Source organism: Variovorax sp. GW821-FHT10B04 (assembly GCF_059415645.1).
In genome coordinates this window covers 392,520-503,685 of the sequence record NZ_JBWKNQ010000004.1, presented here as the reverse complement: position 1 = coordinate 503,685, position 111,166 = coordinate 392,520, and the positions used below count along the sequence as shown (strand labels likewise).

Annotated in this window: 107 protein-coding genes and 1 pseudogene (1 of these 108 running past the window's edge); 57 read left to right on the top strand and 51 right to left on the bottom strand. The window is 68.7% G+C overall.

What is annotated here, in order from left to right:
* Positions 1-25 precede the first annotated feature (25 nt).
* Genes AC07PZ_RS13475 through AC07PZ_RS13465 form a run of 3 tightly spaced genes read right to left on the bottom strand, consistent with a single transcriptional unit; the run spans position 26 to position 3,781 of the window.
* Positions 26-862, bottom strand: coding sequence for an SDR family NAD(P)-dependent oxidoreductase (locus tag AC07PZ_RS13475; protein ID WP_495295596.1), 837 nt, complete (start codon positions 860-862; stop codon positions 26-28).
* Positions 859-2,565: an FAD-dependent oxidoreductase gene (locus tag AC07PZ_RS13470; RefSeq protein ID WP_495295595.1), complete on the bottom strand. Its 1,707-nt coding sequence runs from the start codon at positions 2,563-2,565 to the stop codon at positions 859-861. The genes AC07PZ_RS13475 and AC07PZ_RS13470 overlap by 4 nt, the downstream gene beginning before the upstream one ends.
* Positions 2,566-2,584: 19 nt before the next feature.
* On the bottom strand, positions 2,585-3,781 hold the full coding sequence (locus AC07PZ_RS13465; protein WP_495295594.1) for a cytochrome P450: 1,197 nt from the start codon (positions 3,779-3,781) through the stop codon (positions 2,585-2,587).
* Positions 3,782-4,039: 258 nt separating this feature from the next.
* On the opposite strand from AC07PZ_RS13465, the gene AC07PZ_RS13460 reads away from it, so the two are divergent.
* From AC07PZ_RS13460 to AC07PZ_RS13445, 4 genes are all read left to right on the top strand, one after another.
* Positions 4,040-4,834: an ABC transporter ATP-binding protein gene (locus AC07PZ_RS13460; protein WP_495295593.1), complete on the top strand. Its 795-nt coding sequence runs from the start codon at positions 4,040-4,042 to the stop codon at positions 4,832-4,834.
* A 120-nt stretch (positions 4,835-4,954) separates the two neighbouring features.
* Positions 4,955-5,668 (top strand): ABC transporter ATP-binding protein, encoded by a 714-nt coding sequence (locus tag AC07PZ_RS13455; RefSeq protein ID WP_495295592.1) that lies wholly within the window; start codon positions 4,955-4,957, stop codon positions 5,666-5,668.
* Positions 5,669-5,693: 25 nt separating this feature from the next.
* Positions 5,694-6,566, top strand: coding sequence for a branched-chain amino acid ABC transporter permease (locus tag AC07PZ_RS13450; protein ID WP_495295591.1), 873 nt, complete (start codon positions 5,694-5,696; stop codon positions 6,564-6,566).
* A 2-nt stretch (positions 6,567-6,568) separates the two neighbouring features.
* Entirely contained in the window at positions 6,569-7,591 is a 1,023-nt protein-coding gene (locus AC07PZ_RS13445) for a branched-chain amino acid ABC transporter permease (RefSeq protein ID WP_495295590.1), read from the top strand.
* A gap of 683 nt (positions 7,592-8,274) precedes the next feature.
* Here the strand turns inward: AC07PZ_RS13445 and AC07PZ_RS13440 are convergent.
* Positions 8,275-9,501 (bottom strand): NAD(P)/FAD-dependent oxidoreductase, encoded by a 1,227-nt coding sequence (locus AC07PZ_RS13440; RefSeq protein WP_495295589.1) that lies wholly within the window; start codon positions 9,499-9,501, stop codon positions 8,275-8,277.
* A gap of 169 nt (positions 9,502-9,670) precedes the next feature.
* On the opposite strand from AC07PZ_RS13440, the gene AC07PZ_RS13435 reads away from it, so the two are divergent.
* Genes AC07PZ_RS13435 through AC07PZ_RS13400 form a run of 8 tightly spaced genes read left to right on the top strand, consistent with a single transcriptional unit; the run spans position 9,671 to position 15,562 of the window.
* Positions 9,671-9,994 (top strand): 2Fe-2S iron-sulfur cluster-binding protein, encoded by a 324-nt coding sequence (locus AC07PZ_RS13435; protein ID WP_495295588.1) that lies wholly within the window; start codon positions 9,671-9,673, stop codon positions 9,992-9,994.
* Positions 9,991-10,956, top strand: coding sequence for a quinone oxidoreductase family protein (locus tag AC07PZ_RS13430; RefSeq protein WP_495295587.1), 966 nt, complete (start codon positions 9,991-9,993; stop codon positions 10,954-10,956). Before AC07PZ_RS13435 ends, AC07PZ_RS13430 begins: the two co-directional genes overlap by 4 nt.
* A 27-nt stretch (positions 10,957-10,983) precedes the next feature.
* Positions 10,984-11,616 carry a VOC family protein gene (locus tag AC07PZ_RS13425; RefSeq protein ID WP_495295586.1) on the top strand — a complete coding sequence of 211 codons (633 nt, stop codon included), beginning with the start codon at positions 10,984-10,986 and terminating at the stop codon, positions 11,614-11,616.
* Between the two features lie 7 nt (positions 11,617-11,623).
* Positions 11,624-12,088 (top strand): DUF3237 domain-containing protein, encoded by a 465-nt coding sequence (locus AC07PZ_RS13420; protein WP_495295585.1) that lies wholly within the window; start codon positions 11,624-11,626, stop codon positions 12,086-12,088.
* Positions 12,085-12,879, top strand: a complete 795-nt coding sequence (locus tag AC07PZ_RS13415) for an SDR family NAD(P)-dependent oxidoreductase (protein ID WP_495295584.1) — start codon at positions 12,085-12,087, stop codon at positions 12,877-12,879. The genes AC07PZ_RS13420 and AC07PZ_RS13415 overlap by 4 nt, the downstream gene beginning before the upstream one ends.
* A gap of 33 nt (positions 12,880-12,912) precedes the next feature.
* Entirely contained in the window at positions 12,913-13,680 is a 768-nt protein-coding gene (locus AC07PZ_RS13410) for an SDR family NAD(P)-dependent oxidoreductase (RefSeq protein WP_495295583.1), read from the top strand.
* A gap of 14 nt (positions 13,681-13,694) precedes the next feature.
* Entirely contained in the window at positions 13,695-14,729 is a 1,035-nt protein-coding gene (locus AC07PZ_RS13405) for a zinc-dependent alcohol dehydrogenase family protein (protein ID WP_495295582.1), read from the top strand.
* A gap of 41 nt (positions 14,730-14,770) precedes the next feature.
* Positions 14,771-15,562 carry an SDR family NAD(P)-dependent oxidoreductase gene (locus AC07PZ_RS13400; protein WP_495295581.1) on the top strand — a complete coding sequence of 264 codons (792 nt, stop codon included), beginning with the start codon at positions 14,771-14,773 and terminating at the stop codon, positions 15,560-15,562.
* Between the two features lie 22 nt (positions 15,563-15,584).
* Here the strand turns inward: AC07PZ_RS13400 and AC07PZ_RS13395 are convergent, their stop codons facing one another.
* From AC07PZ_RS13395 to AC07PZ_RS13375, 5 genes are all read right to left on the bottom strand, one after another.
* Entirely contained in the window at positions 15,585-16,028 is a 444-nt protein-coding gene (locus AC07PZ_RS13395) for a response regulator (RefSeq protein WP_495295580.1), read from the bottom strand.
* Positions 16,029-16,043: 15 nt separating this feature from the next.
* Positions 16,044-17,432, bottom strand: a complete 1,389-nt coding sequence (locus AC07PZ_RS13390; RefSeq protein ID WP_495295579.1) for an RAD55 family ATPase — start codon at positions 17,430-17,432, stop codon at positions 16,044-16,046.
* A 187-nt stretch (positions 17,433-17,619) separates the two neighbouring features.
* Entirely contained in the window at positions 17,620-18,609 is a 990-nt protein-coding gene (locus AC07PZ_RS13385; RefSeq protein WP_495295578.1) for an IclR family transcriptional regulator, read from the bottom strand.
* Complete coding sequence (locus AC07PZ_RS13380) at positions 18,587-20,284, bottom strand: FAD-dependent oxidoreductase (protein ID WP_495295577.1); 1,698 nt, start codon at positions 20,282-20,284, stop codon at positions 18,587-18,589. The genes AC07PZ_RS13385 and AC07PZ_RS13380 overlap by 23 nt, the downstream gene beginning before the upstream one ends.
* Positions 20,281-20,514: a hypothetical protein gene (locus tag AC07PZ_RS13375; RefSeq protein ID WP_495295702.1), complete on the bottom strand. Its 234-nt coding sequence runs from the start codon at positions 20,512-20,514 to the stop codon at positions 20,281-20,283. Before AC07PZ_RS13375 ends, AC07PZ_RS13380 begins: the two co-directional genes overlap by 4 nt.
* 7 nt (positions 20,515-20,521) lie before the next feature.
* Between AC07PZ_RS13375 and AC07PZ_RS13370 the strand changes: the two genes are divergently transcribed.
* Entirely contained in the window at positions 20,522-20,656 is a 135-nt protein-coding gene (locus AC07PZ_RS13370) for a helix-turn-helix transcriptional regulator (RefSeq protein WP_495295699.1), read from the top strand.
* A gap of 97 nt (positions 20,657-20,753) precedes the next feature.
* Positions 20,754-21,542, top strand: coding sequence for an SDR family NAD(P)-dependent oxidoreductase (locus AC07PZ_RS13365; RefSeq protein WP_495295576.1), 789 nt, complete (start codon positions 20,754-20,756; stop codon positions 21,540-21,542).
* 30 nt (positions 21,543-21,572) lie between these two features.
* Here AC07PZ_RS13365 and AC07PZ_RS13360 read toward each other — a convergent pair whose 3' ends face one another.
* Both AC07PZ_RS13360 and AC07PZ_RS13355 read right to left on the bottom strand, forming a co-directional pair.
* Positions 21,573-22,556: a Bug family tripartite tricarboxylate transporter substrate binding protein gene (locus AC07PZ_RS13360; protein ID WP_495295575.1), complete on the bottom strand. Its 984-nt coding sequence runs from the start codon at positions 22,554-22,556 to the stop codon at positions 21,573-21,575.
* Between the two features lie 123 nt (positions 22,557-22,679).
* A complete protein-coding gene (locus AC07PZ_RS13355; protein WP_495295574.1) occupies positions 22,680-23,486 on the bottom strand; it encodes an SDR family NAD(P)-dependent oxidoreductase in 807 nt (268 codons plus the stop codon).
* Positions 23,487-23,638: 152 nt separating this feature from the next.
* On the opposite strand from AC07PZ_RS13355, the gene AC07PZ_RS13350 reads away from it, so the two are divergent.
* Positions 23,639-24,106: a nuclear transport factor 2 family protein gene (locus AC07PZ_RS13350; protein ID WP_495295573.1), complete on the top strand. Its 468-nt coding sequence runs from the start codon at positions 23,639-23,641 to the stop codon at positions 24,104-24,106.
* Positions 24,103-24,939, top strand: a complete 837-nt coding sequence (locus AC07PZ_RS13345; protein ID WP_495295572.1) for an SDR family NAD(P)-dependent oxidoreductase — start codon at positions 24,103-24,105, stop codon at positions 24,937-24,939. Before AC07PZ_RS13350 ends, AC07PZ_RS13345 begins: the two co-directional genes overlap by 4 nt.
* Positions 24,940-24,975: 36 nt before the next feature.
* Here the strand turns inward: AC07PZ_RS13345 and AC07PZ_RS13340 are convergent, their stop codons facing one another.
* Complete coding sequence (locus tag AC07PZ_RS13340; protein ID WP_495295571.1) at positions 24,976-25,788, bottom strand: SDR family NAD(P)-dependent oxidoreductase; 813 nt, start codon at positions 25,786-25,788, stop codon at positions 24,976-24,978.
* Between the two features lie 101 nt (positions 25,789-25,889).
* Between AC07PZ_RS13340 and AC07PZ_RS13335 the strand changes: the two genes are divergently transcribed.
* The 6 genes from AC07PZ_RS13335 to AC07PZ_RS13310 all read left to right on the top strand — a co-directional run bounded on the left by AC07PZ_RS13335 (position 25,890) and on the right by AC07PZ_RS13310 (position 31,600).
* Positions 25,890-26,324: a winged helix-turn-helix transcriptional regulator gene (locus AC07PZ_RS13335; protein ID WP_495295570.1), complete on the top strand. Its 435-nt coding sequence runs from the start codon at positions 25,890-25,892 to the stop codon at positions 26,322-26,324.
* A 165-nt stretch (positions 26,325-26,489) separates the two neighbouring features.
* Positions 26,490-26,921, top strand: a complete 432-nt coding sequence (locus tag AC07PZ_RS13330; protein ID WP_495295569.1) for an SgcJ/EcaC family oxidoreductase — start codon at positions 26,490-26,492, stop codon at positions 26,919-26,921.
* Positions 26,922-27,357: 436 nt separating this feature from the next.
* On the top strand, positions 27,358-28,032 hold the full coding sequence (locus tag AC07PZ_RS13325; RefSeq protein ID WP_495295568.1) for a hypothetical protein: 675 nt from the start codon (positions 27,358-27,360) through the stop codon (positions 28,030-28,032).
* A 21-nt stretch (positions 28,033-28,053) separates the two neighbouring features.
* Positions 28,054-28,728 (top strand): vWA domain-containing protein, encoded by a 675-nt coding sequence (locus AC07PZ_RS13320; RefSeq protein WP_495295567.1) that lies wholly within the window; start codon positions 28,054-28,056, stop codon positions 28,726-28,728.
* Positions 28,725-29,654, top strand: coding sequence for a PP2C family serine/threonine-protein phosphatase (locus tag AC07PZ_RS13315; RefSeq protein ID WP_495295566.1), 930 nt, complete (start codon positions 28,725-28,727; stop codon positions 29,652-29,654). The genes AC07PZ_RS13320 and AC07PZ_RS13315 overlap by 4 nt, the downstream gene beginning before the upstream one ends.
* Entirely contained in the window at positions 29,651-31,600 is a 1,950-nt protein-coding gene (locus AC07PZ_RS13310; RefSeq protein WP_495295565.1) for a helix-hairpin-helix domain-containing protein, read from the top strand. Before AC07PZ_RS13315 ends, AC07PZ_RS13310 begins: the two co-directional genes overlap by 4 nt.
* A gap of 71 nt (positions 31,601-31,671) precedes the next feature.
* Here the strand turns inward: AC07PZ_RS13310 and AC07PZ_RS13305 are convergent.
* From AC07PZ_RS13305 to AC07PZ_RS13290, 4 genes and pseudogenes are all read right to left on the bottom strand, one after another.
* A pseudogene (locus AC07PZ_RS13305) lies at positions 31,672-32,005 on the bottom strand (SMR family transporter).
* Positions 32,006-32,149: 144 nt separating this feature from the next.
* Entirely contained in the window at positions 32,150-32,299 is a 150-nt protein-coding gene (locus AC07PZ_RS13300) for a hypothetical protein (protein WP_495295564.1), read from the bottom strand.
* 122 nt (positions 32,300-32,421) lie between these two features.
* Positions 32,422-33,741 (bottom strand): M16 family metallopeptidase, encoded by a 1,320-nt coding sequence (locus AC07PZ_RS13295; RefSeq protein WP_495295563.1) that lies wholly within the window; start codon positions 33,739-33,741, stop codon positions 32,422-32,424.
* A gap of 81 nt (positions 33,742-33,822) precedes the next feature.
* Positions 33,823-34,080, bottom strand: a complete 258-nt coding sequence (locus AC07PZ_RS13290; RefSeq protein ID WP_495295562.1) for a helix-turn-helix domain-containing protein — start codon at positions 34,078-34,080, stop codon at positions 33,823-33,825.
* A gap of 220 nt (positions 34,081-34,300) precedes the next feature.
* Between AC07PZ_RS13290 and AC07PZ_RS13285 the strand changes: the two genes are divergently transcribed.
* Entirely contained in the window at positions 34,301-34,714 is a 414-nt protein-coding gene (locus AC07PZ_RS13285) for a (R)-mandelonitrile lyase (RefSeq protein ID WP_495295561.1), read from the top strand.
* 74 nt (positions 34,715-34,788) lie between these two features.
* Here the strand turns inward: AC07PZ_RS13285 and AC07PZ_RS13280 are convergent, their stop codons facing one another.
* Positions 34,789-35,685: a LysR family transcriptional regulator gene (locus AC07PZ_RS13280; protein WP_495295560.1), complete on the bottom strand. Its 897-nt coding sequence runs from the start codon at positions 35,683-35,685 to the stop codon at positions 34,789-34,791.
* A gap of 139 nt (positions 35,686-35,824) precedes the next feature.
* Here AC07PZ_RS13280 and AC07PZ_RS13275 point away from each other — a divergent pair, with 139 nt between their 5' ends.
* Together AC07PZ_RS13275 and AC07PZ_RS13270 are read left to right on the top strand one after the other, a co-directional pair.
* Positions 35,825-36,805, top strand: a complete 981-nt coding sequence (locus AC07PZ_RS13275) for an aldo/keto reductase (RefSeq protein ID WP_495295698.1) — start codon at positions 35,825-35,827, stop codon at positions 36,803-36,805.
* A 41-nt stretch (positions 36,806-36,846) separates the two neighbouring features.
* Positions 36,847-37,614 carry an SDR family NAD(P)-dependent oxidoreductase gene (locus AC07PZ_RS13270; protein ID WP_495295559.1) on the top strand — a complete coding sequence of 256 codons (768 nt, stop codon included), beginning with the start codon at positions 36,847-36,849 and terminating at the stop codon, positions 37,612-37,614.
* Positions 37,615-37,692: 78 nt separating this feature from the next.
* Here AC07PZ_RS13270 and AC07PZ_RS13265 read toward each other — a convergent pair whose 3' ends face one another.
* Both AC07PZ_RS13265 and AC07PZ_RS13260 read right to left on the bottom strand, forming a co-directional pair.
* On the bottom strand, positions 37,693-38,922 hold the full coding sequence (locus AC07PZ_RS13265) for a type II toxin-antitoxin system HipA family toxin (RefSeq protein ID WP_495295558.1): 1,230 nt from the start codon (positions 38,920-38,922) through the stop codon (positions 37,693-37,695).
* Positions 38,915-39,241 (bottom strand): RodZ family helix-turn-helix domain-containing protein, encoded by a 327-nt coding sequence (locus AC07PZ_RS13260; protein WP_495295557.1) that lies wholly within the window; start codon positions 39,239-39,241, stop codon positions 38,915-38,917. Before AC07PZ_RS13260 ends, AC07PZ_RS13265 begins: the two co-directional genes overlap by 8 nt.
* Positions 39,242-39,531: 290 nt before the next feature.
* Between AC07PZ_RS13260 and AC07PZ_RS13255 the strand changes: the two genes are divergently transcribed.
* Entirely contained in the window at positions 39,532-41,166 is a 1,635-nt protein-coding gene (locus AC07PZ_RS13255; protein ID WP_495295556.1) for a hypothetical protein, read from the top strand.
* A gap of 83 nt (positions 41,167-41,249) precedes the next feature.
* On the opposite strand, the gene AC07PZ_RS13250 is transcribed toward AC07PZ_RS13255, so the two are convergent.
* The 4 genes from AC07PZ_RS13250 to AC07PZ_RS13235 are packed head-to-tail and all read right to left on the bottom strand — an operon-like array spanning position 41,250 to position 45,349.
* Positions 41,250-42,389 (bottom strand): ABC transporter substrate-binding protein, encoded by a 1,140-nt coding sequence (locus AC07PZ_RS13250; RefSeq protein ID WP_495295555.1) that lies wholly within the window; start codon positions 42,387-42,389, stop codon positions 41,250-41,252.
* Between the two features lie 38 nt (positions 42,390-42,427).
* On the bottom strand, positions 42,428-43,579 hold the full coding sequence (locus tag AC07PZ_RS13245) for an ABC transporter substrate-binding protein (protein WP_495295554.1): 1,152 nt from the start codon (positions 43,577-43,579) through the stop codon (positions 42,428-42,430).
* A gap of 48 nt (positions 43,580-43,627) precedes the next feature.
* Positions 43,628-44,860, bottom strand: a complete 1,233-nt coding sequence (locus AC07PZ_RS13240) for a cytochrome P450 (protein WP_495295553.1) — start codon at positions 44,858-44,860, stop codon at positions 43,628-43,630.
* Positions 44,861-44,893: 33 nt separating this feature from the next.
* On the bottom strand, positions 44,894-45,349 hold the full coding sequence (locus AC07PZ_RS13235) for a nuclear transport factor 2 family protein (protein WP_495295552.1): 456 nt from the start codon (positions 45,347-45,349) through the stop codon (positions 44,894-44,896).
* A 287-nt stretch (positions 45,350-45,636) separates the two neighbouring features.
* Between AC07PZ_RS13235 and AC07PZ_RS13230 the strand changes: the two genes are divergently transcribed.
* The 6 genes from AC07PZ_RS13230 to AC07PZ_RS13205 all read left to right on the top strand — a co-directional run bounded on the left by AC07PZ_RS13230 (position 45,637) and on the right by AC07PZ_RS13205 (position 50,128).
* The gene (locus tag AC07PZ_RS13230; protein ID WP_495295551.1) at positions 45,637-46,530 is read left to right on the top strand and encodes a branched-chain amino acid ABC transporter permease; all 894 of its coding nucleotides are present in this window, start codon (positions 45,637-45,639) and stop codon (positions 46,528-46,530) included.
* A complete protein-coding gene (locus AC07PZ_RS13225; protein WP_495295550.1) occupies positions 46,527-47,480 on the top strand; it encodes a branched-chain amino acid ABC transporter permease in 954 nt (317 codons plus the stop codon). Before AC07PZ_RS13230 ends, AC07PZ_RS13225 begins: the two co-directional genes overlap by 4 nt.
* Positions 47,477-48,235: an ABC transporter ATP-binding protein gene (locus AC07PZ_RS13220; RefSeq protein WP_495295549.1), complete on the top strand. Its 759-nt coding sequence runs from the start codon at positions 47,477-47,479 to the stop codon at positions 48,233-48,235. The genes AC07PZ_RS13225 and AC07PZ_RS13220 overlap by 4 nt, the downstream gene beginning before the upstream one ends.
* 3 nt (positions 48,236-48,238) lie before the next feature.
* Positions 48,239-48,955, top strand: a complete 717-nt coding sequence (locus tag AC07PZ_RS13215; protein ID WP_495295548.1) for an ABC transporter ATP-binding protein — start codon at positions 48,239-48,241, stop codon at positions 48,953-48,955.
* 124 nt (positions 48,956-49,079) lie between these two features.
* Complete coding sequence (locus tag AC07PZ_RS13210) at positions 49,080-49,655, top strand: antitoxin Xre/MbcA/ParS toxin-binding domain-containing protein (protein ID WP_495295547.1); 576 nt, start codon at positions 49,080-49,082, stop codon at positions 49,653-49,655.
* Complete coding sequence (locus tag AC07PZ_RS13205; protein WP_495295546.1) at positions 49,655-50,128, top strand: RES family NAD+ phosphorylase; 474 nt, start codon at positions 49,655-49,657, stop codon at positions 50,126-50,128. Before AC07PZ_RS13210 ends, AC07PZ_RS13205 begins: the two co-directional genes overlap by 1 nt.
* Before the next feature lie 73 nt (positions 50,129-50,201).
* Here AC07PZ_RS13205 and AC07PZ_RS13200 read toward each other — a convergent pair whose 3' ends face one another.
* On the bottom strand, positions 50,202-51,119 hold the full coding sequence (locus AC07PZ_RS13200; protein WP_495295545.1) for an AraC family transcriptional regulator: 918 nt from the start codon (positions 51,117-51,119) through the stop codon (positions 50,202-50,204).
* A 197-nt stretch (positions 51,120-51,316) separates the two neighbouring features.
* On the opposite strand from AC07PZ_RS13200, the gene paoA reads away from it, so the two are divergent.
* Genes paoA through AC07PZ_RS13180 form a run of 4 tightly spaced genes read left to right on the top strand, consistent with a single transcriptional unit; the run spans position 51,317 to position 55,983 of the window.
* A complete protein-coding gene (gene paoA / locus AC07PZ_RS13195; protein ID WP_495295544.1) occupies positions 51,317-51,964 on the top strand; it encodes an aldehyde dehydrogenase iron-sulfur subunit PaoA in 648 nt (215 codons plus the stop codon).
* Positions 51,961-52,911, top strand: a complete 951-nt coding sequence (locus tag AC07PZ_RS13190; protein WP_495295543.1) for an FAD binding domain-containing protein — start codon at positions 51,961-51,963, stop codon at positions 52,909-52,911. The genes paoA and AC07PZ_RS13190 overlap by 4 nt, the downstream gene beginning before the upstream one ends.
* Positions 52,912-52,913: 2 nt before the next feature.
* Positions 52,914-55,121, top strand: a complete 2,208-nt coding sequence (paoC, locus tag AC07PZ_RS13185; protein WP_495295542.1) for an aldehyde oxidoreductase molybdenum-binding subunit PaoC — start codon at positions 52,914-52,916, stop codon at positions 55,119-55,121.
* Between the two features lie 19 nt (positions 55,122-55,140).
* Positions 55,141-55,983 (top strand): SDR family NAD(P)-dependent oxidoreductase, encoded by an 843-nt coding sequence (locus AC07PZ_RS13180; protein WP_495295541.1) that lies wholly within the window; start codon positions 55,141-55,143, stop codon positions 55,981-55,983.
* A gap of 20 nt (positions 55,984-56,003) precedes the next feature.
* Here AC07PZ_RS13180 and AC07PZ_RS13175 read toward each other — a convergent pair whose 3' ends face one another.
* From AC07PZ_RS13175 to AC07PZ_RS13165, 3 genes are all read right to left on the bottom strand, one after another.
* Positions 56,004-56,987, bottom strand: coding sequence for a Bug family tripartite tricarboxylate transporter substrate binding protein (locus AC07PZ_RS13175; protein WP_495295540.1), 984 nt, complete (start codon positions 56,985-56,987; stop codon positions 56,004-56,006).
* 64 nt (positions 56,988-57,051) lie between these two features.
* Complete coding sequence (locus AC07PZ_RS13170; RefSeq protein ID WP_495295539.1) at positions 57,052-58,914, bottom strand: FAD-dependent monooxygenase; 1,863 nt, start codon at positions 58,912-58,914, stop codon at positions 57,052-57,054.
* A gap of 4 nt (positions 58,915-58,918) precedes the next feature.
* The gene (locus AC07PZ_RS13165; RefSeq protein WP_495295538.1) at positions 58,919-59,536 is read right to left on the bottom strand and encodes a hemerythrin domain-containing protein; all 618 of its coding nucleotides are present in this window, start codon (positions 59,534-59,536) and stop codon (positions 58,919-58,921) included.
* A 154-nt stretch (positions 59,537-59,690) separates the two neighbouring features.
* Here AC07PZ_RS13165 and AC07PZ_RS13160 point away from each other — a divergent pair, with 154 nt between their 5' ends.
* From AC07PZ_RS13160 to AC07PZ_RS13145, 4 genes are all read left to right on the top strand, one after another.
* Entirely contained in the window at positions 59,691-60,557 is an 867-nt protein-coding gene (locus AC07PZ_RS13160; protein ID WP_495295537.1) for a LuxR C-terminal-related transcriptional regulator, read from the top strand.
* A 24-nt stretch (positions 60,558-60,581) separates the two neighbouring features.
* A complete protein-coding gene (locus tag AC07PZ_RS13155; RefSeq protein WP_495295536.1) occupies positions 60,582-61,403 on the top strand; it encodes an SDR family NAD(P)-dependent oxidoreductase in 822 nt (273 codons plus the stop codon).
* A gap of 15 nt (positions 61,404-61,418) precedes the next feature.
* Entirely contained in the window at positions 61,419-62,651 is a 1,233-nt protein-coding gene (locus tag AC07PZ_RS13150) for an MFS transporter (protein ID WP_495295535.1), read from the top strand.
* 87 nt (positions 62,652-62,738) lie between these two features.
* Positions 62,739-64,016, top strand: a complete 1,278-nt coding sequence (locus AC07PZ_RS13145) for a CaiB/BaiF CoA transferase family protein (RefSeq protein ID WP_495295534.1) — start codon at positions 62,739-62,741, stop codon at positions 64,014-64,016.
* Between the two features lie 198 nt (positions 64,017-64,214).
* Here the strand turns inward: AC07PZ_RS13145 and AC07PZ_RS13140 are convergent, their stop codons facing one another.
* Together AC07PZ_RS13140 and AC07PZ_RS13135 are read right to left on the bottom strand one after the other, a co-directional pair.
* Positions 64,215-65,429, bottom strand: a complete 1,215-nt coding sequence (locus tag AC07PZ_RS13140; RefSeq protein ID WP_495295533.1) for an ATP-binding protein — start codon at positions 65,427-65,429, stop codon at positions 64,215-64,217.
* A gap of 66 nt (positions 65,430-65,495) precedes the next feature.
* Positions 65,496-66,014 carry a VOC family protein gene (locus AC07PZ_RS13135; protein ID WP_495295532.1) on the bottom strand — a complete coding sequence of 173 codons (519 nt, stop codon included), beginning with the start codon at positions 66,012-66,014 and terminating at the stop codon, positions 65,496-65,498.
* A 201-nt stretch (positions 66,015-66,215) separates the two neighbouring features.
* On the opposite strand from AC07PZ_RS13135, the gene AC07PZ_RS13130 reads away from it, so the two are divergent.
* The 3 genes from AC07PZ_RS13130 to leuD are packed head-to-tail and all read left to right on the top strand — an operon-like array spanning position 66,216 to position 69,288.
* Positions 66,216-67,208, top strand: coding sequence for a hydroxymethylglutaryl-CoA lyase (locus AC07PZ_RS13130; RefSeq protein ID WP_495295531.1), 993 nt, complete (start codon positions 66,216-66,218; stop codon positions 67,206-67,208).
* Positions 67,205-68,641: a 3-isopropylmalate dehydratase large subunit gene (gene leuC / locus AC07PZ_RS13125; RefSeq protein ID WP_495295530.1), complete on the top strand. Its 1,437-nt coding sequence runs from the start codon at positions 67,205-67,207 to the stop codon at positions 68,639-68,641. The genes AC07PZ_RS13130 and leuC overlap by 4 nt, the downstream gene beginning before the upstream one ends.
* Positions 68,641-69,288, top strand: coding sequence for a 3-isopropylmalate dehydratase small subunit (gene leuD, locus AC07PZ_RS13120; protein WP_495295529.1), 648 nt, complete (start codon positions 68,641-68,643; stop codon positions 69,286-69,288). The genes leuC and leuD overlap by 1 nt, the downstream gene beginning before the upstream one ends.
* A gap of 33 nt (positions 69,289-69,321) precedes the next feature.
* Here leuD and gspN read toward each other — a convergent pair whose 3' ends face one another.
* The 11 genes from gspN to AC07PZ_RS13065 form a co-directional block, all read right to left on the bottom strand.
* Positions 69,322-70,164, bottom strand: a complete 843-nt coding sequence (gene gspN, locus AC07PZ_RS13115; RefSeq protein ID WP_495295528.1) for a type II secretion system protein N — start codon at positions 70,162-70,164, stop codon at positions 69,322-69,324.
* Positions 70,161-70,751: a biliverdin-producing heme oxygenase gene (locus tag AC07PZ_RS13110; RefSeq protein WP_495295527.1), complete on the bottom strand. Its 591-nt coding sequence runs from the start codon at positions 70,749-70,751 to the stop codon at positions 70,161-70,163. The genes gspN and AC07PZ_RS13110 overlap by 4 nt, the downstream gene beginning before the upstream one ends.
* 10 nt (positions 70,752-70,761) lie before the next feature.
* Complete coding sequence (locus tag AC07PZ_RS13105) at positions 70,762-72,516, bottom strand: choice-of-anchor tandem repeat GloVer-containing protein (protein WP_495295526.1); 1,755 nt, start codon at positions 72,514-72,516, stop codon at positions 70,762-70,764.
* The gene (locus AC07PZ_RS13100) at positions 72,513-73,949 is read right to left on the bottom strand and encodes a TolC family outer membrane protein (RefSeq protein WP_495295525.1); all 1,437 of its coding nucleotides are present in this window, start codon (positions 73,947-73,949) and stop codon (positions 72,513-72,515) included. Before AC07PZ_RS13100 ends, AC07PZ_RS13105 begins: the two co-directional genes overlap by 4 nt.
* A complete protein-coding gene (locus AC07PZ_RS13095) occupies positions 73,946-75,379 on the bottom strand; it encodes an HlyD family type I secretion periplasmic adaptor subunit (protein WP_495295524.1) in 1,434 nt (477 codons plus the stop codon). The genes AC07PZ_RS13100 and AC07PZ_RS13095 overlap by 4 nt, the downstream gene beginning before the upstream one ends.
* Positions 75,376-77,142 carry a type I secretion system permease/ATPase gene (locus AC07PZ_RS13090; RefSeq protein ID WP_495295523.1) on the bottom strand — a complete coding sequence of 589 codons (1,767 nt, stop codon included), beginning with the start codon at positions 77,140-77,142 and terminating at the stop codon, positions 75,376-75,378. The genes AC07PZ_RS13095 and AC07PZ_RS13090 overlap by 4 nt, the downstream gene beginning before the upstream one ends.
* A 104-nt stretch (positions 77,143-77,246) precedes the next feature.
* Positions 77,247-78,074 (bottom strand): calcium-binding protein, encoded by an 828-nt coding sequence (locus AC07PZ_RS13085; protein ID WP_495295522.1) that lies wholly within the window; start codon positions 78,072-78,074, stop codon positions 77,247-77,249.
* 50 nt (positions 78,075-78,124) lie between these two features.
* The gene (locus AC07PZ_RS13080; protein WP_495295521.1) at positions 78,125-79,918 is read right to left on the bottom strand and encodes a choice-of-anchor tandem repeat GloVer-containing protein; all 1,794 of its coding nucleotides are present in this window, start codon (positions 79,916-79,918) and stop codon (positions 78,125-78,127) included.
* 11 nt (positions 79,919-79,929) lie between these two features.
* A complete protein-coding gene (locus AC07PZ_RS13075) occupies positions 79,930-82,482 on the bottom strand; it encodes a TonB-dependent receptor (RefSeq protein ID WP_495295520.1) in 2,553 nt (850 codons plus the stop codon).
* A 176-nt stretch (positions 82,483-82,658) separates the two neighbouring features.
* On the bottom strand, positions 82,659-83,687 hold the full coding sequence (locus AC07PZ_RS13070) for a FecR family protein (protein ID WP_495295519.1): 1,029 nt from the start codon (positions 83,685-83,687) through the stop codon (positions 82,659-82,661).
* 149 nt (positions 83,688-83,836) lie between these two features.
* Positions 83,837-84,346 (bottom strand): sigma-70 family RNA polymerase sigma factor, encoded by a 510-nt coding sequence (locus tag AC07PZ_RS13065; RefSeq protein WP_495295518.1) that lies wholly within the window; start codon positions 84,344-84,346, stop codon positions 83,837-83,839.
* Between the two features lie 132 nt (positions 84,347-84,478).
* Here AC07PZ_RS13065 and AC07PZ_RS13060 point away from each other — a divergent pair, with 132 nt between their 5' ends.
* A complete protein-coding gene (locus AC07PZ_RS13060; protein ID WP_495295517.1) occupies positions 84,479-84,835 on the top strand; it encodes a c-type cytochrome in 357 nt (118 codons plus the stop codon).
* Here AC07PZ_RS13060 and AC07PZ_RS13055 read toward each other — a convergent pair.
* Both AC07PZ_RS13055 and AC07PZ_RS13050 read right to left on the bottom strand, forming a co-directional pair.
* Positions 84,763-85,242, bottom strand: coding sequence for a cyclophilin-like fold protein (locus tag AC07PZ_RS13055; protein ID WP_495295516.1), 480 nt, complete (start codon positions 85,240-85,242; stop codon positions 84,763-84,765). The two genes, AC07PZ_RS13060 and AC07PZ_RS13055, sit on opposite strands and share 73 nt — an antisense overlap.
* Positions 85,243-85,425: 183 nt before the next feature.
* On the bottom strand, positions 85,426-86,391 hold the full coding sequence (locus tag AC07PZ_RS13050) for an AraC family transcriptional regulator (RefSeq protein ID WP_495295515.1): 966 nt from the start codon (positions 86,389-86,391) through the stop codon (positions 85,426-85,428).
* A gap of 262 nt (positions 86,392-86,653) precedes the next feature.
* Here AC07PZ_RS13050 and AC07PZ_RS13045 point away from each other — a divergent pair, with 262 nt between their 5' ends.
* Positions 86,654-87,451, top strand: coding sequence for a hypothetical protein (locus AC07PZ_RS13045; protein WP_495295514.1), 798 nt, complete (start codon positions 86,654-86,656; stop codon positions 87,449-87,451).
* Between the two features lie 78 nt (positions 87,452-87,529).
* Here AC07PZ_RS13045 and AC07PZ_RS13040 read toward each other — a convergent pair whose 3' ends face one another.
* Both AC07PZ_RS13040 and AC07PZ_RS13035 read right to left on the bottom strand, forming a co-directional pair.
* Positions 87,530-90,073, bottom strand: a complete 2,544-nt coding sequence (locus AC07PZ_RS13040) for an alkaline phosphatase D family protein (RefSeq protein ID WP_495295513.1) — start codon at positions 90,071-90,073, stop codon at positions 87,530-87,532.
* Between the two features lie 180 nt (positions 90,074-90,253).
* Positions 90,254-90,769, bottom strand: coding sequence for a Rossmann-fold NAD(P)-binding domain-containing protein (locus AC07PZ_RS13035; RefSeq protein ID WP_495295512.1), 516 nt, complete (start codon positions 90,767-90,769; stop codon positions 90,254-90,256).
* Positions 90,770-90,961: 192 nt separating this feature from the next.
* Here AC07PZ_RS13035 and AC07PZ_RS13030 point away from each other — a divergent pair, with 192 nt between their 5' ends.
* Positions 90,962-91,714, top strand: coding sequence for a Crp/Fnr family transcriptional regulator (locus AC07PZ_RS13030; RefSeq protein ID WP_495295511.1), 753 nt, complete (start codon positions 90,962-90,964; stop codon positions 91,712-91,714).
* A gap of 9 nt (positions 91,715-91,723) precedes the next feature.
* On the opposite strand, the gene AC07PZ_RS13025 is transcribed toward AC07PZ_RS13030, so the two are convergent.
* From AC07PZ_RS13025 to AC07PZ_RS13010, 4 genes are all read right to left on the bottom strand, one after another.
* Complete coding sequence (locus tag AC07PZ_RS13025; RefSeq protein ID WP_495295510.1) at positions 91,724-93,745, bottom strand: PAS domain S-box protein; 2,022 nt, start codon at positions 93,743-93,745, stop codon at positions 91,724-91,726.
* On the bottom strand, positions 93,745-94,488 hold the full coding sequence (locus AC07PZ_RS13020) for a response regulator (protein WP_495295509.1): 744 nt from the start codon (positions 94,486-94,488) through the stop codon (positions 93,745-93,747). The genes AC07PZ_RS13025 and AC07PZ_RS13020 overlap by 1 nt, the downstream gene beginning before the upstream one ends.
* 93 nt (positions 94,489-94,581) lie before the next feature.
* On the bottom strand, positions 94,582-95,616 hold the full coding sequence (gene adhP, locus AC07PZ_RS13015; RefSeq protein ID WP_495295508.1) for an alcohol dehydrogenase AdhP: 1,035 nt from the start codon (positions 95,614-95,616) through the stop codon (positions 94,582-94,584).
* A 22-nt stretch (positions 95,617-95,638) separates the two neighbouring features.
* Positions 95,639-96,175 carry a universal stress protein gene (locus tag AC07PZ_RS13010; RefSeq protein ID WP_495295507.1) on the bottom strand — a complete coding sequence of 179 codons (537 nt, stop codon included), beginning with the start codon at positions 96,173-96,175 and terminating at the stop codon, positions 95,639-95,641.
* A gap of 250 nt (positions 96,176-96,425) precedes the next feature.
* Here AC07PZ_RS13010 and AC07PZ_RS13005 point away from each other — a divergent pair, with 250 nt between their 5' ends.
* The 7 genes from AC07PZ_RS13005 to AC07PZ_RS12975 are packed head-to-tail and all read left to right on the top strand — an operon-like array spanning position 96,426 to position 107,206.
* Positions 96,426-98,156 carry a PHA/PHB synthase family protein gene (locus tag AC07PZ_RS13005; RefSeq protein WP_495295506.1) on the top strand — a complete coding sequence of 577 codons (1,731 nt, stop codon included), beginning with the start codon at positions 96,426-96,428 and terminating at the stop codon, positions 98,154-98,156.
* Positions 98,156-99,613, top strand: a complete 1,458-nt coding sequence (locus AC07PZ_RS13000) for an efflux transporter outer membrane subunit (RefSeq protein WP_495295505.1) — start codon at positions 98,156-98,158, stop codon at positions 99,611-99,613. The genes AC07PZ_RS13005 and AC07PZ_RS13000 overlap by 1 nt, the downstream gene beginning before the upstream one ends.
* On the top strand, positions 99,610-100,683 hold the full coding sequence (locus AC07PZ_RS12995; protein WP_495295504.1) for an HlyD family secretion protein: 1,074 nt from the start codon (positions 99,610-99,612) through the stop codon (positions 100,681-100,683). Before AC07PZ_RS13000 ends, AC07PZ_RS12995 begins: the two co-directional genes overlap by 4 nt.
* 2 nt (positions 100,684-100,685) lie before the next feature.
* Entirely contained in the window at positions 100,686-103,433 is a 2,748-nt protein-coding gene (gene rbbA / locus AC07PZ_RS12990; protein WP_495295697.1) for a ribosome-associated ATPase/putative transporter RbbA, read from the top strand.
* A gap of 1 nt (position 103,434) precedes the next feature.
* Entirely contained in the window at positions 103,435-104,562 is a 1,128-nt protein-coding gene (locus tag AC07PZ_RS12985) for an ABC transporter permease (protein ID WP_495295503.1), read from the top strand.
* On the top strand, positions 104,559-106,001 hold the full coding sequence (locus AC07PZ_RS12980; RefSeq protein ID WP_495295502.1) for a bifunctional enoyl-CoA hydratase/phosphate acetyltransferase: 1,443 nt from the start codon (positions 104,559-104,561) through the stop codon (positions 105,999-106,001). The genes AC07PZ_RS12985 and AC07PZ_RS12980 overlap by 4 nt, the downstream gene beginning before the upstream one ends.
* On the top strand, positions 105,998-107,206 hold the full coding sequence (locus tag AC07PZ_RS12975; RefSeq protein ID WP_495295501.1) for an acetate/propionate family kinase: 1,209 nt from the start codon (positions 105,998-106,000) through the stop codon (positions 107,204-107,206). Before AC07PZ_RS12980 ends, AC07PZ_RS12975 begins: the two co-directional genes overlap by 4 nt.
* A 10-nt stretch (positions 107,207-107,216) precedes the next feature.
* Here the strand turns inward: AC07PZ_RS12975 and AC07PZ_RS12970 are convergent, their stop codons facing one another.
* Both AC07PZ_RS12970 and AC07PZ_RS12965 read right to left on the bottom strand, forming a co-directional pair.
* A complete protein-coding gene (locus AC07PZ_RS12970) occupies positions 107,217-107,432 on the bottom strand; it encodes a hypothetical protein (protein ID WP_495295500.1) in 216 nt (71 codons plus the stop codon).
* Between the two features lie 68 nt (positions 107,433-107,500).
* Positions 107,501-108,025: a DinB family protein gene (locus AC07PZ_RS12965; RefSeq protein ID WP_495295499.1), complete on the bottom strand. Its 525-nt coding sequence runs from the start codon at positions 108,023-108,025 to the stop codon at positions 107,501-107,503.
* Between the two features lie 41 nt (positions 108,026-108,066).
* On the opposite strand from AC07PZ_RS12965, the gene AC07PZ_RS12960 reads away from it, so the two are divergent.
* Complete coding sequence (locus AC07PZ_RS12960; RefSeq protein WP_495295498.1) at positions 108,067-109,260, top strand: citrate synthase; 1,194 nt, start codon at positions 108,067-108,069, stop codon at positions 109,258-109,260.
* A gap of 20 nt (positions 109,261-109,280) precedes the next feature.
* Here AC07PZ_RS12960 and AC07PZ_RS12955 read toward each other — a convergent pair whose 3' ends face one another.
* On the bottom strand, positions 109,281-110,264 hold the full coding sequence (locus AC07PZ_RS12955; protein WP_495295497.1) for an NAD(P)H-dependent flavin oxidoreductase: 984 nt from the start codon (positions 110,262-110,264) through the stop codon (positions 109,281-109,283).
* A 57-nt stretch (positions 110,265-110,321) separates the two neighbouring features.
* On the opposite strand from AC07PZ_RS12955, the gene AC07PZ_RS12950 reads away from it, so the two are divergent.
* The 3 genes in view from AC07PZ_RS12950 to AC07PZ_RS12940 are tightly spaced (at most 22 nt apart) and all read left to right on the top strand, a layout consistent with a single transcriptional unit that may run on beyond the window.
* Positions 110,322-110,585, top strand: coding sequence for a hypothetical protein (locus AC07PZ_RS12950; RefSeq protein WP_495295496.1), 264 nt, complete (start codon positions 110,322-110,324; stop codon positions 110,583-110,585).
* Positions 110,586-110,607: 22 nt separating this feature from the next.
* Positions 110,608-111,003: a hypothetical protein gene (locus AC07PZ_RS12945; protein ID WP_495295495.1), complete on the top strand. Its 396-nt coding sequence runs from the start codon at positions 110,608-110,610 to the stop codon at positions 111,001-111,003.
* Positions 111,000-111,166, top strand: partial view of a response regulator gene (locus AC07PZ_RS12940; protein ID WP_495295494.1) — the 5' portion only. 2,707 nt of this gene lie beyond the right edge of the window; only the first 167 of its 2,874 coding nucleotides appear in the window; it begins with the start codon at positions 111,000-111,002; its stop codon lies beyond the right edge, outside the window. The genes AC07PZ_RS12945 and AC07PZ_RS12940 overlap by 4 nt, the downstream gene beginning before the upstream one ends.

The window sequence follows — 111,166 nt, the reverse complement described above, 5'->3', positions numbered from 1 at the left end:
GGTGTCTTTCTTGGGTTGCATCGGGTCAGTCGGGTTCGCCGTAGACGCCGCTGTCGAACAGCGCCTGCGAGCCGAGGTCGGCGCCGTTCCAGCGCGTGAAGTAGCCGGCCGAGGTGCCGCCATCGACCGTCAGCACGCTGCCGTTGACGTACGACGCCGCATCCGACAGCAGGAACAGCGCGGGGCCGGCCTGTTCGTCGGCGCGCGACAGGCGGCCCATCGGCACGCGGTCGACCATCGCGTGGCGCAGGTGGTCGGCCGGGATGTTGGCCTTGAGCAGCGGCGTGTCGACCACGCCCGGCGCGATCGCGTTGACGCGCACGCCATGGCGGCCCCACTCGATCGCCAGCGAGCGCGTGAGCCCGATCACGCCGTGCTTCGACGCCGTGTAGTGCGCGCGTGCCGCGTGGCCGCCGAGGCCGTCGACCGAGGCGATGGTGACGATCGCACCGCGGCCGCGCGCGAGCATCCGCTGGCCGACCGGCCGCACCGAACGGAACAGGCCGGTGAGGTTGATGTCGATGCAGCGCGACCAGATCTCGTCGCTCATGCTGGCCGCGGGCGAGGGCGGCGACACGCCGGCCGACGCGACCATGCCGTCGATCGGGCCGAGCTCGGCCTCGACGCGCGCCACCGCCGCGTCGCAGGCCGCGCTGTCGCGCACGTCGAGCGTCACCGCGATCGCCTGGCCGCCTTCGCGGCACAGCGCGGCGGCGGTCGCGTCGGCGCGGTCGGCCAGCGCATCGGCGATCGCGACGCGTGCGCCTTGCTGCACCGCCAGCGTGGCGATGGCGCGGCCGATGCCAGACCCGCCGCCGGTGACGAGCACGACGCGGTCGTGCATCGGCAGGCGCGCCGTCACAGCACGGCCTCCAGCGCAGGCGATGGCACCGTGTACGTCGCCGATGGTGTGGCCTGCTGCATGTGGCGCGCCGCGACATAGCCGAAGGTCATGGCCGGGCCGATGCTCGATCCGCCGCCCGGATACAGGCCGCGCATCACCGAGTTCATGTCGAGACCCGCCGCGTAGAGCCCGGGGATCACGCGGCCGTCGCGGTCGAGCACCTGCGCGTTCGCGTTGGTGTCCAGGCCCATCACCGTGCTGAGGTCGCCGGGGTGCAGCGCCAGCGCGTAGTAGGGGCCGTCGCCGACCGGGCCGAGACTCGGGTTGGGCTTGTGCGTGGCGTCGCCGCGGAACTGGGTGTGCGGGTCGGCGCCACGGCCGAAGTCGGGGTCGGTGCCTTGGGACGCGTGTGTGTTGAAGCGCTGAACGGTCTGCGCCAGCACCGACGGATCGGCACCGATCTTCGTGGCCAGTGCCGCCAGCGTGGGCGCCTCGATCAGGTAGCCGGCGTCGACGTACGGCCGCTCGCTGAAGGGCGCGGGCCGCGCCAGGCCGATGCCGTAGCTGCGCAGGAAGGCGCGGCCGGCGACCAGGTACACGGTGTCGAGTTTCCGCGCATGCATCGTCTTCACGAAGTTCTGGTACGAGCTGCCTTCGTTGACGAAGCGCCGCCCCGCCGGGTCGACCACCAGGCTGCCGGGCATCGCGCGGTCGATGAAGATGTGCGGGTACTTCAGCACGCTGCCGTCGGGCTTTCGCAGCACCGACACCGGCGTCCAGATGCACTGGCCGGCGTTGCGGTCGTTGAGTACGCCGCCGGCCGACACGCCGAGTTCGATGCCGTCGCCGACGTTGTCCTCGGGCTGCAGCGACCAGTGGTGCTCGGCCATCGGGATGTACCTGGCGCGCATCTCGGCGTTGGCGCCGAAGCCGCCGCTGGCCAGCAGCACGCCGCGGCGTGCCATCACGCGGATCTTCTGGCCGTCCTTCTGCGCGATCAGGCCGCGCACCGCGCCGCCTTCGGTCACGAGCTCGAGTGCGGGCGTGTGGTTCCACAGCGTCACGCCGGCATCGATGGCCGAGCGCAGCAGGCGCCCGGCCAGGGCGTTGCCGTTGGCCAGGCGCACGCCGCGGCCGTGCTGCAGGCGCTCGGTGACGAAGCGCGCCATCAGCCTGGTCGTGTGTTTGAAGCCCTGCCAGGTCTTGAACACCTTGCGCATCGGATGGATGTCGGCGCCCTCGATCTGCATGGTGCCGAACAGCATGAGCTGCGGCAGCGGCAGGCGCAGCAGCTTCAGGTGTTCGCCGAGCAGCTTGCCGTCGTACTCCTGCGTGAGCAGCGAGCGGCTGCGCGCGGCGCCGGGCTGCACTTCGTAGTCGGGCGCAAGGAAGGGCTTGAACTTCACTTCGGACTGGCGCTCGAGGAACTCCAGCATCTCCGGCCCGTTGTCGAGAAAGGCCTTGATGCGGTCCTCGTCGTACCAGTCGCCGAGCACTGCGTGCAGGTAGGTCTCTGCGGCCTTGCGCGTGTCCGACAGGCCGGCCTGCTTCATCACGTGGTTGCACGGAATCCACGGTGCGCCGCCCGAATAGGCGGTGGTGCCGCCGAAGTACGCGGTCTTCTCGACCACCAGCACTTCCAGCCCGAGCTTGCGCGCGGTGATGGCGGCCGTGAGCCCGGCGGCGCCGGCACCGATGACGATGACGTCGGTTTCGATCATGTGGATTCCTTCAGAGCCTTCAAAGAGGGACCAGCCGCAGCGGCAGCCGGTCGAGGGTGCGCATCTGGTTGACCGGGCGCCACACCGGCGCACCGGCAGGCTCGATCGCACGGACGCGCGCGAGCAGGGCGGTCAGCAGGCACTCGGCTTCGAGCCGGGCGATCATCTGGCCGATGCAGTTGTGGTCGCCGGTGCCGAAGGCGAGGTGGCCGACGGTCTGGCGCCGCAGGTCGAAGCGGTCCGGGTCGGGCCAGCGCCGCGGGTCGCGGTTGGCCGCGCCGATGAAGATCGCGATCTTCCGGTCGGCCTCGAGCGCGACGCCGCCGAGTTCGGTGTCGCACAGCGTCACGCGGTAGGTGGTCTGGAAGGGCGTCTCCATGCGCGTGCCTTCCTCGAAGGCTGCGCGCACCTTCTGCGGGTTGGCGCGCAGCCAGTCCCACTGGCCGTGCGCGCTGGCCAGGTGCAGCAGCGTCGAGCCGAGCCCGGCGATGGTCGAGTCCATGCCGCCGCGCACGAAGGTGCGCACCAGGTTCGACGCGATGCCGGGCTGCACTTCGCCGGCGTCCTCGGCGATGAAGAACTTCTCGGCGATGCCGCCCGGCGCGACGTTGTGGCGCTGCTGGCTCTCCTCGAACCAGGCGAGGTAGGGCTGGGCGCGGGCCATCGCGCGGTGGTAGAGCGCGTTCTGCGGGCCGCTCTGGTTGAAGCTCATGTCGCCGATCGCGAGGATCGCGTCGCGGTCGAAGCGCACGCCGACCGCATCGACGAAGACCTTGAAGACATAGGCCTCGGCCATGTCGGTCACCGCATCGACCTCGCGGCGGTCGAGCAGTTCGTCGACCAGTGCCTCGGCATCGCGCTGCATGTCGATGCGCCATTGCCGCACGGCCGCCGGCGAGAGCACCTTGTTGACCACGCTGCGCAGCGCGGTGTGGTCGGGCGGGTCGACTTCGAGCAGCGCGTTGAGCGGGCGAAACGACGCGCCCGGCTTGCGCGCATCGGCCAGGCCGATGCCGCCGGTGGTCGAGAAGCGGCGGTAGTCGGTGAAGACGGTCACGGCCTCGTCGTAGCGGCCGACCGCATACACGTCGTGGGCCGCCACATGCGCGACCGGGCCGGCGTCGCGCAGCGTTTCGTGAAAGGGATAGGGGTCGAGCAGGACGTCCGTCGAATACGGATCGATGTCGAGCGACGGCGGCGCAATGGCGTCGGCCATGGTGGCGGTTCCGTGGTTGCTGGGATTCGGGGGAGCGTAGGCAGCGGCCCCTGTGGCGTCAGTCCCCGCGCGGCGGGACAAGGGTTTTCACCCGGCGCCGCGGGCCGATGCGTGGTGCGGTGCGCAGACAGGGCTGCGCCGTACCACCGGCAGGGGACAGACGCGCCGCGGCGATGCACGAATACTCGCGCCGACCGCACCGCTGCCGGACCGGCCGGGGTGTCCCTTCCTTCAACCGAATCAACGAGGCGCCAGCACATGACAGCCTTCCCTCCCTCCACCGAACCGCTGCTGCGCGTGCGCGACGTGTCCGTGCGATTCGGCGGCATCGTGGCGCTCGACGGCATCTCGTTCGACGTGCAGCGCGGCCAGATCTGCGGCGTGATCGGCCCCAACGGCGCCGGCAAGACGACGCTCTTCAATTGCCTGAGCCGGCTCTACACGCCGCATGGCGGCACGATCCGCTTCGACGGGCAGGACCTGCTGGCGCTGCCGCAGCATGCGATCGCCTCCGCGGGCATCGGCCGGACCTTCCAGAACGTGGCGCTGTTCCCCGCGATGACGGTGGCCGAGAACGTGATGGTCGGCCGGCACTGCCGCACGCACACCGGCTATTTCGCCAACGCGTTCCGGCTGAAGTCGGTGCGCAGCGAGGAGGCCGACGTGCAGCGCCGCACGCGCGACCTGCTCACGCTGCTGCAGCTGGCCGAGGTGGCCGACACGCCGGTGCGCGAGCTGTCCTTCGGCACGCGCAAGCGGGTCGAGATGGCGCGCGCGCTGATCGCCGAACCGCAACTGTTGCTGCTCGACGAACCCGCCGCCGGCCTGAACCACGAGGAGGTCGATGCGCTGCGGCTGCTGATCCAGGACGTGCGCGACCGCTTCAACGTCACGGTGCTGCTGGTGGAGCATCACCTGAACCTGGTGATGCGCGTGTCCGACCAGGTGGTGGCCATGAACTTCGGCCGCAAGATCGCCGACGGACCGCCGGCCGTGGTACAGAACGATCCGGAAGTGGTGCGTGCCTATCTGGGCACGGAGGAGACGGTATGAGCGCCGCCCGGCCGCCCGAAGGCGCTCGCACCGCAGCCCGCAGGGCGGAGGTTTCCTTATGAGCGCCGCCCGGCCGCCCGAAGGCGCTCGCACCGCAGTGCGGAGCACGGAGGTATTGGTATGAGCGCTATCCTGCAGGTGAAGAAGCTGGAGGGCTTCTACGGCCCGACCCGCGTGCTGCAAGGCATCGATTTCGAGGTGGCCGAAGGCGGCATCACCACGATCCTCGGTGCCAATGGCGCGGGCAAGACGACCACGCTGCGTGCCATCAGCGCGCTGGTGCGCACGCGTGGCGAGATCTGGTTCCGCGGCGCGCGCATCGACGGCCTGTCGACCGAGAAGATCGCCGCGCTCGGCGTGGCCCACGTGCCCGACGGGCGCGGCACGCTGGTCAACCTCACGGTCGAAGAGAACCTGCGCGTGGGCATGTACCTGCGGCGCGACCGGGCCAAGGCCGAGGCCGACATCGAGCGCATGTTCGGCTACTTCCCGCGGCTGCGCGAGCGGCGCCTGCAGCAGGCCGGCACGCTGTCGGGCGGCGAGCAGCAGATGCTCGCGATCAGCCGCGCACTGATGCTCGCGCCCAGGCTGCTGCTGCTGGACGAGCCCTCGTTCGGGCTGGCGCCGCTGATCATCCGCGAGATCTTCGAGATCATGCGGCGCATCAACCGCGAGGAGCGCGTGAGCATCCTGCTGGTCGAGCAGAACGTGGCGCGCGCACTCGAACTCGCCGACCACGCCTACCTGCTGGAAACCGGCAGCACGGTGATGGGCGGCACCGCGCAGGCGATGCGCGACGACGCGCAGATCCGCCGCTCGTACCTCGGTTTCTAGACAGCAGACGCAAGGAGCTTCACGCATGTTCAACCTGTTGCAGCAGATCGCGTCCGGCGTGGCCATGGGCGGCATCTATGCCTGCCTCGGGCTGGCGCTGGTCATGATCTACCAGTCCACCCACCACATCAATTTCGCCCAGGGCGAGATGGCGATGTTCTCCACCTTCATCGCCTGGTTGTGCGTGAAGGCCGGCATGCCCTACTGGGCGACCTTCCTGCTCACGGTGTCCTTCGGCATGGTGCTGGGGATGCTGATCGAGCGGGTGGTGCTGCGCCCGCTGAAGGACGCGCCCGAGATGTCGGTGATCGTGGTCTTCATCGGCCTGTTCGTCGGCATCAACTCGCTGGCCGGATGGATCTTCGGCCACCAGCTGGAGACCTTTCCGAGCCCGTTCCCGGCCAAGGCGCCGTTCGGCACCACGCTGATCTCGGCGCACGAGCTGGGCACCATCGGCGTCGCGCTGGCGGTGGTCTGCGTGCTCTACGCCTTCCTGCGCTTCACGCGGGTCGGGCTGGCGATGCGGTCCGCGGCCGAGAACCCGGTGTCGAGCCGGCTGTCGGGCATTCCGGTGTCGTTGATGCTGTCGCTCGGCTGGGGCCTGTCGGCGGTCATCGGCGCGGTGGCGGGGTTGATGGTGGCGCCGGTGGTGTTCCTCGACCCGAACATGATGGGCGGCATCCTGATCTACGCCTTTGCCGCGGCCTTGCTGGGCGGCATCGACAACCCCTGGGGCGCGGTGGTCGGCGGCGTGATCGTGGGCGTGGTCGAGAACCTGGCCGGCACCTATGTGGTCGGCACGGAACTGAAGCTGTCGGTCGCGCTGGTCGTGATCGTGGGCGTGCTGCTGGTGCGCCCGTCCGGCCTGTTCGGCCGCAAACTCGTGACGAGGGTCTGACGATGTCCGCTGTTCTTCCATCCGCCGTCGCTGCGGCGCGGCCCCATGCCGTGCCGGCCGGCAAGCCATCGCTCAAGGATGCATGGGGCGTCGGCCTGCTGCTGGTCGTGGCCATCGCATTGCCTTTCTGCGTGTCCGACTACCGCGTGTTCCAGGCCACGATGACGCTGATCATGGCGATCGCCGTGCTGGGGCTGAACATGCTGGTCGGCTACAACGGCCAGTTGTCGCTCGGGCATGGTGCGATCTACGCGATCGGCGCGTACACGGCTGCGCTGCTGATCGAGCATGGCGGCGTGCCCTGGTGGGCGACGTTGCCGGCCGCGGCGCTGGTCTGTTTCGTCTTCGGTTTCCTGTTCGGCTGGCCGGCGTTGCGGCTGAAGGGCCACTACCTGGCGCTGGCGACTTTCGCGCTCGCGCTGGCGATGCCGCAACTGCTGAAGTACAAGCTGCTCGAGCCCTGGACCGGTGGCGTGCAGGGCATCGTGCTGATGAAGCCCGAGGCACCCTTCGGCTGGAAGATCTCGCCCGACCAATGGCTGTACGGCGTGACGCTGGCGATCGCGGCGCTGATGTTCCTGCTGGCCTGGAACATCCTGCGCGGCCGACTGGGCCGCGCCACCATCGCGATCCGCGAGCAGCCGATCGCGGCCTCGGCGATGGGCATCAACGTGCCCTATGTGAAGGCGCTGACCTTCGGCATCAGCGCGCTGTACACCGGCGTCGCGGGCGCACTCGGCGCGGTGGCGGCGGCTTTCGTGGCGCCCGACAGCTTCGGCATGTTCGTGTCGATCTTCTTCCTGGTGGGAGCAGTGGTGGGCGGCCTCGGCACGATCTGGGGCGCGCTGATCGGCGCGATCTTCATCCAGTTCGTGCCGAACGTGGCGGACCAGATCTCCAAGTCGGCACCGTCGGCGATCTATGCGCTGTTCCTGATCCTGTCCGTGTATGTGATGCCGATGGGCTTCGTGGGGTTGGTGCGGTCTTTGCGTCGGCGGTTGAGTGGGAAGGTGGGTCGGCGGTGATGACGTTGATGGTTGTTTTGTTGCGAGCGTGGTTGTGACGTTGGAACGGTGAAGTCGTGACGTTGGTGGGACGCGCCCGGTACGCGGTGTGGGCCAGGCGACCCGCTGCACCGGCCCTTCGGGCTTCCTTGCGGTGCTCGCTTCAGGCGGGGTCCGCAGAACTCGCTCCGGCTTCGCCTGCACTCAAACAGCTGCGGCCCTGATCCGCCTGAAGCTGCGCTCCTCAGCGGCGCAGAAGGGAATCGCCTGACCCACACCGCATACCGGGCGCTCGGGGGTGTTCGAACGGTGTGTGCACCTCAATGAGCCGCACAGGTCGCGCGTCTTGGCTGAGCCGCGGTTCGCGAAGGCTCATCGTTGGAAGCGAGCGCAGGTGGGTGTTCGGCTTTCGGATGCACAACAGACGTGTCGGGCGTCGGTGGGTGGGATGTCTTTGGGCGGCTGTTGAGGCTCCGGCGAGCACCGCAGCGAAAGGCGGATCAGGGCCGCAGCTGTTTGAGCGCAACGCAGTGGAGCGAGTTCTGCGGACCCCGCCTTTCGCGAGGAGCAGCAGCGAAGTCCGAAGGACCGGAGACGTCTGCCGCCCAAAGACATCCCACTCGCCGACGCCTTCCCCCAACCCCAACCCCAACCCCAACCCCAACCGCGAACCACGAACCACGAACCACGAACCACCAACGCAACTACCGCGAAGCCACCTCAAACCCCCGCAGATCGAACCCATCCACAGCAGCCTCCCGCACAGTCAACGAAGGCATGCGCACAAGCAGCTTGCGCGCGGCCATGTGATCGCCGGGCTTGTTCACCGACTCCACCGCCAGCAGTTGGTCCCCACGAAAGCGCAGCACCGAAAACTGGCGTCCGGCCCGGTCGCCAACGACCACCGTGGCGTCGGTGCCGTGCGACAGGCCCGCGATCTGCAGCCGCATGTCGCCCTGGTCCGACCAGAACCACGGCAGTGCCGCATACGGCTGCGGCTTGCCCATCAGGCGTGCCGCCACGCAGCGTGCCTGGTCGGCCGCGTTCTGCACCGACTCCAGCCGCACACGCCCGTCGGCATGCCGGCTCGGGAACGACGCGCAGTCGCCGATGGCGGAGATCGCGGGGTCGGACGTCAGCAGGTCGCTGTCGACCTTCACGCCGTTGTCGATGTCCAGGCCCGCCTCGGCCGCGATCGCGACGCTGGGCAGCACACCGATGCCGATCATCACCAGGTCGGCCGGCAATGCCGTGCCGCTGGTCGTCACCACACCGGTCACGTGGCCTTCGCGACCCTCGATGTGCGACAGGCCTTCGCCGAAGTCGAAGCGCACGCCGTGCGCCTCGTGCGCCTCGCGAAAGCAGGCTGACGTTTCGACCGACACCGCGCGCGCCATCGGCCGGTCGGCCAGTTCGAGCACATGCACCGTGCAGCCCTGCGCGCGCGCCACCGCCGCGAACTCGAGCCCGATGAAGCCCGCGCCGCAGACCACCACGTTGCGTGCATCCGCGAGCCGTTGCGACACCGCCGCCGCATCGGCCAGCGTGCGCAGGCCGAACACCCCGCCGAGCGTGGCGCCCGGCACCGGCAGCATGCGGTTGTGCGCGCCGAGCGCCAGCACCAGGTGGTCGTACGCGATGGTGCGTCCGTCCGCCATCGCGACGTGGCGGTTGGTGCGGTCGATCGCGGCGGCGCGTCCCGACACCCGCGTGATGCCATGCTCATCGAAGAACTTCTGCGGCCGGAACAGCAGGCCCTCCGCATCGGTCTTGCCGAGCATGTACGCCTTCGACAGCGGCGGCCGCTGGTAAGGCAGACCCGGCTCGTCGCCGATCAGCACGAGACGGCCGGTATGGCCTTCCTGGCGCAACGACGCGGCCGCCTGAAAGCCGGCCTGGCCTGCGCCAACGATGGCAATGGATTGCAGCATGCGAACGATGTCTCCGTGGTGAGCCTGCGAACGCGCAGCAAGGCATGCCCCTGCGCAACGAGGCGCCGAGTGTGGCGGCGCCGGGCGTTGCCATCCGTCCCCTGCCAAGGGGACTGACGCTTCAGGGCCGCGGGCGGACAGTGCGGGCTCGATCACAGGGAATCGCTACATGCCCAGAGCCATCTTCATTTCGCCCGACGGGGCCAGCGCCGAGGTCGACGTGGCCGTCGGCACCAGCCTCATGCAAGCCGCCACCGTCAACGGCATCGAAGGCATCGTCGGCGACTGCGGCGGCGCCATGAGCTGCGCCACCTGCCACGTCTTCGTCGAAGAACAGTACCTGTCGCTGCTCGACGAGCCGTCGCCCGCCGAGGCCCAGATGCTCGACTACACCGCCGCGCCGCGGCAACCCAACAGCCGGCTCTCGTGCCAGCTCCTCATGACCGAAGAACGCGACGGACTCACCGTTCGCATCGCGGACCCGCAGCTATGACCCCGACCACGATGAAGGCGGTGCTCGCCACCGCCCACGGCGCGCGCCTGCAGGACGTGCCGGTGCCGCAGCCCAGGCCCAACGAAATCCTGGTGCGCGTGCGTGCCGCCAGCCTGAACCGCGCCGACCTGGTCGGCCTCGCGAACGGCGGCGACAAGGTCATCGGCATGGAATGGGCCGGCGAGGTCGTCGGCCTCGGTGCCGAGGCGCAAGGCCATGCGATCGGCGACCGCGTGATGTGCACCGGTGCCGGCGCCTATGCCGAGTACGCGGTGACCGACTGGGGCCGCGCCTGCCGCATCCCGTCCGACAGCTTGTCCTTCGACGACGCCACCGTGCTCACGCTGGCGCTGCAGGCCATGCACGACGCCGTCGTCACGCATGGGCAGTTGCAGCGCGGCCAGTCGATCCTGATCCACGGCGCCACGTCGGGTGTCGGGCTGATGGCATTGCAGATCGCACGCGAGCTCGGCGCGTCGGTCGTCATCGGCAGTTCGACCCAGGCGTCCAGGCAGGCCCGCATCCTCGAGGCGGGCGCCACGCATGCGGTCGACTCGACATCGGACGGCTGGGTGAAGTCCATCCAGGACGCGACGCAAGGCCGCGGCGTCGACGTGGTGGTCGACATGGTCGGCGGCGCGCGCTTCAACCAGACGATGGAAGCCACCGCGATCGGCGGACGCATCGTCAACGTCGGGCGGCTCGGCGGCATCGTCGTGCCGGTCGACCTCAATGTGCATTCGCTGCGGCGGCTCACCTATGTCGGCGTGACCTTCCGCAGCCGTTCGGTCGACGAGGTGCGCACGCTCAACGCCCGCATGCTGGCCGACCTCGGCCCGGCGCTCGGCGCAGGCCGGCTGCGCCTGCCGATCGATGCCCGCTTTCCCCTTGCGCAGGCGGCCGATGCGCTTGCGCGCATGACCGCCAACCAACACTTCGGAAAGATCGTCTTGTCGATCTGAAGCCACCGACACACAGGAGAAGACAACATGCAGACCACCGCTCCGCAACCCTTGCGCGCCGCCGTGCCGGCCAGTGCCAAGGCCAACCCCGGCCTGACGCCCGTGATGCTGAACCACGCCGCGTGGGTCACCCACGACGTGGCGGCCACGGCCGACTTCTACACCCGCATCATGGGCATGGAACTCGCCAGCACCGTGCTGGACGACTCGATCCCGTCGACCGGCGACGACATCCCGTACTTCCACATCTTCTTCCGGATGCAGGACGGTTCGACGCTCGCGTTCTTCGAGGCGCCCGGCGTGCCCGCGCCGGCCAAGTCGACGCATCCGGCCTACGACATCTTCAATCACATCGCGCTGCAGGCCGCCAACCGCGAGGAGGTGATGAAGTGGTACGAGTGGCTCAAGTCCAACGACATCGAAGTCGTCGGACCGACCGACCACAAGGGCCTGATCCTGAGCATCTACTTCCATGACCCGGCCGGCGTGCGCCTGGAGATCACCACGCCGCTCGACGCGCAGTGGAACCGCCACACGCAGAAGGGCTACGAGGACCTCAAGCTGTGGGTCGACTGCAAGGAGAAGGCGATCCGCGAAGGCCGCGACGTGCCGAAGGCGCTGATCGAACTGATCGGCGACATCCGCAAGCGCTATGACTGAGCCCGCGATGACCGACATTGCACTGACCCACCTGTTCACGATCAAGGCCGAAGTCGATGCGCCCGCGCAGCTCGTCGGCGCGGTGCCGATGGGCTACACGCGGCGCGTGATGTGCGTGTCCGGCGGCCAGTTCGAAGGCGAGCGGCTGCGCGGCCGGGTGCTGCCCGGCGGCGCCGACGTGGTGCTGGAACGGCCCGACGGCGGCCTGCATCTCGATGTGCGGCTGGTGCTCGAAACCGACGCCGGCGAACTCATCTACATGACCTACAACGGACGGCGCAACGGCCCGCCCGAACTCATGCAGAAGATCGTCAACCGCGAGCCGATCCCGCGCGGCGCGGACTACTTTCGCGTGCTCGTGCAGTTCGAGACCGCGGCGCCCAAGCTGCGCTGGCTCAACGACCGCATCGCCATCGGCACCGGCACGCGCGAGCCGAACGGGCCGGTCTACGACGTGTTCGAGGTGCTATGAAGGACCGCTTCACTGGCCGGCCGGCCATCGTCACGGGTGCCGGGCTCGGCATCGGCCGCGCGATCGCGCTGCGGCTGCACGAAGAAGGCGCGCACGTGCTCGCGGTCGACAAGAACCCCGAGGTGCTGGCCGCGCTGCCGCAGTCCGAGCGCCTGCGCACGCTCGTCGCCGACGTGACCGATGCGGCTGCGCCCGCGGCCATCGTCGCCGCCTGCCTGGAGGCCTTCGGCGGCATCCGCGTGCTGGTCAACAACGCGGGCCTGGGCAACGCGCCGGCCTTCCACGAGACCACCGAGGCCGACTACGAGAAGTGGATGGGCGTCAACCTGACGAGCACCTTCCGGCTGACGCGCGCGGCCTTCGACGCGCTGCTGGCGTCGAAGGGCGTGGTGCTGAACATCGCGTCGACGCTCGGCGTGCAGGGCTATCGACGGCAGGCCGTCTATTCCACTGCCAAGGCCGGCGTGATCGGGTTGACGCGCAACCTCGCGGCCGACTATGCCGGCGCGGGCCTCCGCGTGAACGCGATCGCGCCCGGCATCATCGCCACGCCGCAGACCGCGGCGCGGCTCCACACCGCGCGCTTCTACGCCACCATCGTCGGCACCACGCCGATGGGCCGCCCCGGCCTGCCGGAAGAGGTCGCGGGTGCCGCGGCCTTCCTGTGCAGCGACGACGCCGGCTTCGTCAACGGCCAGGTGCTGGCGGTCGACGGCGGCCAGACATCGAGCGCCTACGTGAGCGACGCGATGGTCCAGTGCTGGACCGACGCGCATCCCGACGCGGACTGACCTGAACCGCAATTTCCATCCCGGACGATCCCCATGACACGCATCGCACTCATCACCGGCGGCGCCAGCGGCCTTGGCCTGGCCACCGCACGACGGCTCGCGGCCGACGGGCTGACCGTCGCCATCGCCGACCTGCGCGCCGACGCCGCACGCGAGGCCGCAGCCGGCATCGGGGCGGGCCACCTCGGCCTGCAGGTCGACGTGGCGCAGGAAGAGTCGGTCCAGGCGCTGTTCGAGGCGGTCGAGACGCAGCTCGGCCCGGTCGCGGTGCTGGCCTGCTTCGCCGGACTGCTGAGCACCGCGCCACGCCCCGGCCGGCTGCCGCTGGTCGAACTCGGCATGGACGAGTGGGACCGGCTGATGGCCGTCAACGGCCGCGGCACCTTCCTGTGCGTGCGCGAGATGCTGCGCCGCCGTGCCACCGGCGTGCGGGTGGAACACGGCCGCATCGTCACCGTGGCCTCGCTGGCCGGGCAGGTCGGCGGGCAGCAGAGCGGCGCGGCCTACAGCGCGTCGAAAGGCGCGGTGCTGAGCCTGAGCAAGGTCGCGGCACGCGAGGCGGCGCCGCTGGGCATCACGGTCAACACCATCGCGCCCGGCCCGATCGACACGCCCATGCTGGCGCAGACCGTGGCCGAGGGGAATGGCGACCAGAAGTACCTCGGCCTGTCGCAGGTACCGCTCGGGCGCATCGGCACGCCGGACGAGATCGCGACGGCCGTGTCGTATCTGGTGTCGCCCGGCGCAGGCTTCGTGACCGGCGCGACGCTGGACATCAACGGCGGCATGTCGATGCGCTGAGCGCTTGCGCGCCGATGAACATCCTGCCTTCCACCATGCGTGCGCTGCAGCTGCACGGCGACCGCATCGACACGCTGACCGTCGCTGACGGCGTGCCCGTGCCGCAGCCAGGCCCGGGCCAGATCCTGCTGCGCGTGCGGGCCGTGAGCCTGAACCACCGCGATCTGTTCGCGGTGTCCGGGCGACTCGCGTCGCCGGTCGCGTTGCCTTTCGTGCCGGGCTCTGACGCGTCGGGCGACGTGGTCGCGCTCGGCACCGGCGTCACGCAGTGGCGCGTCGGCGATCGTGCGATGACGGTCTTCGTGCCCGGCTGGCAGTCGGGCCTGCCGACGCCCACGCAGCGCGCCGGCACGCTCGGCGCACCGTTGCCCGGCGTGCTGCAGCAGTACGTGTGCGTGGCCGAAGGCGATGCCGTGCGTGTACCCGAAGGCTGGCGCCATGAAGAGGCCGCGACGCTGCCCATCGCCGCGCTCACGGCCTGGTCGGTGCTGACGGCCGGCGGCCTGCGCGCGGGCAGCACCGTGCTCACGCAAGGCACCGGCGGCGTGGCCCTGTTCGCATTGCAATTCGCCAAGGCCGCGGGTGCGACCGCGATCGCGCTGTCGTCCAGCGAGGACAAGCTCGACCGCCTGCGGGCGCTCGGCGCCGACATCGGCATCGACTACCGCCGCACGCCCGACTGGGTACCTGCGGTGCGCGCGGCGACCGGTGGGCGCGGCGTGGACATCGTGGTCGAGACCACGGGCGCGACGCTGGGCCGGTCGGTCGCGGCCACCGCGCTGGGCGGCTTCGTGGGCGTGGTCGGCTTCGTCGGCGGCATGGCCTCGGACGTGCCGGTGCGCCAGTTGATCGGCGGGCTGGTCCGCGTGCAGGGCATGTTCGTCGGCCCGCGCGACAGCTTCGTCCGGATGGTCGACGCGCTGGATGCCGGCACGCTTCGGCCGGTGATCGACCGCGTGTTCGAGCTGCACGAGAGCCGCGCCGCCTTCGAGCGGCTGCAGGGCGGCGCGCATGTCGGCAAGGTCGTCATCGCCATGCCCGAACGTTGATCGAGCCCGTGCCACCACGCATCTGTTGCAGGAGACCCTGAATGACTTCCTCTTTCGACGGCCAGGTGGCCGTGATCACCGGCGGCGCCAGCGGCGTCGGCCTTGCGCTCGCCGGCCAGTTGCTGCGCGCGGGCGCACGCGTGGTGCTGGTCGACCGCGACGCGGCGGCACTCGACCGCGCGCAGTCGGCCCATGCCGCATCCGTTGGCGAACGGCTGCTGCCCGTGCAGGCCGACGTGGCGCGCAAGGCCGACGTGCAGGGCTATGTCGCGGCGGCGCTCGAGCGCTTCGGCCGCATCGACCTGTTCCACAACAACGCCGCCATCGTCGGCCCGCAGGCCTCGCTGCTGGACTTCCGCGAGGAGGACTTCCATCGCGTGTTCGGCGTGAACGTGCTGGGCATGATGCTGGGCCTGCAGGCGGTCGGCACGGTGATGCGGGCGCAGGGCGGCGGCGTCATCGTCAACACCGCGTCGGTGTCGGGCCAGCGCAGCAGCCGGCCGGACGCGGGCCTGGCGATCTACGGCGCGTCGAAGGCCGCGGTGATCCGCGCGACGCAGCAGGCGGCGCTGGAGTTCGCGCCGTACCGCATCCGGGTCAACGCCATCTGTCCGGGGCCGATCGACACACCGCTGCTGCGCAGCACCTTCCGGGCCGAAGGGCGGTCGGAGGACGAGGTCGAAAGCCTGCTGAAGCAGCACTTCAGCAAGCAGCCGCTCGGCCGCGCCGCGAGCGCCGATGAAGTGGCCGACGTGGCGTACTGGCTGCTCGGGCCGACGTCGAGCTTCGTGACCGGGGCGATCCACAACGTGGATGGCGGGATGACGGCGTAGCGGGGATTCGCCTGCGGACGGCTCAATCGCCGGGCGGCAGGCGGAAACCGTCCAGCAGGTGGCGCATCGGATCACCATCCTTTTCGTTGGTGGTGCTGGGCGGCCGTCCCTCGGCGATCAGACGTTCCACCAGCGACAGCATCGAATCGAGGTTGAAGGGCTTGACCAGGAACGCGTCATAGTTGCGGAACGACCTCCGCACCACGTCCTCGGATGTCGCACTCATGAAAACGAAAGGGATGTGGCAAAGCGCGGCGTTCTGACGCACGGCCTCGCCCAGTTCGGCGCCGTTCATGATGGGCATCATGAAGTCCGACAGGATGAGCACGGGTGGCTCACCCTCCAGCAATTCAAGCGCAGCCTTGCCGTTCGACGCTGCGGCCACCCGGTAGCCTTCGGCCTCCAGCAGCAGCTGCAGCACCTCGGCATTTCCATACTCGTCCTCGACGATCAGAACCAGTTTCATCGGGACGGACCTCGTTCAAACAGCCGCAGGCGTGTTGGGCAAAGACAGATGGACATTGACCGTCGCCTGGGTGGCGCGGCTGCCGCGGATCTTCATGATGGACAGGGGGCGTTGGTCGGCCTGTTTCGCTTCGTGCGTGATCGACTCGAAGGTGAACGCGTTGTCGAACCAGCCCACGACGCCCTCGGCGAGCGGTGTGCCGGCGGCAACCGCCAGCGCATCCGGATCCACGGTGAAGAGCGACGTCACGCCACGGCGACGGAGTTCCGACAGCAGTCGCCCAAGAAAGCGATAGCCCCGTTCTGGAAACGCCAGCGTATCTGCCAACCCCGCCAGTCCGTCGAGGACGAGCCGGCGGACCTTCAGGTCATCGACGAGCCTCAGTAATTTATGACCCATCTCATCCATCGACTCGTCTTCGTGACCCAGGTTCTTGATTGTGAGTGCGCCGGAGCTCACGGCTTCTTCGACCGGCAGACCCGTCGCCGACCCCATCCGGCGCAGGTCGCCGCCCAACTCCGTACAGGATAGAAGCAGTCCGGGAAATGCGGGCACCGAAGCAGCGGCGAAAGCCAGCGCCAGCGTGGTCTTTCCGGCACCACTATGGCCCGTGACGACTGACGCGCTGCCGGAAAAGACACCACCGTTTCGTAGGACGGCGTCGAGCGCAGGAAGGCCGGTGGAGATCGAATCGAGACCCAGCTTCGCGTTTCCATCGATCAAGGGCAAGCTCTCGAGACGAGGAAAAATCTGCAATCCCTGATTGGAGATGCAGAACGTGTGCTGTCCTCGGATGATCTGGCTGCCGCGAAACTTGCGAACCTGGATGCGACGCTCGGCCCGCCAATGGAAGCCATGGTCTTCGAACGAGAAGATACCGTCCACCATGGTCTGCTCCGCGCTCAGCGCATTGCCATTCGCATCGCCGCTGGTCAGTACCAGGCAGGTGCAAGACATGGCACTCACCAGGCTTTGCAGTTCGTGCACGAACTGGCGCACAGACTCATTGGTTCTCGAGATCAGGGTTTCAACCACGAGGCCGTCGATGACCAGGAGCGATGCACGGTGACGTACGAGTTCGCCGCGCAGCAGTTCGACCACCGCCTTCAGGCCCCCTTGTTCGAGCTCACGGTAGCCGCTGACATAGAAGACCTTCGCGTTGACCTCCTGATGGTCGAAGAAGATCTGCTGCTCCATGTGCTGCAACATGCGTGCATACGACTCGGCGAGCATCGTGACGTACAACGTCCGTGTCTCGCGCCGAGCCAGGGTGTAGGCGATCTGATTGGCCAGCGTGGTCTTGCCGACGCCCGGGGGGCCTTCGAAGATGTAGACGCCTCCTTCGAACAAACCGCCGTTGAGTATCTCGTCCAAGCCTTCTACGAGGGTGGCCAGTCTTTTCATTGTTGTCGGAGCGAGTAGGTGATCGAATTGGGCCTGCCGTGCACACGCAATGAAAGGCAGGGCATACGGTGACGGTGCCGGCGGGCTGTCGATCAATTCTAGGCGCCACTCGCTCCTGCCTTTCCTCTGGCGGAATGGAGAAACGGCGGCGCAGCGGCGGCCTCGGCAAGGTCCGAGGCGGGTCGCTTCAGGCGGGTCGACGCGCTTTCGAAAAGCCCGCGGCGCTCAATGCATCGCATTCCGAGGCCAGGCTCGCGAAGTACGGGGCGAGCCGCAGTTCCATCTGCCCGACGACCTGCTGCAGCTGCCGGGCGATCTCCGGCGCGCGTGCGTGCGGAATGCGGTGGTTGGGGCCCACCACGGTGACCGAACCCACGGGGCGGCCGTCGCCGGTCAGTGCGACGGCGACGGCCGAATCGCCCAGCGCCACGCGGTTGCGGAGAAACGCATAACCGGTGCGCGAGGCCTCTTCGATGGCGGTGACGAAGTCGTCCTTGCCCACGTTGTACGGCCCACGCAGGCGCGGCAGCGACAGCGACACGATGTGATCGCGCTCCTCGCGCGGCATGCGCGCGAGCATGGCCACGCTGCCGGAACCGGCGCCCAGTGGCCAGCGCGTTCCCATCACCAGCAGCACGCGCGAGTCGGCCGTGGCGCTGTTGCAGCAGTCGATGCAGACCGCCTCGTCGCCGCTGCGGATGGTCAGGTAGACGGTCTCGCCCGTGCTCTCGGCCAGCTGCATCAGGTAGGGCTTGCAATGCGGACGGATCTCGAAATGCGGCGCGGCCGCCAGGCCCAGCTCGAACAGCATGGGACCGAGGATGTAGCGGCGCGAGGTCTCGACCCGGCGGGCCAGGCCCTCGTCGATCAGCTGGCCCAGCAGGCGGTGCACCGTGGGATGCGGCAAGCCGACGTAGGTGGAGAGTTCGGACAGCCCCAGCCCGTGCCCGCCCGCCACTGCCAGCATGCGCAACAGGTGTGCGGCCCGGCCGATGGTGCTGTCGTTGTTGGCGCCGGATCGTGGTCTGCGGGTTGGGGGGCTGGGCGCATCCATGGCGCCGAGTCTAGCCCGGTCGAGCGGCGTGAATGCCCCCTGTACGAACAGCCGTTCGGGCCGCGCCGCGCAGGGCGCGGGCGCGTCCTGGCTCAACGGCTCATGGGTGCGCGGCCTGCGCATGGCTGACCGCGGCGTGGCCGAAAGTGATCGCGGGGCCCAGCGTGATGCCGCCGCCCGGATAGGCGCCACGCATCATCGACGCGAGTTCGTTGCCGCAGGCGTACAGGCCCGGGATCGCCGCTCCGCTCGCATCCACGACGCGGGCCTGTGCGTCGGTCTTGAGCCCGATCGCGGTCCCCAGCGTGGCGGGCACGATGGCGAGCGCGTAGAACGGGCCGCGCGCGATCGGTGCCAGGTTCGGGTTCGGCTTCACGGACGGATCGCCCCACGAATGGTTGTAGGCCGTCTCGCCCTTGCCGAAATCGGTATCGACGCCGCTCGCGCAGAACGCGTTGTGCCGGCGCACCTCGTCTTCGAGTCCGGCAGGGTCGATGCCGGCGCGCGCGGCCAGCTCGGCCAGCGTGTCGGCGCGCAGCAGGTAGCCGTCGCGCAGCATCTGCGGCATCTGCACCAGGTTCCAGGGCCAGGGCCGCACGGCACCCAGGCCGCGCTGATGCACGAAGTCGGCGTCGCAGATGAAGTAGCAGTGCTTCTGGCCGGCACGCTGGCGCTCGAACAGCGCCAGCACGATGTCGTGGTACGAGTTGGACTCGTTGACGAAGCGCCGGCCGGTGCCGTCGACCGCGATCACGCCGGGCCGGCCACGGTCGAGGTAGCCATAGATGAAGGTTTCCTGGCGCTTCGAGGTCGACAGCTCGGAGGCCGGCGTCCACAGCCCGGGCGAATGCAATGCGCTGTCGACCTGCCCGCCGATGGCCCGCGCCGCGTTGATGCCGTCCCCCGTGTTCGCGCCGAAGGCCATGGAGTGCACGTGGGGGAAGTTCGGGGCGAACTCGGCGCGCAGTGCCGGGCTGTGCGGAAAGCCGCCGGTCGCCAGCACCACGCCGAGGCGCGCGTCGACGCGGCGCGGCCCCTCCGGCGTGGCCACGATGGCGCCGACCACGCGGCCGTCTTCTTCGACCAGCGACGCCAACGGAGACGACAGCCAGATCTGCGCGTCGGTCTTGCGCAGGTAGGCGAACATCCGTGCCACCAGGGCATTGCCGTTCGAGATGACGGTGCCGCGCGAGTAGCCGCGCAGTCGATCGCCAAGATGGCGCAGCACGCGTTGCACCACGCGTGAAAAAGCGGAGAACGATGCGAACGGCCGCACGAACCTGGCCACGTCGTCGGGGCCGAGCATCATGCCGCCGAGCACCAGCAGGTTGCTGATGGGTGGGCGCACCTTCTCGAAGTCCGCACCGAGCTCCCGCCCGTCATAGGCGCGCGCCTGCAGCGAGCGGCCACGCGGCAGGCCACCGGGCGCCGCGCTGTGGTAGTCGGGCATGCCGATCAGGTCGAAGGGAACGCCGGCCTGTTCGAGCGCCTGCAGCGCAGGCACGCCGTGCGCCAGGTAGGTGGAGACCAGGTCCTCGCGGTAGAGCTCGCCGGCTTCGCCCTTCAGGTAGGTGCGGACGGCCTCGGCGCTGTCGGCGATGCCGGCCGCCTGTGCCTGCGGGCTGCCGGGAATCCAGACCACGCCGCCCGAGGTGGCGGTGGTGCCGCCCAGTTGCGGGCTCTTCTCGCACAGCAGCACGCGCAGGCCGCGCTGCGCCGCGAAGACGGCCGCGGCCAACCCGCCGGCGCCGGAGCCGAAAACCAGCAGGTCGACCTGGAGCGTCGCGTCCTTCGTCATCGGGCGGCTCCTTGCGCTGTCCATTCAATGGACATTGCGATGGCCGGCCCGGCGAACAGTTCGTAAATTCGCGCACCTGCACCTACAAGGAAGACAAGCATGTTTGAAGCCAGAGACAACACGGCGGCGGCGCCCGCAGCGGGCGTGCACAACGGGTTCATCGACAGTTCACGGGAGCGCTTGAAAACGGTTGCACCACTGCTCTCGCCCAGGGAGGTGGAGGTATGCATCCGGATCATGCTGGGCGTTACGTCCGAGGGCATCGGAATCGATCTGGGTATTAGCCGAAACACAGTTCTTACCTATAGAAAACGAGCCTATGCGAGGCTCAACATCTCGTCCCAGAACCAGTTGTTCAGGTTGATCATGTAGGTGTTCGACTCTAGGTAGACATGCAAGAGGTCGCCATCACATGGCGATGTGACGCAGGCAGTTCGAAACATCGCGTGCCACGCACGAACGGATAAAAATGGAATTCAAGGACAAGGTCTGCGTCGTCACCGGCGCGGGCAGCGGCATCGGCCGCGAGATCGCATGGGCCTTTGCCACATCGGGCGCACAGGTGGTGGCGGTCGACAGGGACCCGGCCACGCTCGATCGACTGGCGCAGGACGCAGCGCGCGCCGAGCCCCCGCTGCACATCCGCAGCGCCGTGTGCGACGTGGCGGACGCAGGGCAGATCACGCGCACCTGCGACGAGGTCGTCGCGCACTTCGGCCGGTGCGACGTGCTGGTCAACAACGCGGGCATCCTGCGGCGCGGTGCGCTGGAAGACCTGCCCGACGCGCAATGGGAGCAGGTGCTGGACATCAATCTCTCGGGTGGCTTTCGCTTCGCCCGGCATCTGGCGCGCACCATGATCGCCAACGGACGCGGCGCGGTCGTCCACATCGCCTCGATCGCGGCCACGCAGGCGCACGGCGGTTGCGGTGCCTATTCGGCATCCAAGGCCGCAACCCTGGCCTTGTCGGCGCAGATGGCGGTGGAGTGGGGGCCACATGGCGTGCGATCGAACTGCATCAGCCCCGGACTGATCGAGACGGCGCTCAGCGCACCGTTCTATGCCATCCCCGGTGTGCGCGAGCAGCGCGAGCGGCTGGTGCCGCTGCGCAAGATCGGCACGCCCCGGCATGTCGCCGATGCGGCCCTCTTTCTGGCCAGCGATGCGGCCGCCTACATCAACGGCCACAACCTCGTGATCGACGGCGGCCTGTCGCACGCACTGATCGCGCAGGTGCCCAGACCGGACGCGGCCTGAGCGGACGAAGGCGCGCTCAGCGAACGGGGACTACTTCACCGAGATGTTGTTGTCCTTGATGACCTTCTCCATCTGCTGCGCCATCGTCAGCGCCTGTTCGCGCAGGCCGCTGCCCGGCAGGTAGCTGGCCACCACGCCGCGCGCCTCGAAGTCCTTGCGCACCGATTCCAGTGCGAGCACTTTCTTGAAGGCTGCGCTCAGCTTCTCAGCCACCGGCGCGGGCAAGCCGGCCGGCGCGATGATGCCCACATACGGGTCGAAGAAGTAGTTCGGCAGGCCGGCCTTGGCCATCGTCGGCAGATCGGGCAGCACGCCTTTCAGGCCGTGACCCGTCCAGGCGTAGGCACGCAACTGGCCGGAGCGCACGAACTGCAGCGACCCCGGCACGTCGGCCAGGATGAAGTCGATCTGCTTGGCCACCAGCGCCTGCACGGCGGGGCCCGTGCCGGCCGGATAGGGAATCATCGTCGCCTTCGCGCCGATCTGGTTGAGCATCAGTTCGGTGGCCAGGTGGGTCACCGAGCCGACGCCGAAGGACCCGTAGTTGAGCTTGGTGCCATCGGCACGTACGCGCGCGATGAACTCCTGAAGGTTGTTTGCCGGGAAGTCGGCACGCGCCACCAGCATGTAGGGCGCCGTCATCATCGATGCGATGAAGGTGAAGTCGCGGTCCACCTTGTACGGTGCGTCGTAGAGCAGCGGCACGATGGACAGCGCATCGGCACCGGCCGCCATGATGGTGTAGTCGTCCTTGGCGGCCAGCAGTGCGCGTGCCGCGATCAGATTGTTGCCGCCCGGCCGGTTGTCGATCACGACGGGCTGGCCCAGTTCCTTGGCAAGCTCCTGGCCCACGATGCGTGCCGCGGTGTCCGTGGCGCCGCCCGGTGCGAAGGGAATGATCACGCGAAGCGGCTTGCTGGGCCAGTCGCTGGCGGCGCTGGAGAACGAAGGGATGGCAACGGCGCTGGAGAGCAGGCCCGCACAGACGGTGCGGCGGTTGATTGTCTTTGTCATGGTTTTCTCTTTTTGAACGGACAGGGCGCATGGCGCGCCCCGCGAAGGCGACTTTAAGAACGAAGAACCATCCGCGCAGCCACATCATCATGTGACAGCGGAACCGCTTCGTGCCATGGACGGCTACTGCATGCGGACGCCGCCGTTGACGTCCAGCGTGGTGCCGGTCACGAAGGCCGCGTCGTGGGACGCGAGGTACGAGGCAGCCGCGGCGATCTCGTGCGGCATGCCGATGCGGCCCAGGGGCATCAGCGCCATCGCGTCGTACGAGACCTGCGCATCCGTCGACTTGCGCGAGGACCGGGTCATGGGCGTTTCCACCGGTCCGGGTGCGATCGCGTTCACCGTGATGCCCTGCGCCGCGAGCTCGCGTGCGACAACCTTGGTCAGGCCGAGCACCGCGGCCTTGGACGTCACGTACGGCGAGCGGCTCTGGTAGCCGCCGAGCTGGCCGGCCGACGAGGACACGGTGATCACGCGTCCGTGCGGCACGGGTTGCCGTGCACGCCAGCGCGCGAACTCGCGCACGCACAGAAAGCAGCCGGTGACGTTGATCGCGAGCGTGCGGTTCCAGGTCTCGAGTGTCGTGTCGACCAGCGCGGGCTGCGCGCCATCTGGGGCGTTGCCGACCACGCCTGCAAAGGTGGCGAGCACGGCAATCGGCCCGACCTGCGTCTCGACCATCTCGAACGCAGCGGCAACGGACTCTTCGCTCGTGACGTCGATGGCGATGCCGCGGTGGCCCGATCCGGGCAGCGCTGCGGCGATCCGTTCGGCCTGTGGCAGGTCGACGTCCGCCACCACCACGCGCAGGCCGTCCGCGGCGAGGCGCTGTGCCACGGCATGGCCGAGTGCGCCTGCTCCGCCGGTGATCAGGGCCACACGGTGCGTGACGGCGGGAGAGTGGTTGGATGATTCAGCAGAGGACATGGCAGGCAGTTGGAAGGAGACCAAAATTCTAGGAGGCGCTGCACCGCCGTCTGCCCCATTCGGATGTGACGCATCCATCTCTCTGTCGATGCGGTCGATCGGGCCTCGCGCCGCTACAGTTTCGAGCTTGAGAATTTTGCAGTCCTGTTGAAGTGAATCAGATCGAAGCACATGAAGTCCCGGACCTGATCGCGGTCCAGGTGATGCGGTTGTACGCACGCCAGTCCCGGTTGATCGACAGCGGCGATGCGCCGGGCTGGGCGCAGACCTTCACCGATGACGGCGTGTTCGCCTCGCCGTCGTACCCCCAACCCGCCACCGGGACCGCCCAGCTCGTGGCCTTCGCGGAGCGCTTTGCCGCCGGCAATGCATCCGGCACCGTGAGCCGCCACGTGATCACGAACGTCGACGTGCTGCCCGGCGCGGACGACGACCACCTGGTGGTCCATGCCTATCTCCAGATCGTGGCGACCCCGCGCGGCGAGTTCAGCCGCCTGGTCCGCCTCACCACCCTGACCGACCAGCTGATCCGCCTGCGCGGAACGTGGCGGGTCGCTCACCGGCAAGTGCTTCGCGACGACGCGGCACCGGCCGCCACCGCAACGGAAAGCAACGCGTGACTTCAGCCGGCTCCACTTCCATTCATGACCATCCCGGCCGCGTCGAAGGCCGACTGATGGCGGTCGACCACCCGGACCTGCGTGGCAAGGTGGCCGTCATCACCGGCGCAGGCCGCGGCATGGGCGCGCGCTTTGCCGCGGCGCTGGCGCGGCGCGGTGTGCATGTCGTCGGCGCCGACATCGACCCCGCGCTCATGGCCGAGACCGCCGCGGCCATCGGCCTCGAGCATCGCGATGTCCAGGGGGCAGGCGATGTGGTGGGCACCACGGTCGACGTTCGCAGCCGCGAGGCGCAGCAGAAGGTCGCCGAATTTGCCGTCGAGCGCTTCGGCAAGCTCGATCTCTGGATCAACAACGCAGGCATCTTTCCGGAGGCGCCCGCCGCCGACATTCCTGCCTCGCAGATGCAGGCGACCTTGTCGATCAACGTCGAGGGCGTGCTCTATGGCGCCCAGGCCGCCGCGTCGGCCATGAAGCCGGGCGGGGTCATCCTCAACATGGCCAGCGTCGCCGCATTCCGCGTGCGCCGCGTGCGGGCCGCGTACTGTGCGTCGAAGGCGGCCGTGGCCCATCTCACCGAGTGCCTCGCGGTCGAGTTCGGCGATCTCGGCATCCGCGTCAATGCGATCGCGCCGGGCCTGATCGACACCGAGATGACCCATTGGCTCCAGAGCGACGCCGATGCGCTGGGCAAGGCACTGGGCAACATACCGCTCCATCGCATGGGGTCGCCCGAGGAGGTCGTCGGCCCGCTGCTCTTTCTGCTCTCCGACAGTGCGCGTTATGTGACGGGGCACATCCTGACCGTCGACGGCGGCTCGCGGCACGTCTGAGCACGCTCGCCGCGACGCCGATTGGCGCCTGCGGAGTCAATTCTTCATGGCGTAGCGGGAGGCAGGCTTGCCTGTCAGCGCAGAGACGAAAAGCGACTGCCCGGCATCGTTCAGCGCCGACACGAGTCGACCGTCTTCAACGGATGGCGCGCTGATGGCCTCGCCGTCGGCGAGGCCGCGCAACGACGCATCCACGCAGTCCTCGGTCGCCATGACCATCGCCGGATCGCTTTGCGAGCCGCCCGCCAGTTGGCGGGCTTCGGACATCGTCGGACCGGGCGCGACGAACTGGACGACGATGCCAGTGCCGCGCAGCTCCGCCTGCAAGGTTCTGGTGAAGTTGAAGACGTAGGCCTTGGTGCCGCTGTAGATCCCGACGCCTGGGTATATGCCGAAGGCCGCGATCGATCCGATGTTGACGATCGTTCCGTGGCTTTGCGCCTTGAAGCGATCGAGCGCCGCAATCGTGAGGTGCGTGAGCGCCGTCACATTCAACGCAATGATGGCGGCGGCCTTCGCCGGGTTGGCATCGGCGATCGGCCCCCAGACCGAAGCGCCGGCATTGTTGACGAGCATCGCGAGCGTCACATCCGAAGCGAGCACCTGTGCGAGCGCAACGAGATGCGCCGGGTCGGTCAGGTCCGCGGCGGTGGTCTGCACGGCGACGCCGTATTTTTCAGAAAGTTTCTCTGCCAGCGCGTCGAGCCTGTCCCCGCGTCGGGCGACAAGATGAAGGTCATATCCCTGGCGAGCGAGGCGGTCGGCGTACACCGTACCGATACCTGCCGATGCCCCGGTGACGACGGCGGTCCCCTGGCTTGCGGATCTTTGGCTTCTTGCAATGTTCATGGTGATTTCTCGGGAGGCTCACGCCGTTATTGGTGGTTTGGCCGAATGATATAAGTTGTATATTTACGGTCAATAACGCACCATGACTAGCCTAGATAACCATGAGTAAATCGCAACCGGCCGAAGCGCTGCCCGTCGAAACGCCTGCGGCGAGCCGCTCTGGAAAAGGCTGGAACGGAAAGATGCCGATCGACACGCAGAAGACACGGCCGATCCTGGAGCAGATCGCCAATAAATGGACCGTCCTCATCCTGACCGTCCTTTGCGCAGGGCCGCTGCGCTTCAATGAAATCATGCGTCGACTCGATGGCATCACGCACAAGGCGCTGGCGGACGCACTGAAGCGACTCGAGCGCAACGGACTGGTCCGCAGGGAGGTCTTGCCCACGTCCCCCGTGGGTGTCGAGTACACGATCACGCCGCTCGGCAAGTCGCTTCAGCGACCGTTCACCGCGCTTTACGACTGGGCGCTGACGCATGGGCTGGAGATGGAAAAGGCCCAGGGCGAGTACGACGACGGGCGTGCGGGTGCCTGAGGCGGGCGGTGGGGCGGCGGGCTGCTTGGGTATGACTGCTCCGGACCATGACGGGTGTCGGCTTGGGGGCTGAGCGGGTTCAACTACGATGACGGCACTCGGGGCCCGACAGAATCCCAGCGGCCGAGTCGAACATCCGATCATTCGCTTGCGTACCTCCACATCATGCAGATCGAACAACCCGAAGATGTTCCTGCCGCGTTCCAAGTTGCTTGGAACAACCACGACATGCCGTCCTTCGCAGCCCTGTTTCGCGACGACGCCACGTTCGTGAATCGCTTCGGGCGCTATGTCTTCGGTATCGCCGATATCGTCGAGCTGCATGCGCCCTTGCATGCAGGCATCTACAGCGATTCCACGCTGAAGAACGAATTGATCGACGTCGTCACCATCGGCGACACCGCGGCGGTGGTGCACTTCTGGAGTCGTCTTACGGTGGGTGTCGCCCATCCGGCCGGCCCGCATGCTGTCGATACCTTGATCCTGACTGTGCTCACGCGTCAGGAATCCACTTGGCGGATCAAGGCACTCGAGAACGTCACCTTGACGAATCCGCGCACGGGTGAAGCCGTGCTCAGAGACATGACGAGTTCCTGATCGAGCCCGTTGCCTGCGGCACCCAAGCGTTCGGCGCGGATACGGCTTCAGGCCCATGTGGATAGAACGCCCGCTTTAGGCCGCTCTTAGGGTTCAGTGCCACTGCCGCTCTCATCGTCGGTCTAGTGGTCGAATCGGCTGTCGCAGTTGGCGCGGTTCAGCTACTGCAGTCGCGGGGGCCGAATGCACTTCGTGAAGCGAAGACATCGCGCACTGCGGCATGCGGCCATGAAGCCGAGCAGGCAATTGAAAAGCCGTTCGCGCCGGAAAGCCGTTTCAGCGCGCTGCTTTGCGGGCCAAGCGGCACGACTCTTGCCGCCTGGATGCACGCCTCAGCCTAAATGCTGCTCACTGAGGTAGTTCGAAAGTATCAAATTCGATTGCGTATAGGTCGATTGCGCGTCAAGTTGAGCATAGAAACCGAAACACGAGTCGCTTGAATGAGATACATTTTGAGACAATCGAAAAAAATGTACATGGGATTGACTCAACCGGAGGGGACGTGGCGCGGCGAAAAAAGAACGACAGGCTATTGGTAGCCATCGGATTGTTTGTGGGCGGTGCACTGGCGGTTGCGCCGTTTGTGATGCTGTACTTGGGTTGCAGAGCGGGACCGCGACTGACGAAGCATCTGGATGACTACTCGCTGACTTCCGATGAGGCCTTGCAGTTGAGTCACAGCAGCATGCGTCGCGGTGCTCTTGATGCACAACACCGCGGGCATCTTTCAAGTGGTCTTTTGCTGACCAAGTCCGGAGAGTTTGATCGCCGTTCCAATGCCGGCAAGATTGCCTATGAAGTCAGTGTGCAACTTGCCGAATTGGAATTTCAATGCCGGGAGTTACGCGGACTTCCTCTTAACCGTCTAACTGCGGCTATCAGCTTTACCAAGCTGCGCGAATCGGCGCGCTTTGCAATTGCCGGATTCATTGCCTGGTTTGCTTACGCAGCGACATACATGCTTGGACCGAATTTCGGCTGGCCGAGCGCATATTTCCTGGCGTCGGTAGTCGGCCTTGGTGTGTTCGCCGTGGTCTGGCTTTGGTTCACCTTCTACTACTGGGCCGGCTTCTCGCAACTGCGGATGCAACTCAGGCCTCAATCAATATAAGCAGCGAGACTCGAGATAACCATGACCGATCAAATTACCTTCACCGACTTCACTCCAAAGGGCGATGACTTCGCCGATAACCCCGAACCTCGTTGCCCTTGCATCTTGCTGCTGGATGTTTCCGGATCCATGAACGGCCGACCTCTCAATGAGCTCAATGCAGGACTTCAGGTGTTTCGAGAGGAACTACAAGGCGATTCCCTCGCGATGAAGCGGGTGGACGTAGCCATAGTGACTTTTGGTCCGGTAAAGACTGAGGTTCCCTTTGTCAATGCGTCGGCGTTCTACCCACCGTCGTTGACATCGCAGGGCGACACGCCAATGGGCAGCGCGATCAATGCTGCACTGAGCTTGCTGGAGGACCGCAAGCGCGAATACCGTGCCAATGGCATCGCCTACTACCGGCCATGGGTGTTCCTTATTACCGATGGATCGCCGACGGACGAATGGCAGTCTGCAGCAGCTGCGGTCCGCGAGGGAGAGGCGTCAAAGAAGTTCGCCTTCTTCTCTGTTGGCGTCGACGGAGCCAATATGCATACGTTGAGCCAGATCTCGGCGCGACAGCCTCTACGTCTTCAAGGCTTGATGTTTCGTGAGCTGTTCAGTTGGCTGTCTGCTTCGATGAGTTCGGTCTCTCGCTCTACGCCTGGCACGGAGGTGCCATTGACCCCGCCTGTGGGCTGGGGTGTGGTGTGAGCTGGCTGGTCATTTCTGCCTCGGAGGTTGGAACTTCTCACATTGCCACAGGTGCACGTTGCCAAGACTCATGTGCAGGCGGTGTGGAAGCGCTGCAGGCCCGCGACCCCGACTCGTTGCTGTGGATGTTCGTGGCCGATGGCGCCGGCAGTGCTCCCATGGGTGGCGAGGGCGCCGATATCGCGATCGGCGAAGGAATTCGTTTCGTTACCGAGAAGCTTGCCCGCAAGGAGTTCGGACTGGGCGACGCTTTTGCTTGCGACCTGATCCGCGAAGTCCGCCGCGCTGTCCACGCCGAAGCGGAGAAAGACGGGCGTCCGGTGCGCGATTACGCTTGTACCTTTCTCGGGGTCGTCTCGACCAAGACGGGAACCATCACTTTTCAGGTGGGTGATGGTGGCATCGTGCTCGACACAGGTAACGGACTTGAACTGGCTTTGATCCCTGCTCAGGGGGAGTACGCCAACCAGACCTACTTCGTAACTGACGAAGATGCCATCTCCCGAATGCAGAGCAGGTCTTATCCAGACCGCGCGCTGCAGGTCGCAGCGTTCACAGACGGTATTCAGCGGCTTGCGCTCAACATGGCAGCCAATACCCCTCAAGAGCGGTTCTTCGCCCCTTTTTTTGGCGGCATGGCCAAGGCTACGCTGGACCATGAAGAGCAACTCACCGGGCTGCTTCAGCAGTTTCTTGCGAGCGACCATGTGAATGCCCGCACTGATGACGACAAGACTCTCGCTCTTGCCTACTGGCAGGGCGTGCGGCCTGAATTGGGATCAGCACGATCGACGTTGGCCGTTCCGACTGTCGATCCAGTATCCAGTGCGAGCGAAACGCCGTCCGATGTCTCGGGTCAGGCTGAGGTGGACTTGGTACTGCCGGCCGTTGGCCGCGACTCGGTCGAGGGCGATTCGGTGGCATGAGCCGTGTCCTAGTCAATGGCGCCGGCCAGCAGGTGCGGTTGGGGCGTGAGCTCGGCAAGGGTGGCGAAGGTTCGGTGTACGACTTGCCGGATCTGCCGAAGCAAGCTGCAAAGCTTTATCACAAGCCGCTGGACGCCAGGAAGCAGGGCAAGCTGGTCTTCATGGCTCGGCAAGGTGACAAGGAGTTAGAGCAGTTCACTGCATGGCCGCAGACAACTTTGCATGAGCGTGCAGGGGGGCCGGTGATCGGCTTCCTCATGCCGAAGATGTCCAGTCGGGCGGAATTGCACATGGTCTACGGTCCGGCACATCGAAAGCAGGACTACCCGAGAGTTGGATGGAACTTCCTGCTTTATGTTGCACGGAATGTCGCGACCTGCGTCGATGTCGTGCACCGCCATGGGCATGTACTCGGTGATGTGAATCAGAGCAGCTTCATGGTTGCGCGAGACAGCACAGTTGTGCTGATCGACACAGATTCATTCCAAGTCGACGTCAATGGGGCACTGCATCTGTGCGAGGTCGGCGTTGCATATTTCACTCCACCGGAACTCCAGGGAACAACGAACTTCAAGTCGATCAACCGAACTCAGAACCACGACAACTTTGGATTGGCGCTGCTGATCTTCCATCTGCTTTTTGGCGGAAGGCATCCCTATGCTGGTGTGCCGCTGGTTAAAGGCGCCGGCGATGCTCTGGAGAGTGACATCCAGGCGATGCGATTTGCGTACGCGCGTGATGCGCAGCGACGCGGAATCGGTGTACCGCCGCGCAGTTATCCAATCACGCTCTTGCCGCCTGCCATCGAACCGCTGATGCATGCAGCGTTCACGGAACAAGGTGCCAGCGGTCACCGGCCAACCGCTCGGCAGTGGGTCGATGCTTTGGACGGAATCCGCAATAACCTGCGGACTTGTGGCAAGGCCAAGACGCACGTCTATTCGGGGCACTTGGTTGCGTGTCCCTGGTGTGCTATGGCAAGCGATCCATTTCCAGATCCGGATGTGGTCATTGCGCCGGATGATTTGAGTACTCTTGACTTGGACAAAGCCTGGAGTTTGATCCACGCCATACGTTTGCCTACGTCGTTTGGCTCCGTTCCAAGCCATGCCATGCACTCTCCTCCTGGAAAGCCTGCACGGAAGCACGGAGAGGGAAACTACATGTGGGTGCTGGGTTGCGTCATCGCAGCCTTGTTGGTCGTGACTTTCGTAGCCGCCAAGCCCTGGTTGCTATTCGCAGCACTGGGTATCGGGGCGCTTTTCAGGCCTGTCGCTAAGGGATACGACGGCCGGCTCGAGGCCAAAAGGCGCAGTGACGTGCTGAATGCAGCAGAAGCGGAGTACAACGCTGCAGTTGCCGCGCTGCATGCGAGCATCAAGCTTGCCGCAGTAGATTTCCAGAAGCGCAAGGAGCATCTGCAACAGGCCACAAATCAACTGCAACGAATGCCGAGCCTTATGGCAGATGAGTTGCGAAAACTTGAAGGGTTGGCACGGGCTTATCACCTCAAGAAGCACCTTGAGCAGTTCTATGTCGACGATGTGCAGATCAAGGGGTTGGGGCCGGCCAGAAAGGCTTCACTGAAGTCCTTTGGTATCGAAACGGCGGCGGATGTCATTGAAGATGACGTGCGCCAAGTCAAGGGATTTGGAGGCTCGCTGACCCAGGCTCTGTTGGACTGGCGTGCCTCCCACGAGCGGTCGTTTGTGTTACGTGCCCATATGCGCCCACCTGCAAGCGAAGTTGCTCGAATTCAGCAAAAGGAGCGGGCAGCGCGGGCACCCATGGAGATGCTTTTGCGCAATGCGCCAGAGGTTTTGCGTGGACTTGTCGCGGACGCTCAGCGCCAGCACAACATGCTCTTGCCGCGCGTCGAGGCAGCTGCCAAGGCGTTGGCTCAGGCTCATGCGGACATGACCGAAGCTCAGTCAGCGATGAGATAGAGCCCGTTGTACGCAACATGTCGCTACAGCCGACACCCAAATCGATCGTGATATTTCCATCTTTGCCCTTGCTAGTGACTGGCAGATTTCGAGAAGAGCTTGATGACTATGATTCCGCAGATGATCAGACCGATGCCTGCAATGGCGGGACGATCGAGCGATTGCTTGAGCCAGAGCCAGCTCACTATTGGAACCAGGACGATCCCCACTCCCGAAGCAGATTGCGTAGGCAATTCCCGTAGGCAGGTCCTTCAACACATAAGAGAGAAGATAGAACGAAGCCGCGTACCAGACTACGCATCCGATCGTTGGCGCCAGCTTGGTAAAATCGTCTGTCGTCTTGAAGACAGTGGTCGCGATGACCTCCAACAGAATGGCGTTGCCGACCGCGACCTCTGCACCAATGTGCTTGGCCGTAAATGGCCAGAGAGGTATAGCCCTCTGTTGCCAGCTCAAGCATGTCGTCCCACCGTGATGAATCGCTATCGAGAGACTGGAGCCATGACCGTAGGCTTGCTCATGGCCGCATTCCACGATTCACTGCCTGCCTCACTTTTCTCGACCACTCCACGCCGACCCCAGAATCTCAATGGCAGTCGATGCCCCCAGCGCGAGCCCCGCCATTCCAGAAAATCCCGCGGCGAACAGGGCGACCGCGAGGACGACACCCGCAATAGAAAACCAGTGAATGAAGCTCAATTGTTGCCCCGATGGTTGTACGCACGGCCGCAGCGCCTTCTCACGCTCGGCCTGAATTGGAAGTTTGGCGAAGTCATTGCAATCATCGAGCCGTCGTCTCGTCCATATTGGCCACGGCCGCCTTACAGCGCTTGGCGGTTCGAAGCCGTCCCGGCGCTCGCCGAGCCCGACCAGCCGGGGCTGGCTGTCGACTTCGATGACGACGGACTCCGGCCCTGCGCCTCCAGGCGACGCGCAGCCTGCGCGCTGACGCCCTTGCCGGTGATCGCCAGCGCCGGCGGGTGGCCCAGCATGCGCTCGAAGACCATCCGCACTTCTTCCGCGCTGATGTCCTCGATCATGGCGATCGCTTCGGCCATCGGTGTCACGGTGCCACTGGCGAAGACCTCTTCGACGGCTTGCTCCATGGTCGCGTAGGTCCGCTCGGCGGCGCGTACACGGGACACGGTCAGCTGGTTCTTCGCGCGCTCCAGGTGCACGGGATCGATGCTGGCGGCCTGCGCGCGCAGCAGGTCGCCCGTGGCCGTCACCAGCGCATCCAGCTTGTCCGGCGTGGTGACCGCGTGCACGACGAAGCTGGCCCAGACGTCTCCGCCGTCCATCGTGGAATGAGCCGTGTAGGCCAGGCCGAGCTGCTCCCGGACCGTGTCGACCAGGGGCGCCGACATGCCGCCTCCGAACAGGTTGGCCGCCAGCGTCGCCGCAAGGCGCCAACGTTGCTGCGAGATCTCGTCCAGCCGCGCGGGCGCGAGCGGGAACGCGATGTTCAGGAAGACCTGCGACACCTGCGTGAAGCGCCGCGCCAAGGTGTGGCCGACGTACTTCGCGGGTGCCGGTGCGCGCAACGCGGGCAGGTCGGACGACGCAGGCATGGCGGCGAAGAGCTTCCCGGCCAGCGCCACCCAGGCTTCGATGTCGAAGTTGCCGGCCGCAGCGACCACGGTCTTCCCCGCGACGTAGTGGGACTGCACGTGGCGAACCAGGTCGTGCCGGGTGAAGCCTTCGATGTTGGCGACGGTGCCGATCACCGGCATGCCCATCGGGTCGTCGCCCCAGATGGCGCGGTCGAGCAACTCGCTGGAGCAATCCTCCGGGTCCTCCTCGTACTCGATGGCCTCCTGGCGAATCACCTCCAGCTCGCGCTGCAGTTCGACGTCGGGAAAGGTGCTGTTCAGAACGATGTCGGCCGTCATGCGCGTCAGCTGTTCCGCATGTCGGCCCAGGCCGGTCATGAAGTAGCCGGTCGTGTCCTTGCCGGTGAATGCGTTGACATCCGCGCCCAGCCGCTCCGCATCGAGATTGATGGCCTGAACGGAGCGGGTGGTGGTCCCCTTGAACGCCATGTGCTCGAGGACGTGGCTGATGCCGTTGGTGGCCGGCGTTTCGTCGCGCGAGCCGACCCGCAGGAACACGCCCACGCTGGCGCTCTGCACATGGGGCATGGGAATGGCGAGCAGCCTCACGCCGTTGGGAAGCGTGTGGAGAACCGCGGCGGTGCGTTTCGTTGACGACTGCACCATGGCTCAGCGGCCTTCCGGCTGTTGCAGCCCGACGCCGACGCCATAGAGCGCAAGCAGGCCCAGCACGTGCCCGATGGCCACGCCGGGCTCACCCGCCTCGATGCGGCCGATGGTCTGGACGTGCACGCCGAGGCGTGCGGCCGCAGCCGCCTGTCCCTCGCCAGCGGACGATCGGGCCAGCTTGGCCGCCGCGCCCAACGCCCGTATGGCTTGCAGTGCTTCGCCGCTGATGTCTGCCGAGATGCGCTTGCCTTGGGTCATAGGGGTGCATTGTCGCCGCGCATCGGCGGCTGCCGGAAGGCCGCATGCACGAAGCGGCCGGGCATGAGCCGGTTTCATATCGGTTAGCAATGCGTACGGTCTTCCGTCGGCGCCGTGCAGCACCTACATTTTTCCGAGACGCAAGCACCGCCGCGAGCGGTGCCATACCCGGCTTCGCCACAGGCGGGCTCAACCTGGATCCATCGAAGGAAGCTGACCCATGAACATCATTCGAAACGGCTCGAAGCCATCGGCCAAGGGGGCTGCCGCCTGTTTCACCGGCACGGTCCGCATCGACAGTCCATTCCAGGCGGAAGGCGAAGGACGCTCCGGCGGAGCCATCGTGACCTTCGAGCCAGGTGCCCGCACGAACTGGCACCGGCATCCCGCGGGCCAGACCCTGGTGGTGCTCAACGGCGTGGGCTGGACCCAGTGTGAAGGCGGACCCCGCACCGAGATCCGTGCGGGCGATGTCGTCTGGTGTCCTTGCCAGAAGCGCCATTGGCACGGTGCCTCCATCACGACCGCGATGTCCCACCTGGCCATCACGGAAATGGTCGACGGCAAGAACGTCGAATGGATGGAACCGGTGACCGATGCGCAGTACCAGGACGGCCCGCTCGTCACCGCCTGATGACAGACAAACCGATCGGCGCCCTCGCAAAAGGACACCGCTGTACCAGTTCGCGACTGCCGCAGACCCCTATCTCAATCCCGCAACTTGAGCGCCTCGACCACCAGCGCGAACGCGGGCAGCGATTGGCGACGGCTCGGGTAGTACAGGTGGTAGCCCGGAAAGGTCGGACTCCACGCTTCCAGCACACGCACGAGTCGCCCGGCGTCGACGTGGGGCTGGATGACGTCCTCCGGCGCATACGTCAGGGCATGGCCTTCCAGCGCCGCGGTCAGCAGTTGGGCCGAGGTGTTGAAGATGATCTGCCCCGGCACCTGGACATTGAGTTCCCGCCCGCCGCGGGCGAACTCCCAGGCATACAGCCCGCCGTGGGTGGGCAGGCGCAGGTTGCCGCAGTTGTGCGACGTCAGGTCCTGCGGCGTCGTCGGCTTTGCACTGTTCTCGAAATAGGCAGGCGATGCGGCCACGGCCATGCGGAAGTCCGGTGAGATGCGCACCGCGATCATGTCCTTGGCAATCTGGTCGCCGATGCGCACACCGGCATCGAAGCGCTCGGCCACGATGTCGATCAGGCCGTAGCCGATGTTGATTTCCAGCTGGAGGTCCGGGTAGTCCGGCAGCAGTTTCGACAGCTTGGGCCAGAGGATGGTCGAGGCCGCGTGGTCGTGCGTGGTGATGCGGATCGTGCCCGAGGGCTTTTCCCGCAGCGCGCTGATGGCCGACAGCTCGGCCTCGATGCCTTCGTAGTGCGGCGCCAGGCGGGCCAGCAGCCGTTCACCGGCCTCCGTCGGCGATGCGCCGCGGGTCGTCCGCGCCAGGAGCCGTACACCCATGCGCTCTTCCAGCGCCCGCATGCTGTGGCTCAGGGCGGACTGGGTCACACCCAGTTGTGCGGCCGCACGTGTGAAGCTGCGTTCGCGCGCCACCACGATGAAGGACGAGAGACTGTTGAGGTCTATTCGATTTGCCATGAACCAGACTCATATCGTTTAGATAAGTATGCCGGGTTCTCACATGCCATTCATCCTCCTAAAGTGCAGCGAGCCCTCCGGACCATCCCCGTCCGGCAACACGCAAGGGGGACATCTCCCAACATCGAAAGAACTCCAGATGCAAAAGCGCGCCCTCGGCCAGAACGGTCTTGAAGTCTCCGCCATCGGCCTCGGCTGCATGGGCCTGACCTTCGGCTACGGCCCGGCGACCGAGAAGTCGGCCGGTATCGCGCTGATCCGCGCCGCCTACGAGCGCGGCGTCACCTTCTTCGACAGTGCCGAAGCCTACGGTGCCACCAACGAAGAAATGCTCGGCGAGGCCGTCGCACCTTTCCGCGACAAGGTCGTCCTGGCCACGAAGTTCGGCTTCAAGGACGGCATCGCCGCGGCCGGCCTCGACAGCACGCCCGCGCGCATTCGCCTGGTGGCGGAGCAGTCGCTCGAGCGACTGAAAACCGATTGCATCGACCTGTTCTACCAGCACCGCGTCGACCCGAACGTGCCGATGGAAGACGTGGCCGGCACCGTGCGCGACCTCATCCGGGAAGGCAAGGTCAGGCACTTCGGCATGAGCGAGGCCGGCGTGAAGGCGATCCGCGCGGCCCATGCCGTGCAGCCGGTGACGGCGCTGCAGAGCGAGTACTCGATGTTCACCCGCGATCCGGAAGCGGCGATCCTGCCGGTGCTGGAAGAGCTCGGCATCGGCTTCGTGCCTTTCAGCCCGCTGGGCAAGGGCTTCCTCACCGGAAAGATCGACGCCAGCACGACCTTCGGCGAAGGCGACGTGCGCAAGGTCCTGCCGCGCTTTGCCGACGATGCCCGCGAAGCGAATCACAACCTGGCCACGCTGATCGGTGAAGTGGCCCGGCGAAAGAATGCCACCCCTGCGCAGGTCGCCCTGGCCTGGCTGCTGGCACAGAAGCCCTGGATCGCCCCGATTCCGGGGACCACCAAGCTGCATCGCCTGAAAGAGAATATCGGTGGCGCCAGCGTCGGGCTGAGCGCAGCAGATCTGAACGAACTGGCCGACGTGATGGCCAAGGTCCCCGTCACGGGCGAGCGCTACAACGCCCAGATGATGAAGACCGTCAACCGCTGAGATCACGCGAGCCGACACCAGCCAGGGAGGGCATGCATCTCATGAGCCGCATATTCATCACCGGATCGGCAGACGGCCTGGGCCGCGCTGCCGCGGCAGAACTCATTTCAGGCGGCCATGAGGTCGTCGTCCACGCGCGTTCGCAGGAGCGAGGCCGCCAACTGCGTGAGACGCTCGCGGGCGCCGCGGCCGTCGTGGTCGGTGACCTGGCCAGCGCCAGAGAGACCCGCGCGGTGGCCGACCAGGTCAACGCCATCGGCCGGATGGACGCCGTCATCCACAACGCGGGCATCTACATGGAGCCCGCTCGCGGCAGCACGCCGGAAGGCCACGCGACCGTGCTGGCGGTCAACACCCTGGCGCCCTATCTGCTGACCGCACTGATGGAGCGGCCGGACCGCCTCGTGTACCTCAGCAGCGGAATGCATCGCGATGGCGAAGGCTCCTTGGGCGACATCGACTGGACCCGGCGCCGCTGGCAGGCCACCCGGGCCTACTGCGAGACCAAGCTCCACGTCGCCGCGCTGGCCGCAGCGCTCGAACGCAGGTGGCCCGACGTCTTCAGCAATGCGGTCGACCCCGGCTGGGTGCCGACGCGCATGGGCGGCGCCGCTGCCACCGACGATCTGCAGAAGGGGCACCAGACGCAGGCATGGCTGGCCTCCGGCGAGGACGCGGCTGCGCAGGTCCGTGGCGGGTACTGGTATCACAAGAAGAGGCAGAAGCCGGCCGGTGAAGTCACGGATCCGGCGTTTCATGAGCAACTGCTGGGGCGACTCGCCGAACTGACGGGGGTCTTGCTGCCTTGAGCGGGAGCAGGTGAGGGGGTCCGGCGGCGTGGGGCGGTGCCGCACGGGACCATGCGGGGAGCGCATACGCTGTTCTCGTCAGCGCCAGCCCTCGCGCTGCGCGCCCAGCCGATCATTGTCCAGGTACTGCGCCAGCACCGCCAGGTCGGCATCACCGACCGCGCACGCGCGGAAGTGCGCCTGCCAGCCATCGACCGCAGCCACGACCTCCCGCACGATCAGCCTGGCGGCCGGCGCCTTCAACCCGAACGCCGCAGCCGCGGACAGTGCGTTGTCCAGCGTCGATGCCGATCCGTCGCGGCCCACTGCAATCGCTTGATAGCCGAGTCCGCTCAGGCTGGGCACCATGTCGAAGGCCGGCGACAGCGTCCAGCTGCCGTCGGCCTGGCGCAGCAGCGCGTGGTTCTTTTCGTGGTCGTCGGTGTTGTCGATCAGGATGTTGAACACCATGCGCCGGAACAGCTGGGCCTGCAGGCGCGCGATGTCGTCGGCCCGGCAAAGCCGGCGCAGCTGCTGCGCCAGTTGCGGGTAGCCGAAGTCTTCGCCCACGGCACGCAACGCGACGTGTGCGGAGATCGCGTGGATGCGCCTGCCGTGGACGCGGTCGAAGCGGCGCACGGCGACCGCGTGGCGGTTGCGCACGGGCAGCGCCTGCGTCGGCGCCACGTCGATGCCGCAGCGCGCCGCGAGCGTCATCGTCGCGTGCTCGATGAGTGGCGTGTCTTCGTCCTCGCCCTCGCCGAACTTGACCAGCCAGGGCTGGCCGTCGATCTCGATCACGGACTTCGGCCGCGCGCCGCCGAGCGAAACGCCCGGCCGCAGCAGCCGCCTTTCGAGGTCCGGAACGGGCTCGTTGGCGATGACCTTGCGGATCACCTCGTCCATGGCGGGCAGGTCACCGAGCGTGGGCATCGGCGAGGACGGCCAGGGTTCGTACGCATCGACACGTTGACTCACGCCGAGCGCGCCGTAGCGGTCGGCACCGGCGAACAGCAGGAACTCGAGCAGCGACATGCGCGGCGAGCGCTCGAACTTGCGGATGACGCGTTCGCCCCACCGGTCGGGCCGGGCATCTTCCACGGCGCCAACGACCTCCTGCTTGCGCGATGGCACGAACAGCGCGTCGACCAGCGGCAGGTCTTCGCTCAACGCGAAGCCGTGACGAAGCCATTCGTCCGCATAGCGGAGCGCCACGCCCTGTGCACCGAGCGCGAGAGAAATCTGCCCTACGCACAGCGGATGCGCAGGGTCGGTCAGCATCCAGAGCGACAGGGTGTCCTGCGGGGCATAGACGCTGCGCTCAGTCATCGGTGCGTGCTCCACGAAGCGATGCCGCACGCACCTCGCTTTCCAGCGCCGCCACGTCCTGCTGCGGATCGGCCAACGTCGCAAGCGCCTCGTGGCGCTGGATCATCCACAGCGCCGTTGCATAGACGCCGATCGCCACCGAGGGGTCGCCCTTCTCGAGCTTCATGAGCGTGGGCACCGAGACGTTCAAGCGCGTGGCCCAACTGCGCAGCGACTGCTTGCGCCGCTTGCGCGCCACGGCCAGGTCCTCGCCCAGGCGCGCGAGCGCGCCGGCCGCCACGGAGGGCAGGCTTTCCAATGCATCGGAGCGGGCAGACATGCAACTATTATTTCTCAAAATCCTTGTTTTGTTCAATCTTAGTTGAACATCTCCAATCGTTTCAACAAGCAAGCGGTCGATGGCAGCCACCGCGATCGCTCCCGGCCACGACCGTCGCTGGTCGTGCTCGAGGGACCTGGGTCGCCCGAGAGCAACGCGCCGCCGAGAAGGTCGCGGTGTCCACGCCCGCCATCCCGACCACCGGGTTAGTCCCATGAACATGGAAAGCGCATCGACAGCTTCCTCTGAAAAAATTGTCTGCGTTCGACAACATGGATGACAGGGCCGACATGAACGATCGTTTGAAAAGGCGGCACGCTGCCATGCTGGCCCTGGTGCTGATCGCCGCGGGCTGCACCACGTCCGGTGGCGGCCCTCGCATGGCACGCGCCGCGCCGCCGGCAACCGACTGCCGCGCCTGGGTGGGCACCGACCGCAACCAGGAGATGGCCGGCTACCTGCTGCCACAGGCGAGCGGAGGCACCGTCTGCGTGCCGTTGGGCATCAGCGCCAACGTGCCGCCTGCCGGCTACCAGGGCGATTTCCATGTCGACGAATTCAGCGATGCCAGGTTGAAGCAACGCTGGAGCGCCTGCAAGGCAGACGCCGCCTGCTTCGCCCGCGTGGATGCGCAGATGCAGCGCTGGCTGCCGCCCAACAAGGCTCGCTCCACACGCACCACGGGCATGGTGGATCCGGTGGGCAAGATCGACTCCGAGGGCCGTGTGGACCTGGCGCAGATTCGCCGCCCCGGCTTCTTCGCCAAGGCACCTTACGACGAGCGCATTGCGACGGCCGATGCCCGCACGGCGGTGGTCGAATTCACCGTTCCCCGCGATGCCTTCGAGCGCATCGACCTGAAGATGACCGACGCCATCAAGTTGCGCGGCTGGTATATCGAAGGCGCGGGGGTGGAAGACGGCCGTGGCGGTCGCATGCGGGCATTGGTGATATTCGCACCCGGCGGCGGCGGACAGCTCACGGCCATCCAGCATCCCGACGAGAAGCCCTACACCATCGATCCGGCCACCGGCAAGACGGTCGACGTCAAGTTCCCCAACGCCACCACCGAGACCATGGGCCAGCGTTGGTACCGGGAGAACTTGCAGGCACTCAACGCCGCCGGGTTCGACGTGCTGGCCTACGACCGGCGCGGCGAGGGCATCTCCGGCGGCTTCAGCGACACCAACACGCTCGAGCAGGGAGAGGACGTGTTTCGCGTGCTGTCGCAGCTCGACACCGGCGATGGGTTGCGGGTGCTGATGCCCGGTGGCCAACTGCTCGAAGGCCGCGCCGCCGCGGGCCGGCTGCTGGCCGGTCAGAAGTCCACGCAGATCCCGATGCTGCTGGCTGGCTACTCGCGGGGCTCCATGTCCACCGCGTGGGCCATGAGCAAGAATTTCTCGGAGTCCTGCAGCTACGACATGCCGCAGCCGGTGTGCCAACCGGCCAAGGGGTTGGCCAACATCAAGGGCGCCATCCTGCTGTCGTCCTTTGCGAGCGGAGCGGGCTATGTGCCCTCATCGCCCGATCTGGCCGACCGCAACCTGTTCCTGGGCGGCATGGCGGCCGACCATCACATCCTGTTCTATCCCAACTCCGCGCCGCTGGCCGGCATGCATCTCTGGCCTGCCGCCTTCTTCGGCAAGGGGCTGTGGGACCGGGCCGAGACGCTGGAGGGCACGATCGCGGCCTACGACCGCATTCCCGGTGCGCGCGAGATCGTGACGGCCCGCGGACCGCATTCCATCGAGACCTGGCCCGAGAGCGACAGGCGGTACCTGCGCGAACGCATGGTGGCCTTCGCCAAGGTCGCCATCGTCGGCGGCAAAGAGGTGCCGGGCGCCAGGACCTGGAGCGACCTGCGATCGCTGGTCGCCACCACGCCGGAGTCCTGGGAGGCGTCATCCGCGCCACGGCGTTGACTGGCTGAGCGATCGCCATCGCGGCGACGGCGGCTCGGACCCCTGCATGGAGGCCCTCGACGCCGTCATCGACGCCACGCTCGTCACTGCACCGTCGCGAACGTCCCGCCCTTCACCTGCAGCAGCACGCCGCCGTAGCTCGGCTGGCGCGCGCTGTTGACGCTCCACGTGCCGCTGCCGATCACCACCGGTACCTTGTTGAGCTTGCCGATCTCGTCGCGCAGCTTCGTTCGGTCCGGGTTCGGGCCGGCGTTCTGCACCGCCTGGGCGGCGAGCTGGCCGATGGTGTAGCCCATCGCGGCCCAGACATCGGGCGGGTTCTTGTAGCGCGCGGTGTAGGCGCTGACGAAGGCCGCGTTGAGCGGCGACGGATTGTTGGGCGCGTAGTCCGATACCACGTAGGTGCCTTCGACCGCCTTGCCGCCGATCTTGATGAAGTTGAGCGATGCGAGCGTCGACGGGCCGACGAACTTCACCTTCGAATCGACGCCGGCCTGCCGCATCTGGATCAGCAGGTTGGCCGACAGCTCGGCTGGCGCGGCGACGAACACCACGTCGGTGTCCTGGTTCGACACCTTGGTCGCGAGCGCGAGAAAGTTGCTGTCGCTGCCGAGGATCGACTCGTCGCTCACGATCTGCGCGCCCGCGGCCTTCACCTCCTTCAGGAACGCGGCCTTCTGCGCCACGTAGCCGTCGTTGCTCTGGTCGGTGATCAGCGTGATGCGCTTGGCGCCGAGCTTCTCCATCGTGAACTTGCTCAGGAAGCCCATGATGTCCGTGGCATAGGCCTGCACCTTGAAGGCCCACGGGCCGGTCGCGAGGATGTCGTTGGCACTGCCGTTGGCGAACAGCGGCACCTGCAGCTCGTTGGCCACCGGCGCTGCGCCGAGGGCCTCGAAACTGGTGGTTGGCCCGAGGATCATCAGCACCTGGTCGCGCTTGGCGAACTGGTTGACCAGGCTGATCGCCTGCGCCTTGTCGCCGGCCGAATCGCCTTCGATGATCCTGAACTTCGCGCCGCCCGGCAGGCCCTTCTGGTTGGCCTCTTCCAGCGCGAGCTTGATGCCGTTCTGGATCGGCACGCCGCCATAGGCATAGCTGCCGGTGAGACCGTTGAACACGCCCACGGGCAGTTCCTTCGGCGTGCCTTGCGCCAGGGCGAAGCCGCTGGCGGCGAGCAGTGCGGCGGCCGCGATCACGGTCCGGCGCTTGGATGTCGTCATGGATGTCTCCTTCTCTTTGTCGTGGATGCGCGAGGCGGTCACTGCACGGCGACGAAGCCGCCGTCCTTCACGGTCAGCAGCACGCCGCCGTAGCTCGGCTGGCGTGCGCTGTTGACGCTCCAGGTGCCGCTGCCGATCACCACCGGCACCTTGTTGAGCTTGCCGATCTCGTCGCGGATGCGCTTGCGGTCCGGGTTCGGGCCGGCGTTCTGGATCGCCTGGGCCGCGAGCTGGCCGATGGTGTAGCCCATGGCGGCCCAGTTGTCGGGCGCGACCTTGTAGCGCGCCTTGTAGCCTTCGATGAAGGCCTGGTTCATCGGCGACACCGCGCTCGGCGAATAGTCCGACACCATCAGCGTGCCTTCCACCGCCTTGCCGCCGGTCTTGACGAAGCCCTGCGATGCGAGCGTCGACGGGCCGATGAACTTCACCTTCGGGTCGAGCCCGGCCTGGCGCAGCTGGATGAAGAAGTTGGCCGACAGTTCGGCCGGCGCGGCGATGAAGACCGCATCGGTCTCCTGGTCGGAGATCTTGGTGGCGAGCGCGAGGAAGTTGCTGTCGCTCGCCAGGATCTTCTCTTCCGAGACGATCTTCACGCCCGCGTTCTTCATGTAGTCGCGCAGCGCCGCGGCCTGCGAGATGTAGCCCTCGCTGCCCTGGTCGTACACCACGGTCAGGCGCTTCACGCCGACCTTCTCGACCGCCTGCTTGCCCAGGAAGCCCATGATGTCCGGCGCGAAGGCCTGCACCTTGAAGGCCCACGGGCCGGTCGCGAGGATGTCGTTCGAACTGCCGATGGCGATGATCGGCACCTGCAGGTCGTTGGCGACCGGTGCGCCGGCCAGGGCCTCGAGGCTGGTGGTCGGGCCGATGATCAGCGCCACCTGGTCGCGCTTGGCGAACTGGTTCACGAGGTTGATCACCTGCGCCTTCTCGCTGCCGGTGTCGCCTTCGATGACGCGGATCTTCGCGCCGCCCGGCAGGCCCTTCTGGTTGGCCTCTTCGAGTGCCATCTTCATCGCGTTCTGGATCGGCACGCCGCCGAAGGCATAGACGCCGGTCAGCGAATTGAAGACGCCGACCCGGATCTCGTTGGCGCCGGCCGTGCCTTGCGCGGCGGCCAGGCCGCTGGCCAGCAGGAAAAGGGTGGCTGTGGTGGCTGCGATGGCCGTTCTGCGATGCGTCGTCATGGGGTGTCTCCTGGAATCGTTCTGTGTGGACTGGCGAGAAAGGTGTCTTCAGGCGCGCACGAGCCGCAGCGGCAGCGTGTCGAGCGTGCGCAGCGCGTTGACCAGGCGCGGCCGCGCAGGGCCGGCCGGCTCGATCGCCGACACGCGGCGGATCAGCGCGCCCAGGATGCATTCGGCTTCGAGCCGCGAGATCATCTGGCCGATGCACACGTGCGAGCCGTGGCCGAAGGCGCGGTGCACGCCGACGGTCTTGCGTGTCACGTCGAAGGTGTCGGGGTCTGTCCATTGCCGCGGGTCGCGGTTGGCCGCGCCCATGTGGTAGCCGACCTTGGTGCCGGCCTTCAGGCGGTAGCCGCCGAGTTCGACATCGGCCGTGGTGGTGCGGAACATCACCTGCGCCGGCGACTCCAGCCGCAGCGCCTCTTCGAACGCACCCTTGATCAGCGCCGGATCGGCCTTGACCCGCGCGAACTGCTCGGGATGGCGCGCCAGCAGGTTCAGCGTGGCGCCGATGCCGCCGATGGTGGTGTCGACGCCGGCGCGGAAGAAGCTGCGCACGTGCAGCGGCGCGGTGCCGGCCGCGAACTCGCCGCGGTCCTCGGCCAGGTAGATCGCCTCGCCGAAGCCACCCGGCTTCATGTGCTTGCGCAACAGGATGTCGGCATACCAGGCCATCACCGGCTCGGCGCGTGCCGCGGCGCGCTCCAGCCGCGCGTTGTTCGGCCCGAGCTGGTTGAAGTTCAGTTCACCTGTGATGGTCATGCGCTCGGGCGGAATGTCGACGCCGAAGACCTCGGGGAACACGCTGAGCACGAAGGCCTCGACCACGTCGGACACACCGTCGACCTCGCCCTTCGCGACGGCGCGCTCGGCCACTTCCTCCGCGCGCTCCTGGAACTTCTCGCGCCACTGCTTCACGACCAGTGGCGACAGCACCTTCTGCAGCGCGGCGCGCACGCCGGTGTGCTCGGGCGGGTCGACCTCGCTGATCGGGCTGCGCGTGCGCCAGGCGCCGGGCTTGCGGATGTCGCTCAGGCCGACGCCGCCCTCGACCGTGAAGCGTGCGTAGTCGGACGCGACGATGCCGCTCTCGACATAGCGGCCGACCGCGTAATAGCCGTGCGGCCGGATGAACACCACCGGCGCTTCGCGCATGCGCTCGAACAGCGGGTAGGGGTCGGCCAGGTTCTCGTCGGAGAACGGGTCTTCGTCGAGCACCGGTGGCTCGGGCAGCGTGTCGAGCGGACGGGTGTCGGCGGGGGTGGGGCTCAGGGTGCTCATGGCATTTCCTTCGTGGGCTTGGCGGGTGGTGGCTCAGTCGCCGCGCGGCAGCACCTCGACCGACACGGCGCGGATGCGCCAGCCGTCGGCGGTGCGCGCGAAGCGCGTGGTGTAGGTGCCGAACATCGCGATCTTTCCGGGGCCGTCGCGCCAGTCGGTGATGAGCGCGCGCGAATGGCCGATGGCGTCGTCGGGTCCGTCGCCGGGCTCGACGTAGAAGTCGGTCATCTGGTGGCGCATCAGCTGGCGGAAGCGCTTCTGCATCGTCTCGCTCATCATCCAGAGCAGCTTGTCGTGGCCCTGGATCGTCTCGGGCGGCAGGCCCGAGCCGCCCATCGATTGCGGCGGCGAATTGGCGCGCGTCCAGGTCGCGTCCTCGGTGAACAGCGACACGAAATCGGGGTTGCCGACGTCGGCCAGATGGCCATAGCGGGCGAACAGGTCGCGGATCGCCAGTTCGTCGTCGGTGGGAAGGCGTCGGAAGTTCATGCGGTCTTCTCGGAGTGATCGGTGTGAGCGTGGGTGCGGCGTTGGGTGCGCCGGCAGGGGCCGGTGCGGGGCTTCGCAGGCTACGACCGTCGCGCGCCGCGGTCTGTCACCCTGCGAAGGGACCTGCGAAGGAAGGCGCCAACCCTCGGCGCGGGCGCTGGCGCCCGTCCCGCCGGTGGGGGACATACCTGCGCGGAGGGCGCACCTATCCTCCCGCCACGACAGGGAACACGCCCCTGCGCCGCGCCTTTCCAGGGGCGTTCCACAACAAGAAAGGAAGTCGAGACATGCTGCTTCAGCAGATCCTCAATGGCCTCGTGGTGGGCAGCGTGTACGGGCTGTTCGCGCTCGGCTTCACGCTGCTCTTCGGGGTCAACCACATCATGAACATGGCACACGGTTCGGTGTTCATGTGGGGTGCCTTCGCGGGGCTCTACGCGGTCGTGGCGCTGGACATGCCCATCGGCCTGGCGCTCGTCATCGGCATGGTGGCCGGCGGCCTGCTGTCGGTGCTGCTCGACATCGTGGCCTTCCGGCCGCTGCGGCGCCGCGGCGCGCCGGAGTTCTCGGCGATCGTCTCGTCGATCGGCGCCGACCTGGTGCTGCTGGCGCTGGCGCAGAAGGTGTCGAACACCGCGGTCATGCGTTTCCCCTTCGACGCCTTCCCGGTGGTGGTCTACCGCGTTTTCGGGCTGCGCGTCCAGCTGCTGCAGCTGGTCATCATGGGTCTGGTGCTGCTGATGGTGGCGGGGCTGGTGTTCTACCTTTACCGCACCGAATTCGGCCGGCGCATCCGCGCGGTGGCGTTCTCGGAGCAGACGGCGCGGCTGCTGGGCATCAACCCGGGCTGGGTCAACATGCAGGTGTTCTTCATCTCCGGCGCGCTCGCGGGCATGGCTGGCGTACTGATCGGGCTGGTCTTCAATTCCGTGCACTTCACGATGGGCGAGCCGCTGCTGCTGCGCGCCTTCGTGATCGTGATCCTCGGCGGGCTCGGCAGCATTCCGGGCGCGCTGATCGCGGGCCTGGCGATCGGGCTGGTGCAGACGATGAGCGTGGCCTACGTGTCGGCCGGCGTGGCGGAGGCGATCGTCTTCCTCGCGCTGTTCGTCGTGATCCTGGTCAAGCCGACCGGCCTGTTCGGCCAGGCCGGCGCCACCATGCGAGTGAGGCGCGCATGATGGATTTCCTCTTCACCTACGCGTCGCTGTTCGACCTGGTGCTGGTCAACGCGCTGCTCGCGACCAGCCAGTACGTGGTGTTGCGCGCGGGCGTGTTCTCGCTCGGCACCGCGGGCTTCGCGGCGCTCGGCGCCTATGCGGCGGCGCTGCTGGTCACGCGTGCCGGCTGGTCGCCCGCGCTGGCGGTGGCCGCCGGCATGGCGCTCGGCACGGCCGCCAGCGCGCTGCTCGCGATGCCGCTGGCGCGGCTGCGCGGCGTGTTCCAGGCGGTCGCGACGCTGGCCTTCGTGCAGATCGTTCTGTCGGCCACGCAGAACTGGGTCGAGCTGACCAACGGCGCACTCGGCATCAACGGCATCCCCAAGGTGGTGGGCACCGGCACGCTGGTCGCGGCCGTGGTGCTGGTCGTGCTGCTGCTGGTGGCGATGGGCCGCTTCGGCATCGGCCGCGCGCTCGACGTGATCCGCGAGGACGAGACGGTGGCGGTGTCGCTCGGCATCCAGGTGCCGCGCTACCACCGGCTGGCCTTCGTGCTGTCCGGCGCGCTGGCCGGGCTGGCGGGTGCGCTGCACGCATGCAACAGCTACACCATCACGCCCGGCGAGTACGGCTTCCAGATGCTGGTGAACGTGCTGGCCATGGTGGTGCTCGGCGGGCGCACTTCGGTGTGGGGCGCGCTGGTCGGTGCGGCCATCCTCAGCACGCTGCCCGAGCTGTTCCGCGTGTTCGCCGACTACCGCAACGTGGTGCAGGGCGCGCTGCTGATGCTGGTCATCGTCTACCTGCCGCGCGGTGTTGCCGACACGCTGATCGCCGCGGTGCGCGACCGGCGGTTGCGCCGTGCCGCGACCTCAAATTCCGCAGCGCCGCCGCGGGCCGCGGCGCCACCGCCGCCCTCATCGCCACCGCCCCATCGGCCGGCGGTGGAGAAGGCAGGGTGGCAGCCATGACGCAAGCCCTCGTTCTCGAAAACGTGGCGCGCCACTTCGGCGGCGTGCCGGCCGTCGACGGCTTGAGCCTGAACGTGCCGGCCGGCCGCATCACCGGGCTGATCGGCCCGAACGGTGCGGGCAAGACCACGGTGGTGAACCTGATCACCGGCATCCTCCATTTGAGCGGCGGCCGGGTGCTGCTGCAGGGCCACGACGTGTCGCGCGCCGAGGCGCCCGAGCTGGCGCGTGCCGGCGTCGCGCGCACCTTCCAGAACATCCGGCTGGTGGCCGACGCGAGCGTGCTCGACAACGTGCTCGCCGGCTTCCATCGGCATGAGAAGACCGGCCTGCTGGCCAATCTGCTGGGGCTGCCGTCGGCCCGCGCCGAGACCGCCCGGCTGCGCGACGACGCGATGCAGCTGCTGGAGCGTTTCGGCATGACGGCGCTGGCGCGGCACCGTGCCGGCAGCCTGTCGTATGGCCATCAGCGCCGCATCGAAATGATGCGGGCGCTGGCCGCGAAGCCGAGCGTGCTGCTGCTCGACGAGCCCGTGGCCGGCATGAACGATGCCGAAGCGGAGAGCCTGGCCGGCATCTTCCGGTCGGTCGCGGCCGAGGGCGTCGCCATCCTGCTGATCGAACACAACATGCGCTTCGTGATGTCGCTGTGCGCGCATCTCTACGTGCTGGCCTCGGGCCGGCTGATTGCCGAGGGCGAGCCCGACGCGGTCGGGCGCGATCCGCGCGTGGTCGAAGCCTACCTGGGAGCCTGAACCATGCTGGAGATCCGCAACCTCGGCGTCCATTACCGCGGCATCCATGCGCTGCGCGGTGTCAGCCTGCATGTGAAGCACGGCGACATCTTCACGCTGATCGGGCCGAACGGCGCCGGCAAGTCCAGCCTCGTCAATGCGCTGTCGGGCATCGTGCCGTCGAGCGGCGAGGTGCTGTTCGAAGGCGAGCCGCTCGGACGGCGGGCCGCGCACCAGCGCTCGCGCGCCGGCGTGATCCAGGTGCCCGAAGGCCGGCGCGTGATCGCCACGCTGTCGGTCGCCGAGAACCTGCAGCTCGGCCGGCAGGCCGCCGGCATCCGCGGCAGCGATGCGGCCGACCTGGACCGCGTGCATGCGCTGTTCCCGGTGCTTGCCGAACGCCGCAACCAGCTGTCGGGTTCGCTCTCGGGCGGCCAGCAGCAGATGCTGGCCATCGGCCGCGCGCTGATGGGCCGGCCGAAGATCCTGATGCTGGACGAGCCCAGCCTGGGCCTCGCGCCGGTGATCATCAAGGACGTGTTCCGCGCGCTGGTGCAGCTCAACCGCGAAGGCCTGACCATCCTGCTGGTCGAGCAGAACGCGCGGCTCGCGCTGCAGACCGCGAACCAGGCCGCCGTGCTGGAGCAGGGCCGCATCGTGCAGCAGGGGCCGGCGGCCGAGCTGGCGGAGGACCCGGCGATTGCCGACCACTACTTCGGGCGGGCGGGGTTGATTGCCTGATGGCCTGGTGGCCTGAATGACGGACTGGCCGGCCGAACGGCCGGCCAGGAACGTCGGTCGTGGCATCTGTCGGTGCAATTGCAAGACTCCATGGTTGCGTTTGCAAACGTGCTACCGTTGAGGAATGAGTACTCGTTCCATCGCGACTGCTGGCGCCAAGCGCGCCCAGGCCATGCCGCCATCGCCGCACCACGCGGCCGTCGCCATGGCGAAGAAGTTCGAGCATGTCTTCCAGCATGCGTTTCCGATTTCCAGCAAGGTGGCTGCCAAGTCGACGTCCAGCGGCAGGGCGCGACTCTTCATCACGCTGATGCACCATGAAGCGCCCACCTTGAATCGCGACGCAGCCGCACACTGGGCATCCAGGAGCCTGCCGGCGGCGGCGCTCGACGAGTGGTTCGCGGCGAGCGGCCTGGAAAAGAAGAAGGACCTGTTCATCGCGCTGCAGGTGAGTGCCTCGACGCTCTCTCGCGCCAAGGCCGACACGACGCTCGACACCGCCGTCACCGAGCGCATGCTGCGCCAGAGCGAGTTGTTCGTGCGCGCGGCCGAGGTCTTTGGGGAAGACGGTGCCACGTGGATGACGACACCGCACGACCTGCTCGACGGCAAGGCCCCTCTGGCCTACGCGACCAACGAGTTCGGCGGCGCGAAGGTGCGCCAGATCCTGAACGCGATCGAATACGGCGGCGTCGTCTGATGCCATCGGTCTGGCGCATCGGCAGCACCAAAAGCCTGACCCTCGCGACGCTCGCCTTCGGCTCGACGCTTGAATCCGGACGCTGGCATCTCACCCCGCCCGATGGCCTGCCCGTCGTGTACGCGGGCGCCAGCCGTGCGCTGTGCCAGCTCGAAAAGCGCGTTCATTGCAACGGCGTCCAGCCGCGCAATCAGGCGCTGCTGCGGCTGGATCTGCCGGACGATGCGGCGCTGCTCGACATCCGCACGCTCGAGAACCTGCCAGCCGATTGGCGCGATGACACGCCCTGGACGCAGGATGCCGGCGTCCGTTGGCGAGCCTCGGGCGCCTCGTTGGGCCTGTGGGTGCCCTCGGCAGTGGAGCCGAACGAATCGAACCTGATGCTCAATCCGGACCATGCGAAGTTCGCATCGATCGTGCTGACGGTCGAGCGTGCGCCGTTTCGGTTCGATGACCGGATGTTCAATCCGTGATGCTGGCGCTCAGCAGATCGAGCCGCATGTCGGGCTTGCATGCATGCCTTGACCGTCAGCCTCACCCAGGTGTTCACCCAATCAACCGCAGCCGCCGAACGTCCTGCAAGGGCGGGGCGCCGAACAGCCGGCTGTACTCGCGGCTGAACTGGGACGCACTTTCGTAGCCGACTCGTCCGCTGGCACTGGCTGCGTCGACGCTCTGGTTCAGCATCAGCTGGCGGGCTTCCTGCAACCTCAGCTGCTTCTGGTACTGGAGCGGGCTGGTGCCCGTGATGGACCTGAAATGCTGCCTGAAGGTCGATGGACTCATGTGAACGCGGGCCGCCAGTTCGTCCACCTGCATGGGCTGCGAGAAGTTCTGCTTGAGCCACGCGACCGACTTCGCGATCTGCTGGCTTGGAGAGCCGTCGGACACGAGGTGCCGAAGGTGCGCGCCATGCGGGCCGGCGAGCAGGCGAATGATGATCTCCCGCTTGACCAGCGGCGCCAGCAACGGCAGCAGCGTGGGCTGGCCGAGCAGATCGACGAGCCGCACCAGATCCGCAAGCAGGTATTCGTCGAGCGTCTCGATCGAGATCGGCCGATAGCGTACGTCCCGTGCCGGGGGAGGGAGCTGCATCTCGGCGGCCATCTCGACGATCTCCCGACCATCCATCGTCAGCATGAGGCCCAGCAGCGGCTCCGCAGGGCTGGCAAGCGTCACGTGGGAGATGACGGGCAGCTCGATCGACGTCAGCATCGACTGGCCGGGTCCGTACGTGATCACCTCGCTCCCCAGCAAGACCTGCTTCGTGCCTTGGGCGACCACGCCCAGCCCCAGGCTGAAGATGCAGTGCAGGGGCGCGGTCGGTCCCTTTCGGCGGTGAAGGGACAGCGCTGGAATCGCCGTCGGGTAGTCGCCGTCGTTTTGGGCAAACGCGGCGATGGCACGCGCTAGCTCGCCGGTTGCCGGAACTGGCGGCGGCGCAATGGGCGATGTGCGTTTCACAGGGATTCCTGATCGGGTTCAACCGGCTGCACTTTAGTCCTCGGCGAAGCGGCCGTGCGCCGGCCGTGATGACTTCCGTTGGTTCAGGCAACAAGCACGGCGGTTTTGGCAACCCGGATCGGCACGTTGCCGAAACAATGAATCCAGCCCGCGGGCTCTGACGACCCGCACGGCCCACGATTGAAAAAGGACACGACATGAATCATCCCGAGCCTCTCCTGGTGACGCGGCGCGACACCCTTCTTGCAGGCGTGATGACGGCCGCAGGCGTGTCGTCGGCCGCAGGTCCGGCCGACGTGGCAGCGCAGATTGCGGCGCCTTCATCCGGCGTGCCACAGATGGTCGTTTCTCTGACGGTCAATGGCCAGATGCACGCCCTCCAGCTCGACACGCGCACGAGCCTGCTCGACGCGCTGCGTGAGCATCTCCACCTCACCGGCACGAAGAAGGGATGCGACCACGGCCAATGCGGCGCCTGTACGGTGCTGGTCGACGGCCGCCGCATCAACGCGTGCCTGACGCTCGCCGTCATGCATGAGGGCGCGAAGGTGACGACGATCGAGGGCCTCGGCACGCCGCAGCGCATGCATCCCATGCAGGCCGCCTTCGTGAAGCACGATGGCTACCAGTGCGGCTACTGCACGCCAGGGCAGATCTGCTCCGCCGTCGCCGTGATCGACGAGATCCGGCAAGGCATTCCCAGCCATGTGAGCGCGGACCTGAGCGCGCGCCCCTTGTTCTCGCCGGAAGAAATGCGCGAGCGCATGAGCGGCAACATCTGCCGCTGCGGTGCCTACTCGAACATCGTCGAAGCGATGACCGAAGTCGCCGGAGGCCAGGCATGAAGCCCTTCACCTACGAACGGGTCGCCACGGCCGCGGAGGCCGCTGCCGCCGTCGCGCGACGGCCGGGCGCGAAGTTCATTGCCGGTGGCACCAACCTGCTGGACCTGATGAAGTTGCAGATCGAAGCACCGTCCCATCTGGTCGACGTGAACGCGCTCGCGCTGGACACGATCGAGCCGACGGGCGAAGGTGGCTTGCGCATCGGTGCCATGGTCCGCAACACCGACCTGGCTGCCGACCTGCGTGTGCGGCGTGACTACGGTGTCCTCGCGCGTGCATTGCTGGCGGGTGCGTCGGGCCAGTTGCGCAACAAGGCCACGACGGCGGGCAACCTGCTCCAGCGAACCCGCTGCGCCTACTTCTACGACACCGGGCAGGCCTGCAACAAGCGACTTCCGGGGAGCGGATGCAGCGCCATCGGCGGCGTGACCCGGCTGCACGCGGTGATCGGCCACAGCGGCGCCTGCATCGCGACGCACCCGAGCGACATGGCCGTGGCCATGCGCGTGCTCGATGCGTCCGTGGAGACGGTGCGCCCGGACGGTGATGCGCGCGTGATCCCCATCGCCGATTTCCATCGCCTGCCGGAGAACACGCCGCACATCGAGACGGTGCTCGAACGCGACGAGCTGATCACCGCCGTCACGTTGCCGCGTCCACTGGGCGGCACGCACATCTACCGCAAGGTGCGTGACCGTGCGTCCTATGCGTTCGCGTTGATCTCCGTCGCGGCGGTCGTGCGGCGCGACGGCACCGGCCGTGTCGCCGTCGGCGGTGTCGCGCACAAGCCCTGGCGGGTGGAGGCTTCGGAGACGGCCATGCCGTCGGGGGCGAAGGCGGTCACGGCGCAGCTTCTTGCAGGCGCCCGACCCACGCACGAGAACGCCTTCAAGCTGCCGTTGGTCGAGCGAACGCTCGCCGCCGTGTTGCTGCAAGCCAGGAGCTGATCATGAAGTTCGACACCGCCGCGACCACCAATCCGATCGACCAGTTGAAGGTTGTCGGCAAGCCGACCTTGCGCATCGATGGCCCGCTGAAGACCACGGGACTCGCGCCCTATGCGTATGAGCGCCATGACGTGGTGCCCAACCCGACCTACGGCTGCATCGCCGCCGCCGGCATTGCGAAGGGACGCATCGCATCGATGGACCTGCGCGCAGCCAGGGCAGCGCCTGGTGTGCTGGCCGTCGTCACCGCACGCAATGCCGGCAAGCTCGGGAAAGGCGTCTTCAACACGGCGAAGCTGCTCGGCGGCCCGGACATCGAGCACTACCACCAGGCACTCGCACTGGTGGTGGCCGAGACCTTCGAACAGGCGCGCGCGGCTGCGCAGTTGGTCAGGATCACGTACGCGCCCGCACCGGGCAAGTTCGATCTTGCCTCCGAGAAGGACGCAGCCCCGATGCCCGGCGTGCTGAACGGCAGCCCGCCCGAGAAGATGCAAGGCGACTTCGCCGGGGCGTACGCGCAGGCGCCCGTGCAGCTCGACGTGACGTTCACCACGCCGGACCAGACCCACGCCATGATGGAGCCGCACGCATCGACGGCCGCATGGGACGGCCGCAAGCTCACGATCTGGACGGCCAACCAGATGATCGACTGGAGCGCGGCGGACATGGCCAGGACGCTGGGGATTCCCAAGGCCGATGTGCGCATCGTTGCGCCCTTCGTCGGTGGCGGCTTCGGCGGAAAGCTCTGGATCCGCGCGGACGCGTTGCTCGCCGCACTGGGCGCACGGGCCGTGGGCCGCCCGGTCAAGGTCGCGCTGCAGCGGCCCCTGATCGCCAACAACACGGTGCACCGGCCCGCCACCATTCAGCGCATCCGCCTGGGTGCCACGCGCGACGGCAAGCTGTCCGCCATCTCGCACCTGAGCTGGTCCGGCAACCTTCCCGGTGGTTTGACCGAGCCGGCGGTCGACCAGACCCGGCTCCTCTACGCGGCGCCGCACCGCGAAACACGCGTGCGCCTGGCGGTTCTCGACCTGCCCGAAGGCAATGCGGTGCGTGCACCCGGTGAAGCGAGTGGCCTCGCGGCGCTCGAAGTCGCGATGGACGAGCTGGCCGAGCGGCTGCAAATGGACCCGATCGAACTTCGCATTCGCAACGACACCCAGGTCGATCCCGAGGATCCGAAACGGCCCTTCTCGCAGCGCCGCCTGATCGAATGCATGCGCACGGGCGCCGAGCGCTTCGGCTGGGACAAGCGCACCGTGCGACCGGGACAGGTCCGCGACGGCCGGTGGCTCGTGGGCGTGGGCATGGCGGCGGCGTTTCGCGGCAACCTGGTGATGAACTCCGGCGCACGCGTTCGCCTGGACAACCGGGGCGTCGTGACCGTGGAGACCGACATGACCGACATCGGTACCGGCTCGTACACCGTCATCGCGCAGACCGCGGCCGAGATGATGGGCGTGACGATCGACAAGGTGTTCGTGCGCCTGGGCGACTCCAACTTTCCGGTTTCGGCCGGTTCCGGTGGGCAGTGGGGAGCGAACAGTTCAACGGCTGGCGTCTACGCTGCGTGCATGAAGTTGCGCGAGCAGATCGCCGTCAAGCTCGGCTTCACCTCCGCCGACGTTGCGTTCTCCGACGGCATGGTCCGGTCGGGTGATCGCGCCGTGCAGCTCGCTGAAGCCGCAGGCGCCGAAGGCATCGCGGCCGAGGACAGGATCGAGTTTGGCGACCTTGCACAGAAGTACGTGCAGTCGACTTTCGGTGCGCACTTCGTGGAAGTCGGCGTCGATGCCGCCACCGGTGAGATCCGCGTGCGCCGCATGCTCGCGGTCTGCGCCGCGGGGCGGATCCTCAATCCGATCGGCGCCCGCAGCCAGGTCATCGGCGGCATGACGATGGGTGTGGGCGCTGCGCTGATGGAGGCACTGGCCGTCGACAAGCGGCACGGCTTCTTCGTGAACCACGACCTGGCCGGCTACGAGGTTCCGGTGCACGCCGACATTCCTCACCAGGAGGTCATCTTCCTGGACGAGGTCGACCCGCTCTCGTCACCCATGAAGGCCAAGGGCGTCGGTGAACTGGGCCTGTGCGGCATCGCGGCTGCCGTCGCCAATGCCGTCTACAACGCGACCGGAATCCGTGTCCGCGACTACCCGATCACCCTGGACAAGCTGCTTGATCGCTTGCCCGCGGTGGTCTGAACAACGCAAAGGAGATCACATGCGCAAGAAACAAGTCTGGTTCATCACCGGTGCGGGACGGGGCCTTGGCGTCGACCTGGCCAAGGCCGCCCTGGCCGCGGGCCATTCCGTCGTCGCGACAGGCCGCGACCCTGCCAAGGTTGTTGCCGCGATCGGCGAGCACACCGAGCTGCTGAGCCTCGCGCTCGACATCACGCGCATCGGCGACGCGCAGACCGCGGTCGATGCTGCGCTCTCGACGTTCGGGCGCATCGATGTGCTTGTGAACAACGCCGGCAATTTCCACGCCGGCTTCTTCGAGGAACTGAGCGACGCCCAAGTCCGCAGCCAGCTCGACACCCTGCTGTTCGGCCCGATGAACGTCGCACGCGCGGTGCTGCCCGCGATGCGCGGTCAGCGCTCGGGGCTGCTGCTGAACATTTCGTCGACGGCGGGGATCACCGGGGGCATGTTCTGCACCGCCTATGCGGCAGCCAAGTTCGGCCTGGAAGGATGGACCGAGTCGCTCGTGCCCGAACTCGCGCCCTTCGGCATCCGCACGATGCTGGTCGAGCCCGGTTTCTTCCGGACCGAACTGCTCACGGCCGGGTCCACGACCTTCGCCCAGCCCCACATCGCGGACTACGCGGACCGGAGCCAATCCACCATCGACGCCTGGCGCGGCATGAACGGCAAGCAAGGGGGTGACTCGGCGAAGCTGGCCCGCGCCATCGTGCAGCTCGGCAGCCTGGACGAGCCACCGAGCCGGTTCGCGGGCGGTGCCGATGCGGTGGAGGTGTTCGAGGCCAAGGCCAAGACCTTGCTCGCCCAGGCCGACGCATACCGCGCGCTGTCCACGTCGCTCGCGCACGACGACGCGTGAGGCGAGTGCTGCCGTGCGTCCTACTCCGCCTTGATCCCCCGCTCCTTGATCACCGTGCGCCAGCGCACGGTCTCCCCCTGCATGTACGCCGTGAACTGCTCCGGCGTGCTGGCGACGGCGTCGATGCCGGCTTCCGACAGCTTGCGGCGGATCTCGGGTGACGCGATGGTCTTGGCGTAGGCGGCGGCCAGTGCCTTGATGACCAGCTCGGGTGTGCCTGCGCGCACCGTGAAGCCCTGCCAGCCTTCGACCGCGAAACCCTTCAGGCCCTGCTCGGCCACCGTCGGCACGTTGGGGTAGGCGGCGATGCGCGTGGCGCCCGCCGCGGCGATCGGGCGCAGCTTGCCGCTCTCGAGGTGCGGTTTGGCCGTGGCACGGTCGAGAAACATCAGGCCGACCTGGCCGCCGAGCAGGTCCTGCACGGCCGGGCCGCCGCCCTTGTAGGTGATGGCGACCAGGTTGGCGCCGGTGTCCTTCGCCAGCAGCTCGGTCGCCAGGTGGTGGGTCGTGCCCACGCTCGGCGAACCGTAGTTGAGGCCGGCCGGCACCTTGGCCGCGGCGGCCACCAGCTCGTTCACGTTGTTCACCGGCAGCACGTTCGGGTTGACCACCAGCAGGAAGTCGAACTTGGCGGTGAGGGTGACCGGCGCCAGGTCCTTCTGCGGGTCGTACGAGAGCTTCTCGAACATGCTGGGGTTGACCGCATAGGTCGTCATGTCGCCGAGCAGGAAGGTGTAGCCGTCGGCCGGGTACTGCTTGGCGACCGCGGTCGCACCGATGATCCCCGACGCACCGGGCTTGTTCTCGATCACGATCGGCTGGCCCAGCGCCTCGCCCATGCCGGGCGCGACCACCCGTGCGAAGAAGTCGGTGCCGCCGCCGGCCGGGTAGGGCACGACGAGGCGGATCGGCTGGTTCGGCCAGGCGGCCTGCGCGAAGCCGATGGCGGGCAGCGGCGCGAGTGCGGCGGCCAGGGCGGCAGCGAGGAAAGTACGGGTGCGCATGGATGTCTCCTGTTCTGATCGTTGTGGGTCGTGGGATGCGGTCGTGCGGTGCGGGCCGCCGCGTTCAGTCGACGAGTACCGCGTCGGTCGCGTGCACCGCGGTGTCGGCTCCGTCGGTCATCTCGGTCATCTCGGTCATGTCGGGCGACGTGGCTGTCCCGTGAAAGTCGCGCTTCAGCAGCCGCGTGAAGGCGGCGGCCAGCGCCGCGTCCGGCGATGCGGCGGCGCCGATGCTGCGCCAGCCGACGTGCTGGTCCGGCCGCACCAGCAGTGCGCCTTCGGCGGATACCTCGCGCAGATGGCGCCAGCCGTTGGCAGGGTCGCGCACGTCACCGCTGTCGGAGATCTCGACGACGTCGATCGGCAGGCCGCCGCGGCGTGCGATCCGGGCCGCGGCCTCGCGCCAGCCATGGTCGCCGCGGCCGATCAGCAGCAGGAAGCGGCCGGGCTGCACGAGGTCGAGCGTGGATAGGCGCTGGCCGTCGCGTTCGACCCAGGCGTGCGGCAGCCGATGGCCTGGCCGCGTGGTCGGCACGTAGACCTGGCCCAACGGGTCGCGCAGCGGCGTCGGCGTGGCGTCGGGCGACACCGCACCCTGCTCGTAGTGAAAGCCCAGTTCGATGTCGTGCGCCTGCCATTCCATGCGCTGCAGTTCCATCACCTGGTTCAGGCGCGCGCGCCGGGTGCGGCCTTCGGCGTCGTCGGCGAAGAAGCGGGCGAAGTTGGCGCGCGAGGTGGCCGGATCGCCGCGCACCAGGCCGATGCCGCCATCGGTCAGCGCGTGGTTCTGGAAGGTCATCAGCGCCCACTGCACGTTGGCCGCGGCCACCGGCCGGCGCTCCGCCTCATAGGCATCGAGCAGGCTGTCGGGTGCCTGGCCGTGGATCACCGCGGCCAGCTTCCAGGCCAGGTTGTGGGCGTCCTGGATCGCCGAGTTCAGCCCGAGCCCGGTGGTCGGCGGATGGCGGTGCGCCGCGTCGCCGGCCAGCAGCGCGCGGCCCCAGCGGTAGCGGTCGACCAGCACGCCTTCGACCGTCCAGTGGCCGATGCCGATGATCTCGGGCGACAGGTCGGGGATCTTCAGCAGCTCGCGCATGCGCGGCAGCAGCGAGGCTTCCTCGAAGCGCGACGGGTCGTCGGGCCGAAAGCTGAAATGGAACATCCATTCCTCGGAATGCCGGCCGAAGCGCGTCGGGCCGAGCTGGCCGAGCACGCCGCTGGCCCACGAGCCGCCTTCCGGGTTCACGAACCAGGTGGTCATCGAATGGTCGTCGTCCCACCAGGCCGACAGGTCCGCCTTGAAGTACACGGTGACCATGTGGGCGAGGTCGGTCGCGCCCTCGAAGCGGGCGCCGACCGCCGGGCCGACGGTCTTGCCGCCATCGGCGCCCACCAGGTAGCGCGCCCGCACGCGGGTTTGCTGGCCGGTGGCCCGATCGCGCACGATGGCGTTCACGCCGTCGGCGTCCTGCGTGAAGGATTCGAGCTCGTGGTTGTAGCGCACGTCGGCGCCCGTCTCGGCTTCGGCGATGCCGCGCAGCAGCGGCTCCAGCCGCACCTGCGGATAGAGCGTCGATTCGCACGGGCTGTCCTTCGCGTAGTGCGTCAGCGAGCCGCCGCCGAAGGACTCGATCCGGTAGAACGTGCGGCGGTCCAGCGGGCCGTCGCCGGCCAGGCTGGTGCACCATCGGATGTGCGAGATGTGGGCCAGCGGCATGGAGCGCGCATAGACGCTGTCGGCCACGCCGAACTGCCGCAGGATCTCCATGGTGCGCTGGCTGATGTAGCGCGCCTTGGGCAGCCGGCCCGGTGCCGGATGGCGTTCGACCAGCAGGCTGCGGACACCCAGGCGGGACAGGAAGATGGAGGAGGTCAGGCCGCAGCCGCCGCCGCCGACGATGAGCACGGGTGTGTCGATGGTTTGCATGGATCTATCTGCAGAAGGAGGGCAGGCTGCCCTGGAAGAGAACCCGCCGCAGCAGTTCGCGGCAGGCTTCGGCGATGTCGCGTTCGGCCGGATCGTGGTCGACCGAGAAGGCCGCGTCGAGCTCTGCCCAATCGCCTGCGGTCAGGCAGTCGAGCGCGACCGGAATGACATAGTCTTCCTCGACTTCCATGTGGCCGATATAGGTGGAAACGTAGCGTTCGGCCGCGGCCTCGAAGGCGCCGCGGCGCGACTCGCCCATGACCTCGAAGGCCAGCAGCGCGCGCTCGAGTTCGCGGATCGCGATCTCGCCGCGCGCGTGTTCGGCGTCCAGCCGGTCGAGCACCGGCCGCAGCGGTGGGCAGCGCTCGCGCAGCCTCGGGAACAGGTGGGTGCTTTCCTTGGTGTGGTGCAGCTGCGCCGGCACCTCGTCCAGATAGAAGAGCATGGCGCGCAGCATGCCGAAGTCGGGTGGCGCGCCGCTGCGCCGGGCGCGTTCGACCTGCAGGCGGAACGACCGCAGCACCGCGCCCAGCGCCTGATGCTGTTCCAGGATCGCGGTGACGGCGGGCGGGCTCATGCGCAGGTCTTCATGGTCGCTCTGGATGATCGATGCGCGGGCCACGACGGTCAGTCCCCTTGGCGGGGAACAAGGGTTTCCCCCTGCCGGGTTTTCCTGCCCCCCCATGCGGGGACACGGCCGCGGCCTGGTTGGTGATGCAATGGCCGTCGACAAAGAAAAGCGGATGGCCGGCAGGCCGACCCACGAAGGAGACGCGATGAACAGAACCACCGACACAGTCACCACCCTGGCCGTCGAACACGCCGCCGCGCCCGAGCTGCCCGACATCATCGAGGCGATCGGCAGCGACCGTTTCGGGCCGCAGCTGCTCGCCTACCTGCACCAGATGTGCGGCGCCGACCACTGCGCCGTGTTCCAGTTCGGCACCGATTCGCTGAGCCAGGTCGTGGTCGGCAGCCACGACGGCACCAACGCGGCCCGCCAGCAGGCCACCCGCTACGTCGACCAGCAGTACTGGCGCAAGGACCCGGCGATGTGCGAGGCACAGAGCCGCGTGCGGCTCAAGGAGCCGGTGATCATCCGCGTCGACATCGACGACCTGGCCGACACCGACCTGCGCGAGAACATCTACCCGCACATCCGCGAACGGCTGGTGATCGCCGGCAAGCGCCGCGAGAGCGCCTTCGGCCTGAGCATCCTGCGCTCCGACGTGCACGGCGCCTTCACCGACGGCGACATCCACCGGCTGGGCTCGGTGGCCGAGGTGCTGGTGTCGCTGCTGGCCAAGCATGCGGACATCGTGCTGCACCGCCCCAACATCGCGCTGGCGCTCACCTCGCTGCCCGAGATCGAGAGCTGCATGCTGGCGATGACCGACCTGCCGCGCCGCGAGGCGCAGGTCTGCGCGCGCGTGCTCTACGGCCTGTCGACCATCGGCATCGCGCTCGACCTGTCGATCGGCGAAGAGAGCGTCAAGACCTACCGCAAGCGCGCCTACCAGCGCCTGCAGATCGGCTGCGGCCGCGAGCTGCTGACCTGGTACCTGACGCTGTGGAGCGAGTGGAAGGGCCAGATCTTCTTCGGTGCGGGCGCACAGGCCGCGCCACGCCTGGTGCTCAACTGATATTTCAACGAAGGACCCGAGGACATGCGATTCAAGGACCAGGTGGTCGTGGTGACCGGCGCGGCCAGCGGCATCGGCGAAAGCACCGCGCAGCTCTTTGCGGCCGAGGGTGCCGTGGTGGCCGTCAACGACTGGCGGCCGGAAGCCGCCGAAGCGGCCGCGGCCGCCATCCGCGCATCGGGCGGCCAGGCCTTCGCGCTGCCGGGCGACGTGTCGGACCCGGACTCCGTGCAGACCAACGTGCAGCAGGTGATGGCGCGCCACGGGCGCATCGACGTGCTGGTGAACAACGCCGGCATGATCGACTACCAGCCGGCCGAGGACGTCAGCGCCGCGGCCTGGCGGAAGATCATGGCGGTGAACGCCGACGGCGTGTTCTTCTGGGCGCAGGCCGTGGCCCGCGCCAGCATGCTGCCGCGGCGCGCGGGCGCGATCGTCAACGTCGCATCGCCCGCCGGGCTGGCCGCCATTCCGAACAACGTGGGCTATGTCGCGTCGAAGCACGCGGTGGTCGGCATCACCAAGTCGCTGGCGGTCGAATGGGGCCGCTTCGGCATCCGCGTGAACTGCCTGTGCCCCGGCATCACCGAGACGCCGATGGTGCAGGAGGTGGCGGCGCGCAACCCGGTGATGTGGGCCGACCGCCGCGCCCGCATTCCGCTCGGCCGGCCCGCCGCCGTGCGCGAGCAGGCCGAGGCGATCGCCTTCATGGCGTCGGCGCAGGCCGGCTATGTGCACGGGCTGATCATGAACGTCGACGGCGGGATGATGTCGCTGTTCTCGGGCTACTCCCTCACGGCGCAAGCACAGGCGCCCCAGGCGACCGCGGCGGCCGGCGCGGCCTGACGCACCGTGGCCCGCGTGCCCGTTGATACCGCGCAGGCTGCACCAGCCGCTCCGGCACTCTCGGGCGCCGGCCTCGGCTTTCTGCTGCCGATCGGCATCGCGTCCTTTGCCAGCAGCGCGGCGCTGCGCCTGTGCGACGCGATGCTGCCGGCGCTGGCGTCCGAGTTCGGCGTCGGCCTGGGCCGCGCGGCCTTCGCGACATCGGGCTATGCGCTGGCCTACGGGTTGCTGCAGCTCGTCTACGGCGCGCTGGGCGACCGCTTCGGCAAGTGGCGCGTGGTGTCGCTCGCCACGCTGGCGTGCACGCTCGGCAATCTGCTGGCCGCGGCGGCGGGCAGCCTGGACATGCTGATCGCGGCCCGCGTGCTGTCAGGCGCCACGGCCGCGGCCATCATCCCGTTGTCGATGGCGCTGATCGGCGACGCCGTGCCCTTCGCGCAGCGCCAGGTGGTGCTCGCGCGCTTCCTCACGGCGACCATCAGCGGGATGATCGCCGGGCAGTGGCTGTCGGGGCTGTTCGCGGACACGCTGGGCTGGCGCTGGGCCTTCAGCGTCTTCGCGCTGCTGTTCGCCAGCGTCGGCGCGGCCATGGTGCTGCGTCCGCCGGCCGGCATGCGCGCGCGGCCGGCCGCAATGCCCGGCGCCGCGGCAGGGCCCGGGCTGCTCGCCGGCATGCGCCAGGTGCTGCGCGACCCCTGGGTGCGCTGGCTGCTGGCCGTGACGATCGTGCAGGCGGCCTTCGCGTTCGCGGCGGTCACCTTCATCCCCGCCTTTCTGCACCATGAGTTCGGACTCGGCCTGCAGGCGTCGGCGGGCGTGGTGGTGGCCTACGGCGTCGGCGGCCTGCTGTATGCATGGCGCGCGGGTGCGCTGCTGCGGATGGCGACGCAGCCGACGCTGGTGGCCATCGGCGGCGCGATGGTGGCGCTGTCGTATGCCGTCATGGCCTTCGCCGGCCACTGGCTGGTGGTGCTGCCGGTCTGCCTGGTGGCCGGCATGGGCTACTACATGCTGCAGAACATGCTCAACACGCAGGCCTCGCAGATGGCGCCGGCGTTGCGCGGCACGGCGATGTCGCTGTTCGCGGCGAGCCTGTTCTCCGGCATCTTCGTGGGCGTGTCGGTCGGCGCGGCGGTGGTCGACCTGGGCGGCTATCGCGGCCTGTTCGGCGTCGCGGCGGCGGGCATCGCCGTCATCTGCCTGGTGATGCGGCGCGGCCTGCTGCGGCACGCGGCCGGGTTGCGCTGAGCGGTCTCGCTGCTGTCCGCTGTTGTCCCCCACTGTCCCCTGGCAAGGGGGCGGACCGGCGGCACGCGAGCCGCTACGCTCGCAGCCATGTCGACCGAGAACCCTTCCTCCAACTCTTCCTCATCCGCTCCGCAGGCACCGGCTTCGGCTTCCGTTTCGGCGCTTCCCGGCTTCGCGCCCGGCACGCTCGACGGCGTGAAGGTGCTGGAACTCGGCTCGCTGATCGCGGGCCCCTACGCCAGCGCGCTGCTCGCGCAGTTCGGTGCCGAGGTCATCAAGATCGAGCCGCCCGACGGCGGTGATCCGCTGCGCACCTGGCGCAAGCTGCACGACGGCACCTCACTGTGGTGGTACACGCAGAGCCGCAACAAGAAGTCCGTCACGCTCGACCTGAAGCGCGAGGAGGCCCGCGACATCGTGCGGCGCCTTGCCGCCCAGGCCGACATCGTCATCGAGAACTTCCGCCCCGGCACGCTCGAGAAATGGGGCCTGGGCTGGGAGCAGCTGTCGGCCCTCAACCCGAAGCTGGTGATGGTGCGCATCTCGGGCTACGGGCAGTCGGGCCCGTACAGCCAGAAGCCCGGCTTCGCGGCGATCGCTGAATGCATGGGCGGGCTGCGCCACGTCACCGGCTTCCCCGACCGGCCGCCGGTGCGTGTGGGCGTGAGCCTGGGCGACACGCTCGCATCGCTCTACGGCACCATCGGCGCGCTGCTGGCCATGCACCACGTGAAGGTCAACCGCGGCACCGGCCAGTTCATCGACGTGGCGCTGTACGAGGCCGTGTTCGCCGTCATGGAAAGCCTGGTGCCCGAATACGCCGAGTTCGGCCACGTGCGCGAGCGTTCGGGCAGCAGCCTGCCGGGCATCTCGCCGTCCAACACCTACCTGTGCGGGGATGGGCACTACGTGGTGATCGCGGGCAACGGCGACGGCATCTTCCGCCGCCTGATGGCTGCGATCGGCCGCGACGACCTGGGCAGCGATCCGGGGCTGGCGCGCAACGACGGCCGCGCGGCGCGCAATGCCGAGCTCGATGCGGCGATCTCCGCGTGGACGATGCAGCGCGGCCTGGACGAGGTGCTCGACGTGCTCGACGCCGCCTCGGTGCCGAGCGGCCGGGTCTACACCGCGGCCGACATCGCGCAGGACCCGCACTTCAAGGCGCGCGACATGATCCAGCGCAACACGCTGCCCGATGGCCAGCCGATCGACCTGCCGGGCATCGTGCCCAAGCTCAGCGCCACGCCGGGCGAAACGCGCTGGGTCGGACCGAAGCTCGGCGAGCACACCGACGCCGTGCTGGCCGCGCTCGGCATCGATGCCGCGGAGCGCGAGCGCCTGCGGGCCGCGGGCGTGACGTGAAGATCGCACTCGTCGGCCCGCAGCCGAGATCGCCGACGGCCCGCGCACCGGCAACTTCCGTCGCGGCAGCATGCTGGTGGCGGATGCGCAGGGGCGCAGCCGCATCTCTCATGCCGACTTTGCGGCGGCGTTCATCGAAGAGCTGTCGGCCGCGCGCTGGCGGCGCCAAGTGATGACGGCCGGGTACTGATCCGAGACCTATTCCGTTGGCCTGGAGCCGTCGGCCGCCAGCGTGATGCGTTTGGCTGAGTCCGAGCCCTCGAGCGTCTCACGGATGCTGGCCCGGCCGCGGTAGGCTTCGATCACGAAGGGATCGCTGACACCGTAGATGCCGTGGCCGTCGCGGGCGAGGATGTTCTCGTCGAGAAGCAGAACGGCGACCTTCTGCACCTCCTCGGAGGCGACCGGTCGGCCAAGGGCGCGCCCGTAGGCCTCGAGCGTTGCACCCGAGAACAGCCCCTTGACACCTTGCCCGCCTTCGTCGCACACGTAGTTGAAGACGGCCTGTGCAAGGGGACCGAGATCTTCCACTCGAGCCAGTTCGACTGCTGCGGCCGACTGCCTGACGCCTTCCGTGATCGCCCGCAGGTCCTGATCCGCGTTCGAGAAGACGGGCATGTTCTGGAGCGCGATCAGGGCTTTCGTCAGCTCTTCGGGTCGCCGCCCGAGGCGGGTGAAGCACTCGAACGCCACGTCGAGGGACGGCGCTCGCTCGCCCAGATCCGCCTCCTTCAACAGCCACTCGACGAAGTCCTTTTCGAGAAGGGGGAAGTCGTCCGACATCGCACCGTTGAAAGCCTGCTTGCCCTTGATCGTGAGTTCGCGAACCCGAGCGCGATGCGATCCGGTACCGAGGAAGAGGAAATACCCGGGCGTATCCGGCTTGGTGTTGACCTCGTCGCGCGCAGCCTTCAACGCAAGGAGCATGTTGCCGCCATCGTCTGTATTGAGAGCGTGCTGGATCTCGTCGATGATGACGACGACATCGGTCTTGGCCTTGCCCACCAACTCTGCAAAGGCGCCGGCCAGCGTGCTGCCCTCGGTCTTGCCCAGTTCGGCCAGGCTGAAGCCGAATTTGAAGCCCGCTGCGCCGACGTCCAGCCCCTTCAACCGTTTCAGCACGCCCAGCACCTTGGAGTCCGGGCGTTCCAGTTCCTGCAGCGTCTTGCGCACCGCGGCCAGGAGAAGGTCGGTCGGCCTGGCCGCAGTGTTGCTCCACAGATCGACGTACACAACAATGGCACCTTCCGCTTCCAACGCGGGGATCAGGTCACCCCGCAGGAAGGTCGTCTTGCCAATTCGACGCAGTCCGCCCAGGAACAGCCCCGATCGAATGCTGTTCTTGGTGAGCCCCTTGGGGTGCAGGAGCTGCTGAGCCATGTCTGCAGCGAGCGCCGGCCGGTGGAAGGTCATTTCTATCCTTTTTTATCTTCCTGAGGATAATTATCCCCTGAAGATAAAAAAAGTAAATCGCCCGCCTCAGACCGCAGCCGCTGCTTCCTTCTCCTGCGTCCACTGGCGCAGCGCCGCATGCGCTTTCGACTTCGCGCGGTCCATGTAGTCCTGGGTTTCCACCCGCACCGTGACTTCGAGCCGCAGGCCGTTCGGGTCGAAGAAATAGATCGAGCGGATGAAGTGGTGGTCGGTCACGCCGAGCACTTCCACGCCGCCGGCTTCCAGCCGTTCCTTCATCGCGAGCACGTCGGCCTCGGTGTCGACCTCGAACGCGAAGTGATGCACCCAGGCCGGCATGTCGGCACTGACGGTCGCGCCCTTGCCGTCGCGGATGTCGAAGAAGGCGATGTACGAGCCGTCGCCCATCTCGAAGAAGATGTGGAAATAGGGCGCCTCTTCGCCGGTCGACGGCACCACGTCGGACTGCACCGTGTGGGCCAGCGGCAGGCCGAGCAGGTCTTCGTAGAAATGGCGCGTCTGTTCGGCGTCGATACAGCGCCAGGCGACGTGGTTGAGGCCCTTGAGGGTGATGGTCCGGGTCATGCGGTGTTCCGTGATGGAGTGGCGGGTCGTGGTCGGCCGGATGGCCTTGGACCCTGTCCGAACCAATGTAGACCGTGTTCGCGCGGCGCTCAGTCCCCCCGCGGCGGGACAGCGCAACGGTCCCCTTGGAGGTGGACTGACGGCACGCGGGGCCGCGCCTAAGGTCCATGCCATCGACGTACCGCAACCACGGAACCCCCCATGCCGCCAGCCGCATCCCGCCAGCCCGCCCGCGCAGGCCGGCGTCTCTTCATCCAGGAAGTCTCCGTGCGCGACGGCTTCCAGATCGAGCCGCACTTCGTGCCGACCGCGCAGAAGGTCGCGCTGATCGACGGCCTGAGCCGCACCGGCCTCGCGAAGATCGAGGTCACGTCCTTCACCTCGCCCAAGGCGATTCCCGCGCTGGCCGATGCGGAGGCCGTGATGCGGCAGATCGTGCGGGTGCCCGGCGTCGAATACGCGGCGCTGGTGCCCAACATGCGCGGCGCGGAACGTGCGCTCGGCTGCAAGGTCGACGAGCTGAACCTCGTGATGTCCGCCAGCGAGACCCACAACCTCGCGAACCTGCGCATGACGCCCGCGCAGTCGCTCGCGCAGTTCGCCGAAGTGGTGGCGCTCACGGCCGGCCATGCGCAGGTCAACGCGTCGCTGTCCACGGCCTTCGGCTGCCCGTTCGAGGGCGACGTGCCCGAGGCCGCGGTGCTGTCGCTGGTGCAACGCTTCGTCGACATGGGCATCGGCCGCGTCACGCTGTGCGACACCACCGGCATGGCCAACCCGGCGCAGGTCGGGCGCCTGTGCGCGGCGGTGCGCGAGCGCTGGCCGGCGCTCGTGCTGACCGCCCATTTCCACGACACGCGCGCCATGGGCCTGGCCAATGCGCTGGCCGCGCTGGATGCGGGCGTCGACCGTTTCGATGCCTCGCTCGGCGGCCTCGGCGGCTGCCCTTTCGCGCCCGGCGCCAGCGGCAACGTCTGCACCGAAGACCTGGTCCACATGTTCCAGGCGATGGGCTGCGACACCGGCGTTGACCTCGACGCGCTGCTCGCGCTGGCGGCGCAGATGCCCGGCCTGGTCGGCCACGCGGTGCCGAGCCAGGTGCTCAAGGCCGGGCCGTCGACCCGGCGCTATCCGGTGCCCGAGGGCGTGCGCTCGCGCGATCCGCAGCAGCGGCTGGCCGGGAGCCCGGCATGAGCGCGCGCACGCTGCTGCAGAAGCTCTGGGACAGCCACGTGGTCGACGGGCCCGACGGACCGGGAACGGACGAGGGGCCGTCGCTGCTCTACGTCGACCGCCACCTGGTCTACGAGGTCACGAGCCCGCAGGCCTTCGAGGGCCTGCGCCTGGCCGGCCGGCGCGCCTGGCGGCCCGGCACCGTGCTCGCGACGGCCGACCACAACGTGCCGACCACCGCGCGGTCGGGCGGCATCGCCGACCCGCTGTCCCGCCTGCAGGTCGAGCAGCTCGACCGCAACTGCGCCGAGTTCGGCGTGACGGAATTCGGCCTTGCGGACCACCGCCAGGGAATCATCCACGTGATCGGGCCGGAGCAGGGCGCCACGCTGCCGGGCATGACCGTGGTCGCGGGCGACTCGCACACCAGCACGCACGGCGCCTTCGCCGCGCTGGCCTTCGGCGTCGGCACTTCCGAGGTCGAGCACGTGCTCGCGACGCAGTGCCTGTCGCTCGCGCGGATGAAGGCGATGCTGGTGCGGGTCGACGGCGCGCTGCGGCCGGGCGTCACGGCCAAGGATCTGATTCTTCATGTCATCGGCCGGCTCGGCACCGCGGGCGGCACCGGCTACGGCATCGAGTTCGGCGGCAGTGCGATCCGTGCGCTGTCGATGGAAGGCCGTATGACGGTCTGCAACATGGCGATCGAGGCCGGCGCGCGCGTCGGGCTGATCGCGGTGGACGACCGCACCATCGACTACCTGAAGGGCCGGCCGTTCGCGCCGCGGGGCGAGGACTGGACGCGTGCCGTCGCCTACTGGCGCACGCTCGCAAGCGATGCCGGCGCGCCCTTCGACGCCGTGGTCGAAATCGACGCCGCGGCCGTGGTGCCGATGGTGACCTGGGGCACCTCGCCCGAGATGGTCGTGCCGGTCGATGGCCGGGTGCCCGACCCGGCCGGCGAGCGCGACCCGGTGCGGCGCGAGGACATGCGGCGCGCGCTGGCGTACATGGCGCTCGAGGCCGGCACGCCGATGGCGGACATCCGGCCGCAGAAGATCTTCATCGGCTCCTGCACCAACGCGCGCATCGAGGACTTCCGCGCTGCGGCCGACGTGCTGCGCGGGCGCCGCATCGCGCCGTCGATCGCGCTGGCGCTGGCGGTGCCCGGCTCCGGCCTGGTCAAGGCGCAGGCCGAGGCCGAGGGGCTGGACCGGGTCTTCATCGACGCCGGCTTCGAATGGCGCGAGCCCGGCTGCTCGATGTGCCTGGGCATGAACGACGACCGGCTGGCGCCGGGCGAGCGCTGCGCGTCCACGTCGAACCGTAACTTCGAAGGCCGCCAGGGCGCGGGCGGGCGCAGCCATCTGGTCAGTCCGGCGATGGCCGCGGCGACCGCGATCGCCGGGCACTTCGCGGACCCGGCATCGATCGTGGCGCTGGAGGCGGCGTGATGGAACCCTTCGTTTCATGCAACGGGCTGGTCGTGCCGGTGGACCGGGCCAACGTCGACACCGACGCCATCCTTCCCAAGCAGTTCATGAAGTCGATCCGGCGCACCGGTTTCGGCCCGAACCTGTTCGACGCCTGGCGCTACCTCGACCACGGCGAGCCGGGGCAGGACGTGGCGGCGCGTTCGCCCGACCCCGGCTTCGTGCTGAACCAGCCGCGCTACCAGGGCGCCAGCATCCTGCTCGCGCGGGCCAACTTCGGCTGCGGGTCGAGCCGTGAGCATGCGCCGTGGGCGCTGCACGACTGGGGCATCCGCGTGCTGATCGCACCGAGCTTCGCCGACATCTTCCACGGCAACTGCCTGAAGAACGGGATGCTGCCGATCGTGCTGGACGCCGCCGAGGTCGACGCGCTGTTCGCCGACGTGGCGGCGGCGCCGGGCTTCCGGCTCGCGGTCGATCTGACGGGCCAGACCGTGCGCAGGCCCGACGGCCGGGCGCTCGGCTTCGGCATCGACCCGTTCCGCAAGCACTGCCTGCTGAACGGGCTGGACGACATCGGCCTGACGCTGGCGCGGGCCGAAGAGATCGCGGCCTACGAGAAGCGGCGCCGCGCCGTCGAGCCGTGGGTCTTCTCGGATCTCGGCTAACGCGGGCCGGGCTTTCGTTCAGCTCGGTTCAGCTCAGCCCAGCACGCGCAGCGTGACCGCGCCGTCGCGGTTGCCGATCAGCCGCAGCACGTGCGCCAGTGCGGCGCCGTGGCCTTGCTCCGCCTGCGCCTGGCCGTTGAAGCGCAACTGCCCGGCCATCCACACGCCCTGGCCCGTGAGCCGCAGCGGCCCTTCGATGGTCGCGAGCGTGAAGCGCATCGGCTCGCCGCGCAGCGCGTCCTGGCCGTCGACGTCGAAGCGGTAGCTGCCCAGCGACGGCAGTTGCGAGATGCGCGACGAGAGCGCCACCGCCGTCAGCGACAGCCGGCCATCGACCTGCAGCAGGCCTGCCGGCCGGCGCAATTGCAAGGCATGCGCCGTGACCCGCAGCGTGCCCTGGAAGCCGAGCGTGTTCCACGGCGTGCCGAGCCCCTGCGCAATGGCCGCCGGGCCTTGCCAGTCCAGCGCGTCGACGTGAAGCGTGCCGCCGCCCAGCGGGAACAGCCGCAGCCGCGCCGGGCCTTGCAGGCAGCACGCCTGTGTCAGCGTCACGTCGATGGCCGGGCTCGCACGGCCGTCTGCGCCATCGGCCCACAGTGTCAGACCGAGCTTCCACGACAGGCGCCCCGGCAGCGCCTGCCGGGCCGTGCTGCCGGGTCCGCCGGCCAGCACGGCCAGCGCCGAGCCGTGCCACAGCGTGCCTCGCGCCGCTTCCAGCAGCACGTGGCCGCCGCTGGCCCGCGCGATCCAGGGTGCGGCCCAGCCGGCCGGCACCTGTGCGGCCAGCGTCAGCAAGGCACCCAGCACGGTACCGAGGCATGCCCAGCGCCATGGCGCGGGCCGGATGGCCGCAGGCGGCCGGCCGGAGGACGTCATCGCAGCCCGAAATGGCGATGCAGCAACTGGTCGAAGCGGCCGAAGGCCTGGTGCGCGCCGCGCAGGACGGCGTCCTGTTCCGCGCGGTCGTGCCATCGGTCCAGGGACGCGACGAAGCGGTTCCAGGCCTTGCCGCGGCCTTCGGGGTAGGCCGCCAGGTTGCGTGCACCGAAGGTCTCCGACAGCCCGAGCTTCGCCTTGGCTTCCTTCAGCAGAAAGGCGGCGCCCAGCGTCGACCCTTCGGACACGTAGAGCCAGCCGAGCGACTCGGGCATCGCCACGCCTGTGCTGCCGAGCGCCTCGTCGGGCAGCGCCGCGCCGAGGTCCTGCAGGTCGGCCAGCGCCGCCGCCTGCCGGCCGCGCAGGTCGATGTCGGGCACTGCCGCACGCAGCGCCGGATCGGCGAAGAGCTGCTCGACGTCGTGCTGGAACAGGTACTGCACGGCGGTGAAGCGGGCGTAGCGCGCGCGGTCGGCGAAGGGGTCGGCCTTGGCCATCAGGTCGTGCATGTGCTGGTGCTGTGCCGCGGTCTCGTTGCGCAGGCGCTCCGACAGCAGGGCGGATGCGGCGGTCGTGGGGGTGCTCATGTGAATCTCCTCAGCGTGCGTGGATACGTTCGGCCGTCCGTTGGCGGCGGCGCAGCAGCCACAGGCCGGCCAGCGGCGCGAGCAGCAGGGCGCTCAGCGGCCCGCCGCCGCCACCGCCCGACGAGGTGGCCGGCGTGGTGGGGGTCGTCGGGGTGGTGGGCGTCGTGGGTTCGGTCGGCATGGTCGGCGTCGTGGGCGTGGTCGGTGCCGCGTTCACCGTCACGTTGACCGTGGCGGTCGCGCCGGCCGTTCCGGCGGCATCGGCGCAGGTCAGCGTGAAGGTGTTGGCGCCGACCACCGTGAGCGCCGCCGTGGCGATGGCGCTGCCGCTGGCGGCCTTGGCGCCGGTCCACACGCCGCCGTTGCTGCCGCCGGCCGTGCAGGTCAGCGCGCCCTGGGTCGTCCAGGTCAGACTGATGCTGTCGCCCACGGTGACGCTGTCGGCGGAGGCCGAGAAGGCGGTGACCTTGGCCGGGATCGGCACGTCGACCCGGAACACCGTGCCGCTCAGATTGACGCCGATGTTCCCGGCGATCGTGCCACCGCTCTGCGTGGCGCCGTAGAGCACGGCGCCGGTGCCGATCGACAGGCCGACCGGGCTGCGGCCGTCGACGGTCTCGTTGAACGAATGCAGCAGCTCGTAGCCGAAGGACCTGGTGCTGTCGGCCGCGTTCGCCACGACGATGCGGAACAGCGTGCCGGCGTCGGTGTTGGCGCCACCGCCGCGCGTCGTGCCGTAGATATTGCCGTCGCCCGCGAGCACCAGCGCGCCCGCTGCGCGCTCGCCGTCCGTCGTGCCGCCGGTGAAGGTGTGCAGCACCTCGAACGCGTAGGTCCCGCCGGTGCCGGCGGTCTTGCCGATCCGGTAGACCTTGCCCAGCCCATCGGCCGGTAGGCCGTTGCCGGCGCCGCTGACCGAGCCATAGGTCGTGCCGTACAGCCAGCCGTCGTTGCCGTCCACCAGGCCCGAGAACACCGCCGTCGCATCGGCCGAAAGGCCGCCGCCGAGCGCGACCGGATAGCCGGACGCATCGTCGAAGCTGCGCATCAGCGCATAGCCGGTGCCATCGGGCTTCACGCGGTAGATGAAGCCCTTGCTGGTGCCCAGCGCATAGGCGTCGTTCACGCCGTAGAGCCAGCCGTCGGACGACGCGATCACGGCCGCGGGGTTGCCTTCACGCGTGGCCCATGTCACCAGGTCGGTGGTGACGCCGGCCGCGGTGTAGTGGTACAGATGAGGCGTGTCGAGGTTGGTCGTCAGGAAGTACAGGCCGGCCGCGCCGTCGGATGCCCAGAGGCCCTTCAGGCCTGTGCCGGTCGTCGTGGTGGTCACGGCCGTCGGGACGAGGTTGCCGGCCGTGAAGCGGTAGACGCCGGCAATGGACGAGCCGGCGTGGAACGAGCCGTCGCCGGTGGCCGTCACGCTGCTGAAGGTGTTGGCCAGGCCGCTGTTGCTGCCCTTGAAGTCGATGCCGGCGGCATCGGTGCCTGCCGGGTTCAGCGTGTAGACGAAGCCGCTGTTCGACCCGGCGCCGCGCCGGTTGGCCACACCGTAGACGCGGCCGTCCGCCGCGTTGTAGGCCGGTGGTGAAAGCGGCGACGCGCCGGCACCGGCCTGGCCCGTGAACGAATGCAGGTGCACGACGGTGGGCAGCGTCTGGGCCGGCGCCTGCGCGGCCAGCCCGACGAATGCGGCGCCCGCCAAGAGCAGCAGGCCGAGGCGGCGCAGCCGGCGCGGTTGCGCGGATGAAGAAGACACGGTCATGGAATTTCCCTCCGGGGATGGGTGGTGGATGTGGTTGATGTGGACGTGCCGGCTGCCGGCGGCAGCGGCCGGGTGAAGAAATGGTTGAGCTCGGCCATGTCGGTCTCGGTCAATGCACCGGCGCGCTGGCGCAGGGTGAGCCGGGCCAGCAGCAGGTCGTGCCGGGCACGCGCCAGGTCGCGGCGTGCGGCGTACAGCTGCTGCTCGGCGTTGAGCACGTCGAGGTTGATGCGCTCGCCGCCCTCGACGCTGCGGCGCGTGCCTTCGAGCGCGGCCTCGGCACTGGCGACGGCCTCGGCCTGGGCCGCGATGCGCTCCGGCCCGCTGGCGCTCAGGCGCCATTGGCGCCGCAGGTCGACCAGCAGGTCGGCGGTCTTCGCATCGAGCAGGTGGCGTGCGCTCTCGCGTTGCTGCGCCGCCTGGCGGGCCGCCGCGGACACGCTGCCGCCCGCATACAGCGGCACCACGAACTGGATGCCGACGCTGTCGGTGCGGTAGCGCTGGTTGTAGGTGCTCGCGATGTCCGAGCGGTTCTGCGAATGCATCGCGAACAGCTCGGCGCGCGGCAGGTGGCCGGCGGCCTGCCGGCGGATCTCCTGCTCGGCGATGGCCAGGTTCTGGCGTTGCGCGGCCAGGTCCGCGTTGTCGGCCAGCGCCTGCACGCGCCAGGCGTCGAACGACAGCGTCTCGACCGGCGGCCGGAAGTCGGGCGCGAGCCCGTGCAGCGCGCCCACGCTGGCGAGCGGCACACCGACGATGGCCTCGAGCGCGCGCTCGGCCACGTCGAGCGTGTCGGCGGCTTCGATCTCCTGCGCCTGCGCAAGGCCGAGGCGCGCGCTGGTCTCGGCCATGTCGGTGCGCGTGCCGTCGCCATGGCGAAAGGCCTGCGTGTTGCGCGCGAGCTGCTCCGCATAGGCGCGGCGCTGGGCTTCGGCCAGCAGCAGTTGCTCGCGTGCCTGCAGCGCGTCGGTGTAGGCCTTGCCGAGCCGCACGGCCATCGCCTGGGCCTGGCCCTGCCACTGGGCGTCGGCGAGCAACGCCTGCGCCTGGCCCTGCCGGTAGCGCGCCAGCGCGGCCGGGTCGTACAGCGCCTGTCGCAGCACCAGCGAGCCGGTGTAGCTGGTGTAGTCGCGCTTCTGGCTGTTCTCCTGCACGTTGCCGAAGATGTCGGTCTCGGTCACGCGTGCGTCCTGCCGGTTGCGCGGGCTGTTCGAATAGGTCAGCGAGACCTGCGGCAGCAGGCCGGCGCGGCCGATCGTCTGCGCCTCCTGGCCGGCTTCGCGGCTGGCCGCGGCGGCCTGCAGCGTCGGGTCGTGGGCGACCGCCAGCGCGTAGGCCTCCAGCAGGTCCAGCGCGTGGGCCGGCAGCAGCGTCGCCAGCGCCAGCAGGCCGACGGCGTAGCGGTGGCGCAGCGTGGAGCGCGCGGCGCTCATTCTTCCGACAGCGCGACGTGGGCGCGGTCCATCAGCGGCTTGAACAGGTACGACAGCAGCGTGCGTTCGCCGGTCCGCACGAAGGCCTCTGCCGGCATGCCGGCGCGCAGGTCCAGGCCGGCCAGCGCGCGCATGCCTTCGGCCGTCACCTCGATCTGCAGCGGGTAGTAGGGCACGCCGCTGCGCGCGTCGACCAGCCGGTCGGCGCCGACCACCTTGACCTCGGCGGCGATCCTCGGCGTGCGGTTCTGGTTGAACGCCGGGAACAGCAGCTCCACCGGCAGGCCGGCGTGCAGCGTGTCGATCAGATGCACCGGCGCCTGGGCCTCGACCACCAGCGGCAGGTTCGTCGGCACGATCTCCATCAGCGGATCGCCGGCGCGCACATAGCCGCCTTCGGTGAACACGGCCAGGCCCACCACCGTGCCCGCGACCGGCGAGCGCACCACCGTGTGCGCGAGCTCGAATTCGGCGGTGCGCAGCCGGTCGGCCAGCGGGCCCGCGGTCAGGCGCGCCTCGGCGAGCTGGCTGCGGACTTCGGCCTGGCGCTCCTCGCGACGCTGCACGATGCGCAGCTTCTGCTCGGCGACCTGGCGCAGCAACTGGCCGATGCGGCCGGCGTCCTCCGCCAGTGCGCCGTTGGCCTGTGCCAGCAGGCGCTCGGTTTCCAGCAGGCGGTTGCGCGGCACGTAGCCGTCGCGGGCCAGCGCCTGCAGGCTGCCGGCCTGCTCGCGCAGCGCGTCGACCTGCTGGCGGCGCGCCTGCCGGGTCTCGTGCAGCCCGGCGAGTTCGGCATCGCGTGCACCGATCGCCTCTTGCATCGCGTTCATCTCGCTCAGGAAGGCCTGGCGGCGCGACGTGAACAGCTGGCGCTGCAGCGCGATGGCGGATTCCGCGCGCACGGCCGCTTCCTGCGGGCCGATGCTGTCGGACGAGGTCTGCGCCAGGTCGGCCGGGAACACCGGTGCGGGCAGGCCGTCGCGTTCGGCTTCGAGCCGCGCTTCAGTGGTCTGCGCATGCAGCAGTTGGCGATGCAGCGCGTCGGTCGCGGCGCGGGCCGCGGTGTCGTCGAGCTGCAGCAGCGCATCGCCGGGCCGGACCACGGTGCCGTCGCGCACCAGGATGCGGCCGACCAGGCCACCGACGGGCGCCTGCAGCGCCTTGCGGTTGCCCGCGACCTTGACCGTGCCCTGCACCGGCACGCCCTTGTCGAGCGGCGCGATCGCGGCCCAGCCGATGAAGCCCGCCACGCCGATCAGCACGACCCACCAGCCGCGGCGCGCAAAGGCGCGCTCGTCCATGGCGGCGTCGGGCTGCGCGTCGGCGGCCGGCCGCGCTGGCGTGGAGAAGGGCTGCGGCGCGCCACCGCCGGTGGCGCCGGACGGGCGCGGCGTGGCACCACCGGTGCCGTCGCGTGGAAGCAGTCTCATGCGAATCCCTTGGCGGTGGGCAGCGCCGTGCCCGTGTTCGGTGGCGTGGCGGGCCGCTGCTGTTCGGCGACCTGGCGCGCGGCGGTGGCCAGTGCGGCCTGGACCTGGGCGGTCGGGCCGAACACCGCCGGCAGCGCGGGCCGCAGCAGCAGCAGGCGGTCGGTGCGCCCCAGCAGCGCGCCGCGGTGCGTGATCGCCACCACGGTCGTGCCCATGCGCTTGAGCGCGGCCAGCGCGTCGCACAGCGCGGCTTCGCCGGCGTCGTCGAGGCTGGCGTCGGGTTCGTCCAGCACCACCAGCACCGGTCGGCCATACAGCGCGCGCGCCAGCCCGACGCGCTGGCGCTGGCCGCCGGAGAGCCCGGCGCCGCCGTCGCCCAGCCGCGTGTCGTAGCCCTGCGGCAGGCGCAGCACCAGCTCGTGCACGCCGGCCAGCTGGGCGGCCTCGACCACGCGCGCGGCATCGACCTCGCCGAAGCGCGCGATGTTCTCGGCCAGCGTGCCGGCGAAGAGTTCCACGTCCTGCGGCAGGTAACCCAGCGACGGGCCGAGCTCGTCCTTGTCCCACTGGAAGATGTCGACGCCGTCCAGGCGCACGCGCCCCGACGCCGCTGGCCAGATGCCGATCAGCAGCCGTGCCAGCGTCGACTTGCCGGCGCCCGAAGGGCCCATCACGCCGAGGATCTCGCCGGGCTCCAGCGTGAAGCTCAGCGGCGTCAGCACGGCGCTGCGCGCCCCCGGCGGCGCACCGACCAGGCCTTCGACACCCAGCCGGCCCGACGGGCGCGGCAGGGCCATGGCGGCGGGCCGTTCCGGCTGCTCGGCCAGCAGCCGGTCGAGCCGCTGCCAGGCCTGGCGCGCGACCGACCACTGCTTCCAGACGCCGATCACCTGCTCGATCGGCGACAGCACGCGGCCCATCAGGATCGAGGCCGCGATCATCATCCCGGCCGTGATGCGGCCTTCGATGACGAGCAGTGCGCCGAAGCCCAGCACCAGCGACTGCAGCGCCATGCGCACCAGCCGCGTCAGCGCGCCGACCGCCGCGGCCTTCTCGCTGGCCTGCTGCTGGAAGGCGACGAAGCGGCCGTGCAGGTGCAGCCAGCGGCCATGCAGATGGCGCAGCATGCCCATGGCGGCGATCACCTCGGCGTTGCGCAGGCTGGCCGAGGCCACGCCGCCGGCCTGGATCGACAGCGCGCCGGCTTCGGCCAGCGGTGCCGCCGACAGCCGCTCGTTGAGCCAGGCGAGCGCCATCAGCACCGCCGCGCCGGCCAGCGCGAACACGCCCATCCACGGGTCGAAGAGAAAGATGACGGCCAGGTACACCGGGAACCATGGCGCGTCGAAGAAGGCGAACAGCGCGCTGCCGGTGACGAACTGGCGCAGGGTGGTCAGGTCGCCCAGCGTCTGGCCGGCGTCGAGCCCGCGGCCGCGCAGGTTGGCCTCGAAGGTGGCGGCATACACGCGGCCATTGAGCTGCCGGTCGAGCTGGCTGCCCACGCGGATGACGAGCAGGCCGCGCAGCCAGTCGAGCGCGGCCATCAGCCCATACAGGCCCAGCATCATCAGCGTGAGCATGGTCAGCGTCATCTCGTTGCGCGACGGCAGCACGCGGTCGTACACCTGCAGCATGTAGACGGACGGCACCAGCATCAGCAGGTTGATGACGGCACTGAAGACGCCCACGGTGCGGAAGGCGGCGCCGTAGCCGCGCAAGGCGTCGGCGACCGGGCCGCGCGATGCGGGCGAGCGTCGGGACATGGTGTGTTCCTGGAGAAGCGAGAAATGGGGTGGCCCGAGGCGCCGCACGCCCATGGCCGATGCCATCGGTGCGTGCGGCGCGCGGGGCTCAGGCGATCAGACGATCAGACGATCACGATGTCGGAGGCGGACAGGCTGGTGACGCCCGTCAGCACGATCTTGTTGTTCGCGTCGTAGGTCAGCGTCGAGGTGCCGGCGTTGAAGGCGGCGACGGCTGCGGAGGCGGTGGCGAACAGGCTGCTCGAGAACTGCAGCTTGTCGGTGCCCGAGACCTTGAAGTCGGTCACCGTGTCAAGGCCGAAGCCGCTGGAGAAGCTGAAGACGTCGTTGCCGCTGCCGCCCGTGAGGGTGTCGTTGCCGGCGCCGCCGATGAGCGTGTCGTTGCCCGCGCCACCCGACAGGGTGTCGTTGCCGTTGTAGCCCTGCAGCGTGTCGTTGCCGGTGTTGCCGTTGATCGTGAGGTTGTTGGCGTTGAGCACGGCCTCCAGCGGCGCCGCGTTCTGCGTCATGATCCCGTAGGTCACGGCGTGCACGTCGTTGGCGGTGGAGCCGCCAAGGCCGCTGTAGTTGCTGCCGCTCAGCGTCAGCCCGTCGATGGTGAAGGCGGGCAGCGAACCCGACAGCGCGTACTGTCCGCTCGACAGCGTCGCGTCTTCGCCGAAGGCGATCTTGCTGACGTAGCCCGTCAGCACGTGCACGCCGATGTCATAGATCAACTGGTCGCTGCTGCCGTTGCCGGCACCGACGATCGCGCCGTAGCCGCCGCCGGAACCCGTGCCTTCGGCACTGACGTACTGCGTGCCCGAATAGGGCTGGCCGGGAATGGCGTTGCCCGCAAAGCCGCCCCAGCCGGCCGATGCATAGCCGCCCAGGAAGGCCGACACCGAGGTGTTGGTGCCTGCCGAGTTGGTCACATTGATCACGATAGCCATATGAGTTACTCCAATGAAATGTTGAAAAACAGGAAAGCCGGGGTGAAGCGTCAGGCGCCCATGTCCTCCGGTCGGCATTCATCGCGGTGATCGGTTGCGGTTGCGGCGGCCCGGCGCGCCCGCCGGCGCCGCACAGCCAGCCGCAGTGCGACCGGCAGGCCGAGCGCGGCCAGCAGCAGCGCGCTGAGCGGGCCGCCGCCGCCGTTGCCCACGGACTGGGCCGGCTGGACCACCGTGGCCGGCGGGTTCACGTTGAGCGTCGCGGCTGCGGAGACGCTGCCGCCCTTGAGCGCGTCGGTGCAGGTCAGCGTGTAGGTGAAGTTGCCGTGCGCGGTGGTCGTGATGCGCTCGCTGCCGCTCGCGGCGCGGCTGCCGCTCCAGGCGCCGCTGGCGGTGCAGCTGCCGGTGTTCTCGCTGCTCCAGGTGAGCGTGGCGATGTCGCCGACGGTCATCGAGGTCGGGCTCGCCGCGAGGCTCAGCGTCGCGCCCGGCCGCGTCGCGTCGAGTTCGACCTGGAACACCGTGCCGTAGGCGTTCGGCACATAGATGATGTTGCGGGTGCCCTGGTACTGGTAGGGCGGACCGCCGTCCACGGTGGAGCCATACAGGCGGCCATCGCTGCCCAGCGTAAGGCCGGTCGGTACCTTGCCATCGACCGCGAGCGCGAACGAATGCAGCAGCTCGAAGGCCGAGCCCGGCTGGCCGGCCCGGGCCGTGACGATGCGGAACAGCGTGCCGTCGCCGTTCGCGCCGCCGCGTGCGGTCGTGCCGTACAGGTTGCCGTCGGCGGCCAGCACCATCGGACCGGCTGGCGCGGCGGGGTCGGTCGCGCCGATGCCCGAAAAGCCGTGGACGACCGAGAAGTCGCTGCCGTCCTTGCGGATGCGGTAGATCGAACCTCCGTCGCTGATGCCGCTCAGGCTGCCATAGAGCCAGTCCGTGCCGACCTCCAGCAGACCGGGCGACAGCTTGTTCACACTGGCGCTGTTGCGCACTGCGGAAAATGACGGCAGCCACGGGAAACTCTCGTTCGCCTGGAAGGCGCGCAGCGTGGTGTAGCCGGTGCCGTCGGTCCGCATCCTGTAGAGGGCGCCGTAGGCAGGGATGCTGCCGTACTCGGTCGTGCCATAGAGCCAGCCGTCGGAGCCGATCGCCAGGGACACCGGGGGTCCGCCTTCGCTGGATGGATCGAAGCTGTGCAGCACGCTGAATCGGCCCGCGGCATCGATCTTGAAGATGCGGCCGGTCCGGCTGCCATCGTCCGGCCCTTCGTCCATGCCATAGACGCTGTCGTCCGGCCCCATCACCAGGCCGCCGCGCGGGAACACCACCGTGCCGGCCGCCGCGACGATCTCCGGCGTGGCCCAGCTGCCCGGGGTGAACCGGAAGATCGCGCCCTGCTGCACCACCGAATCGGCGCGGGCGCTGTTGCCGTCGTAGGCCAGCCCGAACATCTGGCCCTTGCTGTTCTTCACCAGCGGACCGACGAAGGTCTGCATGTCGTAGCGCGGCACGGCGTCCGTTCTCGTGCAGAGCTGCGAGACCGTGTAGCTGCTGCCGGCCGCCGCGGCGGTGCGATAGATGCCCGGTCCGCGCAAGGAGCAGTCGGGGTGGTTCGACAGTCCGTACAGCTGGCCGTCGTCCGCCAGCAGCGGCGGCCCGGAAGGTGCGGACAGGTTCACCAGCCCCGGGTAGACCAGCCGGAAGTCGGTCATCACCGTGAGGCGGATGTCGGGGTCCACGGTCTGCGCCTGCACCGCGATGGCCGGCAGCAGCCCGGCCAGCAGCGCGCAGCCGAGCGCGCGCCATGCGCCGCTGCCGCGGAAAAGGGAAGGGGTCGTCATGCGGCGTGTCCTCAGAACTTGAAGGTCGCGGACAGCAGCGCGCTGCGTCCGGGTGCGAGATAGAGCTGGTTGCCCATCGGCTCGGCGTAGCGGCGGTCGCGCAGGTTCTGCAGCGCCAGCCGCAGCGTCAGGGCGCGGCTCACTTCCCAGGTGGCCCAGAGGTCGACGACGTGGTAGGCCGACCAGCTGTTGACGATGCCGTAGTCGGCGATCGGCAGCGGCAGGCCCGACGAGAACTGCCAGCGTGCGCCCAGCGTGAGCTTGCGGTCGAACAGCCGCACGCCGCCGCTCAGCGCGTACTTGGTGCGTGGCGGCAGCTGGAAGAAGATCAGTCCGGCCTTGGTGCCGGCCTGCGTGGTGGCGGGGTAGCCGGTGGTGCTGCCGAACGGGAAGGGGTCGTAGCGCGCGTCGCCCAGGTCGGACAGCGTGCGCGTCAGGTTGAAGCCGGCGAAGGCGGTGCCCGCGTCGTAGTCGGCCTGCAGCTCCAGGCCGCGGAAGCGCACGCGGTCCTGCAGGTTGACGAAGGCGTAGCGGTAGGCCTGCTCCTGCGTGTCGCCCGGCGCCATGACGCGGGCCATCATCATGTAGTCGTCGACCTGGTTGTTGAACCAGGCGAGCTTGAGCCGGGCCTTGTCCTGCGGCGCGAACAGGCCGTCGCGCTTGAGGCTGGAGCCGATTTCCCACGAGGTCGAGCGCTCGGGCAGCAGATAGGGGTTGGGCAGCAGCGGGAAGGTGATGCCCGGATGCGTGCCCGACATCAGCGATTCGGTGATGGCCGGCGGGCGCGAGCCCTTGCCCCAGTGCGTGTAGAGCTGCCAGTCGGGCGTCGGCTTGATGGCCGCGCCGAGGCTCGGCAGCAGCCGGCCGCCGTGGCGTTGCAGCGTCACGGGCGTGAACACGCTGGTGTAGCGCGGGCTCGTGCCCACGCCGTTGTCGATCTGGCCGTTGTAGAGGTTGCCACCGCCTTCGATCTCGTAGCGGTCGTAGCGCACGCCGCCGGTGAGTTCGAGCCAGTCGCCGCGTTCCAGCTTCAGGCTGGTGAAGGCGCTGGACAGCGTGCGCGTGCCTTCCGGCGTGGCGCCGACGGACAGGCCGGGGTCGCTCGCGCTGCCGAGGTCGGAGCGCGCGCGGGTCTTGTCGTGCACGTACTCGCCGCCGTAGGTCAGCGCCGCGGCAAGGCCGGGCAGCGCGAAGCGCGAGGTGTTGGCGATGCTGCCGCCGAAGGTGGCGGTCTGGTTGTCGGTCTCGATGTCGCTGGAGGTCGCGCCGCTGAAGGGCGTCTGCTGGTTGCGGGTGCGCGTGTAGTAGAGGTTCGTCTGCAGGTCGATCCAGTCGCTGCCGTTGAGCCAGCTGTGGTTGGCGGTCACGGTGTCGGTGCGCACGTGGTTGGCGGTGCCGACGGCCGGGCCCGCGCCGTTGCTGGCGAGCGTGCCGGCGCCGGTGTCGAACTTCGCGTCGAAGCCGATGTAGCCGAGCTTCAGTTCATGGCCCGGCGCGATGCGCGCGGTCGCCTTGAGCAGGCCCGACCATTGGTCCTGGCCGGAGTAGTGCACCTCGTCGGGCGGGCCCACCAGGTACTGCTGTTCGTCCAGCGGCGTGCTGCCGTGCTTGCCGGCGTCGAAGGCGCCCACCTTCTTGTGGCTGACGCCGGCCACGAGGTCCAGCGCATCGTTGGCGCGCCAGGCGCCCACCGCGCTGCCCGCGAAGTGGTAGGCGTTGCTGCCGGTCGTGAGGTTCGCGCGGCCGCCGGCACGCTGGTCTTTCGCGAGCAGGTCGTCGGTGTCGAGCGTGCGAAAGTTCACCACGCCGGCGATCACGCCGGCACCGCCGACCGTGGAGACCGGCCCCTTGGTCACGTCCGCGCCGGACAGCAGCTCGGGGTCGAGATAGACCGAGCCGTTGTTGCCGTGGCCGGTCTGCTGGTAGTTCTGCCGCGCGCCGTCGATCGTGACGTTGACGCGGCCGAAGTCCTGCATGCCGCGGATGTTCACGGCCAGTGCCGGGTTCTGGCGGTCGTTGGCCGTGTAGACCCCGGCGACGTCGGCCAGCACGTCGCTCGCATTGCGCGGCGGCAGCCGGTCGATCGCCTCGCGGGTCACGACCGAAGCGGAGCCGGGCGTCTCGTAGACCGGGTCGGGCCGCTGCTGGCTGGCCGTGACCGTGACGGTCGCGAAGCTCGTCACGTCGGGCGTGGCGCGGTCCGCCGACGTGGGCGAGGCCGGTGCGGATGGCACGGGTGGCGGCAGTGCCTCGACCGTCACCGTGCCCGCGATGGTGATGCGCTGGACCAGCCCGGTGCCTGCCAGCAACTGGTCCAGCGCCTGGTTCGCCGGCAGCCATCCCTGCACGCCGCGTGTGCTGCGGCCGCGCAGGAGTTCGGCAGGCGCGAGCAGCCGGAGACCCGAGATCTCGACGAAGCGCGTCAGCGCAGGCGCGAGCGCACCGGCCGGTATGTCGAAGTTCTGGACCGCGGCACTGGCCGTCGGCTGGGCATGGACGTGGGCCGGCGGCAGCAGCGCCGCAATGGCGAAGACCCAGGGCGCGAGGCTGGCGGCAGGGCGCATGGCCGAGCCCGTGGGCCATGGCCCCGGCCGGCGTCGCGGCCGTCCGGTCGGCTTGATGGTTGGCAAATCGTTCCCCTCCGTTCGGCGTGTTGCCGATGCGCTAAGACACAAACAAGAATCACTTGCATATGAAGACGCGGGAGGAAGGGACTTCGACAGTGCCGATGCGTTTTTTTTTAACGGCGCGGCGGCAGGGGCGCGCGCGACGGTGCCGCCGCGGCCTCGACGACCGTGACCCAGGGCAGCCGACGCACGCGCACCGGCAAGGTGGCCTGGAGCTCGTCGAGCAGCGCGTCGGTGTCGGTGCTGTCGAAGGAGCCGGTCACCGAGAGCCCGCGGACGGCGTCGCCGCGCAGCAGCACCACGCCCGGCCGGTAGCGTTCGAGCTCCGTCATCACCTCGGCCAGCGGTCGGTCGACGAACACGATGCGGCCGCGCTGCCAGGCCGTCAGCACGTCGAGGTCGGCCGGCTGCGGTGCGGACACGCGGCCGTCCGCGGCATAGCGGACCTGTTCGCCGGTCTGCACCGTTGCACCGCCCGATGCGTCGTCCGCCGGGCCTCGCACGCGCACGCTGTGCTCGGTGACGGCGACGTCGACCGCGTCGGCGCCGCGGTGCACGATGAAGCCGGTGCCCAGCGCCCGCATGGTGCCGCCGAGCGCCTCGACCTCGAACGGCCGGGCAGCGTCCGGCGCCACCTGCACATGCACCTGGCCCGACAGCAGGCGCAGCCGGCGATGGCCTTCGTCGAAGGAGATGTCGATGGCCGATGCCGCATCGAGCATGACCTTCGAGCCGTCGGCGAGGGCCACGGTCCGGCGCTCGCCGACGCCCGTGCGCACGTCGGCGAGCAGGGTCGCGGGCGGACCGAAGGCGCCGAGGCCGAGCGCGCCCGTCAGCGCGACGACCGCCACCGCGGCCAGCGCGCCGGCCTGGCGCCGGGTGCGCCGCTGCCGAGGCTTCTCGAGCGCAGGGCCGAGCGCCTGCCAGAGCCGCTCGGCCTGCAGGGCGGCGGCCTGCGCATCGGGGTCCTGCCGCTTCCAGTCGTCGTAGGCCTGCCAGTCGGCGTCATCCGCATCGCCGGCATGCAGGCGCACGATCCATTCGAGCGCGGCGTCGTTCAGCGACGCGGCATCGTCCCCGGCGACCGTCGAGGCTGTGGCGCCGCGGGGAGACGGGGCGATGGAATTCTCGGGACTCGGCATGGGTCGAAGGTCTGGAAAGTGGGGCGGGCCAATGGCTGTGTGAAGGCAGCCTCGTTTCCATAGACGTCCGGCCGGCGCGGTTCGACAGTGCGCCGCACAAAAAAACTTCGGTTAGCGATTCCGCCGGGTTCAGGCGGGCTTGGCGTCCCTCAGGCGTCGAACCCGAGCCGCGCCGCGCAGTGCTTGAGCGCCTGCATGATGTACTTGGACACCATGCTGGCCGACACCTGCAGCTGCTGGGCGATCTGCAGATGGCCCATGCCTTCCAGCCGGTTCAGCAGCAGCGCCTGGCGGCAGTTGGGCGGCAACTCGTGCAGCGCGGCATCGAGCACGGCGATCTGCTGGCGCAGCGACAAGGCCTGCTCCGGCGTCGGGCGAACGTCCACGAGCTCTTCCGAGAGCCCGTCGAGTTCGACCGGCGCACCCCAGCGGCGGCGATAGCGGCCGAGGTCCAGGACCAGGTTGTCGACGATCCGCCAGAGGAAGAAGCGTGGATTCTCGATCGCGCCTGCGCGCTGGTCGGCCGGCATGCTGGCGTAGCGGACGAACGCGTCCTGCACCACGTCGGCCGCCGCATGCGGATCCCGGAGCCGTCCGTAGGCGCGACTCTTCAACTCGCTGTGGTAGGCGCGAAAGAGGGCGTCGAGATCCTTGGACATGCGTCGGCTGCCTCAATGCGTCATGGATGAGAATAATTATCATTCTATGGGGAAGAGGCCGAAATTCCAACGCGCTGCGGATGTCCCCACCCTCTGTGGAGATGGGGGTTGCGGTCCGGCTCGCGTGGTTCAATGCCCGCCATGCAAGTGCAGTCGACCGCATGGCGCAAGGCCATTCTTTTCACGTGGATGGCCATCGTTGCGGTGGCCGCCCGCGCCGAGGAGCCGGACGAAGCGACCCGGCTCCGCCATGCCTACGGTTGCATGGCATGCCACGGCATGGTTCGCAAGCAGGTCGGTCCGGGCTTTGCGCAGATCGCCGAGCGCTATCGCAACGACCCTTCGGCGCCGGAGCGGACGGCGGCCAGGATCCGCGGTGGCAGCGTCGGCGAATGGGGGCGCGTGATCATGCCGCGTCAGCCGCGGATGACCGAAGTGGAGTCCCGGTCGTTGGCGGCCTGGGTTCTGTCGCAGCCACCTGCGCGGTGAGCCGACGGCGGGCCATGGTCGTCGTCGCCGTCCGCTTCGAGATGGATGCCTTTCTCGATGGTCACTTCCAGCGGACCCGCCGCGGCAAGCGCCTCGGCGCCCGCGTCGATCGTCCCCAGGAAGTGGAAGCCGCCGGTGACGGGCTTGCGCTCATGCCCGTGGAAGAGGGCCAGGTCGGGCCCGGCCGACCAGCAGATCATGTCGCCCGGCCCGCAGTCGCGCGTCTGCGTGCTTGCGCGGGGGACGCTGCCGGATAGCGCGCCGGGTAGCTCGCCGAACTTCTCCCGGCCGAACAGGTCGTGCAGCGTGATCGTCAGCGGCAGCATCGCGGCGAACGCGCGCGCCGCTTCGCTGTCGACGAGGGTGGCAGGAATGGCCTTGCCGTCCAGTTTCAGATGGATCTTCATGGGGTCCTCGCAATGTGCGGGCCGGTGGACGGGCAGGTTGCGTCCGTCGCACCAGTCCGGGTGCTTTCAGATGGAAGGGCGGGTTTTCTTGCGCGTCGCCGCCAGCGCCGGGGCCGTGCTGCGACGTGCTCGGAACTGCCGGGAAGTGCCGGGAAGACGGCCTCGGTGGGCTTCGACGCGCCGTCAGGTCGGCGCGCTGCCCAGCTGGAGCTCGCGCAGACGCTTGATGTCGCGCGCGGGCGGCAGGCCGAAGAAGCGGCTGTACTCGCGGTTGAACTGCGACTGGCTTTCGTAGCCCACGCGGTGCCCGGCCGTGGCCGCATCGATGTGCTCGCCGATCATGATCCGGCGCGATTCCTGCAGGCGCAGCTGCTTCTGGAACTGCAGAGGCGTCATCGACGTGACCGCCTTGAAGTGCTGATGCAGCGACGACACGCTCATGTGAACCCGGTCGGCCAGCTCTTCGATGCGCAGCGGTTCGCGGAAGCGCTGCGACAGGATGCTGATGGCCTGTGCGATCCGCTGGCTCTGGCTGTCCACCAGCGCCATCTGGGCCAGCCGCCAGCCGTCGGGCGACTTGAGCAGCCGGTAGAGGATCTCCCGCGCATACAGCGGCGCCAGTGCGGCCGCATCCTCCGGCGAATCGAGCAACCTGACCAGGCGCAGCAGCGGATCGAGCAGCGTCGCGGACAACTCGTCGGTGAAGATGCCGCGCCGCGAGGCGCGGGCCGTATCGGCATCGCCGAGCCCGAACTCCAGCGCGAGCGCGGCGATCTCCTTCACGTCGAAGCCCAGCCGCAGGCCGAGGTACGGGGCCTCCGGCGACGCGTCGATCACCTGGCCGGAGACCGGCAGGTTCTGCGCCACCACGAGGTAGCGGTTGTTGTCGTAGACATAGACCTCCTCGCCCAGCAGGACGCGCTTGCTGCCTTGCGCCAGCATGCAGAAGGCGGGCTCGTGCATGGTGTGGACAGGGTGCTGCGACTGCGATGCCCGCGCCAGCGAAAGACGCGGTATGGCGGTCTCGCGTGCGCCATCGACCCGCGTCAGGCGATCGATGATCGCGGCGAGTTCCGCCCGCATGACCGTCGTCTGCATCTGATCGAGCGGGCGTTCGTTGCGCGAGATGGGGGCGGTGTAGGTCAGCATGGACGAGAGCTTAGACAGCCGAACGTCGCTTGTCTCGCTTCCGGCGCGGCTGCCGGAGCATCGTGCAAACATCCTCGACGATCCAGCAAGCGGCGCGCGGGCCTTGGCGCACGGCGGGGGCGCGCTCCCCGGCATTTTCGGGCAGGACCGGCTGCGCGGCGGACGTTGGGAGAGCGACTTGCGTTGCATCTCCCGTAGCTCGCTGGAGGTCGATGCATCGCGTTGTTATGGTATAAATGATTTATACCAATAAGCAATCATCATGATCGATCCTCAAGTTTCCGCAAGCACCCAGCCGATTCCTTCCGTATCGACGGACGCTCCCGTTGTCGCAGCCATCCCGGCGACCGCGGCTGACGTCGGTGCAGCCGTCGCCAAGGTGGCGAAGGTCGAAAAAGCCGCGCCTGCCAAGTCGGCCGTAGCCAAGACAGCCGCAACCAAGGCACCCGCTGCCAAGACGCCCGTCGCCAAGAAGGTTGCGGCAAAGAAGCCGCTGGCGACGACGAAACCCGTGCCGGTCAAGAGTGCCGCGAAGACGGCGGTGAAGGCCGTCGGCAAGACGGTCAGCAAGCCTGCCGCGCCCAAGCCCGTGGTCAAGTCCACCCCGAAGCCGGCGGCCAAGCCCGTAGCCAAACCCGTGACCAAGCCGGTAACCAAGGCCGCACCCAAGCCCGTGGCCGCGCCGGCGCCCGTGAAGAGTGCGGCGAAGCCTGCAGACGTGAAGCCCGTGGTGGCGAAGCAGCCCGTGGCGAAGGCACCGAAGCCAGCCAAGAAGGTGGAAGCCGCCCCGACGCCCAAGTCGCAGGTCAAGAGCCTCAAGCTCGCTGCCAAGCCCAAGGAGAAGCTCGTGCGCGACAGCTTCACGATGCCCCAGGCGGACTTCGCGCTGATCGCCAGCCTCAAGAACCGCGCGCTGCTGCTCAAGCGTCCGACCAAGAAGAGCGAGCTGCTGCGCGCAGGCCTGCACGCCCTCCAGGCGCTGACCTCGGCGCAGCTCATGGTCGCGCTCAACGCGCTGGTGCCCCTGAAGGCCGGACGGCCCAAGCGCGACGCGGACTGACGCGACCACCCGTCGGCCGGCCGCCATCGCCGCTATCGACGCCATCGCCGTTATCGCGGCATGCCGACGCGCCGCGGCTCAGCTCACGGTGGCGGCCGCCAGGTCCTTCTGCACGGTCACCCGGACCTGATTGGCGATCTGCGTCGCCGGCGCCTGCGTTCCGACCAGCCGGTTCACCTGCTTGAAGTCGCATTGCAGCGTGGCTGGCGTCAGCGTGACCACCGCGTAGCCCTGTGCATCCGTGCTGGCGTGCTTCAGCCACGGGTTGCTGTCGAGCGCGGCGAGTTGCTGGCACAGCGGCAGCAATTGCTGCAGGAAGGTGCTGTCGGCCTGCAGGTCGGCCAGCACGGCGCTGGTCGTGGCGTCGAGCTGCGCTTCGGCCACGCCCCGCGCGGCCAGTGCGCTGCGCAGCCGGACGCGCAGTGATTCCGCCAGCGTGGCCGCCGTCACCGACGCCGCCCTGAGCGTGTGGTCCAGCAGGTTCACATCGACCTGGACGGGTGTCGCCCCCAACGCCGCCACCGGGATCGACAGCGGGTAGAAGACCAGCGTCGCCAGGCTCGCCGACAGGCTGCCGACGGCATCCTTGAGGTAGCTGAAGAACGAGTCCGAGCTGATGCCCGCGGTGACCAGATCGACCATCACCGGCGTGCCGCCGCCGGCCGCGTCGAAGTCGCTGTTCACGGTGCCCGCATAGAAGGCGTGGATGTCGCCTGTCAGCGCGACCACGTTGCGGATGCCGTTGTCGCCCAGATGCTTCATCAGCGCCTTGCGCTCGGCGTTGTAGCCGTCCCATTGGTCGGCGTTGAGCACGAACTTCTGGAAGAACGGCGTGAGCGCCGCCTGCAGGCCGCTGGCGATCACGAAGGCCGAGTCCTGCTTGTTGGCCAGCACCTCGGGCTTGACCAGGCCGAACGCCACCGCCTGTGCGCCAGCGGCCACCTGGGCCGACGTGCCGCCCGCCGCCGCCTGCTTCGCAGCGGCGAAGGCCGTGACGGCGGTGGCCGCCTGCGTGGCGTTGAGTCCGGCGCCGGTCGCGGCGGACAGGGTGTTCGCTGCCGTGGCATCCGCCACCGCAATGGCTTGCGCGGCGGCGCCGGCGGTGGCCTGTGCCGCGCCAGCCGTCACCGCGCCGACGATGGCCGCCGCCACCGGCACGTTGCCGGCGGTCGATGCCAGGGCGCTCGCGATGCCGCTGGCCAGCGTGCTCACCGATTGCAGGGCGATCAGCGTGGCGATGGCGTTCGTGCCGTCGACACCCATGCGCAGCAGCGACACCTCGTTGCCCCAGAGCTTCCAGGTCGCCGTGGAGGTCTTCATCGTGTCCTGCCACCAGGTGCGCTGCGTCTGGCCGAGGATGGACGTGAGCGCCAGCGTGTCGGTGCCGGCCAGCGACATCTTCTGCGCCTCCGCGGCGGCCAGCGTGGCCGCCGGCACCATGTAGCGCGCACCGATGCTGCCGAGCGCCAGGCCGGTCGCCGGATTGATGGTCGATTCGGGAATCACGTGGTCGCTGCGGTACAGGCGCTCGTCGGTCATGACGAGATGGGCCAGCGAGCCGAAGCGGAACTCGCGGTAGATCCGGATGTTGAAGATGTCCTGCGTGTCGGTCGCGTCGAACACCACATCGGCGGGCATGAACTCGAACCAGGCGCGGCTCGCGCTGCGGCGCCGTGCCGGCTGGTGCTGTTCGGTCGTGTCGTAGGTCTCCGCGTCGCCCCAGCAGTCGTCGCTGAACTCGTGGTCGTCCCAGATCGCCACCATCGCGAAGCGCTCGTGCACGGCCTGCAGGCGCGGGTCGCTGCGGTAGCGCTTGTAGAGATAGCGGTAGTCGGCGAGCGAACTGGCGTACTTCGCGCCACTGCCGCCGCTCTTGAAGCTGCCGTCGGGCAACTGCAGCGCCGGATGCGCCGACTCGACGGCGCCGGTCTGGAATGCTTCTCCGACGGTCTCGTAGATGTAGTCGCCCAGGTGGACGACGAAGTCGAGCTTTTCTGCGGCGAGCGCGGTGAACGCGCCCCAGTGGTTGACGCTCCAGTCCTGGCAGCTCAGGAAGGCGAACTTCAGCTGTGCGACCTCCGCGTCCGTCGCCGGCGCGGTGCGGAAGCAGCCCACGCGCGAGAGCACGTCGCCGGCGGCGAACTGGTAGTAATAGGTCTGTGCGGCGGCCAGCCCGGTGATCTTGTGGCGCACGGTGTTGTCGAACTGCCCCGACACCGGCACGGTGGCGTCCAGGACGAGCGCGCCCGCCAGCGCCGTGCTGCTGCCGAGCAACGACGCGTTGTCCGCGGCCGTCACGCGCAGGCGGATCGTGAAGCTGGCGTCCACGGCGGCGGTGCTCTCGGCCAGTGCGTCGGCCGCGAGCACGCGGGTCCAGAGCAGGATGCCGTCCGGCTTCGGGTCGCCCGAGGCCACGCTCTGCGGAAACTGCCAGTTGCTGCCCGTCGCCGCGGGTGTTGCAGGCGTGGACGGCACATCGGGCACGTCGGGCACGTCCGGCGTCGGACTGGCGGGCGCCGGCGATGCATCGCCGTTGCCGCCGCCGCAGGCCGACAGGCCGCCCAAGGTCGCCACCGAGGCGGTGATGAAACCACCCAGCTTGAGAATCTGTCTTCTGTCCATGGCCTGCTTCTTTCCGGAGTCGTGAGGAAATGGCAGTTGCGCTGCCATCGCACGGCATTGGGCCAAGCGGATGTGACATGGCGATGCAAGCGGTGTCGCATTCGGCCGGGCGGCGCATGCACACCGCCGAACGGTGGTTTGCCGCGCGGCGCCGTCGCGGGCTTCCGCGCCGTGGGGTCGTCAGCCTTCCAGCGTGCTGATCAACAGCGCCTGCAGCACGAAGCGGTGGTTGTCGGCCAGTTCCGCGACGTCGTCCTGCACGCACATCAGGCCGGCCAGCGCGCGGGCCGGATGGGCGTCGTCGCCGAGCCCGTCGTACACCGTGACGCCGGCCACCTCGTGCAGCATCGCGGCCAGGGCCGCGTCCAGGCCGCCGCAGTCCACCGCGTCGTAGAGGCGGCCCAGCATCTGTGCGAGGCCCGCGAGTTCGGCGCGCGGCGGCAGCGGGTTGTTCATCAACAGTTGCGCGACCTGCGCACCGAGTTCGGCCGCGGCGCGCTGCAGCGGCGGCGGGTCGCCGAGCACCTGCCGCAGCAGCGCGATGTTCTTGCCGCGCAGCGGCTTGTCGGCGATGCCGGCGGCCGATGCGGCCTTCAGCCGGGTCGCGCGCTCGACGATGCCCCGCACGGCGGCCTCGGTGAGCGGCGGGCCGGACGCGGTCACGCGGAAGGACGAAACGATGGAGCCGTGAAACATCAGGGTTCGCAGAATATCGGGCGGCCGATGCACCTCCCTTGACCTGCGTCAAGCGCCTGCGCGCGGCATGGCCGATACAAAGCGGACACGAAGACGTGCGCATCTGTTACCGAGCGGCCCGCGTCGTTGTCCGTCCTGTTGCACGCGGCTCCTACGCTTGCATCCATACCAGACGCACCGAGAGCCCGCCACATGACCTCCACCTTCGCACCCACCTCCGCATCGGCCCCGGCATCGGTTCCGCCGTCCGCGCCCCAACGCATCGCCGGCATGCTGAAGCTGCTGGAGGACAGCCTGCCGATCCAGCGCCACGTGGTGCATGCGGGCGACACGGTCTGCCAGGCGGGCCAGCGCTTCGTCCACCTGTATGTCGTGAACTCGGGTTTCTTCAAGCTCGTCAACATGTCCGAAGAAGGCCGCGAGCAGGTCGTCGGTTTGCACTTCCGCGGCGACTGGCTCGGCCTGGACGGCATCGCCGGCGGCCAGTACGGCTGCGACGCGGTGGCGATGGACACCGGCGAGGTCTGGGCGATCCGCTACGACGCGCTGCTGCAGGCCTGCATCGCGAAGCCCGCGGTGCTGGCGGCGCTGCACCAGGCCATGAGCCGCGAACTCGCGCGCGACCACGACTCGATGCTGTCGCTGTGCACGCTGCCCGCGGACGCACGGGTGGCCGGCTTCCTGCGCTACTGGGCGGACAACGTGGCGCAGCGCGGACTGCGGGCCGACAAGATCATGCTGCGCATGACCCGCGCCGAAATCGGCAACTACCTGGGCATGACGCTCGAGACGGTGAGCCGCGCACTGTCGCGCATGGCCCGCAGCGACGTCATCCGCTTTCCGGAAAAGTGCCGGCGCGACATCCACATCCCCGAGGTCGGCGCGCTCACCGCCTTCATGCAGCGCGCCTCGGCGGCGGCGGCGCCGGCCGGCACGCTTCACTGACGCATCGACTCACTGCGCGGTGCGCAGCACCTTGCGGATGGCCGACTCGAGCTCGGCCCGGGTGTAGGGCTTGCGCAGCAGCTCCCAGGCGCCCGGTGTGCCGAGCAGGTCGGTGGAAAAGCCCGACATCAGCAGCACCGGCAGTCCGGGCCGGAGCTTCTTCGCTGCGTCGGCGAGCTCGGTGCCGCGCAGGCCGGCGCCGAGCGCGATGTCGGTGAGCAGCAGGCCGAGCGGTACGTCCGAAGCCAGCACCGGCAGCGCCTCTTCCGCGGTGGCACAGAACCGTGCTTCGCAACCCATCGAGACCAGGAACTTCTGCACGATGCCGCGGACTTCCGCATCGTCCTCGACCACCAGCACACGCAGCCCCGGTGGCAGGCCGGCCGGCGTCGAGAGCGGGCCGGACGACGTGGCCGCAGCGGCGTCGTCGTCCAGGGCCTCGTCCCGCACCAGCGGCAGGTACAGCGTCAGCGTCGTCCCGATGCCGATCGCGCTCTGCAGGCCCAGGGCACCGTGCGACTGCCTTGCAAAGCCATACACCGTGGCCAGGCCGAGGCCGGTTCCGCGGCCCGCGTCCTTGGTGGTGAAGAAGGGTTCGAAGGCACGCGCCTTGACCGCTTCCGACATGCCTTCGCCGGTGTCCGCGACCGAGATCGCGACATAGGCCTGCCCGGCGCGCTCGGGCTCGTCCAGCGTGAGCGGTGGCGGCAACGCGGCCACGATGCGGCAGGCAAAGGACAGCGTGCCGCCCTGGGGCATCGCGTCGCGTGCGTTGATGGCGATGTTCAGGAGCGCCGATTCGAGCTGCACCGGGTCGGCCATGCACAGCGCGTCTTCGGCTTCCACATGGATCGCGATGCGCTGGTCGAGCGTGCGGCGCAGCATGTCGGTCAGCGATTCGAGCAGCGCGCGGGCGTCGATCACCGCCGGCTGCAGCACCTGGCGGCGCGAGAAGGCCAGCAGCTTGCCGGTGAGTTCCGCACCGCGGCGGGTGGCGCGCATCGCCGACGCGATCAGCGGCCGGATCGACGGATCGTCCGCGCAGCCCGGCACGTCTTCCAGCACCTGCAGGTTGCCCGAGATGACGGTGAGCAGGTTGTTGAAGTCGTGCGCGATGCCGCCGGTGAGCTGGCCGACGCTTTCCAGGCGCTGCGAATGGCGCAATGCCTCTTCGCTCTTCTCGCGTTGCAGCAGCGTGGCCAGCATGCTCGACAGCGAATCGAGAAAGCGCTCCTCGTCGTCGCCGAAGCGCTCGGCGGCGCGGGCGCCGACGGTCAGCGTGCCGATGACCCGGCCGCGGTCGGAGATCGGCACGACGATGCCGCTCTCTTCGGCCAGGTCGCGGATCACCTTCGACCTGCCTTCGGCGACCACGCCGCGGGAGAGCCGCTCCATGTCGCCGGCGACCAGGTCGCCGATCGCCGTGCCCGGCGGCAGCCCGGTGCCGGCCGTGATGCGGAAGGCCAGTCCGTTCGGTTCCAGCATCAGGATGACGGCCGTGTCGACCTCGAGCGCATCGGTCACGATGGCCGGCACCTGCAGCAGCAGCGCATGGGAGTCGGACGCGTCGACCATCAGCCGGCCGAAATGGGCCAGGTGCTCGGCATAGCGCGCCCGCTTCAGCGCCGCCTGGACGCGCGGATAGCCGTCGATGCCGCGGATCGCGGCCACCACGTAGGGCAGGCCGTCCTTGTGCAGCGGGCTCAGCGCGATCTCGACCATCACTTCGCTGCCGTCGCGCCGCCTGGCCGTGAGGTCGAGTTGCCGGCCCATCGGGCGCGCGCGCGGCGCCTTGGCGTAGCCGTGGCGGTAGGTCGCATGGCGCGGGCGCACGGCGTCGGGCACCAGCTGTTCGACGTCGAGCCCGATCAGTTCGTCGCCGGTGTAGCCGAGCAGGTCGAGCGCGGCCGGGTTGGCCAGCACGATCAACCCTTGCTGGTCGACCAACAGCAGCGCGTCCGGGTAGGCCGCGAAGACCGACCGAAAGACCTTGCCGTCGTCGAAGCCCGGCCCGAGCGGGATGCGTTCCATCAGGCCGCCTCGACGCGCGGTGCGAACAGGTAGCCGGCGCCGCGGACCGACTTGATCAGCGCCTGGGCGTCCGTGCCGGCCTCGAGCTTGCGGCGCAGCCGGCCGACCTGCACGTCGATCGTCCGGTCGAACGGGCCGGCATCGCGGCCACGCGTGCGCTCGAGCAGGAAGTCGCGCGACAGCACCCGGCCGGGACATTCGGCCAGCACGCAGAGCAGGTCGAATTCGCCGGTGGTCAGCGCCACTTCATGGCCGTTCGCGTCGAGCAGCCGCCGCGCGCCGGTGTCGAGCAGCCAGCCTTCGAAACGCAGCCGCGTGGGTGCGACGGCGCCGGGCGGCTGCGATGGCGCCGGGCCGGTCGTGGCGGACGGCGGCGCGGTCCGGCGCAGCACCGCCTTCACGCGTGCCAGCAGTTCGCGCAATTCGAAAGGCTTGGTCACGTAGTCGTCGGCACCGACCTCCAGGCCGACCACCTTGTCGACCGCATCGCCGCGGCCGGTCACGATGATCAGCCCGCAATGCCAGTGCTCGCGCAGCTTGCGTGCGATCTCGAAGCCGTCCTCGCCAGGCAGCCCGAGGTCGAGCAGCACCAGCGCCGGCGCGTCGCGCGCCATCAGGTCCATGAGCGCGCGGCCCGAATGCAGCTGGCTGACCCGGAAACCATGCATCTGGAGGTAGTTGGCCAGCAGCAGCGTGATGTCTGCTTCGTCGTCCAGAACGGCGAGATGGGTAGGAGAAGTCACTGCGGCATGTTAGCCGCAGCTCGAGACGATTGTGACGATGAGTGGCCCGGAGTGGCCCGGAGCGGCCCGTCCCGGGCGTCCGGCACCTGCCGGCTACAGCGCGTCGTCGGTCATGCGCATCACGATGCGGCCTTCGATCGCGCCCTGGCGCATGCGGTCGAGCACGGCGTTGATGTTGTCGATGCGGTCTTCCGCATAGATCGTGTGCACCTTGCCTTCGCCGGCGAAGGCCAGCGCCTCCTGCAGGTCCTTGCGCGTGCCGACGATCGAGCCGCGCACGGTCTTGGCGTTGAGCACCACGTCGAAGATCGGCAGTGCGAAGTCGCCCGGCGGCAGGCCGACCAGCGACATCGTGCCGCGCTTGTGCAGCATGCCCAGCGCCTGCGCGAACGCCGGACGCGACACGGCGGTCACCAGCACGCCGTGCGCGCCGCGCAGGCTGCGCTGCACTTCCAGCACCGGGTCCTGTCGCGCCGCGTTGATCACCATCTCGGCGCCGAGCCGGGTGGCGAGCGCGAGCTTGGTGTCGTCGATGTCCACGGCGATCACATGGAAGCCCATGGCCCGCGCGTACTGCACGGCCAGGTGGCCGAGCCCGCCGATGCCCGATATGGCGACCCAGTCGCCGGGCTTGCAGTCGAGCACCTTCAGGCCCTTGTAGACCGTCACGCCCGCGCACAGCACCGGCGCGATCTCCGAGAAGCCGACGTTGTCCGGCAACTGGCCGACGTAGCCGGGGTCGGCCAGCACGTATTCGGCGTAGCCGCCGTTCACGGTGTAGCCGGTCATCTGCTGGCCGTCGCACAGCGTCTCCCAGCCGGTGATGCAGTGCTCGCAATGGCCGCAGGCGGTGTGCAGCCAGGGCACGCCGACGCGGTCGCCTTCCTTCACGAGCCGAACGCCCGCACCGACCGCTGCGACGTAGCCCACGCCCTCATGGCCCGGGATGAAGGGCAGGCTGGGCTTGACCGGCCAGTCGCCGTCGGCGGCATGCAGGTCGGTGTGGCACACGCCCGAGGCGATCACCTTGACCAGGACCTGCCCGGGCTGAACCTCGGGGACCGGAACCTCCTCGATCTGCAGCGGTTGGCCGAAGGTATGGACGACGGCGGCTTTCATGGTCTGCATGGCGTGCTCCTGGTGTCGAGGGTCATTCGATCGACAGCGCGCCGGTGGGCAGGCTCACGCGCAGCGGTGCGGCGGCTTCGTCGACGGCGGCGCTCGCTGCGGCCTTGGCCGCTTCCGGCGCGCGCACCAGCAGCACCGGCACCGTGGCGTAGCGCAGCACGTTCTCGGCGCTGCTGCCCAGCACCAGCCGGCCGACGCCGCGCCGGCCGTGCGTGCCCAGCACGATCAGATCGGCGGGCCAGTCGATGGCCTCGGCCGTGATCACTTCATGCACCGAGCCCTCGAAGTTGTCGTGCTGCACGGTGTCGACCGCGATGCCGGCCGCCGTCACTTCGGCCAGCGCGTCGGCCAGGACGCGCGCGCCATCCTTCTGCAGGTCTTCCATCCAGTTGCCGGCATAGCCGACGTAGCCGTTCATCGCGAGCGCGAAGGACAGTTCGTCGACCACGTGGAGCAGGCGGATCCGGCCGCCGGTCAGCGCCGCGAGGCGGATGGCCTCCTGCAGGCCGCGATTCGATGTCGTGCTGCCGTCGACCGGCACAAGAATTCGCTGGTACATGTGCATTCCTTGATGTGAGGGATGCGGCCAGTATGTGAAGGCCGACCGGGCCGTGGCCTTGACGTGCGTCAAGCCGTTGGCCGATGCCGTTGCCGGTGCGCCGAGCGGCGCCGATGCCGAATGGGTTGATCTGCATCAAGCGCCTGGCGGGTGGCGCTTCTTACATTGCTTCGGCACCCGCGAGCGACGCTCCACCGTGCGGCCCTGTCCGCCCGCAGGTCGCCTCCGCAACCCTGACCTCCACGCCGCCATGCCGACTGCTTCGACGACTCCCTCCCTGCCCGGTGCCGCGGAACGCATCGACCCGCCGTTGCACGCGGCGATGGCGCAAGCGACGTCCGCGCTCTCCGGCGCTTCTGCCTTTCTCGCCGCGGCCGACTGGGCGCTGCATCTGGCCGCATCGCCCGGCAAGATGCTGGACCTCGCCGCTCTCGCCACGGATGACGCGCTTCAGTGGGCTGCGGCCGGCGTCGGTGCGGCGGCGGGCGCCTCGGCGCATTCGGCCGATCCGCGCTTCGCGGCGCCGGAATGGTCGCTGTGGCCCTTCAACCTCATGCAGCAGGCGTTCACATCGAGCGAGCGTTGGTGGGACGCGGCTGCGCACGGCGTCTGGGGCGTCGAGAAGCATCACGCGGAGCTGGTCTCGTTCGGCGCTCGCCAGTGGCTCGACATGCTGTCGCCGGTCAACCAGTTCGCGACCAATCCGGTGGTGCTGTCGCGCACCGCCGCGCAGGGCGGCGCCAACCTCGCGCGCGGCATGCGCAACGCGCTGGAAGACCTGCAGCAGGCGGCGGCCGGCGCCGCGCCGCCGGGAACGCAGGCCTTCGTCCCCGGGAAGGACGTGGCGCTCACGCCCGGCAAGGTGGTGCTGCGCAATCGCCTGATCGAGCTGATCCAGTACGAGCCGACCACGGACAAGGTGCATCCCGAGCCCGTGCTGATCGTGCCGGCCTGGATCATGAAGTACTACATCCTCGACCTGTCGCCGCAGAACTCGCTGATCGGCTACCTGGTGGCGCAGGGCCACACCGTGTTCTGCATCTCGTGGAAGAACCCGGACGAGGGCGACCGCGACCTGGGCATGGACGACTACCTCCAGCTCGGCGTCTTCGCCGCCCTCGCGGCAGTGAACGCGATCGTCCCGAAGCGCCAGGTGCATGCCGCGGGCTATTGCCTGGGCGGCACGCTCCTGGCCATCGCAGCGGCCGCCATGGCGCGCGACGGCGACACGCGGCTCGCATCGATGACGCTGCTCGCCGCGCAGACCGACTTCACCGAACCCGGCGAGCTGGGGCTGTTCATCGACGAGGCCCAGGTCAGCGTGCTCGAGGCCGAGATGGCACGCGCCGGCTATCTGAGCGGCGCACAGATGGCCGGCGCCTTCGCCATGCTTCGGCCCGACGAGCTGATCTGGTCGCGCGTCGTCCATGCGTACCTGCTCGGCGAACGGGCACCGATGAACGACCTCATGGCATGGAACGCCGACGCGACGCGCATGCCGGCGCGGATGCATTCGCAGTACCTGCGCAGGCTGTTCCTGGGCAACGACCTCGCCGAAGGCCGCTATCTCGTGGACGGCCGTCCGATCGCGCTGAGCGACATCGTGCTGCCGGTCTTCATGGTCGGCACCGTCACCGACCATGTCGCGCCTTGGCATTCGGTCTACAAGCTGCATCACGAGCTGGTGTCGGACATCCGCTTCGTGTTGACCAGCGGCGGCCACAACGCGGGCATCGTGAGCGAGCCTGGCCATCCCCATCGCTCCTACCAGGTGGACGACCGGCCGGCCGGCGGAGCCGCCGTCGCGCCGGACGCATGGCGGGCCGCGGCGCCGACGGTCGAGGGCTCCTGGTGGCCGGCCTGGCATGCCTGGCTGCAGGCGCGTTCCGCCGCGTTGGCGCGGCCACCGTCCATGGGCGCTGCCGGCAAGGGCTTCCCCGTTCTGGGCGCGGCGCCGGGGTGCTACGTGCTGGAGAAATGATGCGCGCCTCGACATCCGGTGCGGCCATCGGATCGGCATCGGCGCTCGTGCTGGCGCTTGCCATGGCGGGCTGCGCCAGCATGGCGCCGGCCTACGTGGCACCGGCGCTGCCGGTGCCCGCCGCATACGGCGCCACCGACGAGGCGGCGCCCGATGGTGCCGGCTCGGCCGCATCGACCGCCTGGCGCGACTATTTCGCCGATCCGCAACTGCAGGCGCTGATCGCGCTCGCGCTCGACCACAACCGCGACCTGCGCCTGATGGTCCTGCATGCCGACGAGGCGCGTGCGGCCTATGGCATCCAGCGCGCCGACCTGCTGCCCACCATCGGCCTCAGCGCGAGCGGCGCGCGCTCACGCGTCCCTGGCGACCTCAACGTTACCGGGCACACCGTGGTCGGCGGCGACTACGAGGTCGGCGTCGGCCTGTCGTCCTGGGAGCTGGACTTCTGGGGCCGCGTCCGCAGCCTCAAGGACGCGGCACTGGAGAACTACCTCGCCTCGGAAGAAGCGCGGAGGGCCGCCACGGTGCAGCTGGTCGCACAGGTGGCCGACGCCTACCTCGCGTTGCGCGAGCTGGACGAGCGCCTCGCCATCGCGCAGCAGACGGTGGCCAGCCGGCAGGAATCGTTCCGGATCTTCCGGCGCCGCGAGCAGGTCGGCGCAACGTCGCGCCTCGACCTGCTGCAGGTCGAAACGCTGCTGACGCAGGCGCGCTCGCTGCAGGTGCAGTTGATGCAGGCCCGCGCCGCGCAGGCGCATGCGCTGGCCTTGCTGGTCGGCACCGATGCGGGCCTGCCCGTGCTGCCGCCACCGTTGCGCGACGACGCGGCCGTGATGCCCGAACTGCGCGCCGGCCTGCCTTCCGACCTGTTGAGCGCCCGCCCCGACATCGTCGCGGCCGAGCACCAGTTGAAGGCCGCACACGCCAGCATCGGCGCCGCGCGTGCCGCCTTCTTTCCACGCGTGATGCTGACCGGCAGCCTGGGCAGCGCGAGCGCAGAGCTCGACGGCCTGTTCGCCGGCGGTAGCCGCGCCTGGACCTTCGTGCCCAGCGTGTCGCTGCCGCTGTTCGATGCGGGCCGCAATCGTGCGGCACTCGATCTGGCGGAAATCCGCCGCGAGCTCGCGGTGGCCAGCTACGAGAAGGCCGTGCAGACCGCTTTCCGCGAAGTGGCCGATGCGTTGTCGGCCCGGCAGCGGCTGGCCGAACAGGTGCGCGTCCAGCAGGAGGCCCGTGCTGCCCAGGCCGAGCGCGCACGGCTGGCCAAGCTGCGCTACGACAACGGCGCGGCCGCGTTCCTCGAGGTGCTCGACGCGCAACGCGACCTGCTGTCGGCCGAGCAGCAACTGGTGCAGACGCGCCGGGCATTGCTTTCCGCCCGCGTCGGCCTGTACGCCGCACTCGGCGGCGGCACGCAGGCCCTGTCTTCCACCGAATCCACGCGGACCCCATGAGCCTCTCCATCAAGAAAATCCTCGTCCCCGCCGTGATCGCGGCGGCCGTCGTCGGCGCCGGCTACCTGGCGTGGGCGCGCTTCAAGCCGACCGGCCCGGGCGAGGGCTTCGCCAGCGGCAATGGCCGCATCGAGGCGACCGAGATCGACGTCGCCACCCGGCTCGGCGGGCGCGTGCAGGAGATCCTGGTGAACGAGGGCGATTTCGTGCAGGCCGGGCAGGTGCTTGCGCGCATGCAGGTCGACATGCTGCAGGCCCAGCGCGACGAGGCCAGCGCCCACCGCGAGCAGGCGCGCAACGCCGTCACCACGGCGCGCGCCCAGGTCGCCGTGCGCGAGAGCGACCGGGCGGCGGCGCAGGCGGTGGTGGCCCAGCGCGAAAGCGAACTCGATGCCGCGCGGCGGCGGCTGGCCCGTTCGCAGACGCTGTCGGCCGAGGGCGCGGCATCGGTGCAGGAGCTGGACGACGACAGCGCACGCGTGCGCAGCGTGCAGGCCGCGCTCGACGCCGCACGCGCACAGGTCACGGCCGCCCAGGCCGGCGTCGACGCGGCGCGCGCGCAGGTCACCGGTGCGGAGTCGTCGCTCACGGCGGGCGTGGCCACGGTCGCGCGCGTCGATGCCGACCTGGGCGACACCCAGCTCAAGGCGCCGCGCGACGGCCGCGTGCAATACCGCATCGCTCAGCCGGGCGAGGTGCTGGGGGCCGGCGGCAAGGTGCTCAACCTGGTCGACCTGGCCGATGTCTACATGACCTTCTTCCTGCCCGAGACGGCCGTCGGCAAGGTCGCGCTGGGCAGCGAGGTGCGCGTGATCCTCGACGCCGCGCCGGCCTACGTGATCCCGGCGCGCGTGTCCTTCGTCGCCAGCACCGCGCAGTTCACGCCGAAGACGGTGGAGACCGCGAGCGAGCGGCAGAAACTGATGTTCCGGGTCAAGGCGCAGATCGACCGCGAGCTGCTGCGCAAGTACCTGCGGCAGGTGAAGACCGGGCTGCCCGGTGTCGCCTGGCTGCGGACCGATCCGCAGGCCGCCTGGCCGGCCACGCTGGCAGCCAGGGTGCCCGAGTGAATGTGGACGTGAGCCCGAGTTCGGCCGTCGCGCGCGTGGCGAGCGTGCAGCAGCGCTATGGCGCCAATGTGGCGCTCGACAGCATCGACCTGGTCATCCCCGCGGGCTGCAGGGTCGGCCTGATCGGGCCGGACGGCGTCGGCAAGTCCAGCCTGCTGTCGTTGCTGGCGGGCGCACGCGTGGTGCAGGCCGGCCGGGTCGAGGTGCTCGGCGGCGACATGGCGGACCGGCGGCATCGCGATGCCGTCTGCCCGCACATCGCCTACATGCCGCAGGGACTCGGCCGCAACCTGTACCCGACGCTGTCGGTGGAGGAGAACCTGCAGTTCTTCGGCCGCCTGTTCGGCCACGGTGCGGCGGAGCGCCGGCGCCGCATCGACGCGCTGATGCGCAGCACCGGCATGTACCCCTTCCTGTCGCGGCCGGCGGGCAAGCTGTCGGGCGGCATGAAGCAGAAGCTGGGCCTGTGCTGTGCGCTCATCCACGACCCCGACCTGCTCATCCTCGACGAGCCGACCACCGGCGTCGACCCGCTGGCGCGCAGCCAGTTCTGGGACCTGATCGACCGCATCCGCGGCGAGCGGCCGGGCATGAGCGTGATCGTCGCGACCGCCTACATGGAAGAGGCGCAGCGCTTCGACTGGCTGGTCGCGATGGACGCCGGCCGCGTGCTCGCCACCGGCACGCCCGCCCGGCTGCTCGCGCAGACCGGCAGCCGCACGCTGGAGTCGGCCTTCATCGCGCTGTTGCCGGAGGCGCGCAGGCAGGGCCACCGCGAGGTGGTGATACCGCCGCTGGCCGCGTCGGCCGATGGCGAGATCGCGATCGAGGCCAGGGACCTGACGATGCGCTTCGGCGACTTCGTCGCGGTCGACCATGTGAGCTTCCGCATCCGGCGCGGCGAGATCTTCGGCTTCCTCGGCTCCAACGGCTGCGGCAAGTCGACCACCATGAAGATGCTGACCGGCTTGCTGCCCGCCAGCGAAGGGCAGGCGTGGCTGTTCGGGCGCGAGGTGGATTCGTCGGATATCGAGACGCGCCGGCGTGTGGGCTACATGTCGCAGGCCTTTTCGCTCTACACCGAGCTCAGCGTGCGGCAGAACCTGGTGCTGCATGCGCGGCTGTTCCGCGTGGCGGAGTCGGACATCCCGGCGCGGGTGGACGCCATGGTCCGCCGCTTCGGGCTCGGCGACGTGGTCGATGCGTTGCCCGACGGCCTGCCGCTGGGCATCCGGCAGCGGCTGTCGCTCGCGGTGGCGATGGTCCATCAGCCGGAGCTGCTGATCCTCGACGAGCCGACGTCGGGCGTCGACCCGGTCGCGCGCGACACTTTCTGGCAACTGATGGCCGACCTGGCGCGGGGCGACCGGGTGACGATCTTCATCTCGACCCACTTCATGAACGAGGCCGAGCGCTGCGACCGGATCTCGCTGATGCACGCGGGCCGCGTGCTGGTCAGCGACGCGCCGGCCGCGCTGGTCCGCCAGCGCGGCGCGGCCACGCTGGAGCAGGCCTTCATCGGCTATCTGGAGGAAGCGGGCGCGCGCGGCGAGGCGGGTCCGGTGGACGCGGCGGCGGCGGCAACACCGTCCGTGCCGCCCGCGCCGCGCGGAGGCCGGCGCGCTGCCTTCAGCTTCGCACGCGCATGGAGCTACACGCTGCGCGAGATGCTGGAACTGCAGCGCGACCCGGTGCGCGCCACGCTGGCGCTGCTGGGCACCGCCATCCTGATGTTCATCATCGGCTACGGCATCAGCATGGACGTCGAGAACCTGTCCTATGCGGTGCTCGACCGCGACCAGACCGTGCTGAGCCAGAACTATGCGTTGAACCTTTCGGGCTCGCGCTACTTCATCGAGAAGCCGCCGATCGCCGACTACGCCGAGCTGGATCGCCGCATGCGTGACGGCGAACTCGCCCTGGCCATCGAGATACCGCCGGGCTTCGCGCGCGATCTCCAGCGCGGCAGCAGCGTGCAGATCGGCGCCTGGGTCGACGGCGCGATGCCGATGCGGGCGGAAACCGTGCGCGGCTACGTGCAGGGCATGCATCAGCTCTGGCTGGCCGACATGGCCACCCATCGGCTGGGCCTGGCGCCGGTGGCGGCCAGTTCGCTGGAGACGCGCTACCGCTACAACCCCGACGTGCGCAGCCTGCCGGCCATGGTGCCGGCGGTGATCCCGCTGCTGCTGATGATGATCCCGGCGATGCTCGCGGCGCTCTCGGTGGTGCGCGAGAAGGAACTGGGCTCGATCCTCAACCTCTACGTCACGCCGGTCACGCGCGCCGAGTTCCTGCTCGGCAAGCAACTGCCCTACGTCGTGCTGGCGATGTTCAACTTCCTGCTGCTGGTGGTGCTGGCGATCGCGGTGTTCGACGTGCCCGTGACCGGCAGCTTCGCCACGCTGGCGCTGGCGGCACTGCTGCTGGTGGTGTGCTCGACCGGCATCGGCCTGCTCGCCTCCACCTTCACGCGCAGCCAGATCGCCGCGCTGTTCGTCACGATGATCGGCACGCTCATCCCTTGCGTGCAGTTCGCCGGCCTGCTCAACCCGGTCTCCTCGCTCGAAGGCGCGGGCGCGTTCGTCGGCCACATCTATCCCGCCACGCACTTCCTCACCATCAGCCGGGGTGTCTTCAACAAGGCGCTTGGCTTCCACGCCCTGATGCCATCGTTCTGGCCGCTGGCCGTCTCGGTGCCGGTGATCCTCGGGCTCGCGGTGCTGCTGTTGAAGAAGCAGGAGTCCTGAGGTGCGTTCGTCGGCTGCCAACATCTACCGCCTCGGCATCAAGGAGCTGTGGAGCCTCGTGCGCGACCCGACGATGCTGGTGCTCATCGTCTACACCTTCACGCTGTCGATCTACGTGGCCGCGACGGCCATGCCGGAGACGCTGCACAACGCCGCCATCGCGATCGTCGACGAGGACGCCTCGCCGCTGTCGGCGCGCATCGCCTCGGCTTTCTATCCGCCGCATTTCCGGACGCCCGTGATGATCACGCCCGCGCAGGCCGATGCCGGCATGGATGACGGCGACTTCACCTTCGTGCTCGACATCCCGCCCGACTTCCAGCGCGACGTGCTGGCGGGCCGCGCGCCCGCGGCCCAGCTGAACGTCGACGCCACGCGCATGAGCCAGGCCTTCACCGGCAGCGGCTACATCCAGCAGATGGTGGCGCAGGAGGTGAGCGCGTTCGTCCAACGCCATGGCGACGCTGCGGCGCCACCGGTCGACCTGGCGCTGCGCATGCGCTTCAACCCGAATCTCGAGCAGGGCTGGTTCGGCTCGCTGATGGAGATCATCAACAACGTGACGATGCTGTCGATCATCCTGACCGGTGCGGCGCTGATCCGCGAGCGCGAGCACGGCACCATCGAGCATCTGCTCGTGATGCCGGTCACGCCGGCCGAGATCATGCTTGCCAAGGTCTGGTCGATGGGCCTGGTGGTCGCGCTCGCGGCACTCGTCGCACTGGTGTTCGTGGTGCAGGGCGTGCTCCAGGTGCCGGTGCAAGGGTCGATCGCGCTCTTCATGCTGGCGGCCGGGCTGCATCTGTTCGCCACCACCTCGATCGGCATCTTCCTCGCAACGCTGGCGCGCTCGATGCCGCAGTTCGGCATGCTGCTGGTCCTGGTGCTGCTTCCGCTGCAGATGCTGTCGGGTGGCTCCACGCCACGCGAGAGCATGCCCGCGCTGGTGCAGAACGTGATGCTGGTCGCGCCGACCACGCACTTCGTCTCGGCCTCGCAGGCCATCCTCTACCGCGGCGCGGGGCTCGACGTGGTCTGGCCCCAGTTGCTCGCCATCGCGGGCATCGGCGCGGGCTTCTTCGCCTTCGCGCTCAACCGCTTCCGCCGGACCATCGGGCAGATGACATGAACGACATCGAATCCACTTCCACGCCGCCGCCCGCCGATGCGCTGCGGCTGATCCGCAACCGGCTGTTCGACGAGATCGCGGTGGACGACACGGCGAGCATCCGCCGCACGCTCAGCGCCGAAGACATCCAGCTCTTTGCCGTGATGTCCGGGGACGACAACCCGCAGCACGTCGACCCGGACTACGCCGCGTCCACGCGCTTTCATGGCGTGATCGCGCATGGCATGTGGGGCGGGGCGCTGATCTCCGCGGTGCTGGGCACCCGGCTGCCCGGGCCCGGCACCATCTACCTGAGCCAGGCCATGCGCTTCCTCGCGCCCGTGCGCATCGGCGACACGCTCGACATCAGCGTGACCGTCGTCGCCCGCGACGAGGACCGCAAGCGGCTGACACTGAGCTGCCTGTGCGTCAACCAGCATGGCACGCGCGTGATCGAGGGCGAGGCCGAGGTGATCGCGCCGACCGAGCGCGTCGAGCGGCCGCGCACCGTGCTGCCCGAAGTGCGGTGGGCCGCCGGTGCCGCCGACGGCAACCGCGCGCTGCTCGATCAGGTGCGCTCGCTCGGATCGATCCGCGTGGCGGTGGTGCATCCCTGCGATGCGGTCAGCCTGTCGGCCGCGCTGGCGGCGCGCGACGCCGGCCTGATCGTGCCCGTGCTGGTCGGGCCGCGCGCCAGGCTGGTGGCCGTGGCCGCTGCCGCCGGACTCGACCTGACCGGCATCGCGGTCGAAGACGTGCCGCACAGCCATGCGGCCGCGGCGCGCGCCGTGGAACTCGCCGCGCGGAGCGAGGTCGATGCGCTCATGAAAGGCAGCCTGCACACCGACGAGCTGCTGGCCGCGGTGGTTGCCGCCGGCAGCGGCCTGCGCACGAAGCGGCGCATGAGCCACTGCTTCCTGATGCAGACGGCCGCCTACCCGCGGCCCTTCATCATCACGGACGCCGCGGTCAACATCGCGCCCGACCTGGACGCCAAGGCCGACATCGTGCGCAACGCGATCGACCTGGCGCACGCGACCGGCGTGGCGCTGCCGCGCGTCGCGATCCTCGCCGCGGTGGAGACGGTCAACCCGCACATGCCGGCCACGCTCGACGCTGCCGCGCTGTGCAAGATGGCCGATCGCGGCCAGATCACCGGCGGGCTGCTGGACGGTCCGCTGGCCTTCGACAACGCCGTGTCCGTCGCGGCCGCGCGCATCAAGAACATCGTGTCGGACGTGGCGGGCCGGGCCGACGTGCTGGTCGTGCCCGACCTGGAAAGCGGCAACATGCTCGCCAAGCAGCTGGAGTACATGGGCAACGCGTCGAGCGCCGGCATCGTGATGGGCGCCAGGGTGCCGATCGTGCTGACCAGCCGTGCCGACTCGCAGGCCTCGCGCCTGGCATCCTGCGCCGTCGCGCTGCTGCTGGCGCGCCACCATGAAACGAGCCCGCCATGAAAGAGACCATGCACAACCCATCGACCGGCGCCGTCATCGTGGTGCTCAACTGCGGCTCGTCGAGCATCAAGTTCGCGGTGTTCGACGCGGGCATCGACCCGCTGCCGCGCGAGCCGGCCTGGAGCGGCAAGGTCGAGGGCATCACCGGCTCGGCGCCGACCTTCAGCGCGGGCGGCCAGGCGGCCGAGCCGCTCGTGCTCGACGCGGCGCAGCCCTACCACGGCGCGCTGGCGCACATCCGGTCGCGGGTGCTCGGCTGGCTGGACGGCCGGCCGATCGGGGCGGTCGCGCACCGGGTCGTGCATGGCGGCAGCCGGCACTTCGCGCCGCTGCGCATCGACCGCGCCGTGCTCGACGAACTGGCCGGGCTGATTCCGTTGGCGCCGCTGCATCAGCCCTTCGCGCTGGAGGCGATCGAAACATTGCTGGCGGAGCGGCCCGATCTTCCGCAGATCGCATGCTTCGACACGGCCTTCCACCACACGCTGCCCCAGGTCGAGCAGATGCTGCCGCTGTCGTGGGACGCCTGGACCGGCGGCCTGCGGCGCTATGGCTTCCATGGCCTGTCGTACGAGTACATGTCGATCGCGCTGCCCGAGCGCCATGGCGAGGCCGCGAAGGGGCGGACCATCGTCGCCCATCTCGGCAGCGGCGCGAGCCTGTGCGCGATGGACGGCTTGCGCAGCGTGGCCACCACCATGGGGTTTTCTGCGCTCGACGGTCTGATGATGGGCACGCGCTGCGGCGCGCTCGACCCGGGCGCGGTGCTCCACCTGATGGACACGGGCGGGCTCACGTCGCAGCAGGTCGGCCACCTGCTGTACCACGGGTCCGGGCTGCTCGGCATCTCGGGCGTGTCGTCCGACCCGCGCGAGCTGCTGCGCTGCGAGCACGACAACCCGCGCGCCGAAGCGGCGCTCGCGCTCTACGTCCGGCGCATCGTGCGCGAGATCGGCGGGCTGGTCGCGGTGCTCGGCGGCATCGACATGCTGGCCTTCACGGCCGGCATCGGCGAGCACAACGCGGTGCTTCGGGAGCGCATCTGCGCGGGCCTGGGGTTTCTCGGTCTGGCGATCGACCCGGCCGCCAACCTGGCCAACGCGCCGCTCGTCTCGGCCCCCGAAAGCCGGGTGCGCGTCGTCGTCGAGCCGACCAATGAGGAATGGGTCGTGGCGCAGCATGCGCTGGACCTGGGCGCGGACTGAGCCGCCTTGCTCACGTCTTCGGGTCGATCGTCCTGACCAGGCCGGTAGACCAGTCCCTTCGCGCGGCGCCCGTCTTTTCGATGGTTTCGATGCCGAGCAGAAGCCCTGCATGCGCGAGATGAACGGCCTCGGCAATCAACTCCGGCGTCATGACCTTGGACGCTCCCATTTGAGTGACGACTGCTGCTGCGATCGTCGCTGTCGCTTGAAGAGTGACGTGGTCCATGGAGCTCCAGAGGAATGCAAACGTCGATTGTCTACCCCTGCTGAAACCAGGCCATCCGGTTGTCAGCGTCAGGTCGGTTCGGTGCCTCGTGCAACCAGGCGTTGATAGAACAACAGGTCCAGTTCCGGCGCCTGTCCGGAAAGGCCGGTGAGCACCGCATGCGCCTGGCCTCGATGGTGCGTCTGGTGATTGAACCAATGCGCCAGCGCAGGTGCCAGTGGCTGCACCTGCGCTTCGGGTGTGCTGACGCGCCGGTACGAGATGCTGCCGGCCAGCGCCTGGTCGTCGAGTCCGTCCACATAGCGCTGGATGCGGGCGTCTTCGGCCTGGCGTGCGGCACGCAGCGCATCGAAGTCGTCGAACAGGACGGCATCCAGCCGATCCGGCGCCGAGCCGGCACCGGTGAACCGCTGCATCCAGATCCGGTCGGTGGCGAGCAGGTGATTCAGCGTGCCTTCCAGCGATCCGAAGAAGACGCCGCGGTGTGCCCGGTACTGCAGCGCCGGCAACTCCGCGACCGCGTCGTACAGACGGCGATTGGCCCAGGCGTTGTAGCCTGCGAACATGCGGTAATGTTGCTGCTGAGGGGTCATGCGGTCGATTCTTTCGTGCCCCCCGGACAGGGTCAATCTTGATGCAGTCGATCAATCTGTTGCCGGCGCAGCTGTCGCCATGGCTGGATTCCCCCACGGCGCTGGCGCTGCTCGGGGTCCAGGCGCAAAGCCTGTATGCCAGCGTCAGCCGCGGCAGGATCCGCAGCAAGGCCGACCCGGCCGATCCGCGCCGGCGCCTGTACAGCCGCGACGACGTACTGCGGCTGGCCACCCGGAAGTCCGGCGCTGCGCCGGCGCGCGAGGTCGCCTTGCGGGCGGTTGCGTGGGGCGAACCGGTCTTGTCATCTGCCGTGTCGACGATTGCCGATGGCCGGCTCTATTACGCCGGGCGACCGGCGTTGCAGCTTGCGGCCACGGGCGCAGGACTCGAGCAGGTGGCGGCATTGCTGTGGAACGCGCCGCGGGTCGGCTTCGACGCGACCGACGCCGCCAGCGTCGAGCCCGCGGGCGGTGGCCTGCGCCGTGCACTGCTGCGCATGGCCGCAGCCGCTGCCGACGGTGTGCCCGCAAGAGATCGTCCGCCGGCCGAATTGCACACTGAGGCCGCCAGCCTGGTCGCCTCGATCGCCCAGGCCTGGCTTGGGTGTTCCCCGGCGCGCGCGCAAGGCGGTTCCTCGATGCATGTGCAGATGGCCGCGCGCTGGGCACGACCCGAGGCCTCGGAGGCCATTCGCCAGGCGCTGGTGCTGCTCGCGGACCATGAACTCAATGCGTCCACCTTTGCCGCGCGCGTCGCGGCATCGACCGGCGCGTCCCTGGCCGCGGCGGTGTTGGCGGGTCTTTCGACGCTGACGGGGCCGATGCACGGCGGCGCTGCGGCCGACCTCGGCGTGCTGCTCGAAGAAGCCCGCGTGCTGGGCGTTGCGATGGCCGTGGCGCGCCGCCTGCAATGGGGCATGCCGCTTCCGGCGTTCGGCCATCCGCTGTATCCGGATGGCGATCCGCGTGCGGCGGCGTTGCTGCTGGTGTTCGAGGCGCCAGTGGATTTCACGGCGTTGGCGGCGGAGGTCGTGCGGGCGACCGGCGCGCTTCCCAACGTGGATTTCGCGCTCGCCGCCATGGCCGGCGCCCATGGGCTGCCGCACGACGCGCCGCTCGCGGTATTCGCGGTCGCCCGGAGCGTGGGCTGGATCGCCCATGCGCTGGAGCAGGGGCGGTCCCGGGCACTGATACGGCCCAGGGCGTACTACTCGGGGCCCGGACTGGACGCCTGAGCTTTGGCGGTCGATGCCGTTCAGGCGGCCGCGTCGGCGAAACCGGCCAGGCGCTCGTGGATGATCGAGTGCGCCTCCTCCATGATCCGGTCGATCAGTGCCTTGACGGTCGGCACGTCGTGGATCAGGCCGGCCACCATGCCGCAGGACCAGGCACCCGCGTCCATGGCGCCCTCGCGCATGATCTTCGGGTAGACGCCGGCGACCTCGTCGATGATGTCGTCGAACTTCAGCGCGGCGCCGAGCGTGCGCTCCTTCTCGAGCAGACGATCGACTGCCGCGTTCTTCAGCACGCGCTCGGTGTTGCGCAGCGGCCGCATCACCAGCCGGGTGTCGAGTTCGCTGGCGGCCAGGATCGCCTGCTTGACGTTCTCGTGCACCGGCGCTTCCTGCGTGGCAATGAAGCGGGTGCCCATGTTGATGCCTTCTGCGCCCAGCGCGAGTGCAGCCACCAGCGATCGCCCGTCGGCCATGCCGCCGGATGCGACGAACGGGATCTTGAGTTCTTCCGCGGCGCGCGGCAGCAGGATGAAGTTCGGAACGTCGTCCTCGCCAGGATGGCCGCCGCATTCGAAGCCGTCCACGCTGACGGCGTCGCAACCGATCGACTCGGCCTTCAGCGCATGGCGCACCGACGTGCATTTGTGGATCACCTTGACGCCGGCCTCGTGCAAGGCGGGCAGCCATTTCTGCGGGTTGTTGCCCGCCGTTTCGACCGCCTTGACGCCGCCGTCGATGATCGCGCGGATATAGCCGGGGTAATCGGGTGAGCTGACCGTCGGCAGAAAGGTCAGGTTCACGCCGAAGGGCTTGTCGGTCATGACGCGGCAGCGCGCGATTTCCTTGGCGAGCAGGTCGGGCGTGCGCTGGGTCAGCCCGGTGATGATGCCGAGCCCGCCCGCGTTGGAGACGGCCGCGGCCATCTCGGCGTAGCCGACGTAATGCATGCCGCCCTGGATGATCGGGTGCCGGATGCCGAACAGCGTGGTGATTCGGGTTCTCATGTGTGTCTCCTGTGGGCCGAATGAATCGGCGCGAGCGTACCGGCGCCGCACCGCCGGATGCCGTCTCGCAAGCGACTGGGCGGCACGGGCCCCCATACCGCGGCCGTGCCGGCGCTGCATTTGAAATATGCGGAGGGCCGATTTCGCATTGATTTGCATATCGCCTCGCCATTTACCTTTTTCGGCCTCTGCCTGTTCACCCCGGATGCTTCGGCCGACCGTATGATCGATGTATCAGCATATTTCCTTGTGAAACTATTTCTGCGGGGAAAATCAGCAGTCGAATTTCCTGACCCGAAATACCGGGGTCACGAAATTTAATTAAATCTTCTGTATTACTCTTATGCGATCAATTCGTCAGCCGGGCGTGGTGCGCGGCGCAGTCCGGCGAAAGGCCGACACGGCATTCGAGTTCCGCGAGCTTTGGCCGGCCGTGGCGCTGCTGGGCGTCTTCCTTGTCGGCCTGGTCGTCGCCACGTTGTATCCATCCGGCAGCGACGACCAATATGCGGTCGTCGCGCCGCCCTGGTTCAACCGCCATCAGACGATCGGCGTCATCGAGTCCGTCGATGCCGGCATCGTCGACACCGGCGGCCCGGCGAACATGCTGATCGTCCATTCCAGCGCACCCGACGCGGTTCGCAAGCTGTATGCCGCGGGCGCGTGGCTGGTGATCGATCCGGTGCGGCTGCGCGGCTGCATCGGCTTCGGCCAGGCCAAGGGAGAAGGGCGCGCATGACGGCCGAACTCGACAAGGTCCGCGGCCGTTTCGGGCGCTTCCTGATCATCCTGTTCTGGCTGCATGTGCCGATCCTGGCGATCGTCGCCTTGCTGGTGGGCAAGTCGGTGGTGGCCGCGGCGCTCGCCGGTGTCGTGCTGGCCGGCGCCTATCACCTGAGCTG

Coding starts and splice junctions, on each gene's coding strand:
- AC07PZ_RS13190 (WP_495295543.1), top strand. CDS start 51,961: ATGAAGCCCTTCACCTACGAACGGGTCGCCACGGCCGCGGAGGCCGCT.
- AC07PZ_RS13295 (WP_495295563.1), bottom strand. CDS start 33,741: ATGCCCCATGTGCAGAGCGCCAGCGTGGGCGTGTTCCTGCGGGTCGGC.
- AC07PZ_RS13040 (WP_495295513.1), bottom strand. CDS start 90,073: ATGGACAGAAGACAGATTCTCAAGCTGGGTGGTTTCATCACCGCCTCG.
- AC07PZ_RS12965 (WP_495295499.1), bottom strand. CDS start 108,025: ATGACCCCTCAGCAGCAACATTACCGCATGTTCGCAGGCTACAACGCC.
- AC07PZ_RS13335 (WP_495295570.1), top strand. CDS start 25,890: ATGAGTAAATCGCAACCGGCCGAAGCGCTGCCCGTCGAAACGCCTGCG.
- AC07PZ_RS13395 (WP_495295580.1), bottom strand. CDS start 16,028: ATGAAACTGGTTCTGATCGTCGAGGACGAGTATGGAAATGCCGAGGTG.
- AC07PZ_RS13430 (WP_495295587.1), top strand. CDS start 9,991: ATGACCCCGACCACGATGAAGGCGGTGCTCGCCACCGCCCACGGCGCG.
- AC07PZ_RS12960 (WP_495295498.1), top strand. CDS start 108,067: ATGCAGTCGATCAATCTGTTGCCGGCGCAGCTGTCGCCATGGCTGGAT.
- AC07PZ_RS13410 (WP_495295583.1), top strand. CDS start 12,913: ATGACACGCATCGCACTCATCACCGGCGGCGCCAGCGGCCTTGGCCTG.
- AC07PZ_RS13100 (WP_495295525.1), bottom strand. CDS start 73,949: ATGAGCGCCGCGCGCTCCACGCTGCGCCACCGCTACGCCGTCGGCCTG.
- AC07PZ_RS13435 (WP_495295588.1), top strand. CDS start 9,671: ATGCCCAGAGCCATCTTCATTTCGCCCGACGGGGCCAGCGCCGAGGTC.
- AC07PZ_RS13425 (WP_495295586.1), top strand. CDS start 10,984: ATGCAGACCACCGCTCCGCAACCCTTGCGCGCCGCCGTGCCGGCCAGT.
- AC07PZ_RS13220 (WP_495295549.1), top strand. CDS start 47,477: ATGACGCAAGCCCTCGTTCTCGAAAACGTGGCGCGCCACTTCGGCGGC.
- AC07PZ_RS13245 (WP_495295554.1), bottom strand. CDS start 43,579: ATGACGACGCATCGCAGAACGGCCATCGCAGCCACCACAGCCACCCTT.
- AC07PZ_RS12950 (WP_495295496.1), top strand. CDS start 110,322: ATGCCGTCTCGCAAGCGACTGGGCGGCACGGGCCCCCATACCGCGGCC.
- AC07PZ_RS13385 (WP_495295578.1), bottom strand. CDS start 18,609: ATGCGCAGGCCGCGCACCCATGAGCCGTTGAGCCAGGACGCGCCCGCG.
- AC07PZ_RS13235 (WP_495295552.1), bottom strand. CDS start 45,349: ATGAACTTCCGACGCCTTCCCACCGACGACGAACTGGCGATCCGCGAC.
- AC07PZ_RS13145 (WP_495295534.1), top strand. CDS start 62,739: ATGTCGACCGAGAACCCTTCCTCCAACTCTTCCTCATCCGCTCCGCAG.
- leuD (WP_495295529.1), top strand. CDS start 68,641: ATGGAACCCTTCGTTTCATGCAACGGGCTGGTCGTGCCGGTGGACCGG.
- AC07PZ_RS13260 (WP_495295557.1), bottom strand. CDS start 39,241: ATGTCTGCCCGCTCCGATGCATTGGAAAGCCTGCCCTCCGTGGCGGCC.
- AC07PZ_RS13180 (WP_495295541.1), top strand. CDS start 55,141: ATGCGCAAGAAACAAGTCTGGTTCATCACCGGTGCGGGACGGGGCCTT.
- AC07PZ_RS13360 (WP_495295575.1), bottom strand. CDS start 22,556: ATGACAAAGACAATCAACCGCCGCACCGTCTGTGCGGGCCTGCTCTCC.
- AC07PZ_RS13025 (WP_495295510.1), bottom strand. CDS start 93,745: ATGGAACGCATCCCGCTCGGGCCGGGCTTCGACGACGGCAAGGTCTTT.
- AC07PZ_RS13135 (WP_495295532.1), bottom strand. CDS start 66,014: ATGACCCGGACCATCACCCTCAAGGGCCTCAACCACGTCGCCTGGCGC.
- AC07PZ_RS13030 (WP_495295511.1), top strand. CDS start 90,962: ATGACCTCCACCTTCGCACCCACCTCCGCATCGGCCCCGGCATCGGTT.
- AC07PZ_RS13065 (WP_495295518.1), bottom strand. CDS start 84,346: ATGTCCAAGGATCTCGACGCCCTCTTTCGCGCCTACCACAGCGAGTTG.
- AC07PZ_RS13440 (WP_495295589.1), bottom strand. CDS start 9,501: ATGCTGCAATCCATTGCCATCGTTGGCGCAGGCCAGGCCGGCTTTCAG.
- AC07PZ_RS13075 (WP_495295520.1), bottom strand. CDS start 82,482: ATGCGCCCTGCCGCCAGCCTCGCGCCCTGGGTCTTCGCCATTGCGGCG.
- AC07PZ_RS12975 (WP_495295501.1), top strand. CDS start 105,998: ATGAAAGAGACCATGCACAACCCATCGACCGGCGCCGTCATCGTGGTG.
- AC07PZ_RS13405 (WP_495295582.1), top strand. CDS start 13,695: ATGAACATCCTGCCTTCCACCATGCGTGCGCTGCAGCTGCACGGCGAC.
- AC07PZ_RS13250 (WP_495295555.1), bottom strand. CDS start 42,389: ATGACGACATCCAAGCGCCGGACCGTGATCGCGGCCGCCGCACTGCTC.
- AC07PZ_RS13240 (WP_495295553.1), bottom strand. CDS start 44,860: ATGAGCACCCTGAGCCCCACCCCCGCCGACACCCGTCCGCTCGACACG.
- AC07PZ_RS13000 (WP_495295505.1), top strand. CDS start 98,156: ATGCGCGCCTCGACATCCGGTGCGGCCATCGGATCGGCATCGGCGCTC.
- AC07PZ_RS13210 (WP_495295547.1), top strand. CDS start 49,080: ATGAGTACTCGTTCCATCGCGACTGCTGGCGCCAAGCGCGCCCAGGCC.
- AC07PZ_RS13465 (WP_495295594.1), bottom strand. CDS start 3,781: ATGGCCGACGCCATTGCGCCGCCGTCGCTCGACATCGATCCGTATTCG.
- AC07PZ_RS13175 (WP_495295540.1), bottom strand. CDS start 56,987: ATGCGCACCCGTACTTTCCTCGCTGCCGCCCTGGCCGCCGCACTCGCG.
- AC07PZ_RS13105 (WP_495295526.1), bottom strand. CDS start 72,516: ATGACCGTGTCTTCTTCATCCGCGCAACCGCGCCGGCTGCGCCGCCTC.
- AC07PZ_RS13470 (WP_495295595.1), bottom strand. CDS start 2,565: ATGATCGAAACCGACGTCATCGTCATCGGTGCCGGCGCCGCCGGGCTC.
- AC07PZ_RS13290 (WP_495295562.1), bottom strand. CDS start 34,080: ATGACCCAAGGCAAGCGCATCTCGGCAGACATCAGCGGCGAAGCACTG.
- AC07PZ_RS13340 (WP_495295571.1), bottom strand. CDS start 25,788: ATGAACATTGCAAGAAGCCAAAGATCCGCAAGCCAGGGGACCGCCGTC.
- AC07PZ_RS13320 (WP_495295567.1), top strand. CDS start 28,054: ATGACCGATCAAATTACCTTCACCGACTTCACTCCAAAGGGCGATGAC.
- AC07PZ_RS13080 (WP_495295521.1), bottom strand. CDS start 79,918: ATGACGACCCCTTCCCTTTTCCGCGGCAGCGGCGCATGGCGCGCGCTC.
- AC07PZ_RS13090 (WP_495295523.1), bottom strand. CDS start 77,142: ATGTCCCGACGCTCGCCCGCATCGCGCGGCCCGGTCGCCGACGCCTTG.
- AC07PZ_RS13050 (WP_495295515.1), bottom strand. CDS start 86,391: ATGCTGACCTACACCGCCCCCATCTCGCGCAACGAACGCCCGCTCGAT.
- AC07PZ_RS12995 (WP_495295504.1), top strand. CDS start 99,610: ATGAGCCTCTCCATCAAGAAAATCCTCGTCCCCGCCGTGATCGCGGCG.
- AC07PZ_RS13110 (WP_495295527.1), bottom strand. CDS start 70,751: ATGAGCACCCCCACGACCGCCGCATCCGCCCTGCTGTCGGAGCGCCTG.
- AC07PZ_RS13170 (WP_495295539.1), bottom strand. CDS start 58,914: ATGCAAACCATCGACACACCCGTGCTCATCGTCGGCGGCGGCGGCTGC.
- AC07PZ_RS13010 (WP_495295507.1), bottom strand. CDS start 96,175: ATGTACCAGCGAATTCTTGTGCCGGTCGACGGCAGCACGACATCGAAT.
- AC07PZ_RS13375 (WP_495295702.1), bottom strand. CDS start 20,514: ATGCATACCTCCACCTCCCTGGGCGAGAGCAGTGGTGCAACCGTTTTC.
- gspN (WP_495295528.1), bottom strand. CDS start 70,164: ATGACGTCCTCCGGCCGGCCGCCTGCGGCCATCCGGCCCGCGCCATGG.
- AC07PZ_RS13155 (WP_495295536.1), top strand. CDS start 60,582: ATGCGATTCAAGGACCAGGTGGTCGTGGTGACCGGCGCGGCCAGCGGC.
- paoA (WP_495295544.1), top strand. CDS start 51,317: ATGAATCATCCCGAGCCTCTCCTGGTGACGCGGCGCGACACCCTTCTT.
- AC07PZ_RS13455 (WP_495295592.1), top strand. CDS start 4,955: ATGAGCGCTATCCTGCAGGTGAAGAAGCTGGAGGGCTTCTACGGCCCG.
- AC07PZ_RS13420 (WP_495295585.1), top strand. CDS start 11,624: ATGACCGACATTGCACTGACCCACCTGTTCACGATCAAGGCCGAAGTC.
- AC07PZ_RS13450 (WP_495295591.1), top strand. CDS start 5,694: ATGTTCAACCTGTTGCAGCAGATCGCGTCCGGCGTGGCCATGGGCGGC.
- AC07PZ_RS13265 (WP_495295558.1), bottom strand. CDS start 38,922: ATGACTGAGCGCAGCGTCTATGCCCCGCAGGACACCCTGTCGCTCTGG.
- AC07PZ_RS12955 (WP_495295497.1), bottom strand. CDS start 110,264: ATGAGAACCCGAATCACCACGCTGTTCGGCATCCGGCACCCGATCATC.
- AC07PZ_RS13055 (WP_495295516.1), bottom strand. CDS start 85,242: ATGAAGATCCATCTGAAACTGGACGGCAAGGCCATTCCTGCCACCCTC.
- AC07PZ_RS13215 (WP_495295548.1), top strand. CDS start 48,239: ATGCTGGAGATCCGCAACCTCGGCGTCCATTACCGCGGCATCCATGCG.
- AC07PZ_RS12945 (WP_495295495.1), top strand. CDS start 110,608: ATGCGATCAATTCGTCAGCCGGGCGTGGTGCGCGGCGCAGTCCGGCGA.
- AC07PZ_RS13160 (WP_495295537.1), top strand. CDS start 59,691: ATGAACAGAACCACCGACACAGTCACCACCCTGGCCGTCGAACACGCC.
- AC07PZ_RS13355 (WP_495295574.1), bottom strand. CDS start 23,486: ATGTCCTCTGCTGAATCATCCAACCACTCTCCCGCCGTCACGCACCGT.
- AC07PZ_RS13205 (WP_495295546.1), top strand. CDS start 49,655: ATGCCATCGGTCTGGCGCATCGGCAGCACCAAAAGCCTGACCCTCGCG.
- AC07PZ_RS13310 (WP_495295565.1), top strand. CDS start 29,651: ATGAGCCGTGTCCTAGTCAATGGCGCCGGCCAGCAGGTGCGGTTGGGG.
- AC07PZ_RS13275 (WP_495295698.1), top strand. CDS start 35,825: ATGCAAAAGCGCGCCCTCGGCCAGAACGGTCTTGAAGTCTCCGCCATC.
- AC07PZ_RS13005 (WP_495295506.1), top strand. CDS start 96,426: ATGCCGACTGCTTCGACGACTCCCTCCCTGCCCGGTGCCGCGGAACGC.
- AC07PZ_RS13225 (WP_495295550.1), top strand. CDS start 46,527: ATGATGGATTTCCTCTTCACCTACGCGTCGCTGTTCGACCTGGTGCTG.
- AC07PZ_RS13460 (WP_495295593.1), top strand. CDS start 4,040: ATGACAGCCTTCCCTCCCTCCACCGAACCGCTGCTGCGCGTGCGCGAC.
- AC07PZ_RS13365 (WP_495295576.1), top strand. CDS start 20,754: ATGGAATTCAAGGACAAGGTCTGCGTCGTCACCGGCGCGGGCAGCGGC.
- AC07PZ_RS13415 (WP_495295584.1), top strand. CDS start 12,085: ATGAAGGACCGCTTCACTGGCCGGCCGGCCATCGTCACGGGTGCCGGG.
- AC07PZ_RS13085 (WP_495295522.1), bottom strand. CDS start 78,074: ATGGCTATCGTGATCAATGTGACCAACTCGGCAGGCACCAACACCTCG.
- AC07PZ_RS13280 (WP_495295560.1), bottom strand. CDS start 35,685: ATGGCAAATCGAATAGACCTCAACAGTCTCTCGTCCTTCATCGTGGTG.
- AC07PZ_RS13270 (WP_495295559.1), top strand. CDS start 36,847: ATGAGCCGCATATTCATCACCGGATCGGCAGACGGCCTGGGCCGCGCT.
- AC07PZ_RS13370 (WP_495295699.1), top strand. CDS start 20,522: ATGCTGGGCGTTACGTCCGAGGGCATCGGAATCGATCTGGGTATTAGC.
- AC07PZ_RS12980 (WP_495295502.1), top strand. CDS start 104,559: ATGAACGACATCGAATCCACTTCCACGCCGCCGCCCGCCGATGCGCTG.
- AC07PZ_RS13285 (WP_495295561.1), top strand. CDS start 34,301: ATGAACATCATTCGAAACGGCTCGAAGCCATCGGCCAAGGGGGCTGCC.
- AC07PZ_RS13035 (WP_495295512.1), bottom strand. CDS start 90,769: ATGTTTCACGGCTCCATCGTTTCGTCCTTCCGCGTGACCGCGTCCGGC.
- AC07PZ_RS13060 (WP_495295517.1), top strand. CDS start 84,479: ATGCCCGCCATGCAAGTGCAGTCGACCGCATGGCGCAAGGCCATTCTT.
- AC07PZ_RS13255 (WP_495295556.1), top strand. CDS start 39,532: ATGAACGATCGTTTGAAAAGGCGGCACGCTGCCATGCTGGCCCTGGTG.
- leuC (WP_495295530.1), top strand. CDS start 67,205: ATGAGCGCGCGCACGCTGCTGCAGAAGCTCTGGGACAGCCACGTGGTC.
- AC07PZ_RS13230 (WP_495295551.1), top strand. CDS start 45,637: ATGCTGCTTCAGCAGATCCTCAATGGCCTCGTGGTGGGCAGCGTGTAC.
- AC07PZ_RS13390 (WP_495295579.1), bottom strand. CDS start 17,432: ATGAAAAGACTGGCCACCCTCGTAGAAGGCTTGGACGAGATACTCAAC.
- AC07PZ_RS13140 (WP_495295533.1), bottom strand. CDS start 65,429: ATGACCTTCCACCGGCCGGCGCTCGCTGCAGACATGGCTCAGCAGCTC.
- AC07PZ_RS13380 (WP_495295577.1), bottom strand. CDS start 20,284: ATGACGAAGGACGCGACGCTCCAGGTCGACCTGCTGGTTTTCGGCTCC.
- AC07PZ_RS13445 (WP_495295590.1), top strand. CDS start 6,569: ATGTCCGCTGTTCTTCCATCCGCCGTCGCTGCGGCGCGGCCCCATGCC.
- AC07PZ_RS13330 (WP_495295569.1), top strand. CDS start 26,490: ATGCAGATCGAACAACCCGAAGATGTTCCTGCCGCGTTCCAAGTTGCT.
- AC07PZ_RS13045 (WP_495295514.1), top strand. CDS start 86,654: ATGATCGATCCTCAAGTTTCCGCAAGCACCCAGCCGATTCCTTCCGTA.
- paoC (WP_495295542.1), top strand. CDS start 52,914: ATGAAGTTCGACACCGCCGCGACCACCAATCCGATCGACCAGTTGAAG.
- AC07PZ_RS13095 (WP_495295524.1), bottom strand. CDS start 75,379: ATGAGACTGCTTCCACGCGACGGCACCGGTGGTGCCACGCCGCGCCCG.
- AC07PZ_RS13130 (WP_495295531.1), top strand. CDS start 66,216: ATGCCGCCAGCCGCATCCCGCCAGCCCGCCCGCGCAGGCCGGCGTCTC.
- AC07PZ_RS13070 (WP_495295519.1), bottom strand. CDS start 83,687: ATGCCGAGTCCCGAGAATTCCATCGCCCCGTCTCCCCGCGGCGCCACA.
- AC07PZ_RS13400 (WP_495295581.1), top strand. CDS start 14,771: ATGACTTCCTCTTTCGACGGCCAGGTGGCCGTGATCACCGGCGGCGCC.
- adhP (WP_495295508.1), bottom strand. CDS start 95,616: ATGCAGACCATGAAAGCCGCCGTCGTCCATACCTTCGGCCAACCGCTG.
- AC07PZ_RS12970 (WP_495295500.1), bottom strand. CDS start 107,432: ATGGACCACGTCACTCTTCAAGCGACAGCGACGATCGCAGCAGCAGTC.